The organism is Alicyclobacillus tolerans (assembly GCF_900142255.1).
Classification (GTDB): domain Bacteria; phylum Bacillota; class Bacilli; order Alicyclobacillales; family Alicyclobacillaceae; genus Alicyclobacillus_I; species Alicyclobacillus_I tolerans.
Map to the genome: position 1 here is coordinate 1 of NZ_FRAF01000007.1, position 115343 is coordinate 115343.

General features: G+C 44.2%; 105 protein-coding genes, 1 tRNA gene, 1 pseudogene and 2 riboswitches (1 of these 109 running past the window's edge). Of the genes and pseudogenes, 34 read left to right on the top strand and 73 right to left on the bottom strand.

What is annotated here, in order from left to right:
* The 3 genes from BUA75_RS16070 to BUA75_RS04990 all read left to right on the top strand — a co-directional run.
* Positions 1-427: hypothetical protein (locus BUA75_RS16070; RefSeq protein ID WP_207549710.1), on the top strand; the 427-nt coding region annotated here is incomplete at its 5' end.
* Between the two features lie 379 nt (positions 428-806).
* Positions 807-1349 (top strand): hypothetical protein, encoded by a 543-nt coding sequence (locus tag BUA75_RS04985; protein WP_072873483.1) that lies wholly within the window; start codon positions 807-809, stop codon positions 1347-1349.
* Positions 1350-1472: 123 nt separating this feature from the next.
* Entirely contained in the window at positions 1473-1916 is a 444-nt protein-coding gene (locus tag BUA75_RS04990; protein ID WP_058095763.1) for an Hsp20/alpha crystallin family protein, read from the top strand.
* A gap of 135 nt (positions 1917-2051) precedes the next feature.
* Here BUA75_RS04990 and BUA75_RS04995 read toward each other — a convergent pair whose 3' ends face one another.
* The 8 genes from BUA75_RS04995 to BUA75_RS05030 all read right to left on the bottom strand — a co-directional run bounded on the left by BUA75_RS04995 (position 2052) and on the right by BUA75_RS05030 (position 8411).
* On the bottom strand, positions 2052-2405 hold the full coding sequence (locus tag BUA75_RS04995) for a hypothetical protein (RefSeq protein WP_072873484.1): 354 nt from the start codon (positions 2403-2405) through the stop codon (positions 2052-2054).
* An 89-nt stretch (positions 2406-2494) separates the two neighbouring features.
* Complete coding sequence (locus BUA75_RS05000) at positions 2495-3559, bottom strand: VanZ family protein (RefSeq protein WP_072873485.1); 1065 nt, start codon at positions 3557-3559, stop codon at positions 2495-2497.
* Between the two features lie 25 nt (positions 3560-3584).
* Positions 3585-4502, bottom strand: a complete 918-nt coding sequence (locus BUA75_RS05005; RefSeq protein ID WP_072873486.1) for a permease prefix domain 1-containing protein — start codon at positions 4500-4502, stop codon at positions 3585-3587.
* Positions 4499-4834, bottom strand: a complete 336-nt coding sequence (locus BUA75_RS05010) for a PadR family transcriptional regulator (RefSeq protein WP_058095759.1) — start codon at positions 4832-4834, stop codon at positions 4499-4501. Before BUA75_RS05010 ends, BUA75_RS05005 begins: the two co-directional genes overlap by 4 nt.
* Before the next feature lie 223 nt (positions 4835-5057).
* Positions 5058-6197, bottom strand: a complete 1140-nt coding sequence (locus BUA75_RS05015) for an ABC transporter permease subunit (RefSeq protein ID WP_072873487.1) — start codon at positions 6195-6197, stop codon at positions 5058-5060.
* Positions 6169-7068 (bottom strand): ABC transporter ATP-binding protein, encoded by a 900-nt coding sequence (locus BUA75_RS05020; protein WP_058095757.1) that lies wholly within the window; start codon positions 7066-7068, stop codon positions 6169-6171. Before BUA75_RS05020 ends, BUA75_RS05015 begins: the two co-directional genes overlap by 29 nt.
* Positions 7052-7867, bottom strand: coding sequence for a hypothetical protein (locus BUA75_RS05025; RefSeq protein WP_072873488.1), 816 nt, complete (start codon positions 7865-7867; stop codon positions 7052-7054). Before BUA75_RS05025 ends, BUA75_RS05020 begins: the two co-directional genes overlap by 17 nt.
* Positions 7842-8411, bottom strand: a complete 570-nt coding sequence (locus tag BUA75_RS05030; RefSeq protein WP_058095755.1) for an RNA polymerase sigma factor — start codon at positions 8409-8411, stop codon at positions 7842-7844. The genes BUA75_RS05025 and BUA75_RS05030 overlap by 26 nt, the downstream gene beginning before the upstream one ends.
* Positions 8412-8652: 241 nt before the next feature.
* On the opposite strand from BUA75_RS05030, the gene BUA75_RS05035 reads away from it, so the two are divergent.
* Entirely contained in the window at positions 8653-8874 is a 222-nt protein-coding gene (locus tag BUA75_RS05035; protein ID WP_072873489.1) for a hypothetical protein, read from the top strand.
* A 271-nt stretch (positions 8875-9145) separates the two neighbouring features.
* Positions 9146-9676 (top strand): hypothetical protein, encoded by a 531-nt coding sequence (locus BUA75_RS05040; protein ID WP_072873490.1) that lies wholly within the window; start codon positions 9146-9148, stop codon positions 9674-9676.
* A gap of 13 nt (positions 9677-9689) precedes the next feature.
* On the opposite strand, the gene BUA75_RS15835 is transcribed toward BUA75_RS05040, so the two are convergent.
* The 6 genes from BUA75_RS15835 to BUA75_RS05065 form a co-directional block, all read right to left on the bottom strand.
* The gene (locus BUA75_RS15835) at positions 9690-9854 is read right to left on the bottom strand and encodes a hypothetical protein (RefSeq protein ID WP_165611947.1); all 165 of its coding nucleotides are present in this window, start codon (positions 9852-9854) and stop codon (positions 9690-9692) included.
* A 670-nt stretch (positions 9855-10524) separates the two neighbouring features.
* The gene (gene rlmD, locus BUA75_RS05045) at positions 10525-11922 is read right to left on the bottom strand and encodes a 23S rRNA (uracil(1939)-C(5))-methyltransferase RlmD (protein ID WP_072873491.1); all 1398 of its coding nucleotides are present in this window, start codon (positions 11920-11922) and stop codon (positions 10525-10527) included.
* 58 nt (positions 11923-11980) lie between these two features.
* Positions 11981-13429: an Asp-tRNA(Asn)/Glu-tRNA(Gln) amidotransferase subunit GatB gene (gatB, locus tag BUA75_RS05050; RefSeq protein WP_072873492.1), complete on the bottom strand. Its 1449-nt coding sequence runs from the start codon at positions 13427-13429 to the stop codon at positions 11981-11983.
* Positions 13426-14868, bottom strand: coding sequence for an Asp-tRNA(Asn)/Glu-tRNA(Gln) amidotransferase subunit GatA (gatA, locus tag BUA75_RS05055; protein ID WP_072873493.1), 1443 nt, complete (start codon positions 14866-14868; stop codon positions 13426-13428). The genes gatB and gatA overlap by 4 nt, the downstream gene beginning before the upstream one ends.
* Before the next feature lie 6 nt (positions 14869-14874).
* Positions 14875-15165 (bottom strand): Asp-tRNA(Asn)/Glu-tRNA(Gln) amidotransferase subunit GatC, encoded by a 291-nt coding sequence (gene gatC / locus BUA75_RS05060; RefSeq protein ID WP_072873494.1) that lies wholly within the window; start codon positions 15163-15165, stop codon positions 14875-14877.
* Between the two features lie 109 nt (positions 15166-15274).
* Positions 15275-16234, bottom strand: a complete 960-nt coding sequence (locus BUA75_RS05065; RefSeq protein WP_072873495.1) for an MraY family glycosyltransferase — start codon at positions 16232-16234, stop codon at positions 15275-15277.
* A gap of 314 nt (positions 16235-16548) precedes the next feature.
* Here BUA75_RS05065 and BUA75_RS15840 point away from each other — a divergent pair, with 314 nt between their 5' ends.
* Entirely contained in the window at positions 16549-16701 is a 153-nt protein-coding gene (locus tag BUA75_RS15840; protein ID WP_165611948.1) for a hypothetical protein, read from the top strand.
* Positions 16702-16834: 133 nt separating this feature from the next.
* On the opposite strand, the gene ligA is transcribed toward BUA75_RS15840, so the two are convergent.
* The 3 genes from ligA to pcrA all read right to left on the bottom strand — a co-directional run bounded on the left by ligA (position 16835) and on the right by pcrA (position 22537).
* Positions 16835-18886 (bottom strand): NAD-dependent DNA ligase LigA, encoded by a 2052-nt coding sequence (ligA, locus tag BUA75_RS05070; RefSeq protein ID WP_072873496.1) that lies wholly within the window; start codon positions 18884-18886, stop codon positions 16835-16837.
* A gap of 160 nt (positions 18887-19046) precedes the next feature.
* Positions 19047-20165, bottom strand: a complete 1119-nt coding sequence (locus tag BUA75_RS05075) for an RNA-guided endonuclease InsQ/TnpB family protein (RefSeq protein WP_072873497.1) — start codon at positions 20163-20165, stop codon at positions 19047-19049.
* Between the two features lie 152 nt (positions 20166-20317).
* Positions 20318-22537 carry a DNA helicase PcrA gene (gene pcrA, locus BUA75_RS05080; RefSeq protein WP_072873575.1) on the bottom strand — a complete coding sequence of 740 codons (2220 nt, stop codon included), beginning with the start codon at positions 22535-22537 and terminating at the stop codon, positions 20318-20320.
* 173 nt (positions 22538-22710) lie between these two features.
* Between pcrA and BUA75_RS05085 the strand changes: the two genes are divergently transcribed.
* Positions 22711-22786, top strand: a tRNA-Pro gene (locus BUA75_RS05085).
* A gap of 105 nt (positions 22787-22891) precedes the next feature.
* Here BUA75_RS05085 and BUA75_RS05090 read toward each other — a convergent pair.
* Positions 22892-23137: a hypothetical protein gene (locus BUA75_RS05090; RefSeq protein ID WP_072873498.1), complete on the bottom strand. Its 246-nt coding sequence runs from the start codon at positions 23135-23137 to the stop codon at positions 22892-22894.
* Positions 23138-23287: 150 nt separating this feature from the next.
* Entirely contained in the window at positions 23288-24631 is a 1344-nt protein-coding gene (locus BUA75_RS05095) for a DNA recombination protein RmuC (protein ID WP_072873499.1), read from the bottom strand.
* 232 nt (positions 24632-24863) lie between these two features.
* On the opposite strand from BUA75_RS05095, the gene BUA75_RS05100 reads away from it, so the two are divergent.
* Genes BUA75_RS05100 through BUA75_RS05110 form a run of 3 tightly spaced genes read left to right on the top strand, consistent with a single transcriptional unit; the run spans position 24864 to position 27061 of the window.
* The gene (locus BUA75_RS05100; protein ID WP_072873500.1) at positions 24864-25319 is read left to right on the top strand and encodes a DUF420 domain-containing protein; all 456 of its coding nucleotides are present in this window, start codon (positions 24864-24866) and stop codon (positions 25317-25319) included.
* Positions 25316-26098 (top strand): SDR family NAD(P)-dependent oxidoreductase, encoded by a 783-nt coding sequence (locus BUA75_RS05105; protein WP_072873501.1) that lies wholly within the window; start codon positions 25316-25318, stop codon positions 26096-26098. Before BUA75_RS05100 ends, BUA75_RS05105 begins: the two co-directional genes overlap by 4 nt.
* 24 nt (positions 26099-26122) lie before the next feature.
* The gene (locus BUA75_RS05110) at positions 26123-27061 is read left to right on the top strand and encodes an NAD-dependent epimerase/dehydratase family protein (protein WP_072873502.1); all 939 of its coding nucleotides are present in this window, start codon (positions 26123-26125) and stop codon (positions 27059-27061) included.
* 128 nt (positions 27062-27189) lie between these two features.
* Here BUA75_RS05110 and BUA75_RS05115 read toward each other — a convergent pair whose 3' ends face one another.
* The 4 genes from BUA75_RS05115 to BUA75_RS05130 form a co-directional block, all read right to left on the bottom strand.
* Complete coding sequence (locus BUA75_RS05115; protein ID WP_072873503.1) at positions 27190-27759, bottom strand: hypothetical protein; 570 nt, start codon at positions 27757-27759, stop codon at positions 27190-27192.
* Between the two features lie 55 nt (positions 27760-27814).
* A complete protein-coding gene (locus BUA75_RS05120) occupies positions 27815-28285 on the bottom strand; it encodes a GtrA family protein (RefSeq protein ID WP_072873504.1) in 471 nt (156 codons plus the stop codon).
* A gap of 92 nt (positions 28286-28377) precedes the next feature.
* Positions 28378-29334, bottom strand: coding sequence for a hypothetical protein (locus BUA75_RS05125; protein ID WP_072873505.1), 957 nt, complete (start codon positions 29332-29334; stop codon positions 28378-28380).
* An 11-nt stretch (positions 29335-29345) separates the two neighbouring features.
* A complete protein-coding gene (locus BUA75_RS05130; RefSeq protein WP_072873506.1) occupies positions 29346-30380 on the bottom strand; it encodes a phosphodiester glycosidase family protein in 1035 nt (344 codons plus the stop codon).
* 224 nt (positions 30381-30604) lie between these two features.
* Between BUA75_RS05130 and BUA75_RS05135 the strand changes: the two genes are divergently transcribed.
* The 4 genes from BUA75_RS05135 to BUA75_RS05150 all read left to right on the top strand — a co-directional run bounded on the left by BUA75_RS05135 (position 30605) and on the right by BUA75_RS05150 (position 36331).
* Positions 30605-31261: an O-methyltransferase gene (locus tag BUA75_RS05135; protein ID WP_072873507.1), complete on the top strand. Its 657-nt coding sequence runs from the start codon at positions 30605-30607 to the stop codon at positions 31259-31261.
* A 484-nt stretch (positions 31262-31745) separates the two neighbouring features.
* Positions 31746-32393: a DUF4850 domain-containing protein gene (locus BUA75_RS05140; protein WP_072873508.1), complete on the top strand. Its 648-nt coding sequence runs from the start codon at positions 31746-31748 to the stop codon at positions 32391-32393.
* Positions 32394-32744: 351 nt separating this feature from the next.
* On the top strand, positions 32745-34499 hold the full coding sequence (locus tag BUA75_RS05145) for an ABC transporter transmembrane domain-containing protein (RefSeq protein ID WP_072873509.1): 1755 nt from the start codon (positions 32745-32747) through the stop codon (positions 34497-34499).
* 20 nt (positions 34500-34519) lie between these two features.
* Positions 34520-36331, top strand: coding sequence for an ABC transporter ATP-binding protein (locus BUA75_RS05150; protein WP_072873576.1), 1812 nt, complete (start codon positions 34520-34522; stop codon positions 36329-36331).
* Here BUA75_RS05150 and BUA75_RS05155 read toward each other — a convergent pair.
* From BUA75_RS05155 to BUA75_RS05170, 4 genes are all read right to left on the bottom strand, one after another.
* On the bottom strand, positions 36284-37669 hold the full coding sequence (locus BUA75_RS05155) for a D-alanyl-D-alanine carboxypeptidase family protein (protein ID WP_072873510.1): 1386 nt from the start codon (positions 37667-37669) through the stop codon (positions 36284-36286). The two genes, BUA75_RS05150 and BUA75_RS05155, sit on opposite strands and share 48 nt — an antisense overlap.
* A gap of 112 nt (positions 37670-37781) precedes the next feature.
* A complete protein-coding gene (locus BUA75_RS05160; protein WP_072873511.1) occupies positions 37782-38903 on the bottom strand; it encodes a S53 family peptidase in 1122 nt (373 codons plus the stop codon).
* A 54-nt stretch (positions 38904-38957) separates the two neighbouring features.
* Complete coding sequence (locus BUA75_RS05165) at positions 38958-39623, bottom strand: 3'-5' exonuclease (RefSeq protein ID WP_083574097.1); 666 nt, start codon at positions 39621-39623, stop codon at positions 38958-38960.
* The gene (locus BUA75_RS05170) at positions 39620-40690 is read right to left on the bottom strand and encodes a DUF294 nucleotidyltransferase-like domain-containing protein (protein ID WP_072873512.1); all 1071 of its coding nucleotides are present in this window, start codon (positions 40688-40690) and stop codon (positions 39620-39622) included. Before BUA75_RS05170 ends, BUA75_RS05165 begins: the two co-directional genes overlap by 4 nt.
* Before the next feature lie 188 nt (positions 40691-40878).
* Between BUA75_RS05170 and BUA75_RS05175 the strand changes: the two genes are divergently transcribed.
* Positions 40879-42057: a glutamine synthetase beta-grasp domain-containing protein gene (locus BUA75_RS05175; RefSeq protein ID WP_072873513.1), complete on the top strand. Its 1179-nt coding sequence runs from the start codon at positions 40879-40881 to the stop codon at positions 42055-42057.
* A 65-nt stretch (positions 42058-42122) separates the two neighbouring features.
* Here the strand turns inward: BUA75_RS05175 and BUA75_RS05180 are convergent, their stop codons facing one another.
* Positions 42123-43421 carry an ammonium transporter gene (locus BUA75_RS05180; RefSeq protein WP_207549714.1) on the bottom strand — a complete coding sequence of 433 codons (1299 nt, stop codon included), beginning with the start codon at positions 43419-43421 and terminating at the stop codon, positions 42123-42125.
* A 289-nt stretch (positions 43422-43710) separates the two neighbouring features.
* Here BUA75_RS05180 and BUA75_RS05185 point away from each other — a divergent pair, with 289 nt between their 5' ends.
* Positions 43711-44403 carry a hypothetical protein gene (locus BUA75_RS05185; RefSeq protein ID WP_129583526.1) on the top strand — a complete coding sequence of 231 codons (693 nt, stop codon included), beginning with the start codon at positions 43711-43713 and terminating at the stop codon, positions 44401-44403.
* Here the strand turns inward: BUA75_RS05185 and BUA75_RS05190 are convergent.
* From BUA75_RS05190 to hmpA, 3 genes and pseudogenes are all read right to left on the bottom strand, one after another.
* Positions 44400-45458, bottom strand: a complete 1059-nt coding sequence (locus tag BUA75_RS05190) for an LLM class flavin-dependent oxidoreductase (protein ID WP_072873516.1) — start codon at positions 45456-45458, stop codon at positions 44400-44402. The genes BUA75_RS05185 and BUA75_RS05190 overlap by 4 nt on opposite strands.
* 29 nt (positions 45459-45487) lie before the next feature.
* Positions 45488-46756 carry a carboxylate--amine ligase gene (locus BUA75_RS05195; protein ID WP_207549712.1) on the bottom strand — a complete coding sequence of 423 codons (1269 nt, stop codon included), beginning with the start codon at positions 46754-46756 and terminating at the stop codon, positions 45488-45490.
* 108 nt (positions 46757-46864) lie between these two features.
* Positions 46865-46973: riboswitch (SAM riboswitch) on the bottom strand.
* Positions 46974-47022: 49 nt separating this feature from the next.
* Positions 47023-48246, bottom strand: a pseudogene (gene hmpA / locus BUA75_RS05200) (NO-inducible flavohemoprotein).
* Positions 48247-48418: 172 nt separating this feature from the next.
* On the opposite strand from hmpA, the gene BUA75_RS05205 reads away from it, so the two are divergent.
* Positions 48419-48925 carry a Crp/Fnr family transcriptional regulator gene (locus tag BUA75_RS05205; RefSeq protein ID WP_072873579.1) on the top strand — a complete coding sequence of 169 codons (507 nt, stop codon included), beginning with the start codon at positions 48419-48421 and terminating at the stop codon, positions 48923-48925.
* A 15-nt stretch (positions 48926-48940) separates the two neighbouring features.
* On the opposite strand, the gene BUA75_RS05210 is transcribed toward BUA75_RS05205, so the two are convergent.
* Positions 48941-49882, bottom strand: coding sequence for a mechanosensitive ion channel family protein (locus tag BUA75_RS05210; protein WP_072873517.1), 942 nt, complete (start codon positions 49880-49882; stop codon positions 48941-48943).
* A gap of 133 nt (positions 49883-50015) precedes the next feature.
* On the opposite strand from BUA75_RS05210, the gene BUA75_RS05215 reads away from it, so the two are divergent.
* From BUA75_RS05215 to BUA75_RS05230, 4 genes are all read left to right on the top strand, one after another.
* Positions 50016-51164: an FAD-dependent monooxygenase gene (locus tag BUA75_RS05215; protein WP_165611950.1), complete on the top strand. Its 1149-nt coding sequence runs from the start codon at positions 50016-50018 to the stop codon at positions 51162-51164.
* 67 nt (positions 51165-51231) lie between these two features.
* On the top strand, positions 51232-52419 hold the full coding sequence (locus tag BUA75_RS05220) for a CaiB/BaiF CoA transferase family protein (RefSeq protein WP_072873519.1): 1188 nt from the start codon (positions 51232-51234) through the stop codon (positions 52417-52419).
* A complete protein-coding gene (locus BUA75_RS05225; protein WP_072873520.1) occupies positions 52413-53624 on the top strand; it encodes an acyl-CoA dehydrogenase family protein in 1212 nt (403 codons plus the stop codon). The genes BUA75_RS05220 and BUA75_RS05225 overlap by 7 nt, the downstream gene beginning before the upstream one ends.
* A complete protein-coding gene (locus tag BUA75_RS05230) occupies positions 53624-54421 on the top strand; it encodes an IclR family transcriptional regulator (protein ID WP_072873521.1) in 798 nt (265 codons plus the stop codon). The genes BUA75_RS05225 and BUA75_RS05230 overlap by 1 nt, the downstream gene beginning before the upstream one ends.
* A gap of 24 nt (positions 54422-54445) precedes the next feature.
* Here the strand turns inward: BUA75_RS05230 and BUA75_RS05235 are convergent, their stop codons facing one another.
* From BUA75_RS05235 to BUA75_RS05280, 10 genes are all read right to left on the bottom strand, one after another.
* Positions 54446-55288: a carbohydrate ABC transporter permease gene (locus tag BUA75_RS05235; protein ID WP_072873522.1), complete on the bottom strand. Its 843-nt coding sequence runs from the start codon at positions 55286-55288 to the stop codon at positions 54446-54448.
* A 45-nt stretch (positions 55289-55333) separates the two neighbouring features.
* Positions 55334-56275, bottom strand: coding sequence for a carbohydrate ABC transporter permease (locus tag BUA75_RS05240; RefSeq protein WP_083574101.1), 942 nt, complete (start codon positions 56273-56275; stop codon positions 55334-55336).
* Complete coding sequence (locus tag BUA75_RS05245) at positions 56275-57564, bottom strand: ABC transporter substrate-binding protein (RefSeq protein ID WP_072873523.1); 1290 nt, start codon at positions 57562-57564, stop codon at positions 56275-56277. The genes BUA75_RS05240 and BUA75_RS05245 overlap by 1 nt, the downstream gene beginning before the upstream one ends.
* Before the next feature lie 166 nt (positions 57565-57730).
* Entirely contained in the window at positions 57731-59920 is a 2190-nt protein-coding gene (locus BUA75_RS05250; protein ID WP_072873524.1) for an amylo-alpha-1,6-glucosidase, read from the bottom strand.
* A gap of 105 nt (positions 59921-60025) precedes the next feature.
* Positions 60026-61030, bottom strand: coding sequence for a LacI family DNA-binding transcriptional regulator (locus BUA75_RS05255; protein ID WP_072873525.1), 1005 nt, complete (start codon positions 61028-61030; stop codon positions 60026-60028).
* Between the two features lie 233 nt (positions 61031-61263).
* Positions 61264-62607 (bottom strand): cation:proton antiporter, encoded by a 1344-nt coding sequence (locus BUA75_RS05260; protein ID WP_072873526.1) that lies wholly within the window; start codon positions 62605-62607, stop codon positions 61264-61266.
* A gap of 182 nt (positions 62608-62789) precedes the next feature.
* A riboswitch (Fluoride riboswitch) is annotated at positions 62790-62851 on the bottom strand.
* A 93-nt stretch (positions 62852-62944) separates the two neighbouring features.
* Positions 62945-64387 carry a SpoVR family protein gene (locus BUA75_RS05265; protein ID WP_072873527.1) on the bottom strand — a complete coding sequence of 481 codons (1443 nt, stop codon included), beginning with the start codon at positions 64385-64387 and terminating at the stop codon, positions 62945-62947.
* On the bottom strand, positions 64384-65535 hold the full coding sequence (gene yhbH, locus BUA75_RS05270; RefSeq protein ID WP_072873528.1) for a sporulation protein YhbH: 1152 nt from the start codon (positions 65533-65535) through the stop codon (positions 64384-64386). The genes BUA75_RS05265 and yhbH overlap by 4 nt, the downstream gene beginning before the upstream one ends.
* A 30-nt stretch (positions 65536-65565) precedes the next feature.
* The gene (locus BUA75_RS05275; protein ID WP_072873529.1) at positions 65566-67464 is read right to left on the bottom strand and encodes a PrkA family serine protein kinase; all 1899 of its coding nucleotides are present in this window, start codon (positions 67462-67464) and stop codon (positions 65566-65568) included.
* A gap of 136 nt (positions 67465-67600) precedes the next feature.
* Entirely contained in the window at positions 67601-68317 is a 717-nt protein-coding gene (locus BUA75_RS05280) for an alpha/beta hydrolase (RefSeq protein ID WP_072873530.1), read from the bottom strand.
* Between the two features lie 248 nt (positions 68318-68565).
* On the opposite strand from BUA75_RS05280, the gene pdhA reads away from it, so the two are divergent.
* Genes pdhA through lpdA form a run of 4 tightly spaced genes read left to right on the top strand, consistent with a single transcriptional unit; the run spans position 68566 to position 73344 of the window.
* Positions 68566-69651: a pyruvate dehydrogenase (acetyl-transferring) E1 component subunit alpha gene (pdhA, locus tag BUA75_RS05285; protein ID WP_072873581.1), complete on the top strand. Its 1086-nt coding sequence runs from the start codon at positions 68566-68568 to the stop codon at positions 69649-69651.
* A gap of 4 nt (positions 69652-69655) precedes the next feature.
* Positions 69656-70636: an alpha-ketoacid dehydrogenase subunit beta gene (locus tag BUA75_RS05290; RefSeq protein WP_072873531.1), complete on the top strand. Its 981-nt coding sequence runs from the start codon at positions 69656-69658 to the stop codon at positions 70634-70636.
* Between the two features lie 19 nt (positions 70637-70655).
* Positions 70656-71927 carry a dihydrolipoamide acetyltransferase family protein gene (locus BUA75_RS05295; RefSeq protein WP_072873532.1) on the top strand — a complete coding sequence of 424 codons (1272 nt, stop codon included), beginning with the start codon at positions 70656-70658 and terminating at the stop codon, positions 71925-71927.
* Positions 71928-71931: 4 nt separating this feature from the next.
* Complete coding sequence (gene lpdA / locus BUA75_RS05300; RefSeq protein ID WP_072873533.1) at positions 71932-73344, top strand: dihydrolipoyl dehydrogenase; 1413 nt, start codon at positions 71932-71934, stop codon at positions 73342-73344.
* Between the two features lie 89 nt (positions 73345-73433).
* Here lpdA and BUA75_RS05305 read toward each other — a convergent pair whose 3' ends face one another.
* The 3 genes from BUA75_RS05305 to BUA75_RS05315 form a co-directional block, all read right to left on the bottom strand.
* On the bottom strand, positions 73434-73766 hold the full coding sequence (locus BUA75_RS05305) for a GNAT family N-acetyltransferase (RefSeq protein ID WP_165611951.1): 333 nt from the start codon (positions 73764-73766) through the stop codon (positions 73434-73436).
* Positions 73767-73986: 220 nt separating this feature from the next.
* A complete protein-coding gene (gene trmL, locus BUA75_RS05310) occupies positions 73987-74445 on the bottom strand; it encodes a tRNA (uridine(34)/cytosine(34)/5-carboxymethylaminomethyluridine(34)-2'-O)-methyltransferase TrmL (protein ID WP_072873583.1) in 459 nt (152 codons plus the stop codon).
* 86 nt (positions 74446-74531) lie between these two features.
* Positions 74532-75515, bottom strand: a complete 984-nt coding sequence (locus BUA75_RS05315; RefSeq protein WP_203115086.1) for an amidase domain-containing protein — start codon at positions 75513-75515, stop codon at positions 74532-74534.
* Positions 75516-75648: 133 nt separating this feature from the next.
* Between BUA75_RS05315 and BUA75_RS05320 the strand changes: the two genes are divergently transcribed.
* Entirely contained in the window at positions 75649-76734 is a 1086-nt protein-coding gene (locus BUA75_RS05320) for an isocitrate/isopropylmalate family dehydrogenase (protein ID WP_072873535.1), read from the top strand.
* Positions 76735-76835: 101 nt separating this feature from the next.
* Here BUA75_RS05320 and BUA75_RS05325 read toward each other — a convergent pair whose 3' ends face one another.
* Positions 76836-77990 (bottom strand): hypothetical protein, encoded by a 1155-nt coding sequence (locus BUA75_RS05325; RefSeq protein ID WP_072873536.1) that lies wholly within the window; start codon positions 77988-77990, stop codon positions 76836-76838.
* A gap of 213 nt (positions 77991-78203) precedes the next feature.
* Between BUA75_RS05325 and BUA75_RS05330 the strand changes: the two genes are divergently transcribed.
* Positions 78204-79634: a YutH/CotS family kinase-like spore coat protein gene (locus tag BUA75_RS05330; protein WP_072873537.1), complete on the top strand. Its 1431-nt coding sequence runs from the start codon at positions 78204-78206 to the stop codon at positions 79632-79634.
* 9 nt (positions 79635-79643) lie between these two features.
* Here BUA75_RS05330 and queG read toward each other — a convergent pair whose 3' ends face one another.
* From queG to BUA75_RS05375, 10 genes are all read right to left on the bottom strand, one after another.
* The gene (queG, locus tag BUA75_RS05335; protein WP_072873538.1) at positions 79644-80798 is read right to left on the bottom strand and encodes a tRNA epoxyqueuosine(34) reductase QueG; all 1155 of its coding nucleotides are present in this window, start codon (positions 80796-80798) and stop codon (positions 79644-79646) included.
* Positions 80795-81256, bottom strand: coding sequence for a ribonuclease HI (gene rnhA, locus BUA75_RS05340; RefSeq protein ID WP_072873584.1), 462 nt, complete (start codon positions 81254-81256; stop codon positions 80795-80797). The genes queG and rnhA overlap by 4 nt, the downstream gene beginning before the upstream one ends.
* Positions 81257-81355: 99 nt before the next feature.
* Positions 81356-81529 carry a hypothetical protein gene (locus BUA75_RS15845; RefSeq protein ID WP_165611952.1) on the bottom strand — a complete coding sequence of 58 codons (174 nt, stop codon included), beginning with the start codon at positions 81527-81529 and terminating at the stop codon, positions 81356-81358.
* A complete protein-coding gene (locus tag BUA75_RS05345) occupies positions 81522-82667 on the bottom strand; it encodes a GerAB/ArcD/ProY family transporter (protein ID WP_072873539.1) in 1146 nt (381 codons plus the stop codon). Before BUA75_RS05345 ends, BUA75_RS15845 begins: the two co-directional genes overlap by 8 nt.
* 34 nt (positions 82668-82701) lie before the next feature.
* On the bottom strand, positions 82702-84510 hold the full coding sequence (locus BUA75_RS05350) for a spore germination protein (protein WP_238413631.1): 1809 nt from the start codon (positions 84508-84510) through the stop codon (positions 82702-82704).
* A gap of 168 nt (positions 84511-84678) precedes the next feature.
* Positions 84679-85272: a DUF2140 family protein gene (locus BUA75_RS05355; RefSeq protein WP_072873540.1), complete on the bottom strand. Its 594-nt coding sequence runs from the start codon at positions 85270-85272 to the stop codon at positions 84679-84681.
* A 23-nt stretch (positions 85273-85295) separates the two neighbouring features.
* The gene (gene nth / locus BUA75_RS05360; protein ID WP_083574105.1) at positions 85296-86036 is read right to left on the bottom strand and encodes an endonuclease III; all 741 of its coding nucleotides are present in this window, start codon (positions 86034-86036) and stop codon (positions 85296-85298) included.
* Positions 86036-87487 (bottom strand): bifunctional metallophosphatase/5'-nucleotidase, encoded by a 1452-nt coding sequence (locus BUA75_RS05365; protein ID WP_072873541.1) that lies wholly within the window; start codon positions 87485-87487, stop codon positions 86036-86038. The genes nth and BUA75_RS05365 overlap by 1 nt, the downstream gene beginning before the upstream one ends.
* A gap of 50 nt (positions 87488-87537) precedes the next feature.
* Positions 87538-89106: a long-chain-fatty-acid--CoA ligase gene (locus tag BUA75_RS05370; protein WP_072873542.1), complete on the bottom strand. Its 1569-nt coding sequence runs from the start codon at positions 89104-89106 to the stop codon at positions 87538-87540.
* Positions 89107-89245: 139 nt separating this feature from the next.
* Positions 89246-89893, bottom strand: coding sequence for a DUF1054 domain-containing protein (locus BUA75_RS05375; RefSeq protein ID WP_072873543.1), 648 nt, complete (start codon positions 89891-89893; stop codon positions 89246-89248).
* Positions 89894-90073: 180 nt separating this feature from the next.
* On the opposite strand from BUA75_RS05375, the gene BUA75_RS05380 reads away from it, so the two are divergent.
* Positions 90074-90637: a transcriptional regulator gene (locus BUA75_RS05380; protein WP_072873544.1), complete on the top strand. Its 564-nt coding sequence runs from the start codon at positions 90074-90076 to the stop codon at positions 90635-90637.
* A gap of 58 nt (positions 90638-90695) precedes the next feature.
* On the opposite strand, the gene ytvI is transcribed toward BUA75_RS05380, so the two are convergent.
* The 8 genes from ytvI to mutY form a co-directional block, all read right to left on the bottom strand.
* On the bottom strand, positions 90696-91811 hold the full coding sequence (gene ytvI / locus BUA75_RS05385; protein WP_238413630.1) for a sporulation integral membrane protein YtvI: 1116 nt from the start codon (positions 91809-91811) through the stop codon (positions 90696-90698).
* A 48-nt stretch (positions 91812-91859) separates the two neighbouring features.
* Positions 91860-92048: a hypothetical protein gene (locus tag BUA75_RS05390; protein WP_072873545.1), complete on the bottom strand. Its 189-nt coding sequence runs from the start codon at positions 92046-92048 to the stop codon at positions 91860-91862.
* Positions 92049-92055: 7 nt separating this feature from the next.
* Entirely contained in the window at positions 92056-92769 is a 714-nt protein-coding gene (deoD, locus tag BUA75_RS05395; protein ID WP_072873546.1) for a purine-nucleoside phosphorylase, read from the bottom strand.
* A 196-nt stretch (positions 92770-92965) separates the two neighbouring features.
* A complete protein-coding gene (locus tag BUA75_RS05400) occupies positions 92966-93388 on the bottom strand; it encodes a potassium channel family protein (protein ID WP_072873547.1) in 423 nt (140 codons plus the stop codon).
* A gap of 171 nt (positions 93389-93559) precedes the next feature.
* A complete protein-coding gene (locus tag BUA75_RS05405) occupies positions 93560-94285 on the bottom strand; it encodes a FadR/GntR family transcriptional regulator (RefSeq protein WP_072873548.1) in 726 nt (241 codons plus the stop codon).
* A gap of 173 nt (positions 94286-94458) precedes the next feature.
* On the bottom strand, positions 94459-96876 hold the full coding sequence (gene leuS / locus BUA75_RS05410; RefSeq protein WP_072873549.1) for a leucine--tRNA ligase: 2418 nt from the start codon (positions 96874-96876) through the stop codon (positions 94459-94461).
* 148 nt (positions 96877-97024) lie between these two features.
* Positions 97025-97636, bottom strand: a complete 612-nt coding sequence (locus tag BUA75_RS05415) for a Bax inhibitor-1/YccA family protein (protein ID WP_238413628.1) — start codon at positions 97634-97636, stop codon at positions 97025-97027.
* A gap of 32 nt (positions 97637-97668) precedes the next feature.
* Positions 97669-98814, bottom strand: coding sequence for an A/G-specific adenine glycosylase (gene mutY, locus BUA75_RS05420; protein ID WP_072873551.1), 1146 nt, complete (start codon positions 98812-98814; stop codon positions 97669-97671).
* A gap of 179 nt (positions 98815-98993) precedes the next feature.
* On the opposite strand from mutY, the gene BUA75_RS05425 reads away from it, so the two are divergent.
* Positions 98994-99221, top strand: coding sequence for a hypothetical protein (locus tag BUA75_RS05425; RefSeq protein WP_072873552.1), 228 nt, complete (start codon positions 98994-98996; stop codon positions 99219-99221).
* Positions 99222-99312: 91 nt separating this feature from the next.
* Here the strand turns inward: BUA75_RS05425 and BUA75_RS05430 are convergent, their stop codons facing one another.
* Together BUA75_RS05430 and BUA75_RS05435 are read right to left on the bottom strand one after the other, a co-directional pair.
* Positions 99313-99870, bottom strand: a complete 558-nt coding sequence (locus BUA75_RS05430) for a cysteine hydrolase family protein (protein ID WP_072873553.1) — start codon at positions 99868-99870, stop codon at positions 99313-99315.
* A 14-nt stretch (positions 99871-99884) separates the two neighbouring features.
* The gene (locus tag BUA75_RS05435) at positions 99885-100451 is read right to left on the bottom strand and encodes a DUF402 domain-containing protein (RefSeq protein WP_242650250.1); all 567 of its coding nucleotides are present in this window, start codon (positions 100449-100451) and stop codon (positions 99885-99887) included.
* 154 nt (positions 100452-100605) lie between these two features.
* Between BUA75_RS05435 and BUA75_RS05440 the strand changes: the two genes are divergently transcribed.
* The 4 genes from BUA75_RS05440 (at position 100606) to BUA75_RS05455 (ending at position 104191) form a co-directional block, all read left to right on the top strand.
* Positions 100606-101523 carry an ABC transporter ATP-binding protein gene (locus BUA75_RS05440; protein ID WP_072873555.1) on the top strand — a complete coding sequence of 306 codons (918 nt, stop codon included), beginning with the start codon at positions 100606-100608 and terminating at the stop codon, positions 101521-101523.
* Entirely contained in the window at positions 101520-102272 is a 753-nt protein-coding gene (locus tag BUA75_RS05445; protein ID WP_072873556.1) for an ABC transporter permease, read from the top strand. Before BUA75_RS05440 ends, BUA75_RS05445 begins: the two co-directional genes overlap by 4 nt.
* Positions 102273-102371: 99 nt before the next feature.
* Positions 102372-103592: a sensor histidine kinase gene (locus BUA75_RS05450; protein ID WP_072873557.1), complete on the top strand. Its 1221-nt coding sequence runs from the start codon at positions 102372-102374 to the stop codon at positions 103590-103592.
* Positions 103589-104191 (top strand): response regulator transcription factor, encoded by a 603-nt coding sequence (locus BUA75_RS05455; RefSeq protein ID WP_072873558.1) that lies wholly within the window; start codon positions 103589-103591, stop codon positions 104189-104191. The genes BUA75_RS05450 and BUA75_RS05455 overlap by 4 nt, the downstream gene beginning before the upstream one ends.
* Before the next feature lie 66 nt (positions 104192-104257).
* Here BUA75_RS05455 and BUA75_RS05460 read toward each other — a convergent pair whose 3' ends face one another.
* The 5 genes from BUA75_RS05460 to BUA75_RS05480 form a co-directional block, all read right to left on the bottom strand.
* Complete coding sequence (locus BUA75_RS05460; RefSeq protein WP_072873559.1) at positions 104258-104737, bottom strand: hypothetical protein; 480 nt, start codon at positions 104735-104737, stop codon at positions 104258-104260.
* Positions 104738-104817: 80 nt separating this feature from the next.
* Complete coding sequence (whiA, locus tag BUA75_RS05465) at positions 104818-105750, bottom strand: DNA-binding protein WhiA (RefSeq protein WP_072873560.1); 933 nt, start codon at positions 105748-105750, stop codon at positions 104818-104820.
* Between the two features lie 15 nt (positions 105751-105765).
* Entirely contained in the window at positions 105766-106929 is a 1164-nt protein-coding gene (mgfK, locus tag BUA75_RS05470; protein WP_072873561.1) for a gluconeogenesis morphogenetic factor MgfK, read from the bottom strand.
* Positions 106930-106932: 3 nt separating this feature from the next.
* Complete coding sequence (rapZ, locus tag BUA75_RS05475; RefSeq protein ID WP_072873562.1) at positions 106933-107799, bottom strand: RNase adapter RapZ; 867 nt, start codon at positions 107797-107799, stop codon at positions 106933-106935.
* A gap of 257 nt (positions 107800-108056) precedes the next feature.
* Positions 108057-109799, bottom strand: a complete 1743-nt coding sequence (locus tag BUA75_RS05480; protein WP_072873563.1) for a tetratricopeptide repeat protein — start codon at positions 109797-109799, stop codon at positions 108057-108059.
* A gap of 218 nt (positions 109800-110017) precedes the next feature.
* On the opposite strand from BUA75_RS05480, the gene argS reads away from it, so the two are divergent.
* On the top strand, positions 110018-111748 hold the full coding sequence (argS, locus tag BUA75_RS05485) for an arginine--tRNA ligase (protein ID WP_072873564.1): 1731 nt from the start codon (positions 110018-110020) through the stop codon (positions 111746-111748).
* Between the two features lie 85 nt (positions 111749-111833).
* Here argS and hprK read toward each other — a convergent pair whose 3' ends face one another.
* Positions 111834-112781: an HPr(Ser) kinase/phosphatase gene (hprK, locus tag BUA75_RS05490; RefSeq protein ID WP_072873565.1), complete on the bottom strand. Its 948-nt coding sequence runs from the start codon at positions 112779-112781 to the stop codon at positions 111834-111836.
* A gap of 37 nt (positions 112782-112818) precedes the next feature.
* Positions 112819-115343, bottom strand: partial view of an excinuclease ABC subunit UvrA gene (gene uvrA, locus BUA75_RS05495; protein ID WP_072873566.1) — the 3' portion only. It continues 367 nt past the right edge of the window; 2525 of the gene's 2892 nt are visible here — the last part of the coding sequence; its start codon lies beyond the right edge, outside the window; it ends in the stop codon at positions 112819-112821.

Here is a 115343-nt window from a genome sequence, read left to right on the forward strand (position 1 = left end):
CTCTGACGCATTACAGCAATGCCCCTTCCCGTTAATGGGACTGGACGAAGAAACGGTGTCGTCCTTGGGGATAAGTGAAACCGTCGGGATCAAGAAGTATTATGGAGGAAAAGAGTGGGCTGTCAGATACGGTCCTCCCGCTCGTTCTCGCGAACTACTTCGCGGGAGTCCTGTCGTGACATTGTGGCAAGCTGAACGGTTAAACGATGATGTTGCCCGTCACTGGGGGCTATCGAAGTTAACTGAAAAACATCCAGACCTCAGTCCAACAGCGAAAAGTGAAGTAGTTTACACGCCCAGTATGGTTTTAGCCCGTTTATTTTGGGAAAACGCCGAGCGTCCGTATATGTTGACTGCCTCTGGATTATCGATGGAGGATCTTGTAAACCTGGCTCATCAATTGAAAGTCATCATCGACAAGGGCTGATTCGTTTAAGGGGCGCGGAGGCTGGTCTCATTTCACTCCTCCCCGTCCCCCTACCCAGCCTTTAGCATGGAGGTGTTACCCGTGAAACAGGTCGGAGACGAAAAGGGCAAGCCAGGTACAGAACCGAGGATTATGCGAAAACGTCCCCGTATCACTGCTCCAATGCCCACTCTTTCGCCGCATGAAAAGAGTGTACGACGGGAGAGCAGGCGGTTATTGAGACTATATGCGTTACGTAGGTCCTTCAACTGATACAAACACCAGTTCCGCAAATTCCACGGTTTTCCGTAGCGCCTGTCCATACGCCCCTGTGACTCATGCATTCCTCATAGTGGGAAATCCTCTCTATAGGCGTCACTGATACAGGGAGGTGTTTCATTTGGGTATTAAGATGTTACTTTGGTTGCTTCTGGTTTTGCCATGGGTCACGTTAGTATTCTTGGACAAAGATACAGTTAAACGATACATGCCTGTCACAATTTTTACGTGCCTGTTGATGACGATTATTTTCCAGATCGCATACACATTCAAGTGGTGGACAATTTACCAATACATTGTGCCTTGGGGATATATGATCGATGTTAGTTTTGCGTATGGCATTTTTGCTGTAAGGACATTGTGGATATTCCACTTAACATCGCATAAATTTTGTTTGTATGTAATCACCAACGTCGTCATCGATGCCTTCTTCGCATTTATCGCTTTGGCAATCATGTTGCCTTCGTTCGGTATTGGAGCCTACAACCTTCTTCAACCGTGGCAATATTTCCTCGTCATTTTTGCCCTGTTTTTCATAATTTATGGCTTCCACATTTGGCAACAAGGCATATTCAAGGCTCCAGAAGAGCGTCACACTGAAGGTGAATCAGGTGGCGAATTAAAGATACGAGGGTCTATTCGACCAAGGGCAAAGGCGCGGTGATTGGCATACCTGCCGCATTGATCATGCGATTTCAGTACAAGGAAAATACCATAACAGATGCAAGTTTCCTTCCAATCTGGGAAACCATAACTGCGGACATTTCAACCTGGAGGTGTATTCAACATGCCCTTAGTCCCGTATGACCCGTTCAACATCACCAGACGTGCTTCTGACTGGTTCCCGTCATTCCCAAGGTTGTTCGACGACGATTGGTTCGACAGTCACTTCGCGAACATGCCACGGATTCGAGTTGACGTTCGTGAGAGCCAAAACGAAGTAATCGTTACCGCAGAAATTCCTGGACTGGAGAAGAAGGAGGACGTGAATATCACCGTCCACGACAACCATCTGCATCTCAGCGGCAAAATCGAACGGATGGGCGAGCAAAAGGACGAGAACGTGCATCGCATGGAACGGTACTATGGGCAATTCTCGCGCACTGTGCCGTTACCCACAGCAGTGGATGACACGGGAGCAAAAGCGTCATACAGGAATGGGATACTGGAAGTCAGGATTCCTAAGAGCCAGAAGCAAATCGGTCGTCAGATTGACGTGGACTTTCACTGAAACACATACAGCAAATGCCCCTTGGGATTCCGAGGGGCGTTTTCGCATTTCAACATGATGAACACCGTATTTGTCTTCAAACGTGCGTCCTTTGAGTAACGGGAATGGGGTGAAGTCCGTCCCATACCGTCGCCTTTAATTCTTTGTCTTGGGCGGTTTTCCTGGTTTCGCTGGGTGTGCATTAGGCAGTCCCAAGGATGGCGGGTATTGCGGTGTCATACCTGGGTCTAAGTTCTTTGATGATTTCAGGTCGGACTCGAACCCGATATCTGTTGTCTTTGCACTGTACGCTGAGACAATTCCTGGGTCGGGGGTCAGTTGTGCTGGTTTCCCTTGCAATTGTGGCGGAATCGAATGGGGCGTTGCTGGGGTTGTGATAGGCTTTGCGACTTGCACATTGTTCGCCGCGCTTGCCGTACTTACACCAACGACCAAAAGACCCAGTGGGAGTACAGACGACACAAACCACGTTTCAAATCGTTTCCTCAAGATCAATACCTCCCTCCACTATGCAAGACGCACTTTCTGCAAGCTCTTGTTACTCCCTGCCAACTATATGGGACACCTTCTATATACTCCTACTCGAACAGTGGTACAATGCTTCCATTCTTCAACTTAACAGTCCAGTCTGAATGATGAAAAACGGTCTGGTTGAACGGTAGACTTATATCCCAAAATTCTTTTTGATCAGTGTGACTTTTATACGTTTTCCCATTTTGACGGTACACAATTTCCTGGACATTGGGCTTCTTTATTGCCCCCCAAGCAAATGTTTTACCGTTCACTGTCATTGAGGCAAAAGAAGCCTCCATTGAACCATTTCTGCTATTCAGCAAGTCATACGACTTTACCTTTAACCGCCATCCCCATAACTTGGTCTTTTCCACGTACCACGCCATATATCCAGGTTCCTTCGAAACGCGAGGGTCGGTCGTTGTAATCAACACGACACCCTTGGAAAAAGGGATTGTCTCAAGAGGCAACACATTAGAATCATAGCTTTCCTGGGATTTGGTAGGCGTGGAGTGCGATTCGTATTCATATCCCCATACACCGCCAAGGATAATCAAGACGAGAATCGGACTGCCTATGAGCCACATTCGCGGAGATTTCCAATGTTGAGAGTGCCAAAACCGCAATGCGAACCTTAAAATACCAAAGCCAACAATTGCCCCGAAGGTGTTGAGTATTAAATCATCCACGTCAAAATCGCGATATGTAAAACCCAATACAGATGAGATGATGAACTTTCCTGACTCGACCACCAAAGTCATGCAAAATCCCAGCAGGACAACTCTCAGAAACCGATTTTGCCTTGAGGATATCAAGGGTAACATAAAGCCAAACGGAACAAACAGTAGGATGTTGCCTCCCAGGTTATAAAGGTCATAGGAAAGTGACTTTCCCGCAATCACTGCTCGTATCGTATGGAATGGAATGATATTATTCGCAGGCGCATTTACTCCATAGTGGTGCAGTGGAATTGGAAACAACGTGATCTTAGCAACGACGAGGAGATATACGAAAAAGACAAAATACAAAACTTGCCGAGTTGCTGGAGTTCTCCTCTTAATACCTATGCTTATAGCGATTATCAAGTATAGTAGAACAGCGACTACGCCGAATGGGGTAAACGTCAACACACAAGTCCCTCCAATCGTGGATGATCTATATGAGCTTTCTCAGCCGAATGGAACTGGACTCAACCCTCTTGCACATAAACAACAACAGCACCGCGCCAATCAAATGAACGATAACGGACGATATAGCACTCCATAGATACCCCCAACTTACTGGTGCCAGCCCCCAGAAAATTGGGTTTCTGGTTTGCTCCCACAGCGTCTCCTGCATCAAGCTCCACAAAAACGGTGCAACGGTCAGCGTGATCGATATCATCCATGGAGTCAAGCTGATTATCCGATTACGTGTCCATATATAAAGCGCGATACCAAGGGCGAAAATGATTCCATACTCACATGTTGCGCCAATGCTGACTGGTTGGATGATCGGTAGGGCTGAGAAGATAACCTGCCGAATTCCGTCTGACCCCAGGGGCAGTGAAACACTACTGGGTAACAGTGATACGGAAAACGGTATCCAACTGATAAGAACAGCCAGCCGATCCGTTTGTTTTCTGGTAAATACCATCATGAAGGACATCGTGCCAAGCGTTGCCCAGCGAGCAGGATTCAATGGAAAGTGTTGATGCAACCACACCACCCATTGAGGCGTGGGTATTGGTTCCCATGTGGCAGGATTCCCGATGGTAACGACGGAATCATCAAATCGCGTGTTGGTAAATAGAGCTACTCCCAACGAGATAAAACATAAGACACCCACAATGAGATACCACTTGGGCGAGATTACAAACGTCTCTCGAATAATTTGCTGACGAAGTTCCTTTGCTGTGCCGAATGATGCGAGTGCTCTTTGATGCGCTTGTTCATCCGACAAACCCGCAACTCGATAATGTTGCACAGAATCCTCTAAATGGCTCTGCATTTCCTCGATCCAAGCCACTTTCTCCTGTTTGTGAAGGTAAGTACCGTTTAGGATCTGGTAAAGATAGGCATCGAATCGGTTCATTCGGGCACCACCTTGTCGAAGAAAACCGATAGCAGGCGTTGCTCCGCGTTCCACTCCTCCTGTAATTTCCTGAGATGACTCTTGCCTCGATCTGTGATGCGATAATAACGTCGGCGAGGACCCGAATCCTTGTCCGTCCCCCAGTATCCCTCAATGAATCGATTTGCCTCCAACCGCTTTAACGCTGGATAAAGCGACCCTTCTTTTATTGCCAATGCTCCATGAGTCTGGTCACTTACCTGTTGCGCGATATCGTATCCATACGAGTCGCCTTCCAGGAGAATCGATAACAAAATGACATCCAAGTATCCTCTCAAACGTTCATTTCTCATAAAGCCCCTCCAAACATAGCCTATCTATGTATGTTGCTCTAAATGGTATTCTCCAGTTCTTCAACAATTCCTTTCTTGGTCAAAGAATTTTCATACACCCGCCTTGTATCAAACACTGTAATCACAGTAAAAAAAGCGATAGTGTTCCATACACTGCCGCTCCACAATTTGATGGTTGGTGATTACTTGTGCCTTCTTAGACCAACGGAAACCGTCGCCGAAATCAGGCGATTTGATGCCTGCAATACACGCGATACGTCAGCCAAACAATCGGAATAGATACCAGTATCGCAAGACCAATTACGAGAATCGGGTACAACACTGGATAACCAAACACGTTATAAGCAACGAAGCTCTTAAATAACCTTGATACTTGTATCAATCCTGTGTAGCTAAAGTCCATAAGGGTTTGCGCCCAATTTTTTAACCCGAACATCAACACGATGAGTTCTGGAAGTGCAAAAATTCCTGCTGAAACGAAAAATGTTACCAGTGTGGATCTGTTAAATGATGACAACAACATTATGAGAAATCCGAAGGCAACACCGCCCAACAGTTGAATCAACACCGCAACTCCTATATATTGCGCCACGGACAAGTGAAAAGGTGCACTATATAAGGCAATGCTTTGTAACGGGTAGTTAAATCCCCCAATATCAAACAGACTCAGGTTTGAAGCAACATTTACTACCAGCAAAATGCCTTCCATCACCAAAACATATAGCGTTGAAGCCAGAATCTTAGCAGTGACCAGTTGTCTCCTGCCACGTTTTGCTGTCAATAAAAAACTATCCGTTCCCAAGGAATATTCCTCTGAAAAAACAGGCGACAAACCAACCAGGATGATCGCTCCAAAAATGATGAGTCCATACGTCTTGAAGAAGTCAACCATCATGTTGCTGGCACCGTTGTAGTGTCCAAAGCCGATGTACGGGAGATGTTTCATCATGTTGTATTCAAGGGTATCCGCGCGATAAGTAAACCCGATTTGCCCCTGCGCTTTGAGCTTGTTAATGGATTGCTGTAGCATTTCCAGGTCTGGTTTAATTGCACTACCTGTTTCCGCATTTAGAATGGCTGTATCACGTAAATACGCGCGATTCAGCATGTTCACTTCATTGTTTGGAAGCCCCGCCGTACATTCAAGCTTCGGTGCAATTTTTTTCAGTTCTGACTTTGCTTGCTGTACCTGTTGGGCAGTCGGTGGCACGGACTGATAGTAGCCTGCATAACCACCTGATGACGAAGTAAGTATTTGCAAGGGCAGATAGATACAAAACACCATGATGGCGAAGAAAATCCATACACTCTTTCGAGAAAACAGCTTATATAACTCAAACCGCGTTAGTGACAGTGGCTTCATCTGAGGTCGCCTCCTCACCAAAATAGTAGAGATATAAGTCTTCTAAGGTCGGAGTGACCGTTTCTGCATTCGGTAACGGTTGCTGATCGGATACAATACGAAGGGATACACCATCATGAGTGCGGGTCACACTGCCAACCTGGAATTGTTGCTGAATGGTTGACACTTGCCGTTCCGTGCAGGTTAATGACCACACTTTCCTTTCTATCTGCCGTAAGAATCCCTCTGGGGTATTCCGATTCACCAATTGCCCGTTTTTAATAATCAGGACATCCTGTGCCACGAATTCCACATCTGAGATGATATGGGTAGACAACAGCACAATCCGATTCGTCGAAAAGTCTGAAAGGAGATTGCGAAATCGAATCCGTTCTTTCGGATCAAGACCTGCGGTGGGTTCATCGACAATCAGGATCTTCGGGTCATTTAATAGAGCTTGTGCAATGCCTAACCGTTGTTTCATCCCACCAGAAAACTTACCAACCTTAACGTGGCGAACGTCATCAAGGTTCACCAGTTGCAACATCTCCGAAACTTTCCTTTCAGCACTGGACTTGTCCAACCCTTTTAATGCCGCGATATACATCAAAAAACGTTCAGCCGTAAACCTCTTATAAAGACCAAAGCTCTGTGGTAAATAGCCAAGGATATCTCGGTAGTCTTCACCCATTGTGGTGATGTCCTCTCCATCGACCAATACCCTGCCAGCGGATGGGCGGAGAATCCCTGCTATAATACGCATCAACGTACTTTTGCCAGCACCGTTCGGTCCTAATAATGCATGTACGCCTTCAGACAGTTCAACGTTGAAGTTCTTTAGTGCGTTTTTTCCTCTGTAGCTTTTCGAGATGTTCTCAATCTGCAATTTCAACGAAGATCCCTCTTTCCGCTCGGTTCCGTAGTTGGATAGACTGCATCCAGAGTAATGCGAATCCTACCACTCCAAACAAAACGAATAACGTGTCATTAAGCGATAGCAAATAGGGCAATGTTTTTGGATTCGAAAGGATACCGATTACGAGAGCACCCCATACGGAGACTGCAATCGGGACCAAACGTCTGCCTCGAAACCTCGATGCCAGAAACAGCATAATGCTGGATATCCACGTAAACGGAACCACCCAGAACAACAGCACTTTCCATAAATCAATGCCAAACGTCCAATATAGTCCGAACGAGATGATGGCATTGAGTACGACATTGTACGAGCCAATGAGAACAAATCGTGCCATCATGATTTGCGGAAGTGACATCTTGCTGGCAAGTTCCATTTCCGCCATCCCGCTGTCTGTACTTCGGAGAATCTCCAATACTCCAAGAATAAATGGCATCGGAGAAAGAACTAAGACCGTCTTATAGGGGCTAATTGAATCAAACACCGTTGCAACGTATCCACTAACGAAAAGCAACAAGCTAAAGAGCCAAAACCACTTTGAAACATATTCGACTTGAAGCGACAGCGTATGAAACATTCGCTTCAATTTACTGCTTTCCGAGGCGTACCGTGGTACATGGACAACACAATTTTCAATTGTGCTTTGAACGACATGTTCAGGAGGAAATTCCACTGTATACTCATCGAGCAGTCTGGCGAATTCGTCAACATCAAATTCGTCACCCTGTGCCCTAAACAGAAGTTCCCACTCACGAGTTGTGTCTCTCTTTGTCATAGCCATCACCTCCCTTGACCAGCTTTCTTAATTTCCCCAGCCCTTGATAGAGCCGAGACTTAACTGTGGACTCCGTACATTGCATGATCTCAGCGATTTCCCTTATCTTCATCCCTTCAAAATAACTGAGCACAATGGTGTCGCGTTGGTAGTCAGGCAACTCCATTAAAGCATTCCTGATTGCCCTTCTCTCGTCATTTCGTTCCAACAGCCGATAAACGTTCATGGATTCATCAGCAATCTCAGGTCGGATCTCAATCTCATTCTTCTTTCGAGCATGTGTCGCACTTCGGAAATGATCTGCACAATGATGGTATGTGACGGAAGTGAGCCAACTTTTGAATTTTCCTTCTCCCTTGTAGGAGGAAACTGACTTTGCCACCTTTATGAAGACCTCTTGTGTCAAATCACATGCCACGTGATAATCGCCCGTCTTTCGATATATGATGCCAAACACCAATTTGTAATAGCGTCGGATTAAGACTTCCATAGCGGAACGGCTACCACGTCTGATTTCAGCGATGAGTTCTTCATCCGATTGCAAATTGTCACCCTCCTTTCGCTTATGTAGACGAGAAACAACCTGTAATAGTTTTAAGTTGTATGTACCAGTCCGAGCTATGTCCCATCGGAGGGAACTTATCCACCGATACACATCTATTTGTGGATAATTCCTATTTGTCGGACATATAGAGAGACCCACCCAATATTTCTTCTATGCTCTTGAGACAAATCTGCCCACTGCTACGTCTAAGTGTATACCAGGAAACAAAGGAGCGAGGAACATGAACAAACAACGTCTGCGTTGGTGGGATATTTCGGGGCAATCCGAGTCGGGTACGATATTTGTCTATATTGTTGAGGCAACATCACGGAAAAAGGTCATTCGTCGATTCGGGGAACTAAACAATGCAAGGACTTTGATGGAACCACCGTTTCTGTTACATTCCCGCGTGACCAGGGACAAATCCGAGTCCATGCTAACGACTGGTTCCCTGGAACCCTGACTCATCTCTATGTTCCTGATACGAGGACGATTGTCGAACTCATTCGAGCACCTCGCTATAAATGCGAGTGCGGTGAGGTTCACATTTCCGAAGGTAAGTATCCATCTGTATGGTGCTCTTGCGGCAAGAAGGCTTATCCAGTTGTAGACGCTTCACAGAAAAAGCAACAAGACATTCAGCCGCAAGAGCTATTCTCGTCAATGCTCGAAAGGCGTAAGCGGAAGGATATCCGAGCTTGACTATGGAATAGAATGTCGGTGGAGGTGGCGACATGCCCAAGCGAGTGGCTTCTTCAATCGTTGTCATCATCTTCCTGCTGGCAATTCTGAGCGCCGCCACGGTGTATTATCGTAAGACCTACTTCTTCAGCCCGTTGACCTTTCGGCAAGACAGCGTAATCAATCTGCCGTACAAATACTACAGAAATCCATTGTATATCGAATTTGACTTTGTGAAGCCAGGTTCAAACCCTTATCTCCCAGTTTGGTATCGCTCTGTAACGACAAATCGCAGTGAAATACTCCAAGTGATTGCCGACCTGCGACGTGCGACTCCATCCTCGGTACACCCCAACCATAGGATGCTTGGTAACGCGGGCATGTCCTACATTCTTCTGAGGCAACAGGTGTTTCCAACACCACGACCACCGAGTCCAATCTTGCTAACCGTACAGATATACAATCCTCAACATGTTATGGAGATCATCCAATCCAACGGACAGCCGCCTGTGGTGCGAAACATCCCTCAATCCTTGCTGACGATACTGAACCAGCAAGAGTCAAAATCTGTGCCTGATAAGTAGGTAAAGGCGATGCTCAAACCACGATACTCCTCATTCTCCAATCTCCAAGGAGCAAATACTCACTGGTCAGCATAAGCATGAGTAGTCCAGGAAGCTCTTCATTGTCCTTCACAGCCATACGTAATATTGTTCCATTTTCAAAATCGAAAATCGCAAATTTGAATTTTGCATTTTTCAAAACCGTTTACACCATATAATGGAAGTGTAGAGGCGGAACGCTCGATAAGACCTTAATAACGAAATTAAGATCGCATTCTTGCCGTCGGTCAATCCTCCCCTTCAACTTCCACAGTATTCCATTTTGGAATTTGAAAATGAACAGTACCTATTCTGTATTTGACATTGCTACTCACCAAAACACTGCATCAGGTGGCGATTAGAGACTGCGTGGTAGTCGATACAGGGTCATTTGGCATGATTCCATACAATCTAATACCAGCACTGCTACTGGCTTTTTCACGCTCTCTTCCCGCACGGTCTTTCCCTTCACCCTTTCTGCAACCTTTTCCCAATTTCGATTTTGAAATTTGCAAATTACCGATTTTGCATTTCTAACTATGTTCCCATCAAAAAATCCTCTGCTTTTTTCCCGCCTCCATCCCGCATTCTACCGTCCTCAATTGTGAACAGTGATAATAAAGTCTTGCACGCAGTTCCCTTTTTTCTCACCTTAACCCTGTCTTTTCCTGTCACAACTTTATTCTTGGGAAAATAAAGTCCTGACAAAAGAGACGGGAAAAGGGCTTGTCAGGCAAGGATTTCTCCGTTTTGCCTCACGCTCTTTTCCCGCTTGTATCAGGTGTTTATTATGTCTGAAGCAGGGGTTTATTGTTTGAAGCAGAGGTTTTTTATGTGGTTACAACTTTTCTCACAAGCGTCACTACGCACTCCACATGGGAAGTTTGCGGAAACATATCAAACGGCTGAACGGATGTAATTTGATAACCATTTTCAGCAAATGGCCGCAAATCGCGAGCGAGTGTGACCGGATTGCAGGAGACATACAAAAATGTTTGCGGATTTGCTTTTAATATAGCGGATATCACTTCAGAATGCAGACCTTTGCGAGGCGGATCTACCAAAATGGTATCAAACGAGTCATTGTCAGAAATTTGTCGAGGTAGCCAATGCTCTACAGTATCCTCAATAAACTGGACATTAAAAATATGATTGATTTCAGCGTTTTGCCTGGCATTCTCAACACTTGCGCGGACAGATTCTACACCAACCACAGTCTTAGCATAAGGTGAAAGCAGAAGCGATAGAGTTCCCGTACCAGAGTACGCATCCAGTAAACGAGTGGCAGAATGTTTCTGCAATCTGTCAATGACATGTCTGTATAATTGCTCGGCTTGAGCTGAATTGACTTGAAAGAAAGATTCCGCGGACAAACGAAAACGCACACCCAGCAATTCTTCTTCAATCCATGAAGAACCTGCAAGAATATCTGCTCGACGGCTATTGGGTCGATCCGTTTCATGAGAGGTTCTGTTTATACCTACCGTCAATAGTTTGCGCAGCGAACTTTCTAAATTTTGGTAGAATTTTTGGATGTGCTCAACCACTTTTTCGTATTCTGCCTGCACAGCCCAGATAATCATCTGCTGACCAGTCGCCACTGCTTCACGAAGATGTAAATGATGAATAGCCGCTTTAAGCTCTCTGGGCCACGTCTCCATTCCCTTTCTCACCGCTTGCCAAAGCAACATCAAACGAGGTGAGATAAGCCAGCAATCCTCAGTTGGGACTAACTCATGGCTCGAAGGAGCGTAAAATCCAAAAAGAAGTTTATCCTTCTGCCCGTCATATCGAACAGGAATCTGTACATGATTGCGATATCCATACGGAGATGGCGACGCGATAGTTGGTTGTACCTGCAAATTCTCAATTGCCGGTAACCCTCGTAACGAGCGACGCAAATGATGCTCTACCACTTTTTGTTTATGTAAGAGTTGGCCACGATAACTCAAGTGTTGTAATTGACATCCCCCGCATTGTCCAAATACTGAACACGGGGGATGCACTCGATCCTTTGATTCCGTCCCCAGTCGCTCTATCATTTCACCACGTAAAAAAGAACGCCCAGCAGACTGAACTCGTACATTCGCCACTTCACCAGGCAAGAGATGCGGAACAAAAATCGTTACTCCCTCGAGCGTAGCCACACCTTCCCCATCATCATTGATACGTATAGGAGAGAGCGTTACCTGCTGACCAACGCATGATAGAAGTTCAGATTTAGGCACCGCAATGTTTCCTCCTCGCTTAGCGGGTTGCAAAGAAGTCTCCATAGGAGACTTGACTTTAGTTGTTTCCTGCCTTCAAAGCCGATATTTTCTCGAGCAAAAGCTTGTTCACTACACCAGGATTAGCTTGTCCTTTCGTAGCTTTCATGGTTTGTCCAACAAGTGCACCGAGAGCTTTCTCTTTTCCGTTTAGATAGTCCTCGACTGACTTGGGATTTTTAGAAATAATTTCATCCAAAATTCCACTCAACGCACTTTCGTCGCTAATTTGTTCATACCCTCGCTGCTGAATAATAACAGCCGCATCTACCCCTGTCTCAAACATCTCACGGAAAACTTCTCTGCCCTGCTTTATCGATATTTTCCCAGATTCAATTTGTTCAATCAGCTGGGCCAATTGATTCGCAGTCACCTTAGAATCCGCAATCGACTTACCCGCAGCGTTGAGCGCGCCCAACAAATCTCCCATGACCCAGTTGCTGGCAGTCTTTGCTTGAGCGCCGGCAGCGACTACTGCCTCAAAATATTCTGCTACTGCCCGTTCCGCTGTTAAAACACCCGCATCGTAGGCAGGCAGGCCAAATGACTCTACATAACGACGGGCCTTGACATGCGGAAGTTCGGGGATCTCCCGGCGAACCCTTTCCAACCAAGCATCATCCATGTGGAGTAAAGCGAGATCGGGCTCAGGAAAATAACGATAGTCATGCGCTTCTTCTTTAGAACGCATGGATACCGTCGTTTGAGTGGCTTCATCGAACCGGCGCGTCTCCTGAACAACTGTCTGGCCTGATTCGAGTAGCTCGCGCTGACGTTTTTCCTCATATTCAAGACCGCGCTGCACATTACGGAAAGAGTTCATATTCTTCAATTCTGCTTTGTTGCCAAATTTTTCACTTCCCAGAGGACGCAAAGAAATATTCGCATCACAGCGCAGCGAACCTTCTTCCATACGACAATCAGACACGTCGCAATATTGCATAATGGACTTAAGAGCTTCCAGATAGAGACGCGCTTCTTCTGGCGAACGGATATCTGGCTCGGAAACAATTTCTATCAACGGTACGCCCGTTCGATTGTAATCAACCAACGTATGCGAACCATCGGCAGCGTGCATAGATTTTCCGGCATCTTCTTCTAGATGGAGACGCGTGATACCAATTCGTTTCGTTTTACCTTCGATCTCGATTTCAAGATAACCGTGTTCACCAACGGGCTTATCGTATTGGGATATTTGATAACCTTTCGGCAGATCGGGGTAAAAATAATTTTTGCGGTCAAACTTGCTTTCTTGATTGATCTGACAATTTAAAGCCAATGCAGCGCGCAAGGCAAGATTGACAGCTTGCTCATTAAGGACAGGCAAGGTACCAGGATGCCCTAAACATACTGGGCACACATGGGTATTGGGTTCGCTGCCTGACTCATTCTTACAACCACAAAAAATCTTGGTTGCTGTTTTTAATTCAACGTGAACTTCTAAACCAATGACCGTTTCGTAGTTCATTGTCCAACCTCCTCCGCAGCCAGTTGCACGCTGAAGCCGCGCAATTGTTCATAAGCATGCGCAACGCGCAACAACGTCGCTTCGTCGAAGGCTCGTCCTACCAATTGCATGCCCACTGGCAATCCGTCTACTTTCCCACATGGAACACTGATACCTGGAAGTCCCGCCAAGTTGGCTGGAATAGTGAATATGTCGTTTAAATACATCTGCAATGGACTTTCCAATTTTTCACCCATACGAAAAGCTGTTGTTGGCGTCGTTGGGGTAAGAATAACGTCGCATTTTGCGAAAGCTTTTTCATAATCTTGACGAATTAATGTACGCATTTTTTGTGCCCGTTTATAAAAAGCATCGTAATATCCACTGGACAGGGCATATGTACCAATCATAATGCGCCTTTTGACTTCCAGGCCAAAACCTTCGCTACGCGTCTTTTCATACATTTCAAGAAGCGTTTCTCCACTTGCACGTCGTCCATAACGAACACCGTCGTATCGGGCCAAATTGGAAGAAGCTTCAGCAGGCGCAATTAAATAGTAGGTTGCTACAGCATATGATTGGTGAGGTAAGTCAATTTCCACAATTTCTGCACCCGCAGAAGATAACGTGCGAATGGCGTTTTGCAAAGCATCTGCTACACCATTGTCCAGACCATGTAAGGCATCCTGCGGCAAAACTCCGACCCGCATACCTTTTATATCTCCAGTCAGAGCTTGGCTAAAACGTTCTGTCTCATGTTTGGCGGACGTCGAGTCATGCGGATCGTAACCTGAAATGGCTTCTAGCACGAGTGCAGCATCCTCAACCGTTTGTGTAAAGGGACCAATTTGGTCCAGTGAAGACGCGAAAGCGATAAGTCCAAACCTGGAGACACGTCCGTATGTAGGTTTGAGTCCCACGACTCCACAAAAAGCGGCTGGTTGACGAATCGAGCCACCCGTATCCGAACCCAATGCGAACGGAACCATGTTTGCAGCTACAGCTGCCGCCGAACCTCCGCTCGACCCTCCGGGAACAAAACCTAGGCGATGAGGATTATGTGTTTTTTGAAAAGCTGAATTCTCGGTAGAAGAACCCATGGCAAACTCATCAAGGTTTGTCTTTCCAACCAACACCGCATTTTCATTCTGTAATTTTTCTGCAACTGTGGCGCTGTACGGCGGAATATAGTTTTCAAGGATACGACTAGCTGCTGTTGTGCGTAAGCCTTCCGTACATATATTATCTTTCAAAGCGTAGGGTACACCGTAAAGCGAGCCAGACGGCTGTGACTCGTCCAATTTTTTGGCTTGCTGTATGGCCATTTCCGGTTGCACTGACAGAAAAGATTGAATACTGGACTCAGCACGTTCGATTTGCTGAATGGATAATTCTACCCATTCAGAAGGCTTACTTTCTCCAGATTGCAAAGAACGAATGATTTCTTTTACTGTTTGCATAACTGATTACCCCTCCAGCACTGCAGGCACGCGGACCTGACCTTGTTCCGAATCTGGTGCATTTTTGAGCGCTTCTTCTCTTGGCAAAGAGGGGCGTACCACGTCTGCGCGCAAAGCGTTTACTAATTGAAATGAATGACTGGTGGCTACCACGTCATCAAGATTAAGTTGTTGAAGTTGTTCCGCATAGTGCAGTATGTCGTTTAATTCTGGAGTAAGTCGCTCCACTTCTGTTTCGGAGACTGCGAGCCGTGCCAATTTAGCCACATGGCGCACTGTATCTGCAGTAATTTGCAAGAATTTCATCCTCCTGTCTTGCCATGTCAAAAAATTGCCCCTAGAAGGGACACACAATTCAATGTCATGCATTATAGCATAGCTACAGAAGGAGATACGAAGTTAATTATCAGCGGGTTGCTAACTGCACAACAATAGAAGCAAGTGAAAAGCATATACCGAGTAAATAAAGAAAAGTAACTGTTTGAATTTGGCTTAACCCTGATTTCATCAAAACGTGAAAAGTGTGCCCTTTATCAGCAATATGAAGTGGCCGATTTTCCCTGACACGCCGAAAAAGAACCCAGACCGTATCCATAATAGGCACGCCAAGCGCCAAAACAGGTACTACCAAGGAAACAGCTGTAGCGCTTTTAAATGCCCCATCTACGGCAATGGCCGCCAAAACAAACCCAAGAAATGTTGCACCTGCATCACCCATGAAAATACGCGCCGGATAAAAATTGTGGCGAAGAAACCCGATAGCGCTACCCATCAAGGCAATGGAGAACACAGCCATTACCGGCTGACCTTTGAGCAATGCGACAAAAAACAACGTCATTGCAGAAATTGCTGCAATACCAGCCGCCAGCCCATCCACGCCATCAAGAAAATTCATCATGTTTGTAATCGCAACTACCCATAGCACCGTGGCCAAAACTGAAACCCAAAGCGGGAAAGTGTCATATCGGTGTTGAAATGGCAAAGAAATACCTGTAATGCGAATTTGGTAAAGAACAAGTACTACAGCAGCAGCAATTTGCATCAAAAACTTAGGTAAAGCTTTAAAATCTTTACCTCTTGTTTTATAAAAATCATCCAAGACGCCGATAGAAAAAATCAAGAAACCCCCAATGGCAATTCCCCAAAAGGTACTGCCCGCCTTCCCCATCCAAGCCGCAGTGACAAGAAACCCACAATAGATAGAGAGTCCGCCGAGTAAAGGAATAGGCTCTTTATGAATTTTCCTTCCATTAGGTTGATCTACAAAACCAAGATGAACAGCAAATTTTCGAATAAATGGCACCGTAGCATAAACAATTCCTAAGGATAAAAGAAAGCTCACGAGATAATACCAAACGGGATGCATGTGATTCAGGGGACCTCCTATCGCCCAACCTGAGTGTCTTTTTTACCCTTCCACATCGTATTATGGTTTATGTCTACATTGATGCATATTACAATATTTAGAATGCTTTCCTCATTCTGATGTTCTATTGGATAAAGAAGCAAACCATCTTACACGGCCCTCATTATACCAGACCTTGAGCAACAGACAAGATATCATCTCTTTCTTGAAATTTCATAGAAAGAGACATGCACAGAAAAGCATGAGCATACGTTGGAGAAGAGGCGGAAAACCTGTCGCCGCTAAATTCTATGGAAGAGGAGATGGCCGTATCCATGACCACTCACGAAATCATCGCAGCATGCGTCATTGCTATTCCGGTTGCTTTTGCCATCGGTCGGTATTCGAGCAGAGTTGCGATTTTTCACACACGGACGTCAGAAACATTGAGTGTACCAGAATTTCTACGTTCCAAAGAACATCAATAAGCATTCATTTTTCGTACATCTGAGATTCATGGATGTTTGCAAAAGCGCCCTGACTACACAAAAGCAGTCAGGTGCGCCTTACATTTGTTTGGGGGATATACGTCAAGCCTACTTGAAAGAGTGGTACTTTCTGTCAGGTGCGCCTTACATTTGTTTGGGGGATATACGGGGCAATCGATTCCAAAAATTGTTCTTCATTCAAAATGAGCAGATGCGGTTGTTTCCCGGAAGCACGAATGTCTTCCGCCTTCTTCAATTTTGAACCAGCTTCATTCCCAGCAATTAAAATATCTGTTTTGCTGCTCACACTGCTTGTTACACGACCGCCTAACTGCTCGATCAGACGAGTAGCCTCAGCGCGATCGTACGATTGAAGCGTTCCTGTCAATACAACCACTTTGTCAGAATAGGGTGTTTTCTGCTCTTGCTCCGTAACAATATGATTCTCAGTTGGCCAAACGCCAAGTTTTTTAAAATCGTCCAGCATGTGCAATATCGCAGCTTCATGAAAGTATTGGTAAATACTTTCTGCCATTTTGGGACCAATATCGCGAAGTGAAAGCAGTTCTTCATACGATGCATTTTTCAGGGCATCCAGACTGCCAAAGGACCGGGCTAGCGTTTTGGCAGCTTTTTCACCCACCATGCGAATACCGAGTCCAAATATGAAACGATACAGTTCATTGTTCTTGCTTCGTTCAATAGCTGCAAGAAGTTTCTCTGCTGATTTTTCCCCCATTCGTTCCAGAGTCAATAAAGCATCTCGTTGCAACCGATAGATATCTGGCAAACTGCGTAGCAAATTTTTCTGAACCAGAATTCCAACCCACGTTTCTCCCAATCCTTCAATATTCATGGCGTCCCGAGAAGCGAAATGAATCAACCCTTCGCGCAACAACGCTGGGCAATTAGGATTGACACAACGCCAAGCAACTTCTCCAGCAAACTTATGCAGATTTTCCCCACATTCCGGGCAAGCGGCAGGCATCTCAAACGACTTTTCCTTGCCTGTACGCCGATTGGGCAAGGACTGTACCACCTCGGGTATAATGTCTCCAGCCTTTTGCACAATAATCCAATCACCGACACGAATATCGCGTGCGTGAATAATATCTTCATTATGTAAAGAGGCACGCGTAACTGTGGTTCCTGCCAACTGTACCGGATGAAAAACAGCTGTAGGTGTCACCACACCTGTCCGTCCAACATGCAAAACAATCTCCTGTAACTGAGTTTCCGCCTGTTCTGCTTGATATTTATAAGCGATGGCCCAGCGTGGACTCTTAGCTGTAAACCCAAGTACTTGCTGTTGAGCAAAATTGTCCACTTTTACAACCATGCCGTCTGTAGCGTAAGGCAACGTATGACGTTTTTCCGACCAATCCTGAATATATTGGATGACTTCATCAATACTCATACCGCCGCGTCTCTCTCCGACCGCTGGCAAACCAAGGGAACGCGCAAAATCGAGCGCTTGCGAATGTGTAGACAAATCTCTTCCTTCAATATAAGCAACCTGGTAGACAATCAAAGATAAACCTCGTTTGGCCGCAATAGCTGGATCAAGTTGGCGCAATGAACCGGCTGCGGCGTTGCGAGGATTCGCAAAAAGGGGCAATCCCTGTGCTTCACGTTCCTCATTTAGTCGTAAAAATGTTTGTTTTGGCATATAAGCTTCACCGCGCACTTCAAGCGTCAACGGTTCTTTTAATTGCAAAGGCAGGCTGCGAATGGTTCGCAAATTGGCCGTGATATCTTCGCCAGTCTCTCCGTCTCCCCGCGTTGCTCCAAGCGCAAGTTTCCCTTCTTCGTAACGCAGGGACACAGCTAAACCATCAATTTTCAGTTCACAAACATATTGTACTGAATCACCCACCACATCTCTCACACGCTGATCAAACTCTCGTAACTCTTCTGGAGAATACGCATTGGCCAAAGACAGCATGGGTAACTGGTGAACAACCTTCACCAATGACTGGCGAGGCGAACCGCCCACTCGTTGCGTAGGTGAATTGGGATCAGCCCATTCCGGATAACGGCGTTCCAAATCTTGTAATTCACGCATCATCTTATCCCATTCAGCATCACTGATGCGTGGTGCATCTTCTTCATAATAAAGACGATTATGTTCTTCAATTTCTTCTATTAGCTGTTTCATGCGCGCCTTTGCTTGCTCAGCGTCCAATCCTGCTTTCCCCTTCCTAAACGACTAGCTTGTCCTCGTCAACTACCCACCACCTAAGAGGTGGGGGCTTGTATCTCCCCAGAAGTGCAAGCGACCTCGGTCTCCTTCTTTAACTTGGGGATACATCGTGGGGTGGCTGACAACACCCCGGCCACACAGGCTATGCCGATGTGGTCACTGCAACCAGGTACTCAATTCCCTTTCGGTGCAGATTCATGCCACCTATCCGATCATCATTGGACCGATAATGGCAGTTTTTACACGTAAAACGATGGTGTTTTTTATCGCGGTTCGCTTTTTCGATATGCCCACACTTTGGGCAAGTTTGGGACGTATAGCGGGGATCGACAGCAATCACTTTCGATTGCAATTTAATGGCTTTATATTCGATCATCTGCCGAAGCTGATCATACGCCCACGATACCGATTCGTAGCGATGCCGTTTGCGTACTTTTTCTGTCGCTTCACGAACGCCCGTTAAGTCTTCCAAAACATACAAGGCGTTGGCTCCATACCGTTCTACGAGTGCCTTACTGACCTGATGATTCACATCGGTCATCCAACGGGTTTCTCGTTGTCCGATCTTCTTGAGTCGCCGCCTGGCTGATGCCGTTTGACGTTGTTGCAAGTGCCTTCTTAATTGTTTGTAGTGCGCACGCTTGTCTTTCACATGGCGACCTTTGACAAACCAGACTTTGCCATGCGAATCGTAAGTCGTGACAAGAAAATTCATTCCCATATCCACGCCAACAATCTCGTTGATATGTTCCCATTCTGTCTCTTCGATATGTTTGGTCATGGGGATATGCAAAAAGAACTTCCCGTGTTTATAGACCACTTTGGCCGTACCAAACTTCCACGTTCCATCAAAGTAATGTTCCATGCCTTTCGTTACGAACGGCACTTTGACTCTGCCTGCTAAGGTGTTGACTGAAAACACACCGTGTCCCAGCGAATAGTCACGATTCCAGACTAAATCCAGTTCTGGCTTTTTGAATCCGACTTTCTTCCAGTCGTGACCGTTTTCCATCATGCTTTTGTATCGGGCGATGACGGTCTTTATGACGGACTGGGCCATTTGCGAACGCAAACCGAACGTTTCTCGCAGATAGCGATACGTGGTGGTATGTAGACGGGCTTGTATGAGATTTTTTGTGGTGTAAATCACACCCGACAAATAATTGCAACCTTCGCGATAGGCCTGTAATGTTTGTTGTAACATCGTGTGTTGTTCCTCAGTCGGTACAATTTTCACTTTTGCCGTGAGCACAAGTTCCACGCTCTCACCACCTTTCACTAAAATTAGTGTATCGTTGTTTTAGTGATGCTTAAAGAGGAAAAGTTCGTGGCAATTCCTCCCCCACTTTATGCAGTGGGAGTATCCTTGCCACATTATGATGAATTCCCACTTCATAAATAGATCTTGCCAACCTATTCACTCTTGCGAATGGGCGCAAAACGAGCCGCAAGTTTTCGCTCACCAATCGGTGCTGGAAAATGAACTGTCATTTCCATATCCTCTCCACTGCCACTGGTGGAAAGAATCACACCTTGTCCCCATTTCCGATGCAAAACGCGATCGCCAACATGATATTCGACAGACAAATCCGCTCCGAAAGAGGAAGGTATCTGTTGTAGCAAGCCGCTTGAACGAGGACGCCACAACTCGCGTTTCTCTGAAGGCTGTCCAGGAGAAATTCGCTGCAAACAATGAACCGGCATTTCTTTGAGAAACCGAGATGGTGTATAACTGTGCACATCACCAAAAATCATTCGTGTAGCGCATGTACTCAAATAAAGTCGTTTGCGGGCGCGGGTAACTCCCACGTAGCAAAGTCGACGTTCTTCTTCCAGTTCCTCTTCACTATTGAAAGAGCGGCTATGCGGAAAAATACCTTCTTCCATACCGATTAAAAAAACGATGGGAAATTCCAGTCCTTTGGCACTATGCAGTGTCATGAGCGTGACACCTTGCGCCGATTCAGGCGAAGGGCGACCATTATCCATGTCTGTATCAGCCACCAGGGAGACATCAGTAAGAAATTGACTCAGCCTTTCTACAGGTTCCAATCCTGGCCAATTTTCATCAAACTCCTTCGTCAGCGAGAGAAATTCTTCGAGGTTTTCTATGCGACTCTCTGCTTCTAAAGAATGTTCTGTCTGCAGCATCTCCACGTATTTTGTCTGCTCAATGATCAGACGAGTGATTTCTGTAACCGACAATTTTTTCTGCTGTTCATGACATTCTTCCATCCACTCCGCAAAGGAGGTTAAACCCATTTTAGCTTTGCCGCTTAAACCAGCAGCCTCGAGATGTTCACAGGCCGCCAACAAGGGCATTTGATGTGCATTTGCATATTCTGCTAATCTGCCTAGCGATGTGTCACCAATTCCGCGTTTTGGCACATTGACGATGCGCAAAAATGAAGCGTCGTCCGCAGGATTGTCAATAAGTCTTAAATAAGCAATCAAATCACGAATTTCTTTTCGTTCGTAAAAACGCACACCGCCATAGATGCGGTAGGGTATACCTCGTTGCAAAAAGGTTTCCTCAATCACACGCGATTGAGCGTTTGTACGATACAGCACAGCAGCATCCGTGTATTGTCCTCCCGCTTCGACCCATTTCACCAACTCTTGAGAGATCCAGGCAGCTTCAACACGCTCATCACGGCATTCCAAAAGTTGAGCAGCCTCACCTTTTTCACCATCCGTCCACAGCGTCTTCTCTTGACGATCGCGATTATTTCGAATTACATGATTGGCAATATCCAGGATGGTTTGCGTTGAACGGTAATTTTGTTCTAAACGAATCACCTTGGCTTCCGGGAAGTCTTTTTCAAACTGCAAAATATTACGAATATCCGCACCACGCCAACCATAAATAGATTGATCGGAATCCCCTACGGCGCAAAGATTTCGATGCTCATCTGCAAGTAGGCGGATCAAGATATATTGAGCATGATTGGTATCCTGATATTCATCCACATGAATGTAACGATATTTTTGACTGTATGCCGACCGAACCTCGGGAACTGCGCGAAAAAGTTCAACTGTTTTCATAATGAGATCGTCAAAATCAAGCGCTTCGTTCAGTTTCAATCTGCGCTCATATTCGATGTAGGTGTCTGCTACTATTCGGCTAAACAAATCACGTGCTCCATCTTTAGCCTTTTGGGGATTCACCAATGCATTTTTATGCTGACTAATGCCTCCCAGCACCGCACGCGGGTCAAATCTCTTGCTATCTATTTGGTAATCGCGCAGAATTTTACGTACAATGGCAATCTGATCCGAACTGTCAAGTACGGTAAACCGCGTACTGTATCCCATCTGGTCAATATCGCGGCGTAAAATTTTTGCACAGAAAGAATGGAATGTGCTGGCCATGACATCTTGTCCAGCCAGTCCAACCCATTGTTCAATACGCTCACGCATTTCGCGTGCAGCTTTATTGGTAAAAGTAATGGCAAGCACATTCCAAGGCGAAACTCGACAATGCCCCAGCAGATAAGCTATCCTGCGAGTGAGTACGCTTGTTTTTCCGCTGCCTGCACCAGCGAGAATCAAAAGTGGTCCCTCTGTAGCTTGTACAGCTTCTAATTGAGCGGGATTCAGTCCGTCGAGAATACGCTCGCTGCCAATTCCCATTTTATGCATAAACATCAAGCACCTAACTTCCCTTGGAGGATGATTTCTATTATATCAGTCCTCAACTCATGGATGCGAACAAATGACCGAACATATAAAGGCTTTTTAGAGAGTTGACGCTCCAAGAGGAAGCGTGCTATAGTAGCTTTTGTTCAAATAGAGGTCTTTATTTTCGGAATGTAGCTCAGGTGGTAGAGCGCACGGTTCGGGACCGTGAGGCCGCAGGTTCGAGTCCTGTCATTCCGACCAGGTTGCCTAGAATGTGATAATCCGTTTTTTAAACATAAAAAATAAAGTCGCAGATTCCTTGTTTAAATTGAGAGAATCAGGCGACTTTTTTTAATCTACAATCCATTACTTTTCATCTTTCGTATTGACGATTAAAGCAGCAAGCGCAATATAAGTAATGAAAAGTCTGGCGCTTGTAGCCGTAAAATCAATTTTCTTTTGTCTAGCAATACCAAGGACGTAGATAAGCGTAGATTGCAAAATAAGAAATAGAAAAGCGATATTGTTGTACCCTTCCGGCAAGAGAGCTTCCAGAAGCAAAAATGATATCATGGCCCAGACTATAGTTCTGGTCAAGAAGTCATCGTTCATACTCCTACCCCCTAGTCCAGCCACCTATCGTCTGTTGTCATTTTACGCCATCCTCAAACAAAGAGGCACTGACAATTGCCACTCCCCAATTCGAAGTCGAATGAAAAGAAAACTTCTTTGTCTTTTATCTAAGTACGTCTGAGGTCTAGATTATTGATCAAGTTCTTCCCATTCTTCTTCGGTTCCCAATTCAGGCAACAATAAAGACGCTTGGCTATTCGGCAATGCTTCCACTTGTCTTAATTTACGTTCAATGCCGCGCGAACTTCGAGAAGCTCGTTCTATCACATTACTTGCTTCTTGTAATTTTTTCTGAGTTTTTTGGAGCAAGTCCCCAAATGTACCAAACTGTGTCTTAATGGCCCCCAGTAACTCCCACACTTCGCTCGATCTCTTTTGAATAGCCAGTGTACGAAATCCCATTTGCAAACTGTTTAACAAAGCAGTGATGGTGGTGGGCCCTGAGACAATCACCCGAAATTCTTGTTGCAATTTTTCCAGCATGCCTGGTTGACGCAATACTTCAGCAAACAAGCCTTCAATGGGCAGATACAGAATAGCAAAATCTGTCGTATGAGGTGGGTCAAGATATTTGTCGGATATCGATTTTGCCTCTTGACGAATTCTTGACAGCAGAGACTTGGCAGTTTCCTGCATGAATTCCAAGTCCCCTCTGTCTTCCGCATCTAACATCCTTTGATAGTCTTCCAATGGAAATTTACAATCAATTGGCAACCATACGGCTTCATCTTGACGATCACGACCTGGCAATTTTATGGCAAACTCAACGCGATCGGCAGAACCTTTGCGCACTGAGACATTTTTCTCATACTGTTCGGGTGATAATATTTGCTCAAGAAGCATTTCTAATTGAATTTCTCCAAATGTACCTCTGGTTTTGACGTTGCCAAGCACTCGCTTTAAATCTCCTACATTACTGGCTAATGTCTGCATCTCGCCCAAACCTTTATGGACAGCTTCTAAACGTTCGCTGACCAGCTTAAAGGATTCTGTCAAACGTTGTTCAAGCGTAGCATTGAGCTTTTCATCTACTGTTTGGCGCATTTTTTCCAATTGAAGTGCATTATCTTCCTGTATTTTATGAAGTTGTTTTTCCACAATATCTCTGACACGTTCCAATTTTTGCTCATTCATCGTCGTCAACTGTGAAAGTTGATTAGAAAAGGCGTCAAACAAATTTTTTTGCTGTTGACCAAAAGTCTGGAACTGTTGCTGAAGCTGCTCACCGCTTTGACGCTGCAAACGTTCCAATTGTTGACCTAATTCCGCACGCATCTCTCGAAACTCCTGATGTTGTCCATTAAGGATTTTTTCTCTTTCAACAGAAAAACTCTCTTTCATAGCGTCCAAGTCATGATTGAGACGGGTCAATGACTCCAACCATTCCGGATTTCGTTCTCTGTTTTGCTTTCTAAACAACCAAATCATCAGGATAATTTGTAAAATGAGGACAATCGGCAATAGATAGGACATTGAAAAACCTCCTCAGGGTAATCCATCTTTTCAAACCAAAAGATTGCATCATCTCCCTGTTCAATTTAAATAAATTTTCGCTTATTCCTCTCGACTGCACAACCACATCATCTATGCTCTTCTGATGGTCTAGACAGAGTTTCACACATTGCTACGATTTGTGGTATAGGCGTAGCTTTTTTCCCCACCGTGCTAATGTTACAATGCAGTTTGATAGAAAGGGGTGTCAATCATGGGGCTATTTTTAGCCTATTTCAACGAAGCCTGCATTCTGATTAGTGCTGCGTTGTTTGGTATTGGGTGGTATCAAATCCGTCAGGGAAGACAGTTGCTCCACAAGCGATTGATGCTTACCGGCTCTACGTTTGCTGCGCTTTTTTTCATCACCTATGTACTAAAAACCATTTTTATTGGCGATACAGCTTTTGGCGGTCCAAAGTCGATGGCCAATTTTTATTACGCTTTTCTCCAAACGCACTCGATTTTGGCAACTGTTGCAGCTATTTTCGGCATTGTAACGCTCGTCTTCGCGTTTCGGATGAACTTTGCCAAACACCGAAAAGTCGGACCATGGACTGTGGTTATTTGGTTTATCACAGCAGCCACTGGTTTGACCGTATTTATTTTACTATACATTGCTTATCCTATAGGCCCTACCACCAATCTATTTAAGGCGTGGATGGGATGAACACAGAATCTCAGAAATACGTCCTGGTGACTGGAGCAGCACGCGGAATCGGGCGGGCTGTCAGTGAAGCTTTTGGACAAAGCGGCTGGCATGTTTTTTTACTAGACCATCACGAACAGGCTTTAACTGAACAAATGAGACGCATGCAAGATTTAGGCTACGCCAGCTCCTCTTTATTAGCAGATTTGCGCAATGAGCAGCACATTGTCTCTGCTATGAAGCAGGCAGCGAAAATTGCCCCGAAATTAGACGCGTTGATTAATAACGCTGGCATTATGTCACCCAGACTGCCTTTAGCTGATATGCCCGTAGAACATTTTGACGATGTGATTGCTGTCAATTTACGAGCGCCTTTTTTATGCGTCAAGTATGCCTTGCCATTGCTTGAGAAAGCCAAAGCTCCTGCTGTAGTTAACATGGCCTCTACTCGCGCTTTAATGTCTGAGGCCAATACGTTTCCGTATTCCGCTTCAAAAGGTGGGATACTTGCTCTGACACACGCAATGGCCGTATCACTCGGTCCGAAAATTCGCGTCAACGCTGTCTCTCCAGGATGGATTGAGGTGAGCGATTGGCAGGATAGTGAAAACAGACAAGTCCCCATACATTCTGAGGCAGATTGTGCTCAACATCCAGTTGGACGCGTAGGAAGACCGCAAGACATTGCAAAAGCCTGTCAGTTTCTTTGTTCCAATGAATCTGGTTTCATCACAGGAACAAATCTTGTTATAGATGGCGGAATGACTGTCAAAATGATCTATGTGGAAAATGAGGAGTAACGAATAAGGAGCTGATCTGTTCCCTTGAAAATTCTAGTCACTGGCGGCGCTGGTTTTATTGGTTCTAATGTGGTGGACACCTATATAGCAGCCGGACATAAAGTAGTCATTCTGGATAACCTGAGTACAGGATCACTCAGCAATATCCCAGATGGTGTGACATTTTATCCTGTCAGCATAGAATCAAAAGATATGGATACCATCATAAAGATCGAAAAACCAGATATTGTGAATCATCATGCGGCCCAGAAATCTGTTCCCGCTTCTGTTGAAAATCCTCTCTATGATTTACACCAGAATGCGGAAGGTTTTTTGAATTTATTGGAATCCAGTGTTCGACACGGTGTACGTAAAGTCATTTTTGCATCATCTGGTGGCGCGCTGGCTGGCGATGCTCCCATCATTCCTACGGATGAGACTTATGTACCACGCATGATTTCACCGTATGCCATACACAAATATCTAGGTGAGCAATATCTGCATTTTTATGCCGTGACTTATGGATTAAAATACACCGTACTGCGGTATGCAAATGTCTACGGCCCACGCCAAGTTCCAGACGGAGAATCAGGAGTTATTCCTATTTTTATAACCCGCCTGCTGGCTGATCAGCCTTGTACACTTTATGCTTATGCGGATCAGCCCGATGGCACTACGCGAGATTACGTATATGTATCCGATGTCTGCCGGGCAAACTTACAAGCCTTAACTCACGGCGACAATGAAGCTTTTAATATCGGATCGGGTACAGAAATCAGCACATCTGCGGTCTATCAACTGATTGCTGACCTGCTTGAAAAGAGAAGTATACCTCTAAATCGAGCAGGAGAACGAAAAGGTGATGTCAAGAGAAGTGTATTGGATATTAGGAAAGCTGCTGAAAAACTGGATTGGAGACCTAACATTTCTTTGCAAGAAGGTTTGAAACGTACTCTAGAATGGCAACAACAGTTTCTATCATAAACGGCCTTTTGCACGAATAAAACTATCATCACCCATAGTGACCCTAAAAAAGCCTCTCCTTCAATTAAAATTGAAGAGTGAGGCCTTTTTAACTGCGAACCCACTTATTTCTTGAGGTCTTATCGAATTTAGAAATCATCCTGGCCAAGCATTTCTGATTCTAATAGAAATTGTTGAAACGCGTACTGCAGCGGATCGACCAGAGAGTTTTCCATAGTGATAACAAAATCCGTTTGAGGAAATGGCCATTTTTGCGTATGGTCTGCGGAAACAGCCGGGCAATTTCGGACTGCAAAAGTATCCTCTCGAACAAATGGACAGCCCAATTCATTGACAGCACAATTATGCAGGTAAATTTTCTTTAGTTCCCAATCTGGATTGTTCAAACGTTCTAATAAGTCTTGCTCGTAATCTGCATGAATCGGTAGCCATTCAGAAGCTTTGGATACTGAATGCTGGAACTCTAAAGACGACTGCATATACCAAACAGCCATTCCCGTTTCCCAATGAATTTGACCAACCCATTCTTCTATTTCCGTATGATGCGTTTCATCCATACCATGATGGTCAAATGGCGGATCAATAGGATCTTCCAAAATATCTTTAGGATAAATTGGGGCAAAAGATTGGCTGTCTAGAAAAGTAGCCATCTTCTCCATCTCTATGGTTCTTTGGCTAACAACAAGGATCTTGCGCATAGACTGTTTGATTCCCCTCATGACCCAGTTTAGCCAGCAATACCGGCTTCAACGCTTACGAACCTGTACAACGTTTGGGTTGACGAAAAACCATATAACGCATAAACAAATACGAAATAAAGGAAGAAAGCATCATTGCCAGAATTTTCGCTGCATTCCCAGAAGCAAAAAGAGGTATAGATTTATTGAAAACCAAATATCGAGAAATCCAAAAAACAATTAAATCGTTGATAAGCAGGTTAATACCAGCCTGGATAAGAAATAACATTTTCTCTTTTTTCGATCCGGTGGCCTCCGCCTGGAATGTCCATCTTTTATTCCAATAATAGCTGTTTGCAATAGCTGCCAGTACGGCCATAGTATTATAAAGTGCCAATGCCCAGACAGCCCTTGTAGGCACAATGAAGAAAAACAAATTAAATACGAGCAAATCGACTGCAGCGTTCATCGCACCTACCAAGAGAAAAAGCATATATCTTTTGATGGTTTTGGTAAATCCCTGACGAACGACAGCGCGCTGCGACATACACAGCACCCCTTCTCTAGATCGCCCTTCAGCCACTAACCGGCTTTTCAAATCTTTTTGTATACAACTATCCAATCCTGCAAACCTTCTATTTAACCTCCAGCCGACGCTGCATCCGTAGATGTATTGGAACTTGGTTGCAGAATATTGGACGGCAATCGATGATGAATCGTAATTTGTCCATTTGAATTCACAGAAATTTTTTCAGCTAACTCTGGTTGAGCCAGCGTTGATACCAGTACACCCTGTCCATTGACCAACTTATAGACAGCCGTGACAAGTCCTTGATTATTGATGACGCCATAATACAAAGTATTATTCACGACATCAATGAGAGCGCCACCTTGCTGAATAGTCTGGATAGTTCCATTATTGTCCGACATGACATTGAAAGTGCCATTTGAATAATCTTCATAATACAAAATATCTCCCGTCAATGTCACTGCCACATTTTTGACAAATACCCCGCCTAAATGCACACGATTAATATTCCCATTTGTATCATAGTGATATAACACACTGGAAGAATCTGTAGCAATAAGAATGTACGTATCGTTGGTCAGATAACTGTATGAAATTTTTCGAATGCTAGCCGTTGGTGAAACATAAAATGTGTGAATCAGCCGATTCGGTGAATTAGGTTCCAAAATATCCAAGGTATTGAGTGTGATTACTCCTGGTGACTGTTGGAGACCGACAAACAGCGTATCATTGCGAATCCAGAGCAGATACGTGACCAAATTGCCTTCATTGTATTGCATCAGTTGCTTATCTGTCGTCAAGTCCATCACATGCACAATATTTGAGGTATCCGCATAAGCAACGTATTGACCATCCGGAGAAACATCAACTACCGGATATTTTGCCTTTAGTTTTTCTACTTCTGCACGTATTTGTTGATTTGAAGCTAAAAGATTAGAATCCCCGCTCTGGTTTGTTAACGAGTTTGCTTGTCCTAATATGGAATTATAATGATGAAACGCAGCCACCTGAACAACACTCACCAAGACTACAAACGCAGCAATTTTCGTCCAAGTTTTTTTTAACAATATGCGCACCCTCAATTCGGCATGACGACAAATGCTGTCGCCACCGCGCGCTCACCTAGCACGTCGGTTGGAGTATTGATTAGCTTTCCATTATATACCATGGTGGCAGAAGAACCACCATCCAGATTGGCTGCATTGATGCAACCAAGATTCAACATTAATTGACGAAGCTCTGCTATAGAAGCTCCCAAATCATTGACACCATTCACTAACCGACCATCTGTGACTACAAAAACCATTGTGCCATTGCGTAATTGCCCTATGGCTGTTCTTGGCGCAACACCCCAAGTATTGATTCCATAAACCGGCTTCCCGTTTTGGATGAGAACAGGACCAAAGGCAACGGACTGAGTTACACCCATTTGCCTTAATTGTTGCACAGTATAGGAGCCGACAATCAACTGACCCTTATTCGTGATGCCAATGGTAGGGTCGTCATTCCATTGCGACGGATCGTTATGCACTAGTTGTCCATTGTGCATTGTAATTCCAAGCGGAATTCCACCTGTACCGCGCCAATGGTGAGAATCCTGAAAAGCTCCTGCGTTAATGCCTGCAATCGCCCCTGTATCATTGACAAATTCACTCACCGTTTCACCACGAACACCTATATATTTCGTCACCGCTACTTCCACACGAGTAGGTGGAGATATAAACATCACATACGCAGTGAAGGTGGGTTCATGAATGGTCTCCATTTTGATGCTTGTTGGTGAATGTCCATTGGTCCCGTTACTGTAATCGACCAGCGTTGGAAGCGCGGATGGGCCACGAATCCCTAAATTAGGTTTATATTTGTCGATCTCGCTTTCTGGCAATGTCCAAAGAGAGAGCGGTTTTAATAAATAACCATGCATCGTCGTATCCAATGACTGAATGAAATAATTTTTCAATGATTGATAGGGACCATGAAATAATAGCAACGACGTTGATACAAACAAATAAGCTAAGGCGGCGACAGTAAACATAGCACCACGCGCCAAGCGAATTGGCAGAGACCTTTTGATTTTCTCGCCTCGTTCAGCGTGATGCGAACTATTTACCATTGACTTTCTTTTCGTTGAATGGCGAGAATGCCTCACATTCATACACCTCTATACGCAGTTTCAATTTATCAATTTCCTATGATAAATACATTCTTGAAAAAGTTTATCGCTTTATTGTACCATGTTCCCTCTACATTTCAGTGTAAAATATCCATCCTTAAGCTTGACCATACTGTAACAGTTTTAATTTACAGCTACCACATACAGAAAGGATTGAATTTCTTATGGAAAATATATCTAAACTCTCTATCCTTTATAGCCAAGAATTTCTCACATTACAGAAAAGGTATGATTTCATCACACATCAGTTGGCAGAACGTAACTGGCCAACGATTTGCATCCAGCCAGATTGGGGATATTTTATAAGTTTTCTCTGTCGGATCGCCAAAATCAAAACAGCACTTGAAATTGGCACATTGGCTGGCTACAGTGCATCTTGCCTGTTAGAAGGTATGTTAGAACATGGACATTTGATTTGCCTTGAAAGAAATCCTGATTTTGCTGAGCTTGCACACGAAAATTTAACCCAATTCGGATATTCTGAAGAACGATTTACCATTATATTAGGTGATGCCAGAGAGAAACTGGCCGAATTAACTCAAGAAGGTAGAACTTTTGATCTGATTTTTCTGGATGCCGATAAGCCTGCTTATCCTCTTTACTTGGAATGGATGCTCAAACTCTCCCACAATGGAACTGTTTGGATTGCTGATAACGTCTTATCAGCAGGAAGAACACTCGACACAAACAATATGTCACCTGCACCTTCAGCCATGCGTACATTTTTGGAAAATGTAACGCATCATCCAGAACTCACTGCATTTACCCTGCCATTTCACGATGGATTAACCTTAGTTCAAGTCAATAAAACAGCGAACTGATGAACAATCTCAGGTCACTTGCCTTATTTTCAAAAAATTCTTTCATATCTGTTGCAAAACAATGTATCTGTGTGTATGATTGTTATAAAACAGATGGAGAGGAGTTGCGATTCCCTTGGAAACTCAAGAACTAACTTCCCTGACAACATCCGCTGAGGAACATTGCGAAAACTGTGGTGCTCACCATGAATCCAGCACCTTGAGCAGAGCGCTTTGTCCTGAATGCGCAAAAGAGTGGGTGCGTCTTCATCTTCTCAATCATTTTGCCTAATAACTTTGAGAAGACTGCCAAGGATAATAAGCACTCTCTTCCAAGGCAGCCTTTTTATTTCAATTCTATTTACCGTATTCCAAGACCAAGTAGCTTTAGAAGAATGCAAAAGTTAAAATTTTGTATCGATTAGTTATTCTTTTACATATATGGATAGCATCTTCCCGCTGAAAATGTGTATGATAGATTCAAATCCAGCGAGGAGTTGAAAGCATGAACAAATGGACCCTGACTGCAGCACTCATCCTGACTGGCTTTATCGTATCTGCTTGCGGCACGCCATCAGGCGGAGGTGGCGGTGGTCCTGTAGTTGCCAATACCGCCGCTGGCAGCACCCCGGCTAATACATCACAGACGAATACAACCGGGAATTCTAGCAATAGCAATTCCAATACCACAAATACGACCAATACCAATGCGGATAATTCCAATAGTTTGACTGCTTTTCAAGCTGGACAGTCTTATGGTATTCAAGTTCAGGTCCCAACTGGTTGGACAAGTCATCCACTGAAAGGGAATGGTCAGGGTGACACAACGGGATGGGTGCTTACAGATCCTAACGATTCTAGTTCAAAAATTACGATAGCCTACTCCGCTTGTGTCGGCTGCTATATGGGAGCCAATGGACAGCCTAACTTGAAACAAGTCATACCTGTCTCTAATGCCACTGTGGTATCCACAAGCGCAGACGCACATACACTTTCCTATAATTATTCACCAAGTGGAACCAGTAACGAAGGTTGGGGTGAAATCATAGCTTCCAATAATCAATCCGGTTATGCATATATTGATGTAGTTCTGCCATCATCTGAACAGACTCTGGCTACATCGATTCTTCAATCCTTCCAATTTTCTCAATAAAAACACTCCCCTGCTCTAAAAAGAGAACTGGCTAAAGCAATCATTTTACCCCCACTCTTACCATAACCTCCTATTTGGGTGCTATGAGCAGGCTGATGAAGACTTAAATTCTTGTCTTACGCGCATGAAATGAAAGAAACATTTTTCGTTGATGCGCGTAAGGGGGCCTGATACCTAATTGAATATTAAATCACACTCATCTCAAATTTAATGTTGCTTTATGAGATTCGATCCAGGAGACATCCGCACTTTTGATAAATAACCTGTCTCATGAAAATCCCCAGGAACATTCAGGTGCTTTTTTATTCTTCTTCCGATAAGATTAAACTTAGTTGAAGGGAGAGATTCCGCTTGCGGGTGTTCCTTGATTTGATGTGGTTTTTTCGCGAACGAAAAGGACATTATCTTGGTGGCATTCTACTTCTGATGTTAGTGTCTCTGCTGGGGCTCATCCCTCCTCAAATCGTTGGTGCAATGGTCAATCGCATTCGACATCATCAATTAACAGCCCAAGAGTTCACGCATTGGATTTTTTACATTGCAGCCATTGCTTTAGCCATGTATATCTTGCGATATTTCTGGAGAATTTTACTCTTTGGTTCTGCCATCAAGTTGTCTACAGAATTGCGCTTTCAACTTTATCGACATTTCACCCAAATGTCTCCTAGTTTTTATCACAAACACCGAATCGGAGATTTGATGGCTCATGCCACAAACGATATTCAAGCTGTTGAAAGTACGGCTATGGATGGAATTCTTACTCTTGTCGACTCCATCACCACAGGCATTCTGGTCATTGCTACAATGGCAATCACAATTTCTTGGAAATTGACGTTGATCGCGCTCCTTCCTATGCCGATTATTGCCATAACCACGCAATTATATGGTAAAATTTTGCACAGGAGATTCACGCTTGCACAAGCTGCTTTTTCGGATATTAACGATAAGGTACAAGAAAACATCTCGGGAATGCGTGTTATCAAAGCTTTTGGCCAAGAAAACTCAGAAAAACAAGCTTTTGCAGATTTATCTAAAGACGTCATTCGCAAAAATTTAGCAGTAGCCAAGATAGATGCACTGTTTGATCCTACCATAGGTATCGTTGTAACTCTTTCTTATTTTCTCTCTTTTGCTGCAGGAGCTTGGTTTGTGCTTCACCATCAATTAAACCTGGGTCAATTAACCGCGTTTTCCATCTATCTAGGCCAGCTCATATGGCCAATGCTGGCATTCGGCTGGTTATTCAATATTGTCGAACGCGGACATGCTTCCTATGATCGAATTCGCAAACTGCTTGCCATAAAAAGTGACATTGCAGACAAACCGGATGCCATAAATTCTGTGCCGAGTGGAAGCATTCACTATACGGTACATTCTTTTACCTATCCAGAATCATCTATGCCTTCTCTACAGCAAATCTATTTTCATCTGCACCGCGGCAAAACACTGGGAATTGTCGGCCGAACGGGAAGTGGAAAATCAACCATTTTACGACTCTTGTTGCGTGAATTTGATGTCGAAAATGGCGACATTCAGATTGGTGAACAAAGTATTTATCACTACACTCTGGATGCATTGCGACAAGCGGTCGCCTATGTACCACAAGATCACTTTTTATTTTCGGCAACCATTGCTGAGAATATTGCTTTTGCCGCTCCTGACAAATCATTTGCGGAAATTCAAGAAGCGGCTCAGATGGCGCAAATCCATGATGATATACAACAATTTCCAAACGGGTATAACACCATTGTCGGAGAACGGGGCGTAACTCTTTCCGGAGGCCAAAAACAGCGTATTTCCATAGCTCGGGCACTTTTAATGGACGCTGAAATACTTATTCTGGATGACGCTTTATCTGCAGTTGATGCACGCACGGAACATCGCATTCTCGAATCATTGCGCAAAAATCGTTCCGGTAAAACAACTTTAATTGCCACACACCGCTTATCTGCTGTCGAACACGCTGATCTTATTTTGGTTTTAGAAGACGGAAAAATTGCAGAATATGGCACACATGCTTCATTATGTTCAGAAAATGGCATTTACCGAGCCATGTGGGATCGTCAACAGTTAGAATCTCTGGTTGAGGAGGGAGGTATCGCGTGAGTTCTCTGGAATCCAGCTTAATGCCACAGGAAGAGATTCTACAGTCGCGAAGTGGTGTAGGGCGCAAACTGTTCCATTACGCCAAACCACAGAAACACTTGTTCCTTGCAGCGTTTTGCCTACTTATTATAGCAACATTAGGAAATGTGATTGGCCCGATTTTGATTCAAAGATTTATTGACAACTATCTTGTTCCACGTAAATTCCCGATACAACCGATTGTTTCGTTAACCATTATTTATCTTGGATTGCAATGCATTTCTGCTATTTGTCAATACAATCAATTGGTCATGTTTCAACGTGCTGCTCTTCGTGTCATCCAACAGTTACGCCAAGATGTATTCTCCCATGTACAAAAACTTGGACTCGCTTTTTTTGACAAAACACCCGGTGGAACACTGATCTCGAGAATCACCAACGACACAGAAGCCATTCTCGATCTTTTCGTTTCTGTACTTTCGACCTTTATCCAAACGATTGTCCAATTAACTGGCATATTTATTGCCATGTTTTATTTAGATGCCAAACTCGCATTAGATTGTTTATTTGTTGCCCCTTTACTGATTTTTATCAATTGGCTTTACCGAAAAATCTCTTCAAAAATTTTTCACGTCACACGACATCGCTTGAGTTTACTCAATGCCAAAATGAACGAGTCTTTACAAGGGATGTATGTGATTCAGGCCATGCGTCAACAAACTCGTCTGCAAAAAGAATTTGCCTATATTAACAACGCATATCGGTCTTCTCGAATGCGCAATATTCGAGTCAACGGTTTGATGCTCCGTCCTTTAGTCGATCTCGTTTACTTTGCGACACTAATTGTAATTATCTGGTTTTTTGGCCGGAATTCTCTTATCTCTGCGGTCAATATTGGTGTACTATACGCATTTGTCAATTATTTGGAGCAATTTTTTGAGCCTGTCAACAATTTGATGCAACGGATGAATATGTTTCAACAGGCTATGGTTTCTGCTCAACGAGTATTTCATCTTCTCAATGAACAGCAACTTGCACCACAAAGAGAATCTTCCCAAGAACAGTGTTCCGCACAGATATACAACGGTCGGGTTGAATTTCAAAATGTCACTTTCTCGTATGACGGGAAAAATCCAGTTTTAAAAAACATCAGCTTCGTTGCAGAACCCGGACAAACTGTAGCGCTTGTAGGACATACTGGCAGTGGAAAAAGCTCTATTGTCTCTTTGCTTATGCGTTTTTATTCCATTGAGCAAGGAGAAATTCTTATTGATGGACAACGTATAGAATCCTTTGAGAATGATGAATTGCGAAAAAAAATAGGTCTTGTTTTACAAGATCCGTTTTTATTTGTAGGTGATGTTGCCAGCAATATTCGATTAGGAAGATTTTACATTTCTGATGAACAAGTGGAAGAAGCTGTGCGGTTTGTGCAGGCCGATCGTTTCATTGACAAACTTCCCCACGGTATTCACGAGCCGCTGGGTGAACGTGGATCTACATTGTCGGCAGGAGAGCGTCAACTATTGTCCTTTGCTCGCACTATGGCTGGCAATCCTAAAATTTTAATTCTTGATGAAGCCACAGCCAGTGTAGATACTGAAACCGAAGAAGCCATCCAAGAAGCTCTCGCGCGTATGCGTCAAGGACGTACAACCATTGCAATTGCACATCGACTATCAACAATTCAAGATGCAGATCTCATTCTTGTCCTACATCACGGAGAAATTGTGGAAAGAGGTACACATCAACAATTACTGGCCAAGCAGGGGTTGTATTATAAAATGTATATGTTGCAATCGGGATCAGTAACTTCTATTCCGCCTACTCCTTTGGCGACGTTTCACGAATAAAACAACACCAACAAAAATGAAAGCCAATATGACAACGCTGGCCCAGTTAGACGTTCGAGCATGTTGCTTGCCCTGCCACTTTGCGGCAAGCATAATTGGGACACGCAACGTCTCATTCTCTGCTCCTGTCACACGGATACTGGCCATGCCAATCTGAGTACCTGAAGGCAATACTTTCCTCGAACGTAAATTATCAACATGCCAGTGAATCGACTGTATCCTTTCATGACCACCAAGGGGTAATACAGCAGCAACCTGCTCAGTAAGTTGCAAGGGAACACGCGTACCTAGCGGGTCGACCAGATAACCCACAATGTAGTGGGAAGGCAATAAAATGATGGATGTCGCTCGGGCAAATGCTGCATTAAGCAGTTGAGTTGCATCCGTGACGATCTCGCTATTTAATGGACAATCTAGCAGCACCGCGAGAAACTCTTGTTGCCCACGTTTGGCCGCAACCACTAAAGTTTCGTGAGCTTCACTCGTGTATCCAGTCTTAACACCTATGGCTCCAGGATAACTGAAGAGTAAAGGATTAATGTTGGTTAATGTAGCATGCCAAGCCTCGCCGTTCCAATATATTGATTTTGTGTCTACCATTTTTCTAAATTCAGGAACTTGCATAGCGGCATAGGATATACGTGACATATCGTATGCCGTCGTATATTGTTCTGTATTTGGAAGTCCACTTGGATTGACAAAATGCGAATGGTAAGCACCGAGTTGAATTGCCGCACTATTCATCCAATCAGCAAATGCGGCTTGCGATCCCGCTAAATCCTGCGCAATTTCCTCTGCTACATCGTTATCCGAGTCAAGCAACATAGCATAAAGCAATTTTTTGAGCGAATGCGTCTCTCCTGGTAATTGGTAGAGTTTGTCAGGTGGTTCGGCAGCAGCCTTAGCGCTGATGGAGATTTCATCACTCACTGGCGTCGTTTGCAACGCTAGAAGAGCGGTTAGAATTTTGGTCAGACTGGCTGGATAATGACGAACCATTGGATTTTTAGCATAAAGGACTGTACCTGTCCGCAGGTCAATTAAAACGGCTGCTTTTGAAATGAGTTTAGGCCAAGATTGTTGAGTAAGATCGGTAGCCATTGACATGCCATTGGTCTCATGACTGCCAATGACAATTTGTTTAGGAAGCAGTCGATGCAAATGAAAGTCTGGCTGCTTTCGGTAAAAAATTTGCAAGTTTGCCGCCGAAACCACAGGCATCGTAAGCAAAGAAAAACCCAGCAGTAGTATACAAAAAGTTGTCATACGATAAACGAATCGAATGCGTTTACGAACTATCCCTTTTCTATGCAATAAAGAAGACAAAACATTCTTCACACAAAGCTCTCCTCAAAAAGAATGGCCGAGTTACAAAAGTGTAACAAGGACACATTCGACACCCTTCGACACCTCCCTGCTACACGAAATATTTACCAAGCTCGCACGGGTTTTATCTTAAAAGACTCTCTATAAAAGAAGCCACATTCAGTGATCCAAAACCTGTACAAGCATTCCAGCCAGGTCCAGCATTGTAGCCCACAACTCCGTTGAAAGAATTGTTGCCACTGGTAATTGAATTGTAGGGTAAACTTTGCGACTGTTGATAAAGAATCTCTGTTAAGCCGCTTACAGGACTCAATCCAATTTGTGACCTTTTTTGATTCACTATAGCTACAATCGCTGCAAAAATGGGAGTCGCCACAGAAGTACCACCGACTACAATCGGCTGACCTTGGAAGATAATTTGATAACCAGTTGCCGGATCGGCATTGAATGCTATATCAGGCAGCGCACGACCTTGTCCAGAAAGTCCTGCTTTTGTTTGAAAGACTGGCATGGAAAAAACTTGTGAATACCCACCACCAGTAGCTCCGCCGTTTTGTGGTCCATAGTAAGTCCATGCGCTTTCCGGTCCGCCCTCTGGCAAAGACGTACCGCCTACAGCAACAGCATGAGGGCAAGAAGCTGGTGCATCCGCATGACGCGTCAATGGACCATTCAAATTGTGCAACCCATAAGCTCCATCATCACCTGATGCTACACAAACAGTGATTCCTTGAGCATCCAGTTGAGCAATCGCCTTTTCCCACGTTTCAATGGCCTGGCTTCCAAAAGAAATTTCACCATCACCATAGGAAATAGAAAGCACCGTTGGAGAATGGGCGGTATCTTGCAAAATATACTGAAGAGCATTTTGCATAGAGGCAGCAAAATCCGCATCCGTCTGCCCAGCACTCGCTTCATAAATTACAATATGAGCTCCCGGAGCAATTGCTCCCGCCCATTGTAAGTCCAGAGACGCCTCTTCATCTTCAGAAGATGCTCCACCGTCGTTTCGCGTACCATCTACTGAAACAAATTCAACATTAGGTGGAGATATGTGATGCATTTGCCAAAATAACTCAGCGTCACTCAAACTATAGCCATTGGAAAATTCTAAAATGCCAATCGTTTGTCCCGAGCCATCCAAATTATCCGGAATATTGTAATATTTACGGATATCACTAGGAAAATATCCTTGTCCACCATTGACTTCACAAGCAATTGAGCGAATCAGGCGGCGTTTTTTCATTATAAGCAACCCCTCTCCATATGCTTCATCAATCATTGATAGTCGTGTTAACGCTCAAGCACCATCCGCAGACCAATCAACGAGATCGCCAACAGTTCGAAGTCCAATTCTTTTACATAATTGTAACTCTTTTTGCCAAACAGCGGATGTCATCCTAACATCTTCATCAGCACGGTGACGGTTACTGACTGTGACACCCAGAAGTTGACATGTCTGTTCTAAAAGAGGAGCCTGCGGCAACCGAAAAAGCGCCTGCGCCACTACAGCAGTATCAATGGTGATGGGCCGTAATCGTTGCTTCCAAATTTCCCGAACCGCTTTTTGCAAAAATGCCATCTCATGCCGGATATGATGGGCAACCCAAATTTTACTAACCGAATCCTCCAGCAAATCATGAAGCGCGTCCGTTATTGGAACCCCTTGCTGCTGACAAACACTCGGACTGAGACCAATTAATCCCCAAATCGTTTCTGGGACTTTGTCATAAGATGGATGGGCAATCAGAGCAGATTTTACAGATTCTATGGTATCGCCGTAACAGACACAATAAGCTAGAGATAAAATCAGATCATTTTGCGCAGAAAATCCGCTAGTTTCTATATCAAGCACAAGAAATCCAGCTTCATCCAGTGGAGATTCCCATAATTTTTCTAAAGTTTCGGCAGGTGATAACAACTTATCGCGAGGATGGATTGTTTCGCGCGGTATAAACCACTTCATGCGCTACCTCGCGGTTTGCGAAAATGTTGGACAATAAATTGTTCTAATTTTTTCGCCTCATGCAAATGGTTTTGTAATGCCTGATATTCCTCCAAGCTTATATCTTCCATAGAAATTTCCTCCGACGCTCTTCCTTTGGCCATATAACTTGCCGACTGCGCACGCAGTCGCAACATACTGGCAAATTCGATAGCCTGCCGCAAATGACAGCTCCAATCGTGAGATATAACCCCTGACTTCTCTATTCGTTCCAAGCGCTCCCTGGTCGCAGTGATCTGTGCCCATTTATCAACTGATTCATTGGTAAACGGCACAGAACGTGTATAAAGCAAGCGAATAGCACGAATGATGGGTGTTTGTAACTCAGTCTTGACATTCCATCCTATTTGGCGTTGTTTGCCAAACCAATGCTTCCGACTTTGTGGACGTTTGCCAACAGTTCCACGAATACCAAGACTGGCCATTTCCCACTGCAAAAAGGAAGATTGAGAGATCCTTTGCAATACCGATGTTTGATAAAGACGCCAAAAAGAAGATTCTCCCTCTTCTGCAAGGAGTTTTCCATCCAGGATCATATAAAGAAACCGAGCATGTTTCCAATCTGGATAGTGAAAATAAGCATCCGTACGCGTAGTCCAGAGCTTGCTATCCCCCCGCCAACGGACATTGCTGGCCATAACATTGCCTGGACAAGGAGAAAAACCGTATTCGTATGTTCGTCTTTGAAATTGATATAAATGGAAGAGTAAACTTTTTTCTCTCCATAGTCCATCTTTGGTAATCAAAGCATAATCGAGATCGGAAAATGGAAAATCTTCACCGCGACCGCTCGCTCCAAGCAGTACAAATTGGCATTCGGAACGAAGTTCTTCGGGCATACATTCCTCCCAAAGCCGCTTGATAATCTGTATACGCAAAAGTTGAAATTGTTGCAAAAATTGACTAGCAGATGGAATTTCAACTGCATACTGCCTAGCCAAAATAGCGGCTCGCTTACAAAAAGAACTCCCATCTCCTGCATCCAGATATTTTTGCAACTCCTGCCCACCATTGCGCTCTTCATTCATCGACTCCGACAGTCCTTTCTCGAAAACAAAAACTGATTTCAGTCTAACATGGGACAAAAAGTACGCGAACCTTTTTCAGTCTATTCTGTATATGAAATTTGGAGATTGCATTTTATACTAAATAACAAGGTATTCGTCATAAAGAAACACTGCTCCATGTTATTGTCGACTCGGGGAGGATGCTGGATTTGAATCATGTCACTGAGAGCCAATCGTTAAGTGCCCACCCTGATGCCAGATTAAATCTGCTTTTCAGTGACTGGTCAGGACGCATGAAATCCATCATTATACCCTTTAAGGAAATCCGAAAAATCCAGGAAAATGGATGGCTGATGGATGGTTCTGCAATACAAGGCGCCTTGCGCGTTCAAGAAACCGAGATGAAAGTCATTCCAGACTGGAAAACATATAGATGTTTTTCTTCTACACAAGACTCTCTTTTCTCGAGCGTCATCTGTCAATTGCATCTTGCGGATGGACGTCCTTACGCTGGCGATAGTCGAGCACGCCTTTATCACATACAGCGCATGTTGGATGAAAGAGAATTGGCTATTCAAGCAGCATGTGAATTTTCATTTTATTATGACGCCAATAACAAGCATGAATCATCCAATCTAGATTGGCTGGAAAACTGGCTAAGCGATGTTCGATGTCTATCAGGCCTTTCTATTTCCATGCAACAGCTTTCGCACACTCATCAGTTTTTGATACATCTTGAAAGCGCACATCTATTGCAAGCAGCGGATGGGTTTGCGCTTGTCCGACATCTCCTGATGAGCCGTATCAAAGAAAGAAAGCATTTTATCAGTCTTATGCCTCTTCCTCACAATGATGCGCGACCACAAAAAATGCGTTTAAAATTGCGCTGTTCTGGACCAGGCTTGAAAAGTCATCCTCTTCTCATTCAGAAATGGGCTCAAACGATGGTTGATCATGCCTCGGCTCTCTCCTGTATTTGCAATCCCACCATAAACAGCTTTCGACGATTGGAAATCCTGCGTCGTCAACGCCAACCGTATTACATTGTGCATAAAGAAGCTCAAGAACAAGCAACGAGTATAGATCTTTATACTCCAGACGCGTTGATGAATCCTTATCTTACATTGACTGCATTACTCGCTACTTTGGTACCCGTTTTGGATCAACCAACTATTCACAAAACATCAAACTCATGCACTTCTACCATCCCTGAAAGTCTGCCTCGTTCACTGCTCGAAGCTTGTGATGCTTTGTCTGAAGATGAATGGATTGCCGATGCTCTTGGTGAAACGCTTTTCTCCATCTGGTTGAGCCATAAATTAGAGGAGTATCAGCGTTTTGAAGAACATATTCATGATTGGGAATATCAACAATATTTTGGGAGTTAAATAAGTAACAAAAAAACCGCGCGATCCGGTTCAGCAGAATCGGACGCGCAGCTCAGAAACCATGGCTATTCACGCAATACCAAACCTAAAGCGGACGGATCAGCGCCGAGAATTTTCGGCAATTCATCGACTGACAACTGTTCAGGATAGGCCGACTCATGATGGAGTGTCATATCCAGACCAAGTATTTCCTCTTCCTTCGTGACTCGCAATCCCATCACTTTGTCGATAACAAAGAGGAGCAACAAGGAACCTCCACCTGAGAATATCCAAGTACTTGCCACGCCGATGGTTTGTAGAAGAAGTTGATGCGGGTTGCCATAAAACAATCCGTTGGCTCCTCCTGAATTGACGGCAAGGGTAGCAAACAGACCTGTTGCGAGTGCTCCCCAGGTACCACCAATACCATGTCCCCCAAACGCATCTAAGGCATCATCATAGCCGAGCCTATTTTTCATCCACGTGGAAGCGAAATAACAGATAGCTCCCCCTAAACCTCCTAAAGCAAGACTTCCAGCAACAGACACATAACCGGCAGCAGGCGTAATAGCCACCAACCCTGCGACGGCTCCTGCACATGCCCCAACAAGACTTACATGACCCGTATGCCATCGCTCGACCAACATCCAAACCAACGCTGAGGCGGCTGTTGCTGTATTTGTGGTTAAAAATGCCTCTGCAGCAAGAAAATTCGCTTGCAAAGCACTTCCCGCATTAAACCCAAACCAACCAAACCAAAGCAAAGCCGTGCCTAATAATACAAATGGTACATTATGTGCCTTAATGGCTCCCGTACCATGCTCAACTCGTCTTCCTAAATAAATGGCAGCCACTAAACCTGCTACTCCGGATGAGATATGAACGACTGTCCCTCCGGCAAAATCAAGAACACCAAGATTATGCAGCCATCCACCTGCACCCCAGACCCAATGTGCTAGCGGATCGTAAATGAAAGTCGACCAAAGCAGGATAAAGACTAGAAAAGCAGAAAATTTTACACGTTCAGCTAAACCTCCAACAATCAAAGCAGGAGTAATCACAGCAAACATCATCTGAAAAATACCGTAGACAAAATTAGGAATGGTCGCTGCATAATTCGGATCAGGCGCTGCACCCACATGCCGATACATTGCCCAAGAGAAGTTCCCAATGATATGGTGAACATCAGGTCCAAAGGCAAGACTGTATCCAATGACCACCCATTGTACAGAAACCACTAAAAGTACGGCGAAGACTTGGAAAGTTGTCGTGATGACATTTTTTTTTCGGACCATTCCGCCGTAAAAAAAAGCTAATCCGGGTGTCATCAGCATGACTAGAGCAGATGAAACCAAAATCCAGGCTGTGTCACCAGCACTGACCATAGATGGAGTCGCTGCATCAGCTACAGTTGGGGTTAACAATACCACTAAAAATGTACCAAGAAACAACCAGAAGCGATTGCGAAGGGAGACGCTCATTTTCATCCTCCTAGTCATTCTTTCTGAAATCTCTGTCTTTATATGCAAGGCTACAGGAGGGAAAAAAACGCGTCAAGATGTTTTGTAAGAATACCTTACAAGAAGATTAAAAATTCATTTTTTCTTATACTCATCCACCCACATAAAATCCTACAGCTTTCTTAAAAACCTGCGAAAGAGAGGTTGGATGGACATGTCTCATACCACTTCACCAAGTTTATACGACCATTTCCGAAGCATTCTTAACAGCTTGTCGACTGAGTATCTTGTGCCCGATCTCGGTCTGCAAACAGCTAACTTCCTTTTTTTGCTGGAAAGTCCGCATCTCCAAGAATTAAAGTATGGAGCCCCTGTCAGCGGATCGAGCGGATTGTCCATGACACGTCATCTGTTCGACTCTGCTTATCACTCGCTGCCTATGGGGCGTTTACTTCTGCAACATAGAAAAGGAGAGCTGGTAGACCGTCGTCTCTATCAAGTTGGATTGATGAACGCATCAAATTTGCCGATGCAAGCGGCCGCCTATAGTGCGCAGACACGAAGCAAGTTCCCGGAAATAATGGAGATTTTAGAAAGTCTTCGGAGTGCGAATCAACGAGACATCTATCCTCGCGAGGAATGGAATATTGTTCAAGATCTTCTGCTGGCTAACCTGCGCAAACGGTTGACTGCGTTGTACGAACGCAGGCTGATACTGGTACCGTGTGGCAGGTTTGCACAGAAGTTTTTTCGGCTCAGTCAAGTACACTCTCCAAACTGGCTAGTGGTAAACGGTATTCCGCACCCTTCTTATAACGGATTCTCTCAGCCACGATATCAGAAAGAAGTTGCCTACATGAAACAATTATTTGAGAAGGTTGTGAACAAAGCGGATCGACAGGATTAATTGGCGATTTGCCCCACAGACCGTTCCGATCGAACAAGTGGCATCACTTGTTCTGAAAACCTTTGCAGTTCTTCCAATTGCGGTGAACACTGAAGCAAGAGCAAATCCAGTCCGGCTTCAGAGAATTCAAGTATCCGTTCTGCTACCTGTTCTGGTGTACCGACTAAATTTGGACGCAGACCGCGATTGGATACCGAATAATCTTCGAGAGTAATTTGTTGTTCCAACTCTGATTTTTGAGTAAAATCCTGAAAACCAGCATAACCTCCGCCTGCTTTGGCCTTGACTTGAGTTATCCTTCTTTTTTCCGCCTCAGCTTCCTCTGCGGTATCGCGAACAATCACGTAAGCTGCCATACCAAAGGAAGAAAACGGGCCTAAACCAGTTAATTGCCGGCGTTCTTTCATGTCTCTTGTCTTGTGACGAATTTCTTCCACTGTTCCACCATGCATTAAATAGGCATCACATGATTCGGCAATAAATCGTTTGCCCCGTTCACTTTCACCGCCAGCATAAATCATGGGCAATTTTCGCTTGGGTTTGGGTGACAAGTGAGCCTCTTGGATCTGATAATATTGTCCATCGTACGTAAATGTATCTGCCATCCACATCCCGCGCAGCACATCCACAAATTCTTGAGATCGAGCATACCGCTCATCATGCTGAGAAAATTGTCCAGCGTATTGACGAGCTTCTTCCTCCCACCAAGCCGACACAACATTGAGCGAAAAGCGCCCACCACTGATGTGATCCAAGTTGGCAGCCATCTTGGCTGTCACTGCAGGATTGTGAAAGGCTGGACGGACTGCCGCCATCAATTCCAGCCGCTCTGTGACGGATGCCAACGCAGCAGCAGTCGTCCAGGCTTCTAAAGCGTCCGCTTTTGGCCCTTTAATGTCATTTAAATAAAGTTCCGCCAACAGGCTCACATCATATCCCCATTGTTCAGCAGATTGTGCTACTTTCTTAGCGTAGGCAAAAGAAGCTGGCATACCTTCATCCTCAATATTTCGTAGCCAACCACCAAACATAGGCATCCAAAATCCAAATCTCATCTTTCTCCAACCTCCCGTTTTCTCTGTTTCTAGCAAGGACATACATAAGAACGTGTATAAAAATTCTCCAGCAATCTGGCTGCCGGAACCGGATCGTCCAAATCAAGAACCGCATCCAAGCAAGTTTCGCTTGTTCCTGTCAGCAATTCTGCCAATTCATGGACATGCAAATGCTCTTGTGGTGATACGTATTTCCCGCTTGCTTTTAGTGTCAAATAATCTTTCAGATAAACCCAACGCATCCCCTTACGAGTCGGAGAGACAGGCAAAGTCAGTGGAGAGCCGATCGCTTCCTCATAGGCGTAAAGAGGTAAATTCCAACCACAGGCGATGGGAAGTCCAATCCATTTCCAGGTACGCGTATTGATATCAAGTAATTTGTAGACTCCGTCGCGATGATCGAGAATAAATTCCGACTCAGAAATTCCGTAGTAAGCTAAGGTCCGTAAAATATTTGCTCCTAACTCAGCTAAATCGGGCAAATCCTCAGATTTAACCAAACATCCTGTACCAAAATCGGGAGGATATTGCTCTAATTTACGTCCCACAAATCCTGCAACCATTTCTCCATTCGACCGCATATAGGAACAAAGAGATACGTAGTTTGACAAACCTGCCGGCACAATTTCCTGGATAACCACGGAATGAGGATACACTTTTTTTAATAGCTGAATGACCTCATTCGGCGTATGGGCTTCCAAAACTTTGGCAGAAAATGCATCATAAAAACTACGTTGTTCAACCGGTTTGAGAATACAAGGATAGGTTACTTTTTTTGCTTCTGCCTCTATATCCATCCATTCATCTGGATACCATGTTTTAGGAATCGGTACACCCAGTCTTTCAGCAGTCTGGTAGAGCTTTTTCTTATTCAAAACAGACTCCACAATTTCCAGTGGTGAAAAAGGGAAATGATAATATTTTTCTAACCGATCACGATGACGGGAAACGGCAAAAACCCACTCATCATTAGACGGAAAAAGAACAGCCTTGACAGGCAAACGCTCGCCCATTTGTAGTAGAAAATCGACAAAATCCTCTTCATTCGTCAAGGGATTGGGACAAATAGCGGCGGAATGCAGATACTTGGAAGCTAATCCATAAGCTCGCGCATCCCTGTCAAGGGCGAGAACAGGAATATTTTCACGTCCGAGCGCTCTGGTTACGGCCAAGCCTGTAATATGTGCATTGAAAACTACTGCTGCCGGCTTATCTTTGGGCAGATGAGGCAAGCGGCTTAAAAATTGTTCAGGATCATAAAGTGATGACATAGGCTCAACCTTTCTCTGGATACCCACGACTTTCAAGCACTACAGACCATGGAATGCCGCCTCTTGGACAGGAAAAACGAACCCCCTTACTCACAAAAACGAGAAGGGGGTTCATCCAAATCCGATGCCACCGTCTTCTCATCTTCGGAATGAAAACCATTCCTCTGAAATTGGCACCGTGCCGACATATTGGCCGGTTGCCGAGGCTTCGCAGGGTCAGTCCCTCAACCTCTCTTGATAAGAGCGTGGTTCCTATGAAATTTAGTGAAAGCATAGCACGGAATCTGAAAAAGTCAAGTCAAATTCGTCAAAACTCCTTCCGGTCCAAAAAATTCATAGTGAATCCTATCTTCCTGAATACCTATAGAGTGCAAAATTCTATAAACTGCTTGCATAAACGGTGTGGGTCCGCAGAAGTAGACATCCGCGTTCTGCGGAACTAGCGGACGTAAAAAGTCGTCTGTGATATAGCCGCTTAGTTGATGACGTTGAAGCGCTTCATCTTCAACTGTGGGTTTTTCGTATATGGTGTAAACTGATAAATGACTGTGTGTTTCTGCTAATTCTTCAACATAATTAGCAAAAGCGTGTACACTACCTTGCAATGCAGCATGAATATAGACAATCGGCCGTTTGTCTCCAGATTAAATCAATGTATTGAGCATCAAAATCATAGGCGTCAAGCCAACACCGCCACTGATCAGAACGATGGGTAAATCATGCGAGCGATCTAATGTAAATACTCCTGCAGGAGCACTGACCTCAATGACATCACCTACACCAATTTGCTCGTGAAGATAAGAAGATACGACACCGGCTGGTTTTTCTTGAATGGCACTCTCTTTTTTGACAGAAATCCGATAATAGGGTAAACCAGGCGCATCCGACAAGCTGTATTGACGCAAATGAACAAACGGTTGATCTTTCGGTTGAACGCGAACCGTAATATATTGACCAGGGATAAAATAAGCTATGGCACCTTGATCAACAGGCTCTAGATAAAAAGATGTGATGACATCGCTCTCCTTAACTTTGCGTTTGACCTGAAATGAACGAAAGCCACTCCACCCACCCGGTTGTGCGGATGCTTGTTCATCAAACTGTTGTTCCATTTGCATGAAAGTGGATGCTATTACACCATACGCTTTCTCCCAAGCTGCCAGAATGTCCGGGGTCGCCGCTGAACCCAGCACATCTTGAATAGCAAGCAGCAAATTTTCCCCCACCACTGGGTAATGCTCTTTTTTTACACCCAAACCGCGATGTTTGTGGCCAATTTGACGCACGGATGGCAAAATAGCTGAAAGATTGTCAATATGCTGTGCAGCCGCATATACCGCATTGGCCAATGCCATCTGTTGCTGCCCTTGCTGTTGATGCGCATGATTGAACATATTTAACAATTCTGGGTGAGCTTCAAAAAGACGTTCATAAAAGCGTCGTGTAATGGCTTCCCCGTGAACTTGCAAAACAGGAACAGTAGATTTTACAATCTCTATCGTTCGATCGTCCAGCATCTTCATCGTATTGATTTTTTCTAAATTAGATACTACGGCGGTCATCTGAACCACTCCCTTGTGGATGGATAACTATTTTTTCTTTGGCATTTATGAAAATACGCTCCTTTTTGGAAAGTCTCTGTGACTACAGTCACAGAAAACCTGACGAAGGTGTGACGAAATGACATGGATAAAATTGCATCGTGGCGAATGCTTATTTCGCCAAGGTGAAATGGGTTCGCTTTATCGTTTGCATACTGGACTATTGAAAGTCGTGCGCTACCAAGCAGACGGACAAGCGCTGCTATTTAATATTTTGCTGCCGGGTGAACTGTTTCCTCACCATTCGCTGGTCAGCCCCAAGCCTTACCACGGAAACGCTATAGCCATGATGGATTCGGAAGTCGAAGTTATCAATTCAGAGGATTGGTACCACCAATTAGAGGAGAACCCTTATTTATATAGAGAAGTATCTCTTTCCCTGCAACATAAATTGCGTATGATGCAAGAACGGATTGACCAGTTAACTACCGTTACAGCCAAAGAGCGTTTTAACGCTTTCATCCACTGGTTTAAACAAGAATTTCCTGATATCGATCCGCTCTCCATCTTCACACAAGAAGAAATCAGTCAATTCATGGGCCTGCGCAGAGAGACACTCAATCGCTTGTTACGAAAACCGGCCAATTTTTCGTAACCAAAAGGCGAATATCTAATTGCTGGTTTGTTCAGCATTGGCTTCTTCTTTTTTCTTGATTTGTTGAAGAAGGCGCATCATTTGCTGTAGTATCTCGGACTTGAGTGCCTCTTCGTGATCGTCTGAGAACAAACTGATGCGAATGGAATAGGTTGCAGGTCCAATATCTGCAATCCAAACCTCCGGGCGAGCATCTTCATCATTAAACCTTTTCATTAAAAAAATTCTTGCTTCGTGTAGAAAAGTATCTACAGGTACAGCGTGATCGACATCAAAACGGAAATGTATGCGGTGCTTTCCTGGGGTGGATTTGTTTTCCAGAAATGACTGCGCAATAATTCCATTAGGAATCATTTGCAAATAACCATCGGCACTTTCAATCTCTGTGTACATCAGGTTAATATCACGGACGACACCAAAATACATGGGACGCATTGCTTCGTGAGGATAGCTTGGCATTAAAAGAGGAAATTGCCAGGCTACAATGCCAATTGGGTCTCCGACTCGGAAAGGCCGAAACAAAAGCAACCATATACCGCCAATAATGTTGGCAAACACCGTTTGGCCTGCCAAACCTACAATAACCGTAATAAAGGTTCCACCAAAAATGACACTGGGTAAGCCGACCCCAAACGCAGTCAATGCGCTAATGATAACTGTCAAAAAAAGCAACAGTCGAGCAACATAGCGAAAGAGCGTGGAACGCTGTGGGCCCAATTTATTCAACGAAATGCGAAATAAATTGCGCTCTAAAATCGTGGATACAATACCACCTACCGCAAACACAAGCAAAGCTTTGACAATATCAAGCCAAGTCTTAGGAATATGTTTTAAAAAGCCAGAACGAGTATCTACACCTATCATAATGGCAATAGACACTACAATGAGAATGACAATGGATAGAATCGTATTCCGCAACAACCTCGGACTGCGCGATCCATCAGGAGAGCGTTTCATCTGGCAGCGCCTCCATTTCTAACTTGAAAACTCCCAATATCCATCTTAATCATTCTTTTCAAGAAAGGCCAACTTCAGGCACACTTTGATGACTCACGGTCTTTATGGGAAAGCATAAAAAGGGGAATCTATGATGCGTATTGCCATACTGGGTTCAGGAGTAGCCGGGCTAGCTGCTGCTGCAGCGTTGCAACAATCCGGCATCGATTACGTGTTGTTCGATCGCGATGCAAACCCGTTAGATGGGGGGGCTGCATTGATTTTATGGCCTAACGCGCTTTTCGCGTTGAATCAATTGACGAGTGAAAAAATCTCAGAGATTGCACAACATCCTCTCAAAACTGGAGTCTTGCTTGAAGAAACAAGCACCCTTCTTTTGCAACTTCCTCTACATTGGATGAAGGAAGAATTTTCTCGTTATCCCATCTGTGTGCGCCGTTCCCATCTCCTTCATTGGTTATGGGATATACTGGATCGACCAAAAATTGAACAAGATACGGCAATCCACACTGAAATGGGAAGAAACCAAAAAATTTATGTGGAATTTGGGAGTGGCCGAAAAGATTGTTTTGATGGAATCATTGCGGCAGATGGTATTCATTCCAATATTCGCAAATCAATCTATGGTCATTTGCAGCGGCCAACTCGTTATCACGCTTGGCGAGCAATCATCCAAAACGCGTATGACATTCAATGGGATATGGCAGAATATTGGGGATCTGGACGGCGATTTGGATATGCGCGAATCGACGCAGATCACCTATACTGGTTTGCTACACTCAACTACCGATGGATGCAAAAAGATGACCAATCCTTCCCTTCCATCCGTCATCAGTTCTCCAATCTGCCTGACTCGATACAGAAATGGATTGACCATACACCTAATCATGAAATTTTCAGCCATTCCATTTACGATATAGCCCCAGGGTATCCTCTATCTTCAGGACCTCTTCTATTCATGGGAGATGCTGCCCACGCCATCACACCTAATTTAGGCTTTGGAGGCTGTCTTGCTCTAGAAGATGCACACGTTTTACTTCATGCATTGCAACAAGAAAAGGATTGGCAAAAAGCATGCGCACGTTTCGCAGTTTTACGAAAACGCAGAGTCGCACATATGGCAAAATTTGCTCGCTGGCTCGGTGAATTCTCGCAAATAGAAAATCATTTAGCCATCCAACTGCGAAACAAAGCGTTCAGCCTTGCACCCAACTTTGCATCCCAAAAAGTGTGGAGAAAATTGCTCACCTACAATCTCTTACCGCACCACAAAATAGATTGAAATATGCAAAATCTCATGTTATTCTATCGATTATAGGAATGTTATTCCTATAATAGGTGGTGTATTCATGCAACCTTTGCAAGGGATCCGTGTATTAGACTGTTCACGCATATTGGCAGGCCCGTTTTGTGCCATGAATTTGGCAGATCTCGGTGCAGATGTCATCAAAATTGAATCCGTTCAAGGGGGTGATGATACGCGCTATTGGGGACCTCCATTTATAGGTGGAGAAAGCGCTTACTATCTTTGTGCCAATCGAAACAAACGTTCCCTGGCGATCGATCTGAAGCATCCAGAAGGCCAAAAAATTCTCAATACACTGTTGCAACACACAGACGTTTTGCTCCATAACTTTTTACCAGCTTCCGCACAACACCTTGGCCTCACTTATGAACAGGTTAGTGCTGTGAAACCTGACCTGATTTATTGTTCTATCTCTGGATTTGGCAGACAAAGTGACGAACCTGGTTATGACTATCTGATGCAAGCAATGGGCGGTCTCATGAGTATTACTGGTTACGCTGAAGCTGGCCCCGTCAAAGTAGGCGTTGCCATTACTGATGTTTGTACAGGTTTGTACGCAACCATTGCTATTCAAGCAGCACTGCGTGTTCGCGAACAAACTGGGCAGGGGCAGGCTATTGATATGGCGCTTTACGATACACAGCTTGCCATGTTAGTCAACGTCGCAAGCAATGTTTTGACAAGCGGCATTGATGCCAAACGCATAGGTAATGGCCATCCAAACATTGTTCCTTATCAGCTTTTCCATACTCGTGACGGAGATGTGGTTATTACGGTAGGCAACGATAGACAGTTTAACGACTTTTGCCATGTTCTCCATCTTGACGAATTACCAACGGATCCGCGTTTTTCAACCAATGCCGAACGTGTGAAACATCGTGAAGACCTCTTGAAGCTGCTAGAAACAGCCATGGCTCAACACTCTCAAGAAGAGGTTCTTTCTATGATGCGTGCTGCACGAGTACCCGCCGGACCAGTACAAAGTGTTAAAGAATCACTAGCTTCATCACTAACGACCGAACGACAAATGATTTGGGAGAGCGAAAGTCACCCGACGATTGATAGATTACGACTGCTCGGCAGTCCTTTAAAACTAGAAAAGACTCCGCCAGTCTTTCGCCTGCCTCCTCCCAGACTCGGTGAACATAGCGAAATCATTTTAAAAGAATGTGGATTTTTGGAAAATCAAATTCAAACGTGGATCCATGAAGGGGTGGTAGCTACATGCTAGACTTCTCACTCAGCCAAGAGCAATTAGAGTTACAAAAAATGACACGAAAATTTGTCCAAACCGAAATTATTCCCTATATGAAGGAATGGGACGAACAACATCATTTTGAGATGGGTGTAGTGCAGAAATTAGCTCAGCTGGGGTTGATGGGCGTTTGCATACCTGAGAAGTATGGCGGCGCTGGCATGGATTATAACTCCTTAGCTATTGTCTGCGAGGAACTTGAATATGGAGATACCGCCTACCGAACTGCCGTCTCTGTACATACCGGACTTAATAGTATGACTTTATTACAGTGGGGTACAGAAGAACAAAAAGAAAAATATTTAAAACCTCAGGCAGAAGGAAGCAAATTAGGTGCCTTCGGACTTACCGAACCTGGTGCAGGTTCAGATGCTGGTTCATTGCAAACCAGAGCACGACGTGATGGTGACAGCTATATTCTGAACGGATCGAAAATATGGATTTCCCTGAGTGACTATGCTGACCATTTTTTAATTTTTGCGACGGTCGATCCGTCCAAGAAACATAAAGGTATCACAGCTTTCATTGTGGAACGCAACTATCCTGGTGTTACCACCCGACCGATTCGTGGCAAACTCGGTATTCATGGCGGGAATACAGGAGAAGTCATTTTGGAAGATGTTCGCGTACCAGCAGCAAACCGCCTTGGAGATGAAGGTGAAGGATTTAAAATTGCTATGTCTGCTTTGGACAACGGTCGATTCACTGTTGCTGCTGGTGCGACTGGATTAACGCGTGCTTGTTTAGATGCCTCCGTGAAATACGCCCATGAACGCAAGACGTTTGGTGTAGAGATTGGCAAACATCAGTTAGTTCAACAAATGATCGCCAAAATGGAAGCTGGTTACCAAACTTCACAACTCCTTGTGTTTAAATCAGGTTGGTTAAAAAATCAAGGAGTCCGCAACACTCGTGAAACTTCACTTGCCAAATGGATTGCTTCCGATGTTGCTTTTCAAAGCGCCTCCGACGCCATTCAAGTCCATGGAGCCTACGGATACTCCAACGAATACCCGGTAGAACGTTATATGCGCAATGCTAAAGCCCTTGTTATTTACGAAGGAACTCGCGAGATTCATACGATTATGCAGGCAGAATACGCTCTTGGATATCGAGAAGACAAAATTTTAAACCGGATGTTGCCGCCCTGGCCTTTCGCAAACTCTGGAGACTATCTGTAATGGATATTTGGCTTGAACCTGATTCATCAAAAGATAAAACACGCACTTCACAAACACTTGCTCGCGGTTTGCGCATCTTGGATTGTTTTGTGACTTACGGTGAGGAATTGGGCGTGGCAGAGTTGTCTAACCTTCTTCATCTTCCGCGCACTGTAGTTGCTCGTTTAGTGACAACACTCGCCGAACATGGCTATCTTGCTCAAAATCAAGAAAACAAAAAATATCGACTGGGTATGAGTGCCTATATCCTTGGCATGCATGCCAACCGGGAATACAGTTTACGCCAAATGGCTTGGCCATCTATGCAATGTCTAGCGGCCTCTAGTGGTGAAACGGTAAGTTTGACCATGCTGGATGAAGAACGTCTAGTAGGTATTTGCATTGCATCCATCGACAGCCCGCTACCCATCAAACTGACAACACGTACAGGCAGCGTCCTCCCACTCCATCGTGGAGCTACACGCAAAATCTTGCTTGCTTACGCTAGTGAAGCTATAAAGGAAACCGTCCTGACGCAATTACAAGAAATATCCCAGAGTTCTCCAGATAGTGTGGAATCCTTGAAAAAGGAGTTATTGGAAATTCGCAGGAAAGGATATGCCTATAGTGAGGAAGAATTGGATGACGGCGCTTTTGCAGTCGCTGCACCCATTCTTACCGAAAAAGGAGAACTGTTGGCAGGCATTGGCGTTGCTGGCCCCATTTATCGCAAAACAGAAGAAAGTTTGCAACGCCTCATCTCACTGATCCTATCTTCAGCTCGCGAGATAGAAAAGCGTTGGACACAACCCTTATAACAGGGTGTGTCCTTGCACTTTTCACTATTTGAGACCTGTCGTAGAAATACCTTGGATAAACCATTTTTGGAATATAAGGAATAAAATAGCTATTGGAATGGTAGCCATTACAGCTGCCGCCATTAAATATGGCCAATTTGTATAATATTGCTGTTGAAACATTACCATACCTAGCGGCAGGGTCCAAAATTGCAGTTTATTGGCTACAAGTAGTGGTAAAAGAAAATTATTCCAAGAACTCATGAACATCATGAGTGCCAGTGTAAGCATGGTAGGCTGCACCATAGGCAATGTAATTTGCCAAAAGATTCGCCACCGACTAGCACCTTCAATCACGGCTGATTCTTCCACTTCTTCCGGGATGTTCAAAAAGGCTTGTCGCATGAGAAACACGCCCATAGCCGAAACCAGTTGCGGTAATATCATGCCTGCGTAACTGTTGATAAGGCCAAGAGAGCGCAACTCGATATAGACTGGCAACATGATGGATTGAAAAGGAATCATCAACATAGATATGACACCAAAGAACACTAGATTGCGTCCACGAAAATGAATTCTTGCTAAAGCATAGCCAGCGAGCGCATCCAGCAATAAATTTCCAATGACCACAACCACTGAAACCAAAGTACTATTCAGAAACCATCGCTCCATGGGAACTGTTTTCCACGTATCTATATAATTTTTCCACAAAAAGGGGTGAGGAATCCAACGTGGCGGGTAGGCCAACGCTTGATTCAATGGCTTTAATGATGTGGAAAGCGACCAAAGAAACGGGATCACCATAATAAGCGCACCAACGATTAAAATGAGCAGATACAGACCGCGAGATATGCGTCCCCATGTTTTTTGCGCTGGAGATACAATCATTTAACCATTCACCCTCCCTCACTTTGCGCATTCAACAGCCATCGATTAATACTCAATCGGTTTGCCAAGCCAGCGATTGGTTAACAGGGTAAGCAGAAGTACAACTACAAAAAGAAACACCGTTATCGCGGCTCCATAACCGACATTTCCATAGGAGAAAATTTCTTCATAAATAAGTAGCGCCATTGTCATGGTAGAATTGAGCGGCCCACCTGTGCCACCCGATATGATGAAGGACTGATCAAACATTTGCAGTGTGCCAATCATGCCCATGACTACAATAAAGAAGGTGGAGGGTCTCAAAAGTGGCACTGTAATCCGCAAAAAACGCTGAAATGCAGATGCTCCATCAATAGCTGCCGCTTCATAGAAGTTTTGTGGAATGGATTGTAAACCTGCCAAAAAAACCACCATGAAATATCCCGATGTACTCCATATGTTTAATATCATGATGGCCGAAAGCGCAAAACGAGGATCTCCTATCCAGTCAGGCCCAGAAATCCCAAACCAGTTCAAAAAACCGTTCAATAACCCCAGTTTATTGAAAATCCACATAAACATCAGAGACGTAACAGCTGATGAACTGATGGACGGGAAAAAGAATGCCAAACGAAACAGTGGCCGGGCGGGAAGATGCTGATTCATGATTACTGCGAATATCATGGCAATGATTGTTTGCACCGGCATGACGACTGCTGCAAAGATAAATGAATTTTTGACTGCCGTCCAGAAGAGTGGCATACGAAAAATAGCAGCATAATTATGCAATCCAATCCAGTGCATTTGGTCTAACAGATTCCAAGAAACGCCACTCAGAAAAAAGGCATAGACTGCTGGACCAAGAGAAAACATCAACAAAAGAATGATAGTCGGCAGAGAGAAAAGGTAGGCGGTGACGGTTTCCTGTCGCCGCCATTTCTGCATGCCTTTTTCACGCAGGAAACGACCACCGCTCCGACTCTGGGAGTCTGCTTGAACTGCGGCCATCACTGGCTACCTCCATTTTGTAAAATTGATTCACCTTCACTTTGCAGTTTTTGTAGTGCTTGTGCAGGACTTTCTTTTCCATCAACCGCCAATAAAGTCTCATTAGAAAGTGTCGTATTCACATATTGATCGAACCCATTGGGAAAATTCCAAGGCACTGCGTTGGGCAATTGCTTCAAGATGTTTTCATAAATCGGATGTTCTTTGTAATAGGGCATGTCAATTAAAGATTTTCGAACGGTTACCAGTCCGCCCTGTTCCACCCATTGCGCTTGACCTGCCCCAGTCAGATACTGAATGACTTCCCAAGCCTGTTGCGGATGCGAACAATCTTTGGTGATGGCCCAAGCGGTTGGAAAATCCAGACTGACATTATTGACAGGACCTTTCGGCAACGTAGCTATAGCGAATGAAGTGTTCGGATACGTGTCTTGCAAATATGGAATTGCCCAAGCCCCTTCAAAGGTCATAGCTGCGCGTCCCATTCCAAGCGCCTGTCCTCCCCATGTAGCTCCGACATCCTGTGGTTGTGCGGCAACTCCTGAACGATAGAGATTGACAAAAAACGAAAACCCTTTCAAGGCTGCCGGAGTATTTAAAGTCATTTGAGTCATGTTATGATTCATGACACTGCCGCCTGCCTGATAGACAAATTGCGCCCAACGAGGTTCCTGTGGTGTCTGAACGATTCCATAAATTTTCTTTGCAGGATTTGTTAATTTTTTAGCATCTGCGTAGAGTTCCGCCCATGTCTTCGGCGGGCCACTAATGCCAGCTTGCTTGAACATAACCGGATTGTAATAAAGAACGAGCGGCGATTGATCACGAGGAATACCGTAGACCTGACCGTTCGCCACAAACATATTCAGTGCACCAGAGAAGAAATCGCTCAAAGAATAGTTAGACTGCTTGATATAGGAATTCAGCGGTATGACTGCCCCTTCACTTTCAAAGGTTGGCGCTTGCCCGCCATTGTTTAATGTAATGATATCTGGCGCATCTCCTGCCACAAACTCCGTTTTGAGAATCGTCTCGTAATTACCAGAAATCGGACGATATACCGCATGGATACCAGGATGTGTCTTGTTGAAATCAGCTAATTGCTGATCAATAATCCCGTTAGTTACATTTGTTCCAGACCAACTGGCTACAACGATAGTTACCGGTTTACCTGAACTCGTGGATCCACCTTGCGAGGAGTTGCTGTTATTGGCTGTACCACAACCCACTAGCCCTAAAAAAGTCAAGCCCACGAGAGAGTACATAGCTGCTTTTTTGACTTGCTTCAATTAAATCTACCTCACTTTCGTGAAATTTTCGCTTAACTGGCATCTGCAATGGACAAGGATAAGATTTCCTAGTAACTGAATGTTTGCTGGGTTGATTTTGTTCAATACTGCACATTTGATGGACAATGGGGTGATTGACTGACGTATCTATGTCAAGTCAGCGCCACTAATGCGCCATCACCTCCCTTGCCATAGGTTCATAAAGAACTTCCCAACCTGTCGTGTTTTGTAAAACATCATATTGGGTCGATTTGTTCAGAGACTTGAGATACAGAGACAAATGTCCATGACCAAGCGGAATTCTCTCTATCTTCAACTCCTTTATGGAATCGGGTAGCAGCGGATCGAGCGCAATCTGTTGTCGACTAGCGTTTGGACGAAGGCCAATGATTTGTTCCAAGACAAATACCGGTGTTGCAGCGGCCCAAGCTTGAGGAGAACACGAAACCGGATAAGGTACTGGTTTGGCTGATTCGGAGATTCCAAAACCAGCAAACAATTCCGGTAGCCTGTGTAAGTCAAATGCATCTTGAGCTCGCAACAGATTTTCCATGACGGCTACAGCCTCATCTCTGCAGCTATAGTTGCGCAACCCCTGCAATACTAAACAGGTATCATGCGGCCAAACCGAACCATTGTGATAACTCAACGGATTATAACGTTTCTCTTTAGAAGAAAGTGTTCGAATGCCAAAACCCGTCAGCATATCTTCGGCTGTTATTCGCGCAGCCACTCGATCAGCTTCCACTTTGGAGAGGAGCAAGCTTTGCAAAACCTGACCCATGTTGGAAGAAATCACCGCACACGGCTGCTTCATGCCATCAAGTGCCAAGGCTATACTCCCATCCGATAGAATAAATCGCTCGCGAAAACTCTTTTGTAATTCTGATGCTTTGTTCTGTAAACGAGTTGCTAACTCTTTTTCACCACGAGACATGAAAATTTGCGCCCAATCTAAGTAAGCCCGATACAAGTAAGCCTGTACTTCACACAGCGCCACTGGTCCTTCCACCAAACGACCGTCAGCGTACATAATGGAATCTCCAGAGTCTTTCCATCCTTGATTCGCAATTCCATCTTCTGCTTCTCGACAATATTCCAGAAATCCATCCCCATCGCGATCGCCATACCTTTCAATCCAGTCCAAAGCTCGATGTACATGGGGCAACAAGATTTCTAAAAGTTCTTCATCACCCGTCCAGCGCAAGTAATCAGCTGCCAGATTTAGAAAAAGAGGTGTGGCATCAACACTCCCGTAGTAAGGAGCAAAAGGTAGAATCCCCAGTCGACTGAGTTCCCCATCGCGTACTTCATGAACAATTTTACCCGGCTGTTCGTCTTTCTCTGGTCTTTCCTGAGTGCCTTGAAAATGAGCCATTGTCTGCAAAGTTCCTCGTGCTAATTCAGGATTAGCCAATAACATCATCCGTGCAGCAATTAAACTATCCCTCCCAAACGGCACCGCGTACCAAGGCACACCAGCTGTAAGCAACGTCCCGTATCCCAAATTGCTTTGAAGCATCCGCAAATCTTTCAATCCTTGCTCATACCATGCTGCAAAACGCAAATCCCCAGTAACCTGAGGAAGTTGATTGAACCATTGAGCATACGACTCGCGAATCCATCGATATTGATCCAAATCGTTTTCGGTTTGCTTTTCAGCTATGCAAGATTCACTTATGACTACTGAGTTTGTAACGGTTGGGACGATCTCAATTTTCACTTTGAGGAACAACTCGACCTGTTCTTGATGCAAAAGTCGTATCTTACATTGATAACGGCGTGCAGTCGTTCCATTCTTTTCAGGCAAAACATTCACTTGCACGCTATGATTTGGATGTGCATCCAAAGTGACATGAGTACGGGTAATACGTCCATCTCTAGCAGAGTATTGATAGCTGCAAGCAGTCTTTTCTGTCACAACCTGTACTTCTCTTTGAAATGGTGTATCTTTAAAACCGCGCACTTCGAACATATCGACAAAATCCGCATCGACCACATAACCCACATTGATTTCCAGCGGATCGAGAGCATAATTCTTTATTTTCACATGTTCATAGAGTCCAGTCGCATCTACCCACTGATGCCGTTCTATCCATAAAGATTCTCTGGGAATCGACGAAATATCTGAAGGCGGTGTATTGGTATACCAGTAAAATATTTCATAACCATTTTCTGATAATTTATCCAGCATGATGTGTACTTCAGGGTCCAACCACCAATCCAAACGTGACAGAAACCTCGTGTCTCGCGAATAAAGTCCGTGGTGACCTTGACCCTGCGAGTTTCGTATAGTTGTACCTTCTTGACCGCATACCAGAAAAACATCGTTCTCTTTTAAAACAACATCATTCAAAGCAAAAGCTCCTTTCCTGTGCAGAAATGGACAGGTTGTTTGCAAACATAAACCAAATCGTTTTCGGAACCATAGACAACACGAACTCTATCTCAGGAAATTGGCTTACGAACTTTCCCTGATGACCAGTGACGGTGGTAACAGCCGACCACCGGGTTCTTCTTGACGAAGCAACATTCCCATCAACATATCAGCGGCTGCAACGCCCATCTCGTAACGCTTTTGAGCGACAGTGCTGAGCATGGGAGTCACCCATTCGCCCAAATCAATATTGTCATAACCTAAAACTGCTATATCGCCCGGCACCTTTTTACCCATCCGCTGAATGCAGCGCATTCCGCCAATAGCCATCAAATCACTAGCGTAAAAAATGGCAGTCATTTCAGGATGATTTTGCAGCAATTGACGAGTTGCTGTTTCACCTCCATCAACCAAAAAATTCGAGTGAATGATCCAGTCTTCTTTTACTTCTAGGCCGGCTTCCTGCATGGCCGTTTGATAACCACGCAAACGATCAACACTGACAGCAGCTTGAGCATGCCCGTTAACAAATCCAATCGAACGATGCCCTTGGGATATGAGATAACGAACACCTTGCCTGGCACCGTTGACATTGTCTGTCATGACGTATCCGCAATAACGGCTGAGAATGGGCAAGTCAATCCCTACAGAAGGCAGTTTAGCTTCTGCAACTTCCTGCATGTATGGATCATCAAGCCGCATCCCCATAACAATGACTCCCTCCAAACGACGTTCAGTACAGAAATCGATATAACTTATCAGGCGCTGACGTGCTGTTGTGGTACTGACTAATGTAATATCGTAGCCTAGATAGGCTAGTCTGTCGTGCACCCCGGCTATGACATCAAAGAGAAAATGATGTCCACCAGGATTGACGTTGAAATCTGAAATCATCAAGCCAACACTTTGTGTCTGCTGCAGCACGAGACTGCGAGCAACCCGACTCGGTCGATAGTTTAGACTTTCAGCGACTTGCAATATTTTTTTCTTTGTTTCCTCACTAACATCCTGATAGCCGTTAAATGCGCGCGAGACTGTGGTGATGGATACACCTGCCTGCCGCGCCACATCTCTAATGGTCACTGTCATTAAATGAACACACCCAAATGAAAAATGAATAGTAATGAAAGCGTTATCCACACTATACCCAAAACGTTTTGGTTTGGCAATATAAAAATGATATAATTATCAGTAAAATTTGTGGTCACATTCATTTTCCTGAATAAAAAATAGAGGCCGATGCTACTCAGCCTCTCTTCATCGATTCAGAGCTAGAAATTGTTTTTGATTTGTGGCTGAACCAGGTCAGTGTACAGATTGGTTTACTCTAGACTGGGCTCCCATTGAAAATCTATTTCTTCTTGCGCTTTTTGAATCACTAGGTTTTCATCACCAGGCATAAGTCGTTTGCCGCTTTTGAGAATATAACGAAGCCAAGAACCCGCCATCCAGGATGTTAAGAGTGCCAGCATAACCAGTATGGCGAAAAAATCTTGATTAATAATACCTAATGAGTAAGCCACAGTTGAAAGCACAATACCCGGCCCCCCACGAGCATTCATCGCCGCGGCAAAATTGAAACTGGTTAACTTATCTATACGAATGATCCGACAGGTAAAATAGACAACCAGTCCTTGCACCAGTGTGGCAAAGATCAGATAGAGGATGAAGAACCCAAAACTGAAGTTTTTCGCCAAATCCAACTGCATCCCAACGATGGCAAAAAACAATGGAATAAAGAAACCATAGGAAATCCCCAGAACCCCTTCTTCTAACTTTTTAAAAAGGTTTTCAGGAAGACTGAATTTAGTGGCAATACCCGCTAATAGAGCCCCATACATCACATCTACTTGTAGATATCCGGCAATAGCAGACAGCGCAAAAAGAATGACAAGAAAGTACCCTAAAAAGGAAGCCCGAAATAGCAAATTAGCCCTTTTTGAAGTCAATTTGCGCAGTGCCCAAGGTAAAACCCCAATGCAGACCACCAGAAAAGCCAATGTTATAACCAGGCTTTTGGAGACCATCCAAACATTGATTGCACCTGTTGAACTGACATGTCCCCCCGTTACCATACCGGAAGCGATTGCCAAAGCCACCCAGAGAATAAGGTCGTGTATACCAGCAATGGCAACAATGATTTTAGCGAAACGGGAGTGCATTATACCGAGATCGCTAAAAATTTTGGAGATGACTGGTATGGAAGTTACAGCTATAGAAATGGCGACGATGATTTTTAAAGCGATAACATTGTGATCGGGTCCTTCAAACTGAGACGGATTGAACACGAATGTCGACAACCAGCCAACCAGAAAGGGTATGATGGTCGATCCGACAATAATCGCTAATCCAGTCTTAATATCTGACTTCGCAAATCGAGACTGAAATTTCAATCCTGCGGTGAATAACAGCAAGATGGTTCCTAATTGATAAATAAACCCAAAAAGATCGCTTTCCGAATGAAAGCCGAGATAGAGCCAATGAAAACTAGCGGGAAACAAGGTACCAAAGCAGGTTGGCCCCAGTAATAAACCACCTGCGACCTCTCCAATCACTCTTGGAATGGCGAGTCGTTCAGCTACGTAACCAAGAAGATTCGCGGCTGCCAACAGGAGTACCATAGCGAACAAAAAACGCGTCAAATCTGCTCCAGCCAAACTAAACACTTGTTTTTCCTCCTTCATACGATTTGGATGCCTATTCAACAGGCAGCTTGACATACCCTATGCAGGAATGGAAAAACAGTCCAAGACGTTTGCCTGTCCTGAACGCAGTTAGACGTTGGTTTACAGCAATTTACGCATATGTACTTATGCTTGCAAAATATAAAAACCCCTACAAATTTCATAAATTTGTAGGAGCTATTATCCTATAGAGGCGGTTAAGGTGGGCTCCATCACCTGTTCAGTTCATTTTGTATTACATTATATAGTGAATGCAGAAAACAGAAACGGCAAATGCCATCATTTTCGTCTCTATTCCAATCTCAAGAATGCAACTACACTAAACAAATTTTCGTTGTGTGCGCTTGCCATCACAGCTAAAAATCACTTCCCGCCCTTCCACTACAGTAGCCAAATGGCAGGTTCTTCCCCACAATTGATACAAATAGGGAAGTGTTTTTTCTAACTGTTTTAAATCGAGTTCCACACCTTCATACGCATGGCGCAAGAACAATTCTCCATTTCTCTGATAATCTCCGTCTTCTACAAGAATGACGGGAATTCCCCCATTCAGACGCGAAGCACATAGCGCGTTGCGAACTTGCTCGTAATCTGTTTCTACAACCCGGTACTCATTGCCTACTTTTTGATAAAGATAGAGATCGAGTTGCTCCATCAATTCCTTCGTCAGATAATTGCGCAGAAAGGAAATGTCATTTTCCATCTCGCGCACTTCAAACATTTTTTCCCGACCAGCCGAACCGAGTCCTTCACTTGCTGTTGAAGAAGGTGTTTGACGCTTACTCCATCTTTTTTCAATATCCTCCCAAATTGCCAACCCCACGTAATAAGGATTAATGGTTGTACGGGAAGGAAGAACTACCCCGGCATGCATCTTGGCAAATTCAATCGAATCTTCCGGCAACAAATCCATCTCACGCATAATTCGCAAATGCCAGTATGTTGCCCAACCTTCGTTCATAATCTTGGTCTCCATTTGCGGCCAAAAGTAAAGCATTTCGTCTCTTAAAATAGAGAGCACGTCCCGTTGCCATAGTTTGAGTACAGGACTGTGTTCTATTAGGAAGAGCATGATATCTTTCTGCGGAAGAGGAAAACGTGTACTCTGTTCCTCGACAAAGGTACTTTCTATTTGTAGCTCGTCGCCAATTGCCCACAAATCATCATAGTCCGATCTTTTTTTAGACGGTCTATCTTCAGAGTACAGCCCGCGTCTTTCTCTATCCTTTTGTTCACGCCACTCCCTACGATATCGACGTCCAGAAACCGAAGCGTCCACATGCTCTTGAAGAGCTAGACCAGCATCCAGCAAAGATTCCACCGTACCGCGTCCATACTGAAGTTCATATTGGCGAATGCGTTCAGCAGAAATCGACATACGTTCCACCATATCACGAGGTGTATGAGCAAACATGGCATTATTTTTAAAAAAATCACAATGCGCTAACACGTGAGCACAGACAGTTTGATTTTGTAGCAATGTATTTCCTTCCAGCAAAAACGCATAGCAAGGATTAGAATTGATAACCAACTCATAAATGCGACTCAAGCCAAAGTCATATTCCAAACGCAATCGATGAAATATTTTGCCAAAGCTCCAATGCGAAAACCTAGTTGGCATGCCATAGGCGCCGAACGTGTAGATAATATCTGCAGGACAAATTTCATAACGCATTGGATAAAAATCCAGCCCGCATGTACGGGCTAATTGGGTCATAGACTCGATGCTTTTTTCTAATTTTTCAATTTCCTGAACGTTCAAGCAGTATTCCCCTCCTCCGGAGCGGCCGAAAAGAATGCACGCAGTGCACGATAGACATCCGATTTCTCACGAATGACAAACTTTCGAAAGAGTGGATTCTGCATTTTACTGTATGCCGACATGAGTGTCGAAGAGCGAGCATAAGCGTTTACTTCAGCATAAGCAAACATCTGCGAGAGTTTACAGATTTCTTCTACTCGTTTGATACATTTCTCATTGTCAGATGTGAGATTATCACCGTCCGAAAAATGGACAGGATAAATATTATAAGAACCGGCAGGATAGTCCTGTTGAATGATACGTAGCGCCAAATCATATGCGGAGGAACAAATGGTTCCACCGCTTTCACCCTTGGTAAAGAAATGTTCCTCTGATACTTCCTTTGCTTCCGTATGATGAGCAATATAACGGATATGCACATTCTCATACTTCGTACGCAAAAACCGAACCATCCAAAAGAAGAATGTCCGCGCAGCATATTTTTCAAACAATCCCATTGACCCCGAAGTATCCATCAGCGCCAAAATAACCGCATTGGAATCTGGCTCAATGGTGTCTTCCCACGTACGAAAACGCAAGTCGTCTGGACGAATCATCATTTTGTCCGATCCGTTTCGAGCACTATGCCGAATGGCCTCCAATAATGTACGGCGTTTGTCAATATTGGACATGAGGCCATTTTTCCGGACGTCTCGAAAATCCACATCCGTAACCTGAATATTTTCATTCGATTTAGGTACAAGATTCGGCAACTCCAACTCAGCGAAAAGCATTTCTTCGATATCTTCCAAAGTCACGCTAGCTTCTTCGTAGTCAACGCCTTTCCCATCCCCCGCCCCTGACTGATCCTGACCTTGGCCAGGCTGACCGTTGCCAATCACATCTCCAACCTGGGAACCACCTTTGCCAGTTCCCGGTTGTCGATTTTTCGAATAATTGTAGCGAATACGGTATTCTTCCAACGAACGAATCGGGATTTTAACAATCTGCCGACCATCGCTCATGATGATGCCTTCGTCACTGATGAGATCGGCAAGATTATTTTTGATGGCCTCCTTGACCTTTTCCTTATGACGTTCTTGATCTTGTTGCCCTTTGCGATGGAGCGACCAGTCTTCTTTCGAGAGCGTGAATGATTCATTCGACATCGTCTCCACCCCCTTGCCAGCCAAATTTGATTATCGATTCAAAAGGGAGCCTGTATAACGGAGCAACTCATTGGCACAAATCGGACAATAACCATGTTCGTCAATCAAGCGGGCCGTCACTTCATTGACCTTTTTCAATTGTTGTTCATCTGGAGTTTTACTGGAAGTTGTGATTTTAACAACGTCTTTTAAATCACTGAAAAGTTTTTTCTCAATCGCTTCCCGAAGGCGTTCATGAGAATTGTATTCAAAACGCTTGCCACGTCGGGCATATGTCGAGATGCGAATAAGTATTTCTTCTCGAAAGGCTCGCTTGGCGTTTTCCGAAATACCAATTTGTTCTTCTATAGAACGCATGAGCCTCTCGTCTGGGTCAATCTCTTCACCCGTCAGTGGATCTTTGATTTTTTGCCAGTTACAGTAGGCTTCCACGTTATCCAAATAGTTGTCGAGCAATGTCTTCGCAGATTCTTCAAAAGAATAGACAAACGCTTTTTGCACTTCAGTTTTAGCCATTTCATCGTACTCTTTGCGAGCAATAGCAATGAAATTTAAAAGTTTTTCTCGATCTTCTTTAGAGATGGAAGCGTGTTGATCGAGACCGTCTTTTATGGCACGCAACACGTCAAGAGAATTGATACACTGTGTATCCCGGCGAATCAGGGCTGTGGAAATCCGATTGATGATATATCGTGGATCAAGACCCGACATTCCTTCATCTGGATATTCTGCTTGCAACTCCTTGACATCTGAGTCTTTCATGCCTTCCACAGCCTGCCCGTTGTAGAGATAGAGTTTTTTCAGTAAATCCATACCCTGTTTTTTAGAATCCTTCAACCTTGTCAAAATGGAAAAAATCGATGCTGTTTTGAGGGTATGGGGTGCAATATGAACTTGTGAGAGATCACTGGCCTTGATTAACTTCTCATAGATTTTCACTTCATCGTCGACGCGCAGATTATAGGGTACAGGCATGACAATCATCCGTGATTGCAGTGCTTCATTCTTGCGATTGGCAACAAAGGAACGATATTCAGCTTCATTCGTATGCGCCACAATCATTTCGTCCGCAGATATCAAAGCGAAACGGCCTGCTTTAAAATTCCCTTCCTGAGTCAGACTGAGCAAATTCCATAGAAACTTCTCATCGCATTTGAGCATCTCCTGGAACTCCATTAAGCCCCGGTTTGCTTTGTTCAATTCACCGTCAAATCGATACGCGCGCGGATCACTTTCTGATCCAAACTCTGTAATAGTGGAAAAATCGATACTCCCCGTCAGATCGGCTATATCTTGCGACTTAGGATCAGAGGGGCTGAAGGTACCAATGCCTACTCGACGTTCTTCGGAAAGCAATACACGCTCAACTGGAACGCGATCGACCTGTCCTTGATATGTTTCTTCAAGCATGAGACGGCAACTGGGACAAAGATTGCCCTCAATTCGTACGCCATACTCTTTCTCAAACTCATCACGCAGTTCTTGGGGAATGAGATGTAAAGGTTCTTCGTGCATGGGGCACCCGGAAATACCATAGAGTGCGCCTGCATCCGTACGCGAATACCTTTCAAGTCCGCGTTTGAGCATGGTCACAATAGTCGATTTACCTCCACTGACGGGTCCCATGAGAAGCAGAATTCGCTTGCGTACATCAAGACGCTTAGCGGCTGCGTGGAAATACTCTTCAACCAGACGCTCCAGCGTTTGTGACAGACCATACATTTCACGTTCAAAAAACAGATAGACGGGACGATTGTCTGCCCCCTGTTCAATTCCGGCAGCCACTATCATGTCATAAATACGCGCATGAGCGCTTTTGGCAACAGAAGGATTGGAACGGACAATTTCTAAATAATCAGAAAACGTACCTTCCCAGCGGAGTGCTTCTTCTTCCGCCCGGTAACGACTCAATCGATCGAGAAAATTCACGCAAATCCCCCCATCTGTCTTCTTCTTGGTTACCTGACACAACCTGGAAGGGCGCGTCTACCGGAATGGTTTATCCTATTCCGGTAGAACTTGACCCAATTCGCCGAAGTATCACCAAGAAGAAAAATGGGCGGCGTCAGCGGGTAGGTTGCCACCATGTCAAAGCGTCAGGGAGCAATTTCTGCCAAAATCCCCAAATATGATTACCTGGCGCTTCCTTATAAGTAATGTCCATTCCCCGCTCTTGCAGCAAATCGCGCATTTGCCGATTGTAGGTTAAAAAATCATAGACACCATTCGGTGTCGTTGCCTCCGCCTCTTCATCACCTACCACCATATAAGCGCGATACTCAGATAGATCGGCTACCATGCGCAACGCCTCTTGTACACTCGGAAAGTAGGCGCCAGAAAAAAGCATGAAGTGGCGAAACAAGGAACGTTTATGCAGCATCATGGAGAGTGTAGCGACTGCGCCAAGCGATATACCCGCCATAGATCGTTGTGCCGGATCGACCGAATAATGTTGTTCGATTTCTGGTATGCACTCATCCAGTACAAATTCGCAATAAGCTTCGTGTCGAGTGCCGTCCATTGCGTAGTCTTGATTTCTTTGTTGCAGATTGACTGCAATTCCAGCAATCAGCACTGGTTTGAGACGACCTTCGGCAATCAGTTGTTGAGCAATCGTGGCTACACGCCCGTGTGTAAAAAACTCCAGTCCATCATGACAGTAAACAATCGGATACGCCGTATGCGTGTCATAGTTGGGGGGAAGATAGACCTTGACTGTGCGCTCCTCACCAAGAGCACGACTCTGCCATACGTGAGCTTCTATCTTGCGTGATGTATCCATGGGCAACTCTCCTTTGTTCAAACGGCTGCTGTACCTACACTGTATCAGAAAAAATAATTCACGTTATATAACAGATAAATATCGGATTTTTATGTGACTATCGCTACTTTGTAACAAGTGTATTATAATGAATTTGATTCTGTATCACTAGTGCGATGCTCTCTGACATGCAATGGCTCTCTCTTAGGCCGTATGCCTGGGCAAGCAAAGCTTCAAACTGAGGATTGAATTTCACTTTGACGAATGAGGTGAAGAATGTGAGCACAACTGTCAAGGAACGTTCTGTCCCCTACGTTCAAGTATTGGATGAGAACGGTAAAGTTGTTGACTCTAACCGACTGCCCAAACTGAGCGATGAAGAGTTGCGTGAAATCATGCGCCGAATGGTCTTTACACGAGTCTGGGATCAGCGCGCTGTGCGTCTGACGAGACAGGGAAGACTTGGTTTCTACGCTCCAGTCGCTGGTCAAGAAGGTTCCATGATTGGCAGCGAATTCGCTACAAAGAAAGAAGATTTTATCATCCCTGGTTATCGTGATGTGCCCCAATGCGTATGGCATGGCTGGCCATTGCATCAGGCATTCCTCTATTCGCGCGGACATCAGTTGGGTGGACGCATTCCAGAAGATGTTAACGTCATGATGCCGCAAATCATCATTGGCGCACAAATCGTCCAAACCCCAGGCATTGCCATGGCCTTCAAACTAAAAGGTGAAAAACGAGTGGCTATCACTTACACCGGTGATGGTGGAACATCGCAAGGTGATTTTTATGAAGGCATGAACTTTGCCGGAGCTTTTCAATTGCCTGCTGTTTTCATTGTTCAGAACAATCAATTTGCCATCTCTGTACCCGTCTCTTTGCAGACAGCGGCTGAAACACTGGCGCAGAAAGCGGTTGCCGCTGGTATCCCGGGCATCCAAGTGGACGGCATGGACGTGCTTGCCATGTACAGTGTCACCAAAGAAGCGGTCGATCGCGCTCGCAACGGTGATGGTCCAACAATGATCGAAGCAGTGACATTCCGCTACGGCCCACACACCATGTCAGGAGACGACCCCACTCGTTATCGCAGCAAAGAAACAGAGTCGGAATGGGAAAAACGCGATCCTCTGATTCGCTTCCGCACCTATTTGGAGAGCAAAGGGCTGTGGACTCAGGAAGATGAAGAACGAGTCATGGAAGAAGCCAAAGATGCTATCAACGACGCTTTGAAAAAAGCGGATGCGGTAGAAAAAATGACAATTCCAGGATTACTGGAGAGCATGTTTGAAACGCCAACCGCTCCTCTGAAACGGCAAATTGCAGAATTCAGCGGTCAGGAGGGAAACTAATACTATGGCGCAATTAACAATGATTCAAGCGATTACAAATGCACTCGACAATGAGTTAGGTTTAGATGAAAAAGTGCTGGTCTTTGGTGAAGACGTTGGTCACAATGGCGGTGTCTTCCGTGCTACAGATGGATTACAGGCCAAATATGGTAAAGATCGTGTCTTTGACACACCTTTGGCTGAATCTGGTATTGCTGGTTTAGCAAACGGGCTGTCCACACAAGGTTTTCGTCCGGTTGCAGAAATCCAATTCTTTGGATTTGTCTTTGAAGCGTTTGACCAAATCGCTTCACAAACAGCGCGTATGCGTTACCGCTCTGGCGGCCGTTACAATTGTCCCGTGGTTTTTCGTGCGCCTTTTGGTGGAGGTGTTCGGACCCCAGAACTCCATGCTGACAGCCTTGAAGGTTTGTTTGTTCAAACCCCTGGCATCAAAGTTGTTATTCCGTCCAATCCATACGATGCTAAAGGCTTACTGATATCAGCTATCCGTGATAACGATCCGGTACTGTTTCTTGAACACATGAAATTGTATCGCTCGATACGTCAAGAAGTTCCAGAAGATGCGTATACCATACCGCTCGGCCAGGCAAACGTAGTGCGTGAAGGTAAAGATATCACCATTGTCACCTATGGGGCTATGGTTCATACGGCACTTAAAGCAGCAGAACAATGGGCAAAGGAAAAGCAATTGGAAGCTGAAGTGATAGATCTGCGCACCATTAGTCCTATTGATTTGGATACAATTGTAGCCTCTGTCAAGAAAACTCATCGCGCCATCGTATTGCAGGAAGCTCAACGTTCTGCAGGCGCTGGAGCAGAGATTGTAGCTCAGATCACAGAGAATGCTATTTTCCATTTGGAAGCTCCCGTTTTGCGCGTTTCACCGCCTGATACTGTCTATCCATTTGGTTTAATCGAAGACGAATGGCTCCCGACACCCGAATTTGTTATCCGCGGTCTGGACAAAGTCATGAGTCTTTAACTTTGAGGAGGTGACATGAATGGCTGTATATGAATTAAAGCTTCCAGAACTCGGTGAAGGTTTGCATGAAGGCCGCATTGCTCGCTGGTTGGTCCAACCGGGAGATACTATCCAGGAAGACGACGCGGTAGCAGAAGTAGAAAATGACAAAGCACTAGTGGAACTACCCTCACCTGTATCGGGCAAAGTCATCGAGTTGAAAGTAAGTGAAGGGACAACATCCGTGGTTGGAGATGTATTGATGACATTGGAAGTTGCTGGAGAGGGCAATGTGGACACAACAGCTTCCAAACCCCAGGAACAAGCGCCCCAACCGGAAGAAAAACCGGTAGCTGTTGCACCAGCTAATAAAGAGTCATCTACACCAGAATTATCTTCTGCACATGAAGTTCTCGCAACACCTGGAGTACGCAAGTACGCAAGAGAGCAAGGAATCGATATTCGTCAAGTTACCGGTACCGGCAATAACGGTAAAGTTACCAAGGAAGATATTGACGCCTTCAAACAAGGAGGCACACAAGTCGCTGCTTCAAAATCAGAAGACGGTCAAAACGCTCCATCAACACAGATTCATTCTCTAGACGATGGCGAGACAGAAGAGCGTATTCCGCTTACCATGATTCGCAAAAAGATTGCTGAATCCATGGCTCGCTCAGCCTATACAGCACCTCATGTGACCCTGATGGATGAAGTAGACGTGACGGAACTTGTCAAATTGCGGCAAGAGATCAAACCTCTTGCGGCCGATCGCGGCGTTAAAATTACTTATTTGCCATTCATTGTTAAGGCGTTAATTGCTGCATTGCGAAAACACCCCACCATCAACGCAGTATATGACGAGGAAAAACAAGAACTTGTGGTGAAACACTATTACCATGTGGGCATTGCTACTGATACCGATCGCGGTTTAATTGTTCCCGTAATTCGACACGCGGATCGCAAAAACATGTGGAACATTGCCTCAGAGATTGACGATTTAGCGACACGTGGGCGAAGCGGCAAATTGAGCCCGAATGAAATGAAGGGAAGCACCATCTCCATTACGAATATCGGATCGGCTGGTGGCATGTTCTTTACGCCTATTATCAACTATCCCGAATTGGCTATTTTAGGTGTGGGACGTATTGTTGAGAAACCGGTCATTCGTAATGGCGCAGTTGAACCGGCCCAAATGATGGCACTTAGCTTGTCATTCGATCACCGCATGATTGATGGAGTATTAGGCCAACAATTCCTGAACGACATCAAATCTTTCTTGCAAAACCCGCGTTTACTTTTGATGGAGGTGTAACGACATGGTAGTTGGGGAATTCAGCGAAGAAGTGGATGTTCTTGTCATTGGTGGCGGTCCTGGTGGTTATGTCGCCGCGATTCGTGCAGCTCAGCTAGGCAAATCAGTGACATTAGTAGACAAAGCGGAATTGGGTGGAGTTTGTCTCAATCGTGGCTGTATACCTTCCAAAGCTTTAATTTCAGCAGCTCATCAGTATGAAGCTGCCAAAGAATCACCTTTCCCTGGTATTCAATCGAGCGTAGAACTGGACTTCAGCAAAGTTCAAGCCTGGAAAAAAACGGTTGTCGAAAAAATGACCGGTGGCGTATCAACGCTCATGAAAGGCAATAAAATTAAAGTCATCTCCGGTGAAGCTTTCTTTACCAAAGAGAATGAAGTACGCATTATGATGGAACATGAGAGTGAACGCTTTACGTTCCAACACTGCATCTTGGCTACAGGTTCACGTCCCATCGAATTAAAATCGTTGCCCTACAGCAAGCGAGTGATCAGTTCCACAGAAGCACTGAATTTAGAAGAAGTGCCAAAACGATTGGTCATTGTGGGCGGAGGCTACATTGGTACAGAACTGGGACAAACTTTTGCTAAATTTGGCTCCCAAGTGACGATTGTAGAAGGACTCGACTCCATCCTCGCCGCGTTCGATAAACAGATGGTTCGTCTGGTAGAACGCAATTTGAAGAAATACAACGTGGAAATTCACACCAAAGCCATGGCTCAATCTGTCGAAGAGACTGATAAAGAAGTGACTTTGACTTTCAAAGACAAAGACGGCAACGAGCAGAAAGTCACTGCTGACTATGTGCTGGTTACCGTAGGACGCCGCCCCAACACAGATGACATAGGTCTTGACGTTGCTGGTATCCAAGTAGATGAAAAAGGCTTGGTGAAAGTGGACACACAAGGACGGACAACGAACTCTAAAGTTTTTGCAATTGGTGATATTGTGCCAGGAGCTGCCCTTGCCCACAAAGCCTCCTATGAAGGCAAAGTAGCTGCGGAAGCTATTGCTGGACACCCCAGCATTGTCGACTACCGTTGTATTCCCGCCGTCGTCTTCTCTGATCCGGAAATGGCCTCGGTTGGTTTAAGCGAAGAAGAGGCCAAGAAACAATATGGAGAGATTGCTGTTGGCCGTTTCCCATTTGCAGCTAATGGTCGAGCTGTTTCCCTGAATGCTGATGCCGGGTTTGTAAAAGTGGTAGCTGACAAGAAAAGTGGTGTTGTAGTTGGCGCGCATATTGTAGGCACTGAGGCTTCTAATATGATAGCTGAATTTGGATTAGCCATTGAAATGAGCGCTACGCTAGAAGATTTGGCGCTTACCATTCATGCACACCCAACTCTAGGTGAAATGGTCATGGAAGCTGCCGAAGTAGGTCTGGGTCAGGCTGTTCACGTCGTCACCAAGTAAACATTCCGCTATATCTCTTATGGAATAGACGTAAAAATTGCCATGACATTGGGATCATTAACCCATGGTCATGGCAATTTGATTCTTTATTAAGATGAAGCGTTTGCTGGGTCTGCCAAAACATCATGATATTCTGGATGTTTTTTAAACTCTGCTACGGCAAAGGAACAAACAGGAACGATTTTGAGTCCTTCATTTCTCGCCATCTCAACTACTTTCTGCACCAAACGTCCTCCTATGCCATGACCGCGCAACTGAGAAGATACAACCGTGTGTTCCAACCATAGATATCCATCCTCTGATACACGATTTGTGACATAGGCAATGGTCGATCCGTTTTCATCACGGACGATAAAATTTACACCATTTCTTTCAATTTTATCGTCCCCCCACCGAGCTACTCCATCATTCGCTTGAGACATGTTCTTACCTCCCCAGCAGTTATGCATAAAAGCGCCTTTCGAGCTATCTTTCTACTATCATCTCAGACATAGGATTCGACATATTTCCCGAGCAATAGCGTATACTGCACCATCCGACTGCAAATCAAGTAGAATGCTGCCGAAAAGAAGATCCAAACTGCTGATAATATCAAAACTTGAAGAACCATGCATACCGATCATTCAATTCGGTGCGATATATCTATAGCATTCCAGGAAACGACCATTGGCGTAGTGCCTCATAGGCCACTATGGCGACAGCATTCGATAGATTGAGAGAACGGGCATCGCGCCGCATTGGAATTCGTATCACTTCTTCACGATGAGCTTCCAACATTTCTTCTGGCAGACCTTTGGTTTCTTTACCAAACACCAGAAAATCTCCGTCTTGATAGTTAGCCTCTGAGTAATAGCGTCCTCCTTTAGTTGAAGCATAATGAAATCTACGATCGGCATATGCTTTCCATATTTCTTCCATGCTATCATGATATCGGATGTCTAAGAGATGCCAGTAATCTAACCCTGCCCTTTTAAGTTGACGATCGTCTGTAGAAAATCCCAGTGGTCTCACCAAATGCAAAACACTGCCCGTAGCAGAGCAGGTTCTAGCAATGTTCCCCGTGTTGGCGGGTATTTCAGGTTCTACCAAAACAATGTGCAACAAAACAATTCCCTCCACTTTTCACACTTCCCCTAGTTTAGCACAGGAAGAGAACAAGAGAAGAGATCCAACTATCGACAACGTACTTACACGGTTCCATCTGGAATTCTCAAAAAAAGATACTGGACACGGTCTGAATAAATGGGCGAATCGAGATAACGATAAGGACGATATTGTACATGCATGGAATGACTGTTCACAAGTGGCCTTCCTTGATGATCGAAATCTGTTACAATAGCAACATGACTGGGACGATGATTCCCATGCCAATCATAAAAAACGAGATCGCCCACGATACATTGTCTGGATTTTTCCAGTCGTATGACATTTTTACGTGAAAGCAACGAATGATAGAGCAGATGCGGCATCGTCCAGGCTGGTGCATATTCCTGACGGGCTGTATCCATCCACCATCCATGCGAATTTTTTTCACTCATACCAAGTCCTGCTGCAAACAGGCACTGAGACACATAATTGGCACTGTCGTTTTCATACTGTGCATATAGGGGATTTTGTTTCTGCCACCATAAGTCTGCGTATCGAACAGCCAATAATCGCGAGTAACCCATCTGTTTACCCGTATACCATTGCCTTATGTTGACAATATCATCCCTCATCGATACACAATGAACTGCAGGTTTGATGATGCGATTATTCATCTTACAATCCTCTTGTAACCCCAGCAGATGGTCCTCTTTCAATTGCCAGTGTTGATGATTACGCTGCCATGTCATTTCATGCTCTAACTGTCTAGCCTCCACAGTCATGGCAGGCGTAGACACCTTGGTCAAATAGACAAGTTCGTTGGCAAGAACCTTTGCAAGGCGACGATTTTCCTTAAATTGAACATCTAAAACGGCTACACAAGTGTGCGCTCGTGCCAAACGCATCCCGTCATGTAAAGTTGCCGAACGCATACGTCGCACTTCCTGCCACGCTTTCCGCCCCAATTCTGTTGCAACAGGCGCATTCCTTAGTAAATTAGAATCTTTATCCAAACTAACCCATGCTTGGTTTCGAGCAGCAAACCATGTTTGAACGGCGTGCAAAATCGCTTCCACCACGTTCACCTCACCATGGGCAGACTATGACAGTAAATCGATATTTGCTCATTTTTCATGAGAATCTCTGTTGGCTATGGTATACTCCTCTCTGGAATCCATGTCACGTCAGAAATGAATCAAATAGAAAGGGTGGACATTCATGAGCAAACCCAAAATTGCTGTCATGGAGGGTGACCAAACAGGTCAAGAACTCCTCGAACAGTCATTACGCCTGCTTGATGCTAATGTAATCGGCGTAGACGTAAAATTACATCGTTTTGATTTGAGTCGGAAAAACCGCCGCAAGACCAACAACGAGATTGTGCATGAAGCGGCAAAAGCAATGCGTGAATATGGTTATGGACTTAAAGCAGCCACGATTACGCCGGAAACAAAAGGCGACGTAGGAAGTCCCAACGCCATTTTACGAAAAGAGATCAATGGAACGGTGATTGTACGCACAGGCCGGCGTATTCCAAGCGTAGCACCGCCAGTAGGTGTATATTCACCCATCTCTGTTGTAAGAATGGCTGTTGATGACGCTTATGGTGCCAAAGAATGGCGTGAGACGGTTGATAATGAAGAAATTGCCTATCGTACTGAAAAAATCTCTCGCAAAATTTGCCGAGGCGTCGCCGAATATGCTTTTCAACACGCCAAAAGACTGAATGCTAAAGTGTTTGGTGGGCCAAAATTCACTGTTTCCCCTATTTATGAAGGAATGCTGAAAGAAGAAATGGATAGGGCTGCAGAACGTTACCCCAACGTTCCCTATGAACCTCAGTTAATTGACGCAACATATGCTTTATTGTTGGTAAAAGCAGGAGAACCTTTAGTAATTCCAGCTCTCAATCGTGACGGTGATTGTTTGAGCGATCTCGTTTTACAAATGTTTGGAACGATTGCTGGATCTGAATCTATTCTTCTTTCTTTGGACGATAATTGTAAGCCTCAAACGGTAATGGCAGAAGCTCCACACGGAACAGCTCCCAGCTTATTTGGCAAAAACGTTGCCAATCCAATGGCCATGATTTTAGCTACCGCTTCCTTGCTCGCCTATATGGAAGATAAATCTTGTCAAACAGCATCGAGAGCTATCTACGAAAGCACTCTGGAAACTGTGATGACCGGTTGTCGTACTTCCGACTTGGGCGGAGGCGCTTCCACGACAGAATTTACGGATGAAGTCATTGAACGAGTAAAAACAAAGTTAGAAGTATGGAGTACGCTTGGAGAAAGCGTATAAAACATCAGAAGCAGAAGAAGGATCTGCCGCGAAAGCATGTTTTCATGCTCCAGAAGCAGATCCTTTCTCATATTTTCCGTCCTCTATAGGTTTTTTCCGTCTCACTTCAAATCATGTTTCACAGGCTTTCCAAAAGAACCCAAATATTTTTGAACTCGTATGCTCGGGTAAAACGCCACCGTAAATAAGCCGACTAAAGGTGCGACATTGACATCTGTTCCCATACCCCCTAACACTCCAAAATCTTCCGTCCACCACCACACCAAAAAAAGGACAAGACATGAAATCCCCACCATAAGCGCGCGTGGTGTGGGCAACAAGAACAATACCGCAATAAAGAAGAAAAGGCCTATAGAAATACTATTGACTAGACTGACATGCTGAATGGCCAAGCGCATAAACATATTGATTCCCGAAGTTACCCAAGAAGGTTGACCTGCAGGCGTTTGTATCATGCTCTGAAGAGAGTTCTGCCAAGTTTTTGCTTGCCAAGCTCCATTACTAGGAATGATTTGCCATATGGCGGCCAAACCCCAAAATACAGCTAGCGCCACTCGCATAATTGAGTAAAATCGAGGATTTTCCCAGATTTGAATAGGTAATAAAAGTAAAACAGAAGCTACAACATAGAAAAGAACCGCTCCAGGCGTCCCAGACAAAAGAAAGGAACGACCCGTCGTAAAGGTATTTCCAAATCCTTCACCATAAGCCCAAACTAAAAGTCCCCAGACTATAGAACCACCTAGGGCCGTATAACCAAGCCAATTGCGCCGATTGAGCAAAAGTAAAACGCCAATAAAGAGTTGAATCATAATAGCTTCTATATTACTTGTAACCGGATTGTGGCTCCAACGTTCCATTAAAGCAAGATCCGAAGTGCGCAAAAAAGGAACTTGCGTCAGATAGGCGTTCTGAAGTATGGAACTTATAAATTGGTTTGTAAACATCATCGGTTGTGCTTGTAAAATTCCAGCCAACAGCCATAAAACGGCCATTCCGTACCAGAGTATTCGATAAGGTAACGGCGTAGCTAACCAAGAGGACTTACGATGTAACTTCTCATCCAGTTTGACAAGAGCGTCGTTTTTTAAGTTGGTCTCTACCGAAAGGTTGGTGGAAGTTTCCTGGACAACGATTTGATGAATTAATCGTCTGCCAAGTTGATAAATGAGCACTGAAAATATGGATAGGAGAAAAGAAGCCAAGAGAACATAACTCAAATATTGATATGGAGTTACTGATCCACCCATAGACATCATCTTCACCTCCTCAACTATTTCATTCATGCCTATTTATTTATTCTGTCTTCATCATATCGAGCTTAATCCTGTAAAAACAGACAAACTGTTTAGATTGTCAAAAAAACTTTAAACTTCTATGAACAAAGCAAATCCATTTCACCATTGCCTAGGATCGTTCATAGTCTGTAAGGAGTCAAACAGGCTTAAATGCCCTGGAGGTGTTCTAAGTTGAGAAAAAGACGAAAACTTGCTCCTTGGGCGGAAGCGTTGCTAGAAGAACTCATGAAACCTCCCTATTTTTTTCAAAATAAGACAGACCCATCAGGTTGGAAACAGTCTCTGTGGCCTCTGGACAAGAAGTATGAAGAGGAAGAAAAAGTATCAGAAGCAGTGCCTGTGCGTCCTGTTCCCATAGAGAAAACTGAAAAAGATGTTCGTCCAACAGCTTCTGCCCGTTCTTCGAAAGATTCATATCCAACCCATACTCCTGCCAAAGAAGCAGCGTCAAAACATACTCACCGACCTGCAGAAGCTGCTAACACCGGACATATTACCGTGATCAACAGGGAAAATAAAAGAGAAAATAAGAGAACAGCCCAACCACTTCCTCAGGTTCAACGTTCTCTCTCCAAAGCTCGTTCTTCGTCAGTTGAGCAACGTCTGGAAGGACTACCGCGTCAGGTTATTGATGCTTACACAAACGAATTCGAACGTTTGAGCAAAGTAAATGGAGTATGGAAAATCACTACACCTGAAGGAAGTTTTTCGATTAAAGAGGCGCATGTCCATCCTGCTCGATTGAAAATTTTAATGGATACACTTGAATTTGCTAAAGAGCAAGGATTTGAGGGTACTCCGAATATTTGGCGTACAAAAAACGCGGGCTACTTTGTGGAATATCAACAAACCGTTTATTACGCCAATCATTGGATAAACGGAGTTCCTGCAAATTTTACTTCACTTCACCAGTTGGGAAAAGTTGCTTATTTATTGGCTGAATTACATGAAAAAACAAGAACATACAAACAAAAAGATAAACTTCGCACCACACCTGTCGATTTACGAGCCATGATGAAGAGAAGAAAGGTGCAATTCGAACAAGTATTGAATCGAACCAGCGAATCACGTCAATCTAAAAAAATTAACGAATGGCTGCAAACTCATCGTTCATCGCTGCTTCAAGAAGCTGAAGAATCCATACAATTACTACAATCTGATGCTTGTCTCGATTATCTAAAATCCGCTACGGTTCAAGCAGGTCTCTGCCACTTAGATGTCATACCTCGGAATTTTCTCTATGACGGAACAGAAGACAGAGTCACTGCTATTGATTTTGATTTGTCTGCTTTTGCACCGCGAGTTCTGGATATGTCGCATTTGTTGCGAAGAACATTAGAATCAACTTTTTGGACCAGCGACTACGCATATAACGTTTTTGTTCAATATAATGAATGGCGAACAATGAGCAAAAGTGAATATACAACACTGGAAGCTTTACTGCGCTTTCCGCACCATATTTGGCGGATACTCGACAGTCATCTAGCCAATACAGACAATGAAATGGTATTACAACAGTTACACAACTATATGCAGCAGACGGAACGGCGCAAACAATTTCTTGATTCTTTCCATGAACAAATTCAGCAATTACCTGATTAAAAATTTCGCTTAAGAGTTGTTTCCAACAGAGGCTTGATGAAGAGCGTCAACTAATTCTTGGCGAATTTCTTCATCTTCTTCAATGGAAAGTCTCTGTTTTAGAACATCCATAGCTACCTGTCCACCAATTTGCCCCAGAGCATAAGCGGCACTCGCCCGTAACTCACGACGATGGTGATCAAGAAATGGTATGATTTCCATTAGAGCTTCTCTTGCTCGCATATTGCCAAGGGCAATCAGAGCATTACGCTGGACAGTGCGTACACCTCGCCAGCCTGCAGCACTGCGACCATATAACTTTTGAAATTGGCGCTGACTCATGCGCAAAATCTTCAACAAATCTGGATAAGCTTGATCCTTTTCAGGTTCAAAGACGGTTGCATGAGCATACTCTATATGACGATTCTCAGGACATACCCATTGACAGGTATCACAGCCAAAAATTCTTTTTCCCAACGCGGCACGATACGCCTTAGGTATAATACCTTTCATTTGTGTGACATAGGAGAGACAAGCAGTTGCCTGAATGACTCCGGGAGCAAGTAAAGCGCCTGTTGGACAAGCCTTGAGACACAAATCACAATGACCACATTGCATAGTAGGCATAGCTAATTGCTGACTCCCTTGAATAGGTATCCCTAATAAAATAGCTCCCAGAAAAACAAAACTACCACTCCCTGGAACAATTAGCATACAATTTTTACCTATCCATCCAATTCCGGCCCTTTCTGCAAGACGACGATCGACCATTGGTGATGTATCTACAATGACGCGAGCAGGAATAGACCCGCCCCACTCTTCTTCCAATAAAGCATGAAGAGTGAGAAGCTGGTTGCGCAAAACAATGTGGTAATCTTCTCCATAAACATATACAGAAGTCTGTCCATGTTGGCGCGAACGCGGATGTAACCGAGCTTCATGCAAACCCTTTTCCGTCAAATAGGCCATTGCTACAACTACAATCGATTCAGCTTCTGGCAGCCATTGACGCGGATCCATACGCTGACGAATATCGCTCACTTCAAACCCAGTCAAACCTCGTTTGGCATATTCGCTCAGAATGGGTTGCAATTCTTCAAACGGACTGGCATCGGTGGCGCCTACCGCGGCAAAATTTAGAGGACGAGCTATTTCTTGCAGCCTTTCAAGCGTCAAACTTTTCACCGCTTCGGCACCGCCTCGCGAGCAAGGGCATCGCACCGTTCATTATAAAAATCCCCAGCATGTCCTTTTACTTTCGCAAACTCCACTTGATGGCGCTCTACCTCTTGCAACAACCTCTCCCACAAATCACGGTTTTGAACTAAATCTCCTTTACTGTTTTTCCAATTATTTTTTCGCCAATTGACATACCAACGTTGGCGAAAACAATTAACCACATAAGCTGAATCACTGTATATTCGAACCCGACAAGGTTTACGCAAACAAGCCAGCGCTTCCACTACTGCTTGAATTTCCATGCGCTGGTTTGTCGTCTGCAGTTCGCCGCCGGAAATTTCCTTACTATGATTTTGATAAAGTAAAATAGCAGCCCATCCTCCTGGCCCTGGATTACCGCTGCATGCTCCATCTGTATAAACTTCCACCCAATCGTCTTCGCTGGATAAAGATAATTCCGACACTTCATTTCCCACTCCCTATTTGTCCACTCACTTATCTCCTTTTCATTATATACCGGAAAGGAAGTCGTTCTAGAAATGTCCGAACCACCAGCAAAACATTTAGGTAAACATCCGCCAGAAAATAAATCCTGATGCACTAAAAGATAAAACTCCCAGTACATAGGCTACAGCAGACCCAAACCCTTGATGATTAGAGCGCATCCACAATCCAAAAGAAATCGTATATATCAGAATCATCAATGGAACAATCATGGCAAAAACAAATTTAAGCATGTGCCGTTCGCCTCCTTTTATTTCTTCTTTTATCTCTTCCCCCTCCACCTCGACGTAAATGATGACGGATGACACCACTCAAAATGATAAAAACGGGCAACGCAAAAACAACCGTCCAACCCCATTGCATAAGGTACTGATCATCCATCGTGATCACCCTTACCAAATCGGCATGCCATAAGGAAATAGCAAAACAAAGCAACGAAATGGAGGGTATTGAAGGACGAAAAGATTTCCATCCAACTGCTTTACCCAGCAAATATCCTGCTCCCCAAAGGCTTACAGCCATTTTGACGATGGCTGCTGTAACCCAAAGAAAAACGAAAATACTTTCCAATCTTTGAAAAAACCTGCCCAAGTATATCATGCGTGCCATTTGGTAAAGCGCAAATGAAGCCTTGCCTGCTTCCACTGGTGAAAAGACCATATGGAAAGTCACCAAGAACGCGGTTAATAGCAATGTAGACACAACAATAGATACTGTACCAATTACTCGAAAATCACGCGGATGATAGGCATGTGGAAAAATGACACACAGCAATAGCACATTATTGAAGATAGAAATGTAAAAAACTGATGATTTCAAAACTACCCAAGGTCCTGAGCCCCAAAATGGAAAAAGATACATGGGATGCCACCAGTTGGCTGTCATCAGACAGAGAGCAAGTATGCCAATGATTAAAATAGGTTGCACAAAATACGCTGTTCGACAGATTCCTTCTAATCCCATATAGGCAATATAAGCAGATGCTGCCATAAACACAGCGCCAATCAGCAGGATAGGTGTTGAAGGCAAAACTGTCGTGATAACATTTTCTGTAAATTGTCTGGATACACTTGCTGTGGAAAGAATAAAATAACCTACTACAATCAGTATAAAAAACATCGTTATTGGCTTTCCAAATGTTTCTTGTGAAACCTGAACAATATCCATATATGGAAAATATTTTGATAGCAACATTTCAACAATTAAAAATACAATCAGGGTTATAGCTCCTGATATAATAGGTTCCATCCAAGCGGCTTCCAGCGTTGTCTGGCTAACATAACGTGGATACATGAGAAAAGCGTTAGAAGCTACAATAATGGTCAGCATAGCAATCAGTTCTCTGGTTCCGACACGCGTTTTTTGCTTCATTGACACTTTCCTTTCCAGCACTTACTCGTCATAACTAGCTTTTAGACTTCTTGTTAGACTTTGTTAAATTGGGGACAGGTCGCGTTTCCGCACTCCACGGTCTGGTAATAGGACTCTGCCGCCATCGTTTGAGCGGCTTGAGATAGTCTGGTCTACGATTCATTTGAAAGACATAGCCGCGTACGAGTACATCAGGAGACCCGCCCATGCTAGGTGCAACCGGAGCCAACAAGGGTACACCAAATGATTTTTGTACTGTAAGTCGAACCAGATAAACAATCCCTAGAATTGCGATACCATAAAACCCCAAAAACGCCCCAGCAATGAGGAAAACAAATCGTGCCACACGAACAGCAAGGCTCAGATTGTAATTTGGAATGGTAAAGCTGGCTAAGGCAGTTGTAGCTACAACAATGACGAGTAAAGGTGAAACAATACCAGCCTGTACGGCAGCCTGACCGATAATAAGGGCTCCAACTATACCAATGGTGGGTCCAATTACCGATGGTATCCTAATTCCGGCTTCTCGAATTAATTCTATGGCAAATTCCATCAAGAGAATTTCTACGACTACTGGAAAAGGTACTTGTTCACGGCTTCCAGCAATGGCCAACATCAAATCGGTTGGAATCATTTCTGGATGATAGTTGGTCACAGCCACATACATCCCTGGCAAAAGCAGAGCGACTACTAACGCAATCCAGCGCAAACCTCGCAAAAAAGCACCAAAAGGGAAACGCAAGTAAGCATCTTCCGATGTCTGAACCATGGTCCAAAGTACAACGGGTACCGCTAGTACAAAAGGACTATTGCCAACAAAAATGGCCACATGTCCTTCCACTAAAAGCGATGCAATACGATCGGGACGTTCAGTTGAAAATACTTGCGGAATCAGAAGATTGGGCTTATCATCTAAAAATTGTTCAAGAAGACCGCTATCTGGCAAATAATCTACCTCTATCGCTTTGATTCGCTTTTTTACTTCTTCAACCAATTCTGGATTCGTCAATCCTTCTATCCACATGACCCCAATATCAGTTGGCGCCAATTTACCAATGGAAAGAATATCGGTCACCAAATGTTCCGATCTCAATATTGAACGAACTAACCCTGTATTTGCCCGAAAACTTTCAGTAAATCCGTTATGCGGCCCACGTACAACATTTTCTGTCAACGCTGTGCCCACTGTACGGTGTTCCCAACCTTTGGTTTCTACCGTGAGAGCCGCGTCACAGCCGTCCACCAAAACTACAGTCGACCCTGCCAAAACGGCGTTGACTAAATCTGTCCACTCATTGATGGCTTCCACCTGATTGCCAGGCAATAACCGTTCAGCAATAGCATCCATTCGTTTTTTACTATCATCTTCAGGAATATGGGTAAGAATCATTAAAGGCTGCAGAATGTGTGTGTTGATGATATTTTTATCTGCCATACCATCAACAAAAACGGCAAAAGCTTTCCAGGGACGACGAACCCCAATCGTAAATTCTCGTACAACAACGTCCTTATTGATGTCCAGGTGGAACGTGGATTTTAGTTTATCTTTACATTCTTCCAAGTGGGCAGGAATCTGTTCATCATCATAAGATGCCATATGCTCAACACTGACATCGTACTCTTGCGCCGACTGCTTGATATATTCCCGCAACGCCCGCGGTCGTACAGTCGATCCGCCCTTGTGACCGAGAGGAAGAAAACTGCCGGTTGTACTGTTTGAACTCTCTGAATTGTTTTCACCATTTGAACTCCGACTCGACTCATTCAATGTGAATGTCTCATCCATGACGGAATCGTCAACAATCAATAATTTTCTTAACCAAAGTGGAAATTTTAAGGCCACGCGGACATCACCTCACTTTCTTGACCGTGCAGGAACGGATTTTTTTCAGTGAGGTTAGCGTGTACGTGCGTCAGACAGTTTATTCAGGGACAGTAAACTTCAAGTATGTTTAGACCAAGAAATGATGAGGGTAACCCAATAATAAGAGAGGAAATACAAGACCATGACTCAAGAAATCTTACTTGTCAAAGCTGGAAAAATACTGATTTCCAGTGTCAGCAGACGTGTACGAGGATTGTAAGCAAGTGCTCGAATTCGAAAGGGCGATTGAGGTCGCTCACTCAAATTAACTTGAATCATATCGTTCTGGCTCTGGAGTTGTATCCAGTTGGGCCATGGCATGCGTTCAAAAAACAGAAACAAAAGCCGGTTGGGTAGTCCTACACCACCCATACTGGATTGCTCTAACTGCAAATTCAAATTACCATTTTCAACCACAGGCAAAAAAGTCATATCGAATGGTATGACACGGCCAAGAAAAAGAATATCGAGCTGAGCTTTCCAATTATTTGCAAATTTGACTTTGGCACTTTGCAAAAACCGATTCAAATCTTTCTGACGAGGTAAATCATAGGCCAAATATGCGTTGATGGCTTCGTCTCCTATAGACATTTGGATATTTGCTGGCGTGCCCGAAGGTATGCTCTGCAATGGAACAGTTGAAGCACTCGGTTTAGGAAAACTCGTAACCCAAACCAGCAGTCCAATGGCTGCCAACAAATTTATCGAGAGAAGAACCACAAACGCTCGTTTCCAAATCATCTTCTATCCTCCTGTATGTCCATTTACAGGGACGAGGCGACCTTTTTGCCCGATCTCGTTTTTGATTTCTTCTTCTCAACTGGTGGTTTTATCTCAAACACTTTATCATTTAACCGCTTATCACTCTGCAAGCGAGGATAAAATTGACAATATTCTAAAACAGGACAAAGTTCGCACTTAGGATTTCTCGCTGTACAAACTTGCCGACCATGTTGAATCAACCAGTGATGCGTCTGGCTCCAGAGTTTTTGTGGAATACGCTGGCAAATCTGTCTCTCAGTAATATCAGGCTTCAAACTATTGGCAAGTCCTAAACGATTGGCTACGCGATTGACATGTGTATCCACTGCTAACGCTGGGATACCAAAAGCGTTTGAGACAACAACATTAGCCGTTTTTCTCCCCACTCCTGGTAAACGAATTAATTCGTCTTGAGCTTGCGGGACAAGACCATGATATTCTTTTAAAATCATTTTGGAAGCAGCAATAATATTATCCGCTTTGGCGCGAAAAAGTCCAACTTCCCTAATTTCCTCCTGTAACTCTTCCGATGTAGCCGCAGCAAATTCCTCAGGTTCACGATATTTTTGAAATAACCTTGCTGTAACCTGATTGACGCGAACATCCGTGCATTGCGCGGATAACATAGTGGCAATCAGTAATTCAAAAGGAGTCGTATAATTTAGAGCACATTTTGCATCTGGATAGGCAGCCTCTAGCTTAGCTAGCATCTTTCTTGCCTGAGACTTAGACAACAACCGCATCACTGACTCTCCTCTTCATCCACAGTAGAATCTATCTGATAACGTATCTCATTCGCTTTTTCCCAAACATTTTCCTGTTGAATATAGTTTACCAGAAGTTCTCTCACCATAGGTGCACCAAAAGTAACTTCTGTTCCGCATTGAAACTGGGGAAAAGTATGGGTTAAGTATAGATATTCACAAGTGGCAACACGATAAACGCCTTCCAAATTCATTTCTTTCCCCGCCAGCATGACCTTTTCAATCACATGCTGACCGTCCTGCAATTCTTTTGTATAAATCACTGCCCCGGCAACAGCAAGATGACCAATCACCGCTCCTCGGAACCCAAAACCCTTTCCTAATTTCATCTGAATCTCTGGTTGCAGCCCTACTTCAAGAATCGAGAGAATTTGCTGACCGGTCAGATTCATGAGTACAGGACGAGTTGGTGTGCTGCATGCTCCAAGAAGATGATATTGATCTGCACGCCCTGGCAGCAGACTGGCCGTTAAAGCTCCTGACATCATAATGGAAAGATGAGCATCATAATTCGCTAATAAAGCATCCGCTAACAAATTAGCAAAGGCAGATTCACCGCGGAAACGCACTTCTAAACGTTCTGGAATTTCCGCTACTTGTTTGCCCATCACTGTGTCAATCTCCGACCGCCAAGATTCATAGGCTGCCAGCATAGCCCTATCAAGGGGTTCATATTCATTCACTTCTACAAGTTCCACACTTACAGAACCTACTCGCTTCTCATCTGAAACCCATTCCAGCGACACATGCCCAAAAGCGCGACCATGCTTGCCAGCCTGAAAAATGTAGGTATGACCGACGACTTCCGGCTCGTGCATAAAGTGATGCGTGTGCCCTCCTAAAATCACGTCTATTCCTGGAACACGTTGCGCTAAAACGCGATCGTCAAAAAGGCCCAAATGGGAGAGGCAGATGACTACACTGCAACCTTTCCCGCGCAGTTCTTGAACAACCTCTTTCGCCGTTTCAAAAGGCGGAGCAGCCTTAACACCAAGCGGTTGATAGGCAAGTGGATAAGCTGCCGTCAATCCAAAAACTCCTATGGTCACATTTTCCTGAGATAAAATCAACGCGCGATCAAAAAAAGGAAACGATTGACCATTGAGCTGCTGAAGATTGGCACAAAGTATACGCGTGTTTGCTAAGTTACCGAGTTCCCCCCATACACTGCTGGGTAAAGTAAGACCCTCGTTGTTCCCAAAAACCCATGCATCTACAGATAGAGCGCGCATCATAGCCGCGTTGACTCTGCCCAGCGACGCCTCAGTTTCCGGACGAACGCGGTCGATTAAATCTCCAATATCAAACGTCCATACTACTTCCTTGGAAGCTGTCAAATTTGCACGAAGAGCGCGCAGGCGATGGCCTACGCGCATATAATTTTCGAGAGAGCTGTGCAAATCGTTTGTGTGCAGCAAATGAATTTTCATGCGGTCATCCCCCTCGATATCCATGACCGCGCGATTTCGGATACCGTTTGCTAACTTTTTAGCGCACGGCGGAGCACTTTACCAACGGCTGACTTAGGCAAACTATCCCTAAATTCGAAGCTGCGTGGAACTTTATAAGCAGCAAGTTGCTCCCGGCAAAACGCGTGAAGCTCTTCCTCACTGACCGACATGCCTGGCCTTAGAACCACGTAAGCCTTTACCGTCTCTCCCCGATAATCATCCTCTACACCAATTACAGCGGCTTCTAGAATAGCCGGATGGCGATAGAGCGCTTCCTCTACTTCGCGCGGATATACATTGTAACCACTGGCGATAATCATATCTTTTTTACGATCGACGATAGAAAAAAATCCATCCTCATCCATAGTAGCAATATCTCCTGTCAACAGCCAGCCATCCAAAAGTACTGCTGCCGTCTCCTCAGGACGCTGCCAATAGCCTAACATAACCTGAGGTCCAGCAATGGCTAATTCTCCTTCACTGCCAACCGGAACTTCTTCTGCTGGATTATCAGGATTGACAATCTTCGCAGACGTACCTGGAATAAGCTTACCAATACTGCCTATTTTACGAGATGCAAGCGATGGATTGCTGTGTGTGACGGGTGACGCCTCGGATAATCCATAACCTTCTAAAACAGTTGCGCCAGTGACCTGTTCAAAAATTTCCAAGACCTTCACAGGCATAGGTGCTCCCCCGCAATTGCATACGCGCAAAGAAGACAATATATCCGAACCGGGTGTAACAGCTTGAGCCAGTGCTACATACATAGTGGGGACAGCTGGAAACAAAGTTATTTTATAATTTTGGATCGCATCTAGAGCATCCTGTACGGAGAAACGCGGCAAAATCACCAAGGGAATACCACTGACAAGAGGAAGATTCATGGCAACTGTCATAGCGTAGACATGAAAAAACGGTAAAGCAGCCAGCGTAATATCGTCCGGTCGAACACCGTTTTCAACAGTATGCGTGGACTGAATGGCATTAGCTACAATATTTCTGTGCGAAAGCATAGCACCTTTAGGTCGACCTGTAGTCCCTCCGGTATATTGCAACACAGCGAGAGTATCAGCAGGTGAAAGATTCTTTACAGGTTCAGCAGGACTTGCGGCCATCAGCACTTCCATAAATGAAACTGCTTGAGTCGGCAGAGAGTCTGTCGCTCCTCCTTGTAAATTTACTACCACAAGGTCTTGTAAAGCATGTCTTTCTGTCATTTTTTCAAGAACAGGTAAGAATGAATCGAGTAAAATCAGCATGCGCATACCCGAATCTTCAAGTAAATAGGAGAGTTCTGGAGCGGTGCTCATGGGATTGACCTGCACTACGACAGCACCAATTCCCGTAATAGCATAATAAGCTATAACGTACTGAGGGCAGTTTGGCAACATGATACCCACGCGATCGCCCTGTTGAATACCTTTTGAGCGCAAAAAACCCATAAATTTTTTGACAGCTCCCAGTAACTGACCATACTTTAAAGTATGCCCCATAAAGTGAATTGCCGCTCCGTCTGGATTGCGACTCGCAGATTCGGCCAACATATCAAAAATCATCTGATTAGGTATATCGATAGCGGCTCCACTAGCAATCATTTCTTTACCTCCTGACACCGTGTCATGATAAGGCTTACATTGAGGCATTCGTGATATAAAGCGAGTTTCCTGCTAGATAATCGAGACTTCCAAATATTTTATGACGATCCGTCATTATTGATGACCTTGCAATAAATGTTCATCCATTTCCAATATCGGATGTCAACTGGTAGATGGACAATAGACGTTGAAAGACCTCTTGAAATGAAGCTAACGCTTGATGGGCTTGCATCTCAAGAATTTGCTCGGCAGACCATTTTTTTCCTATCAACAAGTCTCCTTGGCGACGATTTTTACATTTTTCCGCCATATCTTTAAATTTTTCCACATGAACATCCCGTGCTGAAAGATAAATTGGTTTCGTATGATCTTCCATCCAAAAATAGTCCGCTGGAATATGTTTGATAATCGTTTCTGCATGGTTTTCGAGACGTTGAACAATCGCTGATTTATTGGGGGACTCGTAGAGAACGCCAAACATGACAAAAACATGTGTTGGCCAAATACCCAATTGAAAATGTGGATGCTGTTTATAGCCACGAGGATTCTCTGAGAATGCTACCCACGTATCTTTAGGAGGATTGACTGTCCGTCTTGCATGTTTGGCTACATGAGCATAAACAGGACGATGTAAATCATAAGAGAGTTGTTGCGCAAACTGAGCACCGATTTTTTCTAACTTAGGTCGAATAACAGATTTAATGGCTTGCATTCTTCCATCGAGATCGGGCACATCAAATACTGAAAAGTCGTCTGCTTGAAATACCGGAAAATCTTCTAAATTCAACCTGTTCTCTTCCTTTCCATTCAAATGTTCCTACGTTTTTTTCAGAAATTTGTTCACGATTGCAAGGTTGCAACATAACATACTCATAAAAGCTGCAACGTACGCAAAGGTTACTTGCCTTTGTTGAAATCTTTCAGAAACCTCCCTCTTGAAAAGGTTGGTTGCAAAGGAGGAAATACAGTGACATCTGATGAAAAAACGGTGTCTCGTTCTGACGCCTGGTCTCCAGAAGACGATGTGAAGCTAGCAAATCTTGTACTTCAACATATTCGTTCTGGAAGCACTCAATTGCGCGCTTTTGACGAAGCTGCCACATTATTAGGCCGAACATCCGCTGCTTGCGGCTACCGATGGAACGGTGTTGTTCGCAAACACTATCGGGATGAAATTGAAAAGGCAAAAGAAGAAAGGAAAACGAGTAAAGTACATTCGAGTATTCAAGAAGTAGAGACTTCAGACTCCAATCCACATCAGAAAAGCGTATCGCAGGAATTGTCAATGACCGATATTTTACATTTTCTGCAAACGTACGAACAAAAGTTTCAACATCTCCAGCAGCACGCTTCTCAGCTAGAAAATCTGAATAAAGATTTGGCCAATCGGATTGGACAATTGGAAGTACAAGTAATCCACCCTCAAAGCAGTTCTTTTACAGAAATATCTTCAGAACAGCTTGATGATGATTCAAAAACACTGTTTGCAATCTTACAACGCGCAAAAAAGATTTTACAGGATTCTCATTAAGGCTGTAGGTTTCCATCTTCAGACAGCTTAGTGCACTTTCGAAAAGGTATAATCCACACTATTTAACTTGTTCCTCAGAGTCAAGCATTGGATTTACTGAGTTGGGAAGCAAATCAACAAACAAATGTGAAGCAAACAGGCTCTTTACCGCAATGAGCAAAATGGGGCCAATGAACAAACCTATAAAACCCATAGCTTGTAAACCTACGTAGAGTGCAAATAGCGTGGAAAGTATATCAAGTCCTACGTTATTGGCAAGAAATTTAGGTTCAATCAAATGCCTGAGTATCGAAACACCCACTTGCAATGAGAGTATTTTTATGGCAATGGACAGATGACCGGTTGTAAAGGCCAGTAGAGCCCAAGGTACAGTTAACAACGCAGATCCCACAATAGGTACTATACCAAAGAGACCAAACAGAATTCCAAGCAGTACAGCAAACCTAAAGTGCAAGAGAAGAAGTCCGCCAATGCCAAGCACAGCAGATAGAATCATCAGTAATAATTGAACCCGGATGGTACCCACAAACGCTTTATGAATATCGCGAATAACACCTTCCATTTTAGCGGACCATCCGGGAGGCAGTATACGAAAAAAACGTTTTGTCATGCTCTCCCTATGCAATAACAAGAAAAAGGCTGTAATGACTGCAATAATGGCAACAAAAATAGTTTCTGGCAGATGCGTGACGGACATTAGCACTTCTGTCGCAAATTTTTGCAACCATTTTTCTGCACTCGCTAATACGTGCACAAAAGTATTCTGCAGTTGATTCGCCACCTGTGGCGGCAAATTACCGTATAAGATCTCGCCGCGCAGGACTTGTTGATGAATCCATAGCTCTCCTGAACGCAGTAAATATTCAGAACCCAGCGTCAAGGTTGGCGCTTCTCTTGCCACACCAACAATAGCCGCGACAAAAAAGACGACCAGTAATGCCACACAAATACCGAGCGTCAGCAATACAGCTAATAAGCGCGGTATACGAATTTCTTCCAAAAAGCGAACCACAGGCAATAACAAGACAGCCACTATCCAGCCAAGAATGAATGGAAGAATATATTTTAATAGTAATCCAACAACAAGAATGACCAGAGCGACAAAAAGAAACAACGCGGCAACTTCTGCTACGCGCAACCAATATTTATGCAGGCTTTCTTCACGTGCCAGCACCGCCTTGCTCCTCTCTGCCGATGCTCAATTTCAACATTCAGATAGCCATTACACTTTGCGCAAAAAAACTCGACGCAATGTAAAACCCGTACCAATAAGTAAAAATGCCAAAATAAAGAGTAATGTAGCCTCGATATTATGTTTGGGTATGGACATAATGTAACTGGCTGATGCTAACGAAGCTGCTCCGAAAATGGCAAAAAGCAACATAATTATTTTTTGTCCACGTGACATCATGATGACATTAACCCTCCTCAACTATCATCGCTTCTAAAGCTATTTCCATCATATCACGGAAGGAAGTTTGTCTCTCTTCCGAAGTCGTGGTATCTCCTGTCAGGATATGATCACTAATGGTAAGAATAGAAAGTGCCCTGCGTCCATAGCGAGCTGCCAAGGTATAGAGCGCAGCGGTTTCCATCTCAACTGCCAACACTCCGTAATTTTGCAGTCGCTGATAGATGCTTTCATCTTCATGATAAAACGTATCGGACGTAAAGATATTACCTACCCAATATTTTCTTCCGATCCGTTCGGCTACGTGATAAGCTTGTTCCAGCAACGCGAAATCAGCGGTTGCTGCATAGTGAACACCTGGCAAGCGCAGACTCGGCACAGCAGAATCTGTGGAAGCACTCATGGCTAAAACGATATCTCTAACCTTCATATCTGCATGAAGCGCCCCTGCAGTACCTACACGTATGAGTCGCCGGACTCCATAATCAACCATCAATTCATGAGCGTAAATCGAAATCGAAGGCACACCCATCCCTGTTCCCTGCACAGAAACTCGGTTCCCTTTATAAAATCCAGTAAATCCATACATTCCTCGTACTTCATTATACATTTGCGCATTCTCTAAATAATTGTCAGCTATAAACTTAGCACGTAACGGATCGCCCGGAAGCAAAACAGATTCGGCAATTTCCCCGTGCTTGGCAGCTAAATGAATGCTCATTGAATGTTCTCCTCGTTTTTATTCGTATTATGCCACTTCTATGGAATGGAGAAAAGCGCCGAGATACGACAATTTGCCCAGCCAAACAAACCTGGGCAAATGGACTAGGCTATGGGACGGGTCCTCTGATGAATTGGGAGGAATATCACATAAAACTTGCATAGGGGGTAATCATAAAATATTCAACATCCAACCTTCAGGCAGGAAGATTAGCTACAAAATAACGTTGACATAATGTCCAAGCTTCACTACAATCACGAGCCACAATAACACGATGAGCGCCACTGCGACGGTAAAGACGAATTTTATTGGCATCAGCAGTCAACACAATGACTAATGGAATATTGGCTTCCCGTAACGACTGCGCTATCAAAGCTGTCCGAACAAAATCACTGTCTTCTTCAATCAAGGCTACATCAAACTGATAAGAAGATACCGCTCGAATAACATCTGTTTTTCTTGCATCTGTTTCAATGAGCGCTTTACCGTATCTCGATTTTAATTCTCCTCGATGCCCTTCAAAACAATCAAGTACATGAGCTTCAAGACCAAGCGCTTGAGCACGATGCAAATATTCCAGTCCTGAATTAGACAAGCTGGCAATAAGTAACTTTGTCATATAGCTCTCTCCCCCGCTCCAAATGGAAGCGCTTACAGGACTATTATACACCAATCTTCATCATTATAACAGTGACAATAACCAAATGGGCTTGCTCTATTGTGATCAAATTTTTTCGCTAGCTACAAGTCTTACTCTCTATTCAGAACGGATTTTCACGGTGTCGATGCGTTATCTGTCTGCCTTGGTGGGCTTTTTCTCCTCAGTTGCGGCGGCATCCATTTCCCCCTGTCGGGCACGAGCTACTGCAGAACGCAGTTGATCGCCATACCTATAGACAATTTCTCTTGCTTCGCGAACTTTCTCCATTTGTACAGCATGATATAATTCGCGGCAAATGGAAATACCGAGATCACCCGGCAAACCAAGCACACGCAGAGCAGAGCGAAATGGCTCCTGTAAAATGCGAAAAGCATTTTCTAAAATAGAGTTTTCAGCCACTTGAGCTAGCACTTCAAAAAAACGTAACTCAGCAGACAGGCGCGCTTCCATATGATGAGCGGCACATTCCATCTCAAATACAGCATAAGACAGTGCACTGTAATCGCGGCTGCCTCGCTCTCGAGCAGCCACCGTTGCCACACCTGCCAACACGGCAATCAATGTGTCGAGCAGGTCTTCGACCTCGCCAATGCCCAGTAACCACGCAGCCTCCAACGGCTCCATCCACATCTCTACACTCGCCGTTCGCACATAAGTTCCATCGCCATGGCGAAACTCTACCAGCCCTTGACCACGCAACATTCCTAGCGCTTCTCGCACTGTTGCTCTGCTGCATTGGTAAGTTTCCGCCAAATGAGCCAACGGCGGCAACTTTGTTCCAGGGCGGTATTCACCTGACTCTATTTGTGAACGAATTTTTTGTGCTACACGCATATACAGTTTATGAGATTCCATGGACGTTCCTCGCTTCGCAGAATGAGCGGCCTACGCCCTAAGATACTGATCTTTTCGCCTATATTTATCTTCCAAGCGCAGAATCTACAGTTTGAGATCAAAGCCACTCAGTGACCACTCCCTTACCGAAAGGCAGGGACTTCTCAGAACACGCATCGACAGCCTACATTCGCTCAAGCTTTCACGACAAGATTCAACAACTTGCCAGGAACGTATACTTCCTTGACAATGACACCATCGTTTAACCATCCTATAATTTCTGGAAGCTTCTTGGCAGACGCAATGACCGCTTCTTGAGAAGCATCCGCTGGCATGCGCAAATGACCGCGCACTCTGCCATTAATTTGTACCACAAGTTCAACCTCATCATCACGCAACCATTTTTCATCCACTTTTGGCCATGATGTCGCAAAAACGGATGACGAATGTCCCAAAAGCGACCAAAGTTCCTCGCCCAGATGGGGAGCAAACGGAGACAGACAAACAGCCAAAGTTTCTAAAGTAGCTAGATCTAGTCCATGTGCGCTTTCCGCCTGCAACGCGTTGATATATTCCATAAAGGCACTTACGGCGGTATTAAAGCGGAACTGCTCCATTCGTTCTGTCAGCGTAGCCACAAAACGATGACGCAACTTGTTCAAACTGTCACGTGCCGGAACAGGTTCACCCATAGCTTGAGCGAATAGTCGATATAACCTCTGCAGAAAACGAGCGACACCTTCCAATCCGTTGGTATTCCATTCCGCTTCATCTTCGGGTGGCCCCACAAACATTTCGTACATCCGCAGTGCATCAGCACCGTATTTGTCAATAATTTCATCCGGACTCACAACGTTTCCTTTTGATTTGCTCATTTTTGCACCGTTTAACGTGATCATACCCTGCGTAAAAAGGTGCTGAAACGGTTCATCAAAGTCAATCATTTGAAGGTCATGAATGACTTTTGTAAAGAAACGCGCATAGAGAAGATGCAATACCGCATGCTCCACACCGCCAATATACATATCCACAGGCAACCAGGCATCCGCTTTTTCCTTGCTAAATGGAGCGTTTGGATTGTGCGGGTCGACATAACGCAAAAAATACCAACTGGACCCTGCCCACTGTGGCATTGTGTCTGTTTCTCGACGTGCCGCCCCCCCACATCGTGGACACGTAGTATTTACGAATTCGGGAATGGCCGCAAGTGGCGATTCACCAGTGCCTGTTGGCTCGTACTTTTCCACATCAGGCAGACGAACAGGCAAATCGTCTACAGGCACTGGAACAGTCCCACACGTATCGCAATAAAGGATAGGAATAGGTTCGCCCCAGTAACGCTGGCGGGCAAATACCCAGTCACGCAACCGATAAGAAATGGTTTGCTCCCCTTTTTTCTTCTCTTCAAGCAATTGAATCATGGCCTTCTTGGCATCTGCTACCGTCAGACCATTGAGCCCCTCTGAATTGACCAGCACACCATCCCCTAGGTAAAGAACTCCATCTTCTGCTTCCTTTCCTGGCTCTGTTACCACTGTACGAATGGGTAGACCAAACGTCTGGGCGAATTCAAAATCTCTTTCATCATGTGCGGGAACGGCCATAATTGCACCAGTTCCATAATCCATCAAAACATAATCAGCTATCCAAATGGGCAACTCCGCACCAGTAAGAGGATGGATAGCGTACGCACCTGTAAATACGCCAGTTTTGCTCTTGTCCACAATCTGCCGGCTAACAGCTGATTTTTTTAAGGTTTCTTCCACATACGCGTTCACTTCGTTTTGCTTTTCAGTTGTGCTGATCTTCTGAACCAACGGATGTTCTGGAGCAAGCACCATATAGGTAGCGCCATACAGCGTGTCGGGCCGAGTACTGAACACCTCAATTTGCTCATCGGGATGTCCTGCGACACCAAATAGAATTCGCGCTCCTTCACTTCGACCAATCCATGCTCGTTGCATGCGTTTCACATGTTCCGGCCATTCGAGTTTATCGAGATCGTCCAACAGCCGATCTGCATAAGCGGTAATTTTGAGCATCCACTGATTCATTTCCCGCTTTGTCACTTCCGCACCACAGCGGTCGCAACAACCATCGACAACTTCTTCATTAGCAAGGCCTGTTTTACAACTGGGGCACCAATTAATTGGCATTTTCTTGCGATAAGCCAGTCCTTTTTCAAACATTTTCACAAAGAAAAATTGTGTCCAGTGATAGAAATCTGGAGAACTTGTATTCACTTCCCGATCCCAATCATACAAAGCGCCAATCTGTTCCAGCTGACGCTTGAAATTTTGAATATTTTTGGACGTTGATAGGGCTGGATGAACACCATGGGCAATCGCGTAATTTTCTGCTGGCAAACCAAACGCATCCCAACCCATGGGATGCAACACATCATAACCCTGTAAGAGTTTGTAACGACTCCAGACATCAGAAATGGTATATCCTCGCCAATGTCCTACATGTAATCCCTCTCCTGAAGGGTAGGGAAACATATCCAAACAATAATATTTTGGTTTTTGACTGTCTTCTTGAACACGACTCATATTGTCTTTTTTCCATTTTTCTTTCCATTTAGCCTCAATGGTTTTTGCTACATATTCCAACGTCACCACTCCTGCCGTTCCACTACAGATTGGAAAGCAGTATACCGCAATCCCAGGCAGAAGAAAAGTCGGACATTCAGCCCGACCTTTTTTATGCCAACAATTTTCACTTTTTGCGAGCCATCAGATAGCTCCTGCAATAGAATCGTTAACGGCGCGAATTTGAACTAACTCCGAAGAACTGGAGAATAAACAGGAAGAGGTTGATGATGTCCAAGTAGAGTGACAAAACAATCCAAGGAACATATTGTTCAGCTACACCGTATTTGGAAAGACGGTTCACGTCAAAAAGAATATAGCCAATAAATATGGCAATTCCGATGAAAGAGTAGATCAATTGTCCGGTAGTTCCAAAGTGCACGAAGAAGGACACAATCCCCATCAAAATCAGGGCGATGAGTCCAATAAAAAGAAATCCGCCGAGGAATGAAAAATCCATGGAACTGCGAGACGCTACAATACTTGCAACCAAAAAGGAAATTGCTGTTACACCAAGTGCCTCCAATACCAGACCTGAACCGTAAGTTTGCGTGTAATACGCAATCGTTGGGTAAAGTGTTAACCCAGAAATGAAAGTGAAACTAAAAACAAATGGATAGCCAATGGTTCGCCTGCGCTGAAGAAACATGGCCACCACAATCATAATAATCTCCGCAAACATAGCAATACTCACCAAAACGGGAGGCACGAATTGCCCAGCGTAAACGCCAATCGTCGCAAACAAAAGTGAAGCAAACAATCCTAAAAACACTCTACTCATTAAGCTTCCACGAGATACTGAGTACGTCTGCATCAAATATTCACCCTTTCGCTTAACAGTTTCTCCAAAATTTTTTCATACACTCGCGGCCACGCATATTTGTCCCAATCTTCCACAGGAACCCAAATCATGAGCTCCATTCTTTTCTGACTCTGTCCAAAAAGTTTCTCTAAAGCTAAACCCACTGGACGACAAACATGAACTTCCCATTCAAGATGAGTAAAGACGTGCTTCTCTGTGGCAACTGGCACCAGATAGGGTTGAGGTGATTCGCTGATCTCATCCGCGAGCAAAGAACCTGCAACCAAACGTTCCATTAAAGATTCGGCCAAGCGCAAAGCAGAAGGCAACTCGGAGCCGCCATCCTCTGTCCGCTCTTCGGACAAAGACGGCAATTGCCACATTCCCCCTAATAAGCCTTCCTCAGGACGCTGTTCAATGAGCAACTGACCTGCGTGTTCTAACCAAAGGGCACTCACCAGCATCTTTTTACGAGCAGCCTTAGCCACTTTCACAGGCAATTCTGCGGCACAGCCTTCACGTTTCGCCCTGCAACCCTCGGCAAGCGGACATAACAAACATTGTGGCGATCTCGGTGTACAGACAATCGCGCCAAGTTCCATGATCGATTGTGTTACGTCCGATGGAACATCGTTTGTCAGCCAATATTCGAGCAATTTGCGTATCCTTCGAACAACGTTGGTGTTACGTACCGGCTCGCGAATACAAAGCAAGCGTGACATTACGCGCAGTACGTTGCCGTCAATAGCTGGCTCAGGTTGACCCATAGCAATGCTGAGTACAGCCCCCGCAGTGTAATCCCCTACGCCTGCCAATTGCAACCATCCGTCTCTCGTCTTGGGAAAATCTCCACCCCATTCTTGACAGACCTGTTTTGCAGCAAGGTGTAAGTTTTTAGCGCGCCGATAATAGCCCAGCCCTTGCCAATGTTTGAGCACCTGTTCTTCGGAAGCTTTGGCTAAATCAGCGACACCAGGAAACGCTGAAAGAAAGCGCAAATAGTAAGGAATGACCGTCTCCACTCGCGTTTGCTGCAACATGGTTTCAGAAACCCAGATGGCGTAAACATCGCAAGTTCTTCGCCATGGCAAATCGCGACGGTTTTGTCGGTACCACGTCACCAGTTTATGTCCATATTCCTGAAAATTTTCATCCATGACGATCTCTGTTGATGATTTTCACAGCTTTCTTGCTCAGAATGCTGCCCCTACCTCCTTTAAACCTTTAGAAAAAACACTGCCGCGAGAGGAAAAGATCCCTGTTGATATTATACAGCGTTTTAAATCATGCGTACATTCCTGCAAAATGGACACACTAGCGGCGGGAGGTGCTAACCATGTGGGATATGATGAACGGGGTTGCCAATTCTGTGCGTGGCCGATTTATGCCCCGCCGACGAAACGGTATCGGCACAATGACCGCCTTAGTAATTGGTGCGAGTGTCGGTATCGCGGCCTGGGAAGCGTTCCGTAAAACGCAAAACGCGCCGCGAATGAATTCTGGCTCAGTCGGCAATGGCGCTGCGCAAATCGCATCAGAAGTCATGAAGGAGATTCAGGAGTAGCCCCACTCGCAAGAGCCCTCACTGGCAGCGGAACAGAAGCGGGAAGGCAAAAAGCCATTCCGCTTCTTCTCCCGTTTATTCTGCTAAACATTTACACAACTTCTGCACCAAATGTAGCCGGAAAATGCCGCAAGCTATCCAAATGACCAACTTCGTTAAAAGAAGCTACTCCCTGCTGATGAACAACCAGACGCAAATTGCGAGATTGTGCCGTTTTCCATTCATAAAGACCGTTCAACGTGTAGCGCACACAGATATCCGTGCAAACACCCACGAGATGAATTTCGTCCACTTCATACTCTTCCAGAATGGAAAGCAAATTTGTACCAGAAGTAGCATTGTACTGTTTTTTAGATAGGGTTAACCATTGACCCTGTTTTGCCAATTCATGCAAACTTGAGATTTCTTCCACCAACTCTTGTCCCCATGTACCGCGTAGATTATGAGGAGGAAATAGACCAGAGGATATTTCCCAATCTTCCGGATCATGGTTGTCTCTGGCATCTACAACAAGTTGCCCATGGGTCAGAAAATTTTTCACTTGTTGACGACAATACGGCAATATCGCCAAGCCTGCCTCGCCACAATTTAATGAACCTTCCAAACGTATAAAATCATTGGACAAGTCAATCAATAACAGCATTTTCATGACAGTTTTCGCTCCTAGGGATAGCGTCTGTTAATACCGTACTTATGTTTCCAGATATTATAAGACAATCGACTTCGCTTCATAGAGTCTACAAACTTTTGAGTATTGTCCAACACTCGACGCGCTTCTGCTGGGGAAACTTGACGTGAAAATACCGCCTCGCCAAATTCCTCCAAGTCGATAACATGGTAATAAGAGCGCTCATAAATGAGAACGTCCACATACATATCTTCAATGTAGATGTACTCCTGGTCTTCCCACACTTTAACGAGATCGACATAATGGTCAAATCTCAGACGAGGATGTTTGACAGGAACCCCATCATCCAGACAAGTACTGACTCCAATACCCCATTGTGGATATATCTCCCGCATGTGATTGGTATATCCCGCTTCAAAAGCGGGACGCTGAATAACCACCAATCCAGGTCGACGAAATAAACGTTCTACTTTGAACGGCTCATTGCTCCTGTCAATACCACGCTCTTCGCGCTTATGAATTTGTTGGACGCGACCTGGGCGTAACGCCATTGCGTCAATAACTCCTCCCTGTAAAGAACCATCTTCCAGTAAGCGTACCATGATTCACCGGTCTGAACAAGAAAGTTGGTATGTATACAAGTACGCAAATCAGTGACAATTGTCATGGTTCTATTGTGACGCAGGTGACTAGATATGAAAAACATTTTTCATTACCTTTTTCATAAGAGATTGAAAAAAAGTGGAGGATGACAAATTGACATCCATTCTTGAGTTTCAAAACGTAAGCAAGAACTATGGCAGTAAACGCGCCGTTGACAACCTGTCTTTTAGTATTGAAAAAGGTACCATTGTAGCACTATTAGGTCCAAACGGCGCCGGAAAAACAACCACAATGGCTATGTTGCTCGGTCTGATTCAACCAACAGACGGCAAGATCACTGTGTTACATGGCAATCCTCGCCAGCCCGCTACACGCCGACAAATTGGGGCCATGCTACAGAATGTGTCTTTGCCAGACAAGATCAGTGTACAAGAACTTCTGCAACTGTTTCGCAGCAATTATCCAAACCCAGCTTCACTGGAAACATTGTTACAAATGACAGGCTTGACTGCAGAGCGTCACAAAGATGCCAGCAAATTATCAGGCGGTCAGCAGCGCAGAGTTCAATTTGCTCTAGCCATGGCTGGAAATCCTCAATTCCTCGTGCTTGATGAACCGACGACTGGAATGGATGTGAATAGTCGCCGGGATTTTTGGCATCAATTGAGGGGATATACAAAAAACGGAGAACGAACACTTTTACTTTCCACTCATCATTTAGAAGAGGCCGATGCTATTGCCGATCGCATTTTAGTCATCCAACACGGCAAATTGATTGCTGATGGCTCACCTGCTGAAATTAAAGCGAAAACTGGCTGGAGTTATATACGCATGCAAATAGGTGAAGGTTTCACGGCGGCAGACTTGCAATGTTTTTTAACCTCCGAAGACGAATGCTCTATGGAAGGTCGTAAAGTACAAATTCGGACACGCGACTCTGACTCCCTATTGCGTAAGTTACTTCGAACTGAATTGCCCCTCTCTCAAATTGAAGTCAGTCAAGGCAAACTGGAAGATGCTTTTTTCGCAATCACGAATAAGGAGAACTATGAGGAGGTCACTGTCTCTTGAAGGCTTATTGGGCTCAATGTCGCTTTGAATTGAAACGATCCATGCGCAACCGAAGGCTGATTATTTTAAGTTTGTTGCTGCCGCTTTTTTACTATTTTTTCTACGTAAATTTATATGGGAACAGCTCACAAACTTTGAGTGGTTTGCCTTGGAAAACCTATTTCCTGATGTCTATGGCCAGTTTTGGAACCATTGGCACAGTCATGAACTCGCTTGCCAACCGCGTCGCAGTAGAACGCACGCAAGGCTGGCTAAAATTATTGCGCACCACGCCTTTGACAAGCAGGCAGTATATCCTCAGTAAAATTGTCACACAACTTTTGCTTGCTTTTTTGACAATTCTTATCATGTTTGCGGCTGCTGCTATTTTTACGCACGTTCATATGCCGATTCGTCTCTGGATAGGCGCATTGCTTGGTATAATGTTTGCATCTTTACCCTTTATGGCACTTGGTTTTACTATTGGCGTGTTGGCTGGTGAAAATGCGGCGAGTGTGGCTTCTTCAGCTGCATATATACTACTCTCCATCTTTGGTGGATTGTGGTTTCCTGTCGCCATCATGCCTCATTGGATGCAACACTTAGCCCATTGGTTGCCAACTTTTCGAATGGCCAATGTCGCCTGGAGAATTGTTGACCATCAATTTCCTTCTACCACTGACATCTTACTATTGCTCACATATTTTGTGATTTTTGTGGTGATAGGCGGCTTAGCGTTTAATCGCGATCAAAAAAATCTCTCTGTCTAAAATCAAGAAGTGATTAAGTGTGCTTGTTCTTACATGGATTGATTCAATTTTTCAGCAGCTATGAAGAAATGGAATTGAAAGATAAGTGAGGGATTGCGAATGAAAATGTTCAATCATCTCTTTTTCGTTCGCACATCCTATCAATTGTTGCTCGTTATCCCTGCTATCTATTTGTTTGATGTACATGGTATCACTCAGCGTATTATTGGGTTTCTGCTTCTCATCTTAACAGCGTATTTATATTCGTTTGCTTTTCGCAAACCGATTCGTATATGGCATTACTTCTCTATTGTCATTCAGGCGGCCATCATTCTCTCGCTCGCCTGGTTTTATTCAATAGGATATTTTTATATGGAGTACTATTTGATTGCCATTATCATTTTCTCAGTTCCTCCTTTAGTAGCTAAAAAACTGATTGCACTTACTCAACTCATCTTTGCTGCAGAAGCTGTATGTATGATTCATTATCAGCATTTGTCTTGGGGCCCTGCTCTTCTGGTTTACATTACTGTATCTCTCAGCGTATTTGCCATGTACTTTATTATGAGCCAACAAATCCGACTGAACGATGCCAATTTGAGACTTCGTCAACAAAATGCTGAAATCGAATTTTTAACACAGATCAATGAGAGGGAACGTATTTCTCGTGAATTGCACGATGTCATGGGTCATGAACTGGCGAGCTTGACATTGGGTGCCCAACTAGCTCAACGTCAATTGCAACATGGTCATTACGAAGCAGCAGAACAGGAACTAAAATTTATAGAAACCGCGGCACGGGAAGCCTTGAACAGAGTCAGACAGTACATCGCCGTTAATCAAACTCGCCTATTCCATGAAGAATTACACATGATTAGCACTTTTCTGGAGAAGGCTGGTTGGTCTGTTTCGACCGAAATCTCACCGTGTATACCGCAGAATCATCCTACGCTCCAAGTCTTCGCTGCGTGTTTGCGTGAAATTTCAAGCAATATCGTTCATCATAGTGAAGGAGAAAATGTATGGATTCGTCTACTTCGGGACCAAACCGGAGAAGAGGAGAAAATATGGATGCTTGTACAAAATGATGGACAATCCAAAAAAGCAACCGGATCGGCCAGAAAAGGATTAGGGCTGATGGGCATCCAGAGTCGAATTTCAGCAGCTGACGGACAAGTTTTCCACTGGCAAGGTGAAAAGCCAAAACACCTTGATTTACCGAATGATTTACACGTGCAATCTCTGCATGAAGGATACAGTATATTACTTGTACTACCCCTCCTTCAGAAAACGAAACAGAAAATTCATGAACCTCACCAGGATATTGAGGTGTCCGAATGATAAAACTCTTTATTGCTGAAGACCAAAGGTTAGTCAGACGAGCGTTAGCTCAATTGCTATCCTTTGAAAGCGATTTTGAAGTCGTAGGTGAAGCAGCAGACGGTGATGAGGCCATAGCTGGTCTTCGTTCAACTTCTGTCGATATTGCCATGTTGGATATTGAGATGCCAAAAATGAGCGGATTGGACGTAGCACAATGGATCAAACGGGAAAAGCCGGAATGTCGAATTATTATTGTGACTACTTTTGCCCGCCCTGGTTATATACAGCGTGCGATTTCCAGTGGCGCAAACGGTTATTTGTTAAAGGACGCTGAATTTACTGAACTAGCGTCAGCCATCCGTAAAGTAGCAGCAGGAGGAAAGGTCATTTCTCCCGAACTGGTATTTTCCGCTTGGGAATTTCAAAATCCTCTAAGCCCGAAAGAAATTGATATCTTACGTTTGGCAACTAAAGGATATTCAACGAAAGAAATAGCTTTAAAACTGCATTTAAGTGATGGAACAATTCGCAATTATCTATCCGATATCCTGAGCAAACTGCATGTTTCCTCCCGCTATGAAGCTGCTCGGCTTGCTCATGAACAAGGATGGCTTTAATTCTCACATGCACCAAATTCATGACTAGACCATACATACCATGAGCATAGCGATGGAAAAGTAACGTTATCGACGCATGATACGCCGTTGTGGATGAAATTTTTTCATGACCTTTTGACGCCAGATTTGAAAACGCCACAGAATTAAAGCCACAAAAGCGGCTATTAAGCCAAGGATTACTAAAATCCAGCGAGTTGGCAAGGCTTCAATCGGTTCAGCATAAGTCAAGGACGTGGGGGTATGATGCTCAAGAACCACAAAACGCCCATCAGCACCAAACAAGTGACTGTCGGGAGGAAGCACCACCGTCTGATCATCTAGGCGATTGAAAAAACGCAGATACCCTTCTTCATCTACCCCGTTATACACCCACTCAGCAATAACCGGTTCGCCAATAGTAACTTCTTGGTAGAGCGGATTGCGCGACTCAAAAGGAATAATCCAGCGCATGATTTCAAAGATGAAAGTTGCAGATATGATTGCCAATACAATCAACCAGCGCGGTTGCACCCATGGGCTACGCGCTTTTTTTGCAACAAACCGCACACGCCCCATCTCCCGTCACAGGGTCTATCATTATAATGTATGGGTTTGTTGTCCGGAGTAGACCAAGCTACTCATAAGGTTTACGGCTGAATTTGATCAGCTAATTCAATCAATTTGCGAAATCTGTGATTTAACCCTGATTTACTGACACGATTGTGCAAATGGCTACATAGTTCCTGTAGATTGGCTTCCGGATAACGAAGACGAAGTTCTGCAGCTTCACGAAGATGATCGGGCAAGGAAGATAGTCCTACCGTTGCTTCAAGACGGCGTATCGATTCCAATTGCCTCACGGCGGCACTGATGGTTTTGTTCATATTGGCGGTCTCACAATTGACAAGTCGATTTACCTGATTGCGCATCCCTTTTAAAATTCGAGTATCTTCAAACTTAAGCAAAGCTTGATGAGCGCCAATTATGGAAAGAAAATCCACAATTTTCTCTCCTTCTTTCAAATAAACAATATAAGCTTTTTTCTTTTGAAAAAATTTCGCGTTTAACTGATAACTATTCAAGAGTGACTGTACATACTTTGCATGTTCTTGAGAAGGTACCTGAACCTCAAGATGATAAGAAGAACTGCCAGGTGCATTCACCGAACCTGCTGCCAAAAATATGCCTCGCAAATAGGCGCGCAAGGCCTGGGTATGAGTATGTGGAGGTATACGAAACGGGAGATGCCCTTCTGTCATAGGCATATCACGCCAACTCAGTTGCTCCAGCATAGATAACGCTTGAGATTCGCTGAGACGGATTCCGTACACGTGATTTTTTTTCAATCGCATTTTTCGACGTACAACTACTTCTGCGGAAAGATTTAACATTTCCTTTAACTGTGTGTAAATACGGCGTGCGGTTGCTACATTTTCCGTTTCCATGACAATAGACAATCGACCATCTTGTTTTACAATTACACCAATTGAACTAACCACTGCGGCAAATTCACTGATTTGACAATCGGATCGTTCATGAATCCAAGTTAATTCTTTTTTTGTTTCGGAAGCAAAGGACATGCTTCCACCTCTCTTTCACCACTCGCCTGCACTCTCCCGCTCATAGCCAAGAAGGGACATAATTTGTTCGGCTATCAAACGACTGTCATGCCGAGCATATGTTGCATAATGCACAAAGTTTCTGGCAATCACACGAACACGCAATTGATGCAATCGCTCAATATCTGGTTGTACTGGGAACGAGTTTTGCTCACGATATTGATGCAACGCTTCCTCTGGAAAATTAGCCGAATTTACCAAGACATAATCAAACAAACCCGGCTTGGTATGATGATAAATCGTCTCTACGTGACTTGAAGCAGATAATTCATCCGTTTCACCAGGTTGCGTCATTACATTGCAAATGTATAATTTTAAGGCCTTACTGGACTGAATCGCCTCTACCATTCCAGGAATCAACAAATTCGGAAGAACACTTGTGTAGAGACTGCCTGGTCCTATCACAATGCCATCCGCTTCTTGAATGGCTTGTAACACTTCTGGTAGCGGTTTTAAGTCTTCCGGGACGAGTTGAATCTTTTTAATTTGCGATCCGGCCTCGGGGATTTTGGACTCACCTTCTACCACTCGACCATCAGCCAAGATGGCTTGTAGTTTTACATCTTCCTTGACGGCAGGCAAAACTCTTCCACGTACAGCCAAAACTCGGCTTGTCTCACGAATTGCTGATTCAAAATCGCCCATAATATGAGTCATGGCGGCCAAAAACAGATTGCCAAAGCTATGTCCGGCCAAACCTTCACCAGATTCAAAGCGAAATTGCAAGAGTCGTTCAAGCAACGGCTCAGTATCAGCCAACGCTACCAGACAGTTTCGAATATCGCCAGGCGGAGGCATGGAAAAATCACTGCGCAATCTCCCTGAGGAACCCCCGTCGTCTGCAACGGTTACAACGGCTGTTAAATCCACCTGAAACTCCTTTAATCCTCGCAATACTACAGAAAGTCCTGTCCCTCCACCAATAGCCACAATTTTCAATCGCCGCTTAGCTGCATTCGCAATTTGTCGATTGCGCCGCACATCACGCCACCAGCCCAACGCCAAAAGAAAAACTGCGGCTGCCAGAACCATACCGCCAGCTTCTGTACCATGTTGCCAGTTAGCTAACCGCAAGGTACCTGCCAATATCCCGACCCCGATACAAGCAACAGTCCAGGCTACCCACCACCATCTTCGCATGGTTTATCCCTCCCGCCTGCTGTCCCGATGTATCAGTTGAATATCTGATAAATTTTGCAAACTCTGAGCAAGATAACACGATATGGCTACCGAGCGATGTTTTCCTCCTGTGCAGCCAATACCGATGACTAAATGACTTTTTCCTTCCTTACGAAATTCAGGAATTAAAAATTGCAGCAAACCCTCTGTTCGTTTTATGAATTCTTGAGTGGCAGGCCACTGCATGACATATTCAAATACACGTTCATCTTCACCTGTCAACGGTCGCAAGTCATCAATATAGTAAGGATTAGGCAAGAAACGCACATCGAGAATCATATCCGCATCAATTGGTATTCCGTATTTGAAACCAAAAGAAACAATATGAACGGGCATGCGAGGTTGATGTTCCGCAAATCTTTGAATAATTTCCTGCTTCAATCGATTCGGACGCCAATGACTGGTATCCAAAACCACATCGGCTGCATTGCGAATCTGTTCCAATGCCGCTCGTTCTTTAGCTATACCTTCCAGCAAAGTCATTGAAGGTGCTATAGGATGCCGTCGTCTCGATTCCTTATAACGGCGAACCAATACTTCATCACTAGCGTCTAAATAGACTATAGAGAGTTCTAAAGATTGATTGAGACGCAATTGCTTTACCATTTCAAGGAGGGGTTCAAACCATTCTCCTCCACGTAAGTCGCATGCTAAAGCAACTTTGCTGATGCGTCCTCCCGATTGACCAACAACATCGAGAAACTTTGGTAACAATATCGGGGGCAAGTTGTCAATACAAAAATAACCAGCATCTTCTAAGGATTGCATGGCTACCGTTTTCCCTGCCCCAGACATGCCTGTCAAAACTAAAGTGCGTATGCGCTCCGTCACAGACTGCCCACTCCCTAGTCTCTTGTTCTTCAAGCATAGCACGCCACTCATTCCTCAACAACGACACAAAACCCATATCTCCATTCAACTGTCTTGGCATCCCATTAGGTTTTTATCCTTGACATCATTAAAAAAATGGCACCCAGATTGGGCGCCACAAGGAATATATTAAAAGGGGGTCAAATGTGCTACACCTGTATAGTACGCCGAACATATTGCAAGCGTGTTACAAACGGTTTAAGTTTTCATGACAACAGCTATTCTTTTTGGACATTTTGCAAAAGTAGTTGCTCAATTCTTTGAGAAGCCTTGCGAATTGAAGTGGATGAAACCTCAAACGCCTCTGAAAGTTCACGTAAAGTAACTGATATTCCTTCGTAACGGAGCACTAAATATAACAGCCCTCCAGCCCAAATTCCAATTTTACCAATTTTTTTATCGTCTTCCGGCAATCTGAGATACAGATATTTCAACCAGGTCTTTTTAACCAAGCCATGGATATTTTCATATCCTTGACGAAATAACCATAATTCAGCTAAGCTCCAAACTTCTTGATAATATCGATTAACCTGAAGGATGATGTCTTCTTGAACATCTGTTAGCGATAACCTTTGTAACTGATGATTGTGACGAATTTCCACAAAATTGACTTTGCTGATATGTTTGAGCAAAAGCAATGAGTAAATACGTAATTCTTCTTCAACATCCTGTTCCCGTAAAAATTGGCGAACCATTTTTTCAGCTACATCGTCCCCGATTTGACTAAGTGCAAAGAGAATGGAAAACTTGGTCTGCTGATTGCCATGAATTAAACCCCATTGAAGAGAAGCACGGAAAATTGGATCGTCACGCCATGTTTCAACATCCATCTCTTTCAATCGGCGTCTCATTTCTACATACTGCAGTTGTACGGGAATATCATACTGGTAAGAAATATTTACTTTTTTGTATCCTTCTTGTTCAGCTTCAGAAAGCACTCGCAGGTAATATTCAGCCATCTGATACATTTTTTCGTCTTTGGACAACTTAGTCCACCAACGCTTGGCAGTTGCAAAATACCCCGCATTTGCCGCAGCAGCAGCAATGGAATGAATCAGGATGACATCAGGATCAATTGTAAATCTCGCTATCGTCAAAAAGCAGCGCATTGCTTGAACATGCATCCCAACCAATCCATACGTAGTAGCCAATTTCATGGCCAAATCGTAGTTGAGCGGGAATACAGGTTCAAACTTACTGAAATATTCAACCGCAGCTTCTTGACCCCACTGCTGTTTAATATAAACCCCGTAATTACAGAGAGCATGCAAGTTGTCAGGCTGTTGGGTCAATACCTCTTCTGCCATTTTCAATGCTTTTTCAGTTTGCCCAGTGTAAAAATAAGCTAAGGACAAATTGTTGCGAGCAGCTATGTTTTCTGGCTCCTTGACAATCATTCTTTCCAGCCATTCAACAGCTTCTTCAAATTTACCCTGTTCTAACAAATGTCGACCATCACGCAAAGCAGCGGCACGCTCTTGTTCTTCTTGCTCTGCTTCATAACGTGAATAAGCCTGACCTCCGCCAAATTCTTCTAAAAGGAGATCTAACATCTCCTCTGCTTCCAATACATATTCACCATCAGGACAGACATCTAAATATCGTAAAATATACTCCTCTGCCAAATCATATTGGCCAAGATGAGCATAGTTATTAGCCAGATAAAAATAACATTCGGACATATCGGGATCCACTTCTTGCAAAACCTTCTCAAGAACGGCTATCGAATCTGTAAATTGACCTAATTCCGCTAAAATCCCAGCAACATTACAATGATTTGCTGGGTTATTTGGATCAGCCTCTACGGTTCTCTGAAAAGCACGCAACGCCCTGTGTAAATCGTTGCGCCGCAAATATTCCAATCCTCTTTCATGGAAATAGTCAGCCGTCTGTTGAAATGGAATAACTTTATTGGAATGTCCCTGCAAATTAGATGAACGCTTGGGTGAGACAGGTTTCAAGCTCAATCACCTCCAAGCCAGACAAATTCAATATTACAGTTCATGTAGAAATCAGCTACAAGCTGCAGGTTGTCTGACAAAACTCCAAATTATGTGAACTAATCACGGACAGTATACCATACCCAAACGAAACTCTAGAAGCTAGGTCTGTCTAAGTCATCTTTGAACCATGCTATAATAGGACAATTCAATAGTCGATGACGTCGGGGAGAGAGAATATGCGTACAGTAAAAATTGAACTGGCCAATAAGATAGCGAGCACTTTACAGGAAACTCCGGAAAACTGTGCTATGCTGATGGAATATCCACCAAACCCAGAACTTGGAGATTTAGCGTTACCCTGCTTTAAATTTGCAAAAAAGTTAAGAAAAAATCCTCAACAAATTGCCCATGATATTGCCCAATTACTCAAATCTGCAACTTGTTTAGAAAGTGTCACCGTTGAGAACGGCTACGTCAATATGAAAATTCGACATAGCGTAATATGGAATAAAGTTTTTGAAATTTCCTCCACACATATAGCAAACCTGTTTACAAGACAGAGATTTCTGGGCAAAAGAGTGGCTATCGATTACTCTTCCCCCAATATTGCCAAACCTTTCGGAGTTGGCCATTTACGCTCCACCATTATTGGTGAAGCCTTACTGAGGATGTTAAAAGAAGATGGGTTTGAAGGAATCGGTATCAACCATCTTGGAGACTGGGGCACTCAATTTGGAAAAGTTATTGCTGCCTATCAAAAATGGGGCTCAGAAGATAAAGTTAAAGAGAATCCAATTCGCGAACTATTTCAGTTATATGTCCGATTTCATCAAGAAGCTGAACAGAATCCTCACTTAGAGGAAGAAGCAAGGTACTGTTTCAAAAAGCTTGAGGATGGGGACGAGGAAACCATTCGTTTATGGCAATGGTTTATCAAAGAAAGTTTGACTGGATTCGAAAAAACCTATCGATTGCTCGGTGTTCATTTTGACCATTATCTTGGTGAAAGTTTTTACAACGATAAAATGGAAGCTGTTGTTGAGGAACTGCAAGACAAACATCTATTAGTGGAAAGTGATGGTGCTTTCGTTGTTGATTTATCAGAGTGGAACATGCCTCCATGTATTATCCGAAAATCTGATGGTACCACCATATACGCGACTAGAGATTTAGCAGCCGCCCTTTATCGGCATGACAAACTTCACGCTGATTATCTCTTGTATGTTGTCGGTTCGGAGCAGACCTTACATTTTCAGCAAGTATTTAAAGTATTGGATTTAATGGGTAGAGATTGGTCCTCCAACTGTGTACATGTAGCCTTCGGACTTATGAAATTCAATGGGGAGAAACTTTCAACGCGTCGTGGACATGTTGTTTATTTGGAAGATGTGCTTGAAAAAGCTATCCAAGAAGCACGCTCCATTATTGAGAGTAAAAATCCGAATCTCTCCAACCCAGATGAAGTAGCTCGCCAGGTAGGTGTTGGGGCAGTGATTTTCAATGATTTGAAAACTTATCGAATCCATGATGTGGATTTTCGATACGAAGATGTGCTCAATTTTGATGGAGAGACTGGTCCGTATGTTCAATATACGCATGCACGAGCATGTAGTGTATTGCGAAAAGCTTTAACCACCATTTCTCAGGAAGAAATGAATTCCAGCGTTTCAGTACCTGATGTTGCACTCCAATCCTTTACATTGACGCCATCTGAATGGTCTCTGCTTAAGCAAATTGCGCAGGCTAATGAATTTTTTGAGAGAGCAGTCGATCAATATGACCCGTCAGTGATAGCTCGTTTTGCCCTGCTCGTCAGTCACGCGTTTAATCGTTTTTATCATGACGATCCGATCCTTACTGCTCCCCATTCTATCCGCCAAAGAAGATTGGATCTGGTTCGTCTAACCAAACATGTTCTTGCTCATACTCTACATTTATTAGCTATCGAAGCGCCTGAAGCCATGTAATCCGTACAAGTGTTTCAGCTAATATTCCTAAAAAGGACTGCAAAGCAAAGCTCTGCAGTCCTTTTTTGTCTAATTTAACGCATACTTAAGAAGAAGGATTCTCCTCTACATGACTCGCAATGACCCCCGCTAATTCTTCTGTAAAAGCTTTAGCAGCGTCGTAACCCATCCCCTTTAGGCGGAAATTCATGGCAGCTACTTCAACAATAACTGCCAAGTTGCGTCCTGGCCGAACCGGAATGGTAACCAAGGGAACTTCCACATCAAGAATCCGCATTGTATGATGATCAATTCCCAGTCGATCGTAAGCCTTATTCTCCTGCCAAGCTTCCAAATGAATGACCATTACTAATTTCTTGTGCGTTCGAACAGCCCCCGCTCCAAAAAGAGTCATAGCATTCAATACACCAAGTCCTCGTATTTCTAACAAATGTTGAAGTAAAGTAGGCGGACTGCCCAGTAATGTATCATCGGAAATTTGGCGAATTAATACCGCATCATCCGCAACTAATCGATGACCTCGCTTGATTAATTCAAGCGCAGTTTCACTCTTGCCTATACCACTGCTACCAGTAATGAGAATACCGATACCATACACATCTACCAACACACCATGAACCAGTGTCTCGGGGGCCAGACGTTCTTCCAAAAAGTTTGAGAGAGTGGCTGCGGCTCTTGTGGTCACCATTTGCGTACCAAGGATTGGCAATTCTCTACGTAAAGCCTCTTCCAACAACGGGTCTGGAGGCATTTCACTGCGGCTGATGATGACACAAGGTGTTTCTTCATATGCACAGAAAGCAAATACTCGTAAAGCTTGCTCTCGAGGATTCATTCCTTGCAAGAAAGAAAGCTCAGTTCGACCTAATAATTGTACCCGTTCAGCTGGATGGTATCGTAAATAGCCAGCTAAAGCCAGACCAGGACGATTTATATCTACAGTACGAATGACTCGCTGTAAATTAGCATCTGGAGTAAAGACGTGCATGCCCAGACTATCAACCAGTTCCTGCACTGTGATGCCTCGCTCCATCTGAACCCCTCCACTCGCCATTCTCTGAATAAAAACATTAACCCTCAGTTTTTTCTGCAACCAAGCTATATTCAGCTAATTTGACTTGAGCATGCCGAGTACGCTCTTTGTCACGCTCAAGAATAGGTCGCAAAAATTGCCCTGTATATGAATTCGTCAAATTGCATATGTCTTCTGGCGTTCCAGTCCCTACCAGTGTACCTCCCCTATCGCCACCTTCCGGACCGAGATCGATAATATAATCTGCTGTTTTGATAACATCCAGATTATGTTCAATGACGAGCACAGTGTCCCCTTGCTCTACAAGACGATGAAGAACTGTCAAAAGTCTTGCAATATCCGCTACATGCAATCCAGTGGTCGGTTCATCCAGAATGTAAAATGTCCGTCCATTACTGCGCCGATGCAATTCACTTGCAAGTTTAACACGTTGCGCTTCTCCACCTGACATGGTCGTCGCTGGCTGTCCAAGTTTCATATAATCAAGACCAACATCATGTAGCGTCTGTAACTTTCTTGAGATGCGAGGGATATTTTCAAAAAATTGAAGCGCTTCTTCTACCGTCAAATCCAGAATGTCCGCTATGTTTTTTCCTTTATAGCGAACTTCTAAAGTTTCTCTATTATAACGGCGACCTTTGCAAATTTCACAAGGTACATACACGTCAGGCAAAAAATGCATTTCAATTTTAATAATGCCATCACCCTTGCAAGCCTCACATCGTCCCCCGCGGACATTAAAAGAGAATCTACCTTTTTTGTACCCGCGTATTTTAGCCTCGTTAGTCGTTGCAAACAAATCTCGAATATCGTCAAAAACTCCTGTATAGGTAGCAGGATTGGAGCGAGGCGTTCGACCAATGGGAGACTGATCAATATCCACCACTTTATCGAGATACTCCATTCCTCGTATGAACTCGTATCTTCCAGGTTTTACTCTAGCTTTATTTAAATCGCGAGCCAGTGATTTGTAAATAATTTCATTAACCAGTGTGGATTTCCCCGATCCCGATACTCCTGTTACACAAATAAACAGGCCAATAGGAATTTTCACGGAAAGATTTTTGAGATTATTTTCTTTAGCTTTACGAATCTCCAGATAACGTCCATCTGGGTGACGACGCTCCGTTGGAACAGGAATAAAATTTCTACCAGATAAATAATTTCCCGTTATCGATTGTTCGTTAGACATAACCTCTTGCGGTGTTCCTTGCGCAATGACTTGTCCGCCATGCGCCCCGGCGCCAACTCCCATATCGATAATATGATCTGCGGCAAGCATGGTATCTTCATCGTGTTCGACCACAATCAACGTATTGCCCAAATCACGCATATGTTCGAGTGTTTTTATCAACCGTTCGTTATCACGTTGATGCAATCCGATACTCGGCTCATCCAAAATATAGAGTACACCCATTAAACTAGAACCGAGCTGTGTAGCTAGACGTATGCGTTGCGCTTCCCCACCAGAGAGCGTACCTGCAGCACGGGAAAGTGTTAAGTAGTCGAGTCCAACATTTTTCAAAAAACCTAATCTCGACTGGATTTCTTTGAGAATTAATCGTGCAATCGCCCATTCCTTCTCAGAGAGTCGCAGGTTTTGAAAGAAAGCCAGCGACTCAATAACCGAATCCTCTGTTACATCGGCAATATTTCGATTTCCAACGCGTACAGCAAGCGATTGGGGTTTGAGCCGTTTTCCTTTACAAGCTGGACATGGCTTCGCACTCATATAACCTTCAATAAATTCTCTTATAGACTCGGATGCAGTATCCCTATATCGACGTTCTAAATTAGGAATCACACCTTCAAACGGTATTTCAGCAGTTTTCTGCTGTCCAAATTCATTTTCATATCGAAACTGAATTCGCACACCATTTCCATATAAAATTTTTTCAACCGCTTCTTCAGGCAATTCAGCAATGGGTACCTGAGTGTCAATACCGAGTGTTTGACAGGCTGATTTCAATAATTGTGGGTAATAGTTTGAGGTCGATCCGGTCCATGGATCAATGGCGCCTTCATCAATGGATAATTGCGGATTAGGTATGACCAATGATTCATCAACTTCCATTTTAACACCTAATCCCGTACAAGCTTCGCATGCTCCAAATGGACTGTTAAAAGAAAACATGCGCGGTGCTAGTTCTTCCACACTAAATTGGCAATTAGGACATGCTAAATTTTGACTAAAAAGAATTTCTTCTTTTCCTATAACATCCACAAGTACGATTCCGCCCGCCAACCCAAGCGCGGTTTCTAAAGAATCGGCTAAACGAGAGGTTATGTCTTCACGGATAACAATACGGTCAACGACAGCTTCAATATTGTGTTTTTTGTTTTTTTCAAGCTGAATTTTCTCTTGTACATCAAGTGTTTCACCATTCACACGCACTCGCACATAACCTTGTTTACGTATTTCATCAAATATTTTTTGATGCTCTCCCTTTCGTCCACGTACAAGCGGCGCGAGAATTTGTATGCGCGTGCCTTCTGGGAGATGCATCAGATGATCTACCATCTGCTCTACAGTTTGCGATGTAATGGGAATATCACAATTGG

Bases quoted from the DNA above. Each gene is read 5' to 3' on its own strand.
- BUA75_RS04990 (WP_058095763.1), top strand. From the start codon at position 1,473: ATGCCCTTAGTCCCGTATGACCCGTTCAACATCACCAGACGTGCTTCT.
- BUA75_RS05005 (WP_072873486.1), bottom strand. From the start codon at position 4,502: ATGAACCGATTCGATGCCTATCTTTACCAGATCCTAAACGGTACTTAC.
- BUA75_RS05010 (WP_058095759.1), bottom strand. From the start codon at position 4,834: ATGAGAAATGAACGTTTGAGAGGATACTTGGATGTCATTTTGTTATCG.
- BUA75_RS05015 (WP_072873487.1), bottom strand. From the start codon at position 6,197: ATGAAGCCACTGTCACTAACGCGGTTTGAGTTATATAAGCTGTTTTCT.
- BUA75_RS05025 (WP_072873488.1), bottom strand. From the start codon at position 7,867: ATGACAAAGAGAGACACAACTCGTGAGTGGGAACTTCTGTTTAGGGCA.
- BUA75_RS05035 (WP_072873489.1), top strand. From the start codon at position 8,653: ATGAACAAACAACGTCTGCGTTGGTGGGATATTTCGGGGCAATCCGAG.
- BUA75_RS05040 (WP_072873490.1), top strand. From the start codon at position 9,146: ATGCCCAAGCGAGTGGCTTCTTCAATCGTTGTCATCATCTTCCTGCTG.
- gatB (WP_072873492.1), bottom strand. From the start codon at position 13,429: ATGAACTACGAAACGGTCATTGGTTTAGAAGTTCACGTTGAATTAAAA.
- gatA (WP_072873493.1), bottom strand. From the start codon at position 14,868: ATGCAAACAGTAAAAGAAATCATTCGTTCTTTGCAATCTGGAGAAAGT.
- BUA75_RS05065 (WP_072873495.1), bottom strand. From the start codon at position 16,234: ATGCATCCCGTTTGGTATTATCTCGTGAGCTTTCTTTTATCCTTAGGA.
- BUA75_RS15840 (WP_165611948.1), top strand. From the start codon at position 16,549: ATGACCACTCACGAAATCATCGCAGCATGCGTCATTGCTATTCCGGTT.
- pcrA (WP_072873575.1), bottom strand. From the start codon at position 22,537: ATGGGAATTGGCAGCGAGCGTATTCTCGACGGACTGAATCCCGCTCAA.
- BUA75_RS05090 (WP_072873498.1), bottom strand. From the start codon at position 23,137: ATGAACGATGACTTCTTGACCAGAACTATAGTCTGGGCCATGATATCA.
- BUA75_RS05095 (WP_072873499.1), bottom strand. From the start codon at position 24,631: ATGTCCTATCTATTGCCGATTGTCCTCATTTTACAAATTATCCTGATG.
- BUA75_RS05100 (WP_072873500.1), top strand. From the start codon at position 24,864: ATGGGGCTATTTTTAGCCTATTTCAACGAAGCCTGCATTCTGATTAGT.
- BUA75_RS05105 (WP_072873501.1), top strand. From the start codon at position 25,316: ATGAACACAGAATCTCAGAAATACGTCCTGGTGACTGGAGCAGCACGC.
- BUA75_RS05115 (WP_072873503.1), bottom strand. From the start codon at position 27,759: ATGCGCAAGATCCTTGTTGTTAGCCAAAGAACCATAGAGATGGAGAAG.
- BUA75_RS05120 (WP_072873504.1), bottom strand. From the start codon at position 28,285: ATGTCGCAGCGCGCTGTCGTTCGTCAGGGATTTACCAAAACCATCAAA.
- BUA75_RS05130 (WP_072873506.1), bottom strand. From the start codon at position 30,380: ATGGTAAATAGTTCGCATCACGCTGAACGAGGCGAGAAAATCAAAAGG.
- BUA75_RS05135 (WP_072873507.1), top strand. From the start codon at position 30,605: ATGGAAAATATATCTAAACTCTCTATCCTTTATAGCCAAGAATTTCTC.
- BUA75_RS05140 (WP_072873508.1), top strand. From the start codon at position 31,746: ATGAACAAATGGACCCTGACTGCAGCACTCATCCTGACTGGCTTTATC.
- BUA75_RS05150 (WP_072873576.1), top strand. From the start codon at position 34,520: ATGCCACAGGAAGAGATTCTACAGTCGCGAAGTGGTGTAGGGCGCAAA.
- BUA75_RS05160 (WP_072873511.1), bottom strand. From the start codon at position 38,903: ATGAAAAAACGCCGCCTGATTCGCTCAATTGCTTGTGAAGTCAATGGT.
- BUA75_RS05165 (WP_083574097.1), bottom strand. From the start codon at position 39,623: ATGAAGTGGTTTATACCGCGCGAAACAATCCATCCTCGCGATAAGTTG.
- BUA75_RS05170 (WP_072873512.1), bottom strand. From the start codon at position 40,690: ATGAATGAAGAGCGCAATGGTGGGCAGGAGTTGCAAAAATATCTGGAT.
- BUA75_RS05180 (WP_207549714.1), bottom strand. From the start codon at position 43,421: ATGGTCAGTGCTGGTGACACAGCCTGGATTTTGGTTTCATCTGCTCTA.
- BUA75_RS05185 (WP_129583526.1), top strand. From the start codon at position 43,711: ATGTCTCATACCACTTCACCAAGTTTATACGACCATTTCCGAAGCATT.
- BUA75_RS05190 (WP_072873516.1), bottom strand. From the start codon at position 45,458: ATGAGATTTGGATTTTGGATGCCTATGTTTGGTGGTTGGCTACGAAAT.
- BUA75_RS05210 (WP_072873517.1), bottom strand. From the start codon at position 49,882: ATGAAACGCTCTCCTGATGGATCGCGCAGTCCGAGGTTGTTGCGGAAT.
- BUA75_RS05215 (WP_165611950.1), top strand. From the start codon at position 50,016: ATGCGTATTGCCATACTGGGTTCAGGAGTAGCCGGGCTAGCTGCTGCT.
- BUA75_RS05220 (WP_072873519.1), top strand. From the start codon at position 51,232: ATGCAACCTTTGCAAGGGATCCGTGTATTAGACTGTTCACGCATATTG.
- BUA75_RS05225 (WP_072873520.1), top strand. From the start codon at position 52,413: ATGCTAGACTTCTCACTCAGCCAAGAGCAATTAGAGTTACAAAAAATG.
- BUA75_RS05230 (WP_072873521.1), top strand. From the start codon at position 53,624: ATGGATATTTGGCTTGAACCTGATTCATCAAAAGATAAAACACGCACT.
- BUA75_RS05235 (WP_072873522.1), bottom strand. From the start codon at position 55,288: ATGATTGTATCTCCAGCGCAAAAAACATGGGGACGCATATCTCGCGGT.
- BUA75_RS05240 (WP_083574101.1), bottom strand. From the start codon at position 56,275: ATGGCCGCAGTTCAAGCAGACTCCCAGAGTCGGAGCGGTGGTCGTTTC.
- BUA75_RS05255 (WP_072873525.1), bottom strand. From the start codon at position 61,030: ATGACAGTGACCATTAGAGATGTGGCGCGGCAGGCAGGTGTATCCATC.
- yhbH (WP_072873528.1), bottom strand. From the start codon at position 65,535: ATGTCGAATGAATCATTCACGCTCTCGAAAGAAGACTGGTCGCTCCAT.
- BUA75_RS05280 (WP_072873530.1), bottom strand. From the start codon at position 68,317: ATGGATACATCACGCAAGATAGAAGCTCACGTATGGCAGAGTCGTGCT.
- BUA75_RS05290 (WP_072873531.1), top strand. From the start codon at position 69,656: ATGGCGCAATTAACAATGATTCAAGCGATTACAAATGCACTCGACAAT.
- BUA75_RS05295 (WP_072873532.1), top strand. From the start codon at position 70,656: ATGGCTGTATATGAATTAAAGCTTCCAGAACTCGGTGAAGGTTTGCAT.
- lpdA (WP_072873533.1), top strand. From the start codon at position 71,932: ATGGTAGTTGGGGAATTCAGCGAAGAAGTGGATGTTCTTGTCATTGGT.
- BUA75_RS05305 (WP_165611951.1), bottom strand. From the start codon at position 73,766: ATGTCTCAAGCGAATGATGGAGTAGCTCGGTGGGGGGACGATAAAATT.
- BUA75_RS05320 (WP_072873535.1), top strand. From the start codon at position 75,649: ATGAGCAAACCCAAAATTGCTGTCATGGAGGGTGACCAAACAGGTCAA.
- BUA75_RS05325 (WP_072873536.1), bottom strand. From the start codon at position 77,990: ATGTCTATGGGTGGATCAGTAACTCCATATCAATATTTGAGTTATGTT.
- BUA75_RS15845 (WP_165611952.1), bottom strand. From the start codon at position 81,529: ATGCTTAAATTTGTTTTTGCCATGATTGTTCCATTGATGATTCTGATA.
- BUA75_RS05345 (WP_072873539.1), bottom strand. From the start codon at position 82,667: ATGAAGCAAAAAACGCGTGTCGGAACCAGAGAACTGATTGCTATGCTG.
- BUA75_RS05355 (WP_072873540.1), bottom strand. From the start codon at position 85,272: ATGATTTGGAAACGAGCGTTTGTGGTTCTTCTCTCGATAAATTTGTTG.
- nth (WP_083574105.1), bottom strand. From the start codon at position 86,036: ATGCGGTTGTTGTCTAAGTCTCAGGCAAGAAAGATGCTAGCTAAGCTA.
- BUA75_RS05365 (WP_072873541.1), bottom strand. From the start codon at position 87,487: ATGAAAATTCATTTGCTGCACACAAACGATTTGCACAGCTCTCTCGAA.
- BUA75_RS05370 (WP_072873542.1), bottom strand. From the start codon at position 89,106: ATGATTGCTAGTGGAGCCGCTATCGATATACCTAATCAGATGATTTTT.
- BUA75_RS05390 (WP_072873545.1), bottom strand. From the start codon at position 92,048: ATGATGTCACGTGGACAAAAAATAATTATGTTGCTTTTTGCCATTTTC.
- deoD (WP_072873546.1), bottom strand. From the start codon at position 92,769: ATGAGCATTCATTTAGCTGCCAAGCACGGGGAAATTGCCGAATCTGTT.
- BUA75_RS05400 (WP_072873547.1), bottom strand. From the start codon at position 93,388: ATGACAAAGTTACTTATTGCCAGCTTGTCTAATTCAGGACTGGAATAT.
- BUA75_RS05405 (WP_072873548.1), bottom strand. From the start codon at position 94,285: ATGGAATCTCATAAACTGTATATGCGTGTAGCACAAAAAATTCGTTCA.
- BUA75_RS05415 (WP_238413628.1), bottom strand. From the start codon at position 97,636: ATGAGTAGAGTGTTTTTAGGATTGTTTGCTTCACTTTTGTTTGCGACG.
- mutY (WP_072873551.1), bottom strand. From the start codon at position 98,814: ATGGATGAAAATTTTCAGGAATATGGACATAAACTGGTGACGTGGTAC.
- BUA75_RS05425 (WP_072873552.1), top strand. From the start codon at position 98,994: ATGTGGGATATGATGAACGGGGTTGCCAATTCTGTGCGTGGCCGATTT.
- BUA75_RS05430 (WP_072873553.1), bottom strand. From the start codon at position 99,870: ATGAAAATGCTGTTATTGATTGACTTGTCCAATGATTTTATACGTTTG.
- BUA75_RS05435 (WP_242650250.1), bottom strand. From the start codon at position 100,451: ATGGTACGCTTACTGGAAGATGGTTCTTTACAGGGAGGAGTTATTGAC.
- BUA75_RS05450 (WP_072873557.1), top strand. From the start codon at position 102,372: ATGAAAATGTTCAATCATCTCTTTTTCGTTCGCACATCCTATCAATTG.
- BUA75_RS05455 (WP_072873558.1), top strand. From the start codon at position 103,589: ATGATAAAACTCTTTATTGCTGAAGACCAAAGGTTAGTCAGACGAGCG.
- whiA (WP_072873560.1), bottom strand. From the start codon at position 105,750: ATGTCCTTTGCTTCCGAAACAAAAAAAGAATTAACTTGGATTCATGAA.
- mgfK (WP_072873561.1), bottom strand. From the start codon at position 106,929: ATGCGAAGATGGTGGTGGGTAGCCTGGACTGTTGCTTGTATCGGGGTC.
- argS (WP_072873564.1), top strand. From the start codon at position 110,018: ATGCGTACAGTAAAAATTGAACTGGCCAATAAGATAGCGAGCACTTTA.
- hprK (WP_072873565.1), bottom strand. From the start codon at position 112,781: ATGGAGCGAGGCATCACAGTGCAGGAACTGGTTGATAGTCTGGGCATG.